Raw genomic sequence first — 114,491 nt, forward strand, 5'->3', positions numbered from 1 at the left:
ACCGGGGTATCCATGCCGGGCGGTGTGGAGCGCCGCAGCACCGCCTTGAGCCGGGCCACCATTTCCCGGGGCGAGAAGGGCTTGGTGATGTAGTCATCCGCGCCCACTTCCAGCCCCTGCACCCGGTTGTCCTCCTCGGTTCTGGCCGTGAGCATGATGATGGGGATCTCGGCGGTGCCTTCGTCGCGCTTCAGGCGCCGGGCCAGGTCAATACCGGAGGTGCCGGGCAGCATCCAGTCGAGGATGATCAGGTCCGGGCGCTCATCCACGATCAGGCTGTGCGCCTGGCGGGCATCGCCGGCCTCAAGGTAGTGATAGCCCGCCATCTCCAGTGCCACGGCGATCATCTCGCGGATGGAGGCTTCATCATCAACAATCAGGACGGTTTTTTCGGCCATGGATGTTACATCTCTGTCGGCTCAGTTACCGCGCTATTACACAGCCTTATTATGACAGAATCATGACAGGGCCAGATCCAGTGCCAGCCCCAGGAACATCGCGAACCCGGCCCAGTTGTTGTTCAGGAAGGCGCGGAAGCAGCTGTCCCGATCCCGGCTCTGGATGAGCCACTGCTGGTAGCCGAAAAGTCCGCCCATGGTGAGTACCCCCAGCACAAAGAGCGCCCCCAGTTGGGCCTGGAAGCCGACCAGCAGCAGGGTGAGCAGGGTCGTGGCCTGGAGGACGCCCACGGCGGCGCGGTCCATGTCTCCGAAGAGCACGGCCGTGGACTTGATGCCGATCCTGAGGTCGTCATCCCGGTCCACCATGGCGTACAGGGTGTCATAGGCCACCGTCCAGACCAGGTTGGCGATGTAGAGCAGCCAGGCAATGCGGGTGACCTCGCCGGCCTCCGCCGCCCACGCCATGGGGATGGCCCAGGAGAAAGCCGCCCCGAGCACGATCTGGGGAAGGTGCGTGTAACGCTTCATGAACGGATAGATGAAGGCCAGGGACACGCCGCCGAAGGACAGCCAGAGCGTGAGACGGTTGGTGAAGAACACCACCATCAGGAAGGACACCAGGCAGAGGCCCAGAAACAGGGCGATGGCCTCGCCAGGGCGCACACGGCCGGTGGCGAGGGGGCGTTCGCGGGTGCGTTTGACGTGACCGTCGAGGTTGCGGTCGGCGAAGTCGTTGATGACGCAGCCGGCGGCGCGCATGAAGAAGACCCCGAGGGTGAAGATCACCAGGTTGGCCAGGCTCGGGAAGCCGTCGGCGGCCAGCCACAGTGCCCACCAGGTGGGCCAGAGCAGGAGCAGGCTGCCGATGGGCCGGTTGATCCGCATCAGCTGTATGAAATCCGGCAGGCGCTCACGCGCCCGGTCCAGTGCCGGCTGAAGGCGTGTCGTCGTCATGGTTCCCTGTCCGTTGCGGCCCGTGACTAGAGTGGTCGGAGGCTGTCCCCGTGGGTCGGGTGACGGCGCACGGCCTGGTCCCTGATGTCGTCCCACAGAGGGGGCAGGAAGCACTCCGTGACCAGCAGGGTACCTTGGCCGCGGCGGAAACGCGAGCGTCGCGCCGGGTACTGGGTGGCGTGCCCGAGCGGCTGTGCCTGGCCGCAGGTGAATGCCTCACGGGACCAGGGATGGCGGCCGAAAAGCGCGGAGCCCAATGGGCGGTTACCCAGGTGGCGAAGGCGACGGTTCGGGCCTTCCAGACAGTGGAGCGGGATGACCGTGCGCGCCTGTACCCATGGGGTGTCGTCGCCAATCAATTGCACGTCCCGAATCCACGCCTTCTGGCGGGCTGGAAGGCCAAGTTCCCTGGCTTCGTCCGCTTTCGGAAGGCGATAACCCTCGCGCAGGACGCGCACCCGGAAACGGTGGCGGGTCAAACCACGCAGCAGCCGTGTCAGGGAACCACGATGCCGGACCACCCGGCGCTGGTATCGGGGCAGCCAGTGCCAGGGGCGCGGGCGAAACCCCATGGTGGTTCCCTCCATTGGCCTACAGGCCCCGGACCGCGTAGATGCCCGGTGCGTTGCGCCAGTAGCCCTGGTAGTCCATGCCGTAGCCGAACAGGTAACGGTCTGGGGTCTGCAGGCCGATGAAGTCCGCCTCGAAGCCCGGCTGGCTCTTGCGGTCGTGATGTTTCTCCACCAGTGCCAGTGTCCAGACCCGTTCTGCGCCTTCAGTCTGGCAGGCTTCGGTCAGCGCGGCCAGGGTGTCGCCCTCGTCGAGGATGTCGTCAACGATCAGCACCGTGCGTCCGCTCAGCCGGGTCTGCGGGTGAACCTTCCACTCCAGCTCCCCGCCGGTGGTGTTGCCCCGGTAACGGGAGAGCTGGGCGTAGTCCAGCTGCAATGGAAAGGCTAGGCGGGGCAGAAGCTGGCCCGCAACCACCAGACCCCCGTTCATGATGCAGAGGATGAGCGGGTCCTGGTCGCCGATGGTGGCGGTTACTTCACCGGCCAGTCGATCCATGGCCTCACTGACCTGGCCTTCCGTGTAGATGCAGTCGGCCTCGTCGAAAACCTGTTGCATTTCAGCTGTGTTCCGGGACATGGCTGGACGCGCTCTCCGCGGTCAGGGGTGGATTTGAAAGGCGCGAGTATAACGCCGCGGTGCCGGATTGTCCCGATTCTGACACTGTCGGGTGTAATCCGGGGGTAGTGTTTGGTTAGAATGCGCTCCATATTTGTCATTCGTTAAGGAGTAGGCCATGAAAAAGTGGCAGTGCGTAGTCTGTGGATTCATCTACGATGAGGCGGAAGGCTGGCCCGAGGATGGCATTGAGCCGGGCACCCGTTGGGAGGACGTGCCCGAGGACTGGACCTGCCCGGACTGTGGTGTGGGCAAGGAAGACTTCGAGATGGTCGAGATCGACTGAGCCCGCCCATGAGCCATAATCAGACCCTGCCCATCGTCATCATTGGAACCGGACTGTCCGGCTACACCCTGGCCCGGGAGCTGCGCAAGCTCGATACGGAAACGCCGCTGGTGCTGATCACGGCCGACGATGGGCGCAGCTATTCCAAGCCCATGCTCTCCAACGGCTTTGCCAAGGGCAAGACCGCGGACGAACTGGCCCAGGCGGACGCGGATACCCAGGCTCAGGCGCTCAATGCACGCATCATGACCCATACCCGGGTTGAGGGCATTGATCCGGAGGCTGGCCGGATTACAACGGACGCCGGAACACTCGACTATGGCCGTCTGATCCTGGCCTGGGGCGCGAACCCCATCCGTATCCCACTTGAAGGCGATGGCATGGACGCCCTCTATCAGGTGAATGACCTTACGGACTATGGCCACTTCCGTGAGGGTGTGGCCGGGGCGCGCCGGGTTGTGATCCTGGGGGCTGGTCTGATCGGCTGTGAGTTCGCCAATGACCTGATCAACGGTGGCTTCGAGGTGGAGGTGGTCGCGCCGGATCCGCGGGTTCTTCCGGCGCTGCTTCCGGAAGCCGCATCGGAGGCGGTACGGGCCGGGCTGGAAGAGGCCGGGGTCCGGTTCCACCTGCAACACAGTGCCAGCGCGGTACATCGAACCAGTGAGGGTGTCATTGTCACCCTGGATGACGGGCGCGTGATTGAGGCGGATCTGGGGGTGGCGGCCGTGGGCCTGCAACCGCGGACGGAGCTGGCGGACGCTGCTGGCATCCAGTGTGGTCGGGGCATCCGGGTGAACCAGTATCTGGAGACCAGCGCCCCGGGTGTCTATGCCCTGGGGGACTGCGCCGAGGTCTGCGGGCACGTGCTGCCCTACGTCATGCCCCTGATGGCAGCGGCGCGAGCGCTGGCAAAGAGCCTTACCGGCGAGCGCACCCCGGTGCACTACGGCAGCATGCCGGTGACGGTGAAGACGCCTGCCTGCCCCGTGGCCGTGTGCCCGCCCCCGGCGGATGCGGCCGGCGAATGGCACGTCGAGGGCGAGGGCCGCAGCCTGCGTGTCCTGTTCCGGTCGGAAAACGGCGATCTGCTCGGCTTCGCGGTCACCGGTGACTGTGCGGGCGAGAAGCAGTCGCTGTCGAAGGAAGTGCCGGCCATTCTGCCGGCCTGAGAATCAGGTTGATAACGGGAACCGGTGGTATGGAAGAGGTAACGCGCAAGCTTGTGGGGCTGCTGGATGTCGCGCCGCTCGGCGACGACCATTTCAGTGGTGAAAGCGATGATCTCGGCTTTCCCAATGTGTTCGGCGGCCAGGTGCTCGGCCAGGGCCTGATGGCCACCAGCCGTACCGTGGAGGGGCGCCTGGCGCATTCCATGCACGCCTATTTCCTGCGTCCGGGCAACCCGCATCGTGGCATCGATTATGAGGTCCAGCGCGTACGTGATGGCGGAACCTTCAGCGTGCGCAGGGTGATCGCCCGCCAGGATGAGCGTGAGATCCTCACTGCCATGGTCTCCTTCCAGATCGAAGAGGAAGGTTTTGAGCATCAGTTTGATGCGCCCACTGCACCGGATCCGGAAACGCTGACTTCCGAGCAGGCGCTGCGGGAACAGGTGCGTGACCTGATCCCGGAGGAACGGCGCGAGCAGATGATGAAAGAGCGCGCCATCGACATCCGCCCGGTCGAGCCCGAGGATCCGCTCAGGCCGGAACCCGCGGATCCCGCGCGCCAGAGCTGGTTCCGGGCGCGTGGTCCGCTTCCGGACGATCCGGTCCTGCACCGGGCGATCCTCGCCTATGCCTCGGACTTCGGATTGCTCGCCACCTCCATGCGACCCCACGGGGCCGGGTTCTCAACGCCGGGCATGCAGGTGGCAAGCCTGGATCACGCGCTCTGGTTCCACCGGTCCCTGCGCCTGGATGACTGGCTGCTCTACGACATGGACAGCCCCAGTGCTTCTTCCGGGCGGGGCATGAACCGGGGCACGCTCTTCAACCGCAGGGGTGAGCTTGTGGCCTCCGTGGCACAGGAGGCGCTGATTCGACAGCGTAAGGGGTAAGGCGCCACCGTCTTCAGAGCGTGACGGAGGTTTCATTTCTGTGACAGGCTCCATTATAGTGCGCGTGCGAACAACCATTCGACGTGCCCAGTGGTGACGACTCATGACCCAGCCAGCCGTTCCTGACTCCGCTGCCGATTACCTTGCCTCCGATGCCTCCGCCGCCCGTCTTTTCCGTCTGGGCGTGGGGAGCCTGTTCCTGCTCCTGATATGGGCCTTCATGCATTTCGGCGGGCTGACCGTTCCCGGTTCCCCGCTCTTGCTGGTCGCCGCGCTTTTCGGCGGCTACATGGCCATGAACATCGGGGCCAACGACGTAGCCAACAATGTTGGGCCCTCGGTGGGCTCCGGGGCCCTGACCATGACCGGGGCCGTCATCATCGCCGCCATCTTCGAGGCTGCTGGCGCGCTGATTGCTGGTGGCGAGGTGATCAGCACCATCAAGGGTGGCATCATCAACCCGGAGATGGTGGGCGACCCCCGCAACTTCATCTGGCTGATGACCGGGGCGGTGCTGGCTGGTGCCATGTGGCTCAATCTGGCAACGATACTGGGGGCGCCGGTCTCCACCACGCACTCGATCGTGGGTGGCGTGCTCGGGGCCGGGCTGGCCGCCGGAGGGTTGGCCATTGCGAACTGGGGCGTGATGGGCAGCATCGTTGCGTCCTGGGTTATCTCGCCGATGCTGGGTGGCCTGATTTCCGCGGCTTTCCTTTATCTGATCAAGCTGACTGTGCTTTACAAGCAGGATCGGGTGATGGCGGCCCGGCGGGTCGTGCCCTGGCTGATCGCGGTCATGGCCTGGGCTTTCGCCACCTATCTGGTCATCAAGGCGCTGCCTGAGATCTGGGACGCCAGCTTCCTGGAGGCCGCAGGCGTGGGCCTGGTGATCGCAGCCATTGCCTTCCAGGTGGTGCGGGCCGGCATTGTGCGCCAGGCGGCGACCATGGCCAACAGTATTGAGGGTGTGAACGGCCTGTTCACCATCCCGCTGGTCTTCGCGGCGGCGCTGCTTTCCTTTGCCCACGGCGCCAATGACGTGGCCAATGCCATTGGCCCGGTGGCGGCCATCAACGAGGCCATCACCAGCGGTGACATTGCTGGCCAGGCTCCCATCCCGCTGTGGGTTATGCTGCTGGGGGCCGTGGGGCTGGCCGTGGGGCTGGCGCTCTACGGGCCTCGTCTGATCAAAACTGTCGGCAGCGAGATCACGGAACTGGACAAGACCCGCGCCTACTGCATTGCACTGGCAGCGGCCATTACCGTGATCATCGCCTCCCAGCTGGGGCTGCCGGTGAGCTCCACCCACATTGCGCTGGGCGCCGTCTTCGGCGTCGGCTTCCTGCGCGAGTTCCTCAAGACCAACTACGCCAGCCGTCTTCACGGCATCCTGGAGCATCACCAGGGGAACGACCGGGAACAGCTTCAGGCGTTTCTGGATGATTTCCGCCGGGCGTCCGTTGAGGAGATGGAGGCCATGATCCGCCAGGCGAAGGAGAAGCAGACGGAAGTGCGCCTGAAGAAGAAAGAGCGCAAGCGCCTGAAGAAGATCTACCAGGAGGAGATGGTCAAGCGCCACCTGATGCTCAAGATCGTGGCCGCCTGGGTGATCACGGTGCCGGCCTCCGGGCTGCTGGCCGCCATGTTCTATTTCACGCTGCGCGGCATTTTCGTCTGATGCATTGCTATACTGGGGCGGATGAATCCATCCAGTAACCGCCCCAAGCCAGGAGAGATTGATGACAACGCCGACTGAAAGCCGCCAGCAGAAGGTCATTGATGAACTCAGGGGCTTCATCCGCAAGGTTCTGAGCGAACCTACAGTGGCTGCGCGCTGCATGGAGATCGCCCGTGAGCATCGCCAGGAGCGCGACGCCCGGGAACGGATCGCCAGGGAGATCAGCGCCGAGACCATTGTGCGGATTCCAGAGGCCCACAGTGAGGCGGATGAGATCTTCCTGGACGTGATCGAGGATGTACTGGAAGAGGAGCAGGCGCTCTACTGAGCCGCCTGTTCCGTGCCTTCCAGAACCGACGCCACGGCGGACTCCAGCGCCCGGCGCTCCCCGGCAATACGCTCTTCGCGCGCGATGCCCGACTGCTCCTCCAGCATGTCACTGAGGATGTCGTGTGTGGTCAGCGGGTTGGCCAGAACGACCCGGAATACCACGCAGGGATAGTGGTTGTGCTGGGCCGGCTCCAGCTGGGTCCGTGAGACAAAGGACTTGCCGCGCTCCCGTTGGGTTTTCTGAATGAATCGGGTGATGCGGTTGAGGCTGGCGTTGATGCGTTCCGCCGCAGCCCCGTCTGCCCGCGCCAGTGCTTCCTGGGTGCGGGCCGGGCAGTAGCGGTAGGTGAGGATGTTGAGCTCGGGTTCGGTGATCAGCTCGAAATCATCGTGCTCGCGGATCATGGCTGCAAAGGACCGGGCCTTCTCAATGCCCTGGTCGACCAGGATCTCGTAGCCTTCCCGTCCGATGATGCGCAGCCCGGAATGGATCAGCATGGCCATGCCGGGGCGTGAGCCTTCCAGGGTGGTGCTGCCCAGGTCCTTGGATCCCTTGCGGATGATGTACTGGGCGTGATGCTCGATCACACTCACCGATGCCGGATTGCGGAACAGCACCATGCCCGCGCCCTGGGGCGTGTAAAGCTGCTTGTGGGCATCAATGGTGACGGAGTCCGCCTTCTCGATGCCCTTGAGCCGGTGCCGGTGCTGGCGGGAGAACAGCGTGGGCCCGCCCCAGGCCGCATCCACATGGAAGTGGGCCCGGAATTCCTGGGCGATATCCGCCAGGGTCTCCAGTGGGTCCACGTGCCCGGTTTCCGTGGTGCCGGCAATGCCCACAATCGACAGGACCTTGATCTTCTGGCGCTGGAGCTCCAGGCAACGGTCGCGCAGTGCGTCCGGGTCGATGCGATTGTTGGCATCGGTGGCCACGGGGATGAGATTGTCCCGGCCGATCCCGAGCACATCGGCTGCCTTGGTGAGCGAGTAGTGCCCCCTTGAGGAAACGAGCACCGCAGCCCCTTCATGGCCGTAGAAGCGCAGCGCGCGGAAAAGCCCCTCTCGATGAACGCCCCGGAACCCGCCCTCAGGCGGAAAAGCCTGGTTGCGTGCGACCCACAGCGCCGTGAGGTTGGCAATGGTGCCGCCTGAACACATGGCGCCGAGGGCGTGATGCGGGTCATGCATCCACTGCCGGTACCAGGCGTCCTCGCAGCCATAGACCAGATGATGAAGCATGCCCAGGACCTGGCGCTCCAGCGGAGTGAAGGCCTTGGAGGTCTCGGTCTTCACCAGATTCTGGTTGAGGGCGATCATGATCTTGGACAGCGGCAGCATGAAGTAGGGCAGCGCCGAGGTCATGTGCCCCACGAAGCTGGGTGATGCTGTGTGCACGGACTGCGAGACCAGCTTGTCCAGAAGGAACTGGGCCTGCTCGGAAACGAAGATGGGTTTCTCCGGAACGCGGGGGTCCTGGAAGTCTTTCTCCATTTCACCCATTTCGCGTTCCACGGCCACGATGTGGTCCTGCAGGAAGCCGGTCAGGTTCCTGGATATGTCCTGGTCCAGACGGCTGAGCGTCGAGTCCGGGGCTTCCGGGATGGTGAAGATCCGGTACATCGCCTCCAGACTGGCTTGTGCGGTTTTTCTCTGGCCGCTCATGACTGCTCGGGCTCCGGTGGGTTGCAGGGCGTTCATCGTCAGGTGCCCAAACCAGAAAGTATAAGGACTGAGCGTACGCCAGACCAGCATCCGCCGCCTGCGGCGCTGGGTTCGGGTATGTGTCGAATTGCAACCGATGGATTGCGAATTGCGCTGGACAAGCTATCTTGATGGAGGGTGAAAATCCAGTAATCTGCCCTCCATTCAGCGCGGCACAGAGACAGGTATCAGGTCATGAGCGAGTCGAACACGACGACCGGGGAAGATCACACGGAGCAGTCGGCCGGGGAGCCGACCGGCGACCAGAAGACCGGCCGTGCCAGCCAGGCCAAATCCAGCGGCAAAGGCAAGTCGGGCGGGACGCGCCGCCGTTCAGGCACTGGTGGCCAGAGCAGTACGTCACCGGAGCCCTATATGTACTTCACCGAGAAGGATCTTGACCAGATCCTGTCGAACCTGGATGAGCTCCGGGCCAATGTGTTCCCCAATACCATTACCGGTGCGGCGCCGGACAAGACCGGGCGCAATGACCAGGTTTTCCCGTCCGTATGCCTGATCGGGCTGGGCCGGTGCGGCTCCAACATCGCGCTGGACGTTGCCGCGCTGGTGCACAGTGCGCGCACCTATTACCTGCAGGAGCTGAACAGCGAGGAGCGGCGCAGCCGTGAGAAGGAAGTGGGCCCGATGCGCTGGATCCGCAACAGCCTCAACCTGCCCACGCCGAACTCGGTGAAGCCGGTATTCCTGATCGAGCCCATGGTGATGCTCGGTGATCTGGACAAGGACATTGAGGGCCGCATCCAGCTGACCCATAACAAGGAGGACGACAACTACCTCCTGGACGACTACAACAAGCTCAAGATCATGGATCTTTCCGAGGTTCACGCCGGTGGTGCGGGTAACGCGCCCATCCTCGGCCAGTACCTGGCCAAGATCATCCTCAACAAGGATACCCAGCAGTTCAGCAACGAGGACTGGAAGTTCATCCACTCCTATCTGATCGACTCCTGCGGTATCAAGGCGAACCAGTCACGCCTGTATTTCTACATCTTCTCCGCTGGTGGCGGCACCGGTTCCGGCATGGCCTCAGAGTTCGGGCTGGCGCAGCAGTACGCCTACATGCGCAAGACCTTTGATCCCAAGCTGGAGGACACTGGCATCCAGAATCAGGATCACGCCTTCATCTTCGAGCCCATCTTCACCAGTGGCATCTGCATCCTGCCGAACATCCAGGACAACCAGGTGGAGATGTCCGAGGCGCTGCACATCAACGCCGGTCGCCTGCTGTGCAAGTATCTCTCCGAGGAGTGGGACTTCTCCTACAACTTCGACACGGAGGAGACCAGCGATGAGAACATGATGAACCGCATCCGGCCCTGGAACGCCATGATGCTGATCTCCAACGACATCATGCGCTACGCGGAGCAGACGGATGACGGCAACATCCAGTACGTGGATGTGAACGCGATGGAGAAGTACGCCAACCAGTACATCTCCCAGCAGATCTTCAACATCCTCACGGCCCAGGCGGTGACTACCGACTACGACGAGGACTACTTCCGCCGTGCCGGCGTGGACATCGGCGAGACCATCCGCCTGGACGCCAACGACCTGTTCATGAGCCTGGCCGGGCCGGTGGCCGTGGCCTATGCGGAGTCCGTGGTACCGACCACGCCCCATGATGTCAGCGACCGTAAGCGCTTTGATGAGGAGTCGCGTCTGGACATCGATGACCTCTTCTACCGCTCCATCGACCTGCCGCATTTCAACAAGGTAACCCAGGCCATCGAGGGCGTGAGCCTGTTGCCGATCGAGTCCGAGCGCTACCGTGAGCGGCTCAAGCGCTTCCGGGACTCCGGCTACAACGCCGAGACCCTGAGTGACCTGCATTTCTTCCAGAACTGTTCGTCCATTGTCTCGATCGTGTCACTGCCCAAGGACTACAAGCTCTCCTATGTGGACCTGAACCGGCTCAAGACACACCTCAACGCGCTCTTCCCGAACACCACGCTCAAGCGCTACGCACTGGTGATCGGGGCTTCGGCGAACCTCTCGCTGACCACCCTGGTGGTCAAGAGCCCGTGCCTGAGCGACGACTTCCTGACCCTGATCACGGCCTACATCAAGCGCTGCTTCGCCAACGAGAGCTCGCGCTTCGATGACACCCTGGATCGCAGCATGCTCCAGTTCATCAAGAACGAGGAGTTTGATGAAGAGCTGGTGGATCAGATGCTCAACGAGTTCGAGAACCCGGCCAAGATCCTCGATACCAACTGGTACGCCATCAAGCCGATGTATGAGAAGAAGTACCGGGAGATGTGCCACGACCGGAGCAACTTCGTCTCGATCAACGACATCCGGCTGAACCGGGACAACATCAAGAAGGCGATCAAGTACCTGCGCGAAATCTACAGGCACAAGATCAGCAAGACCCAGATGATCTCTCTGAACGACGATCTGTGAGGCATGGCGCCCGGCTGCAAGTCGGGCGATCCTGGGTAACGCCCTGAATAAGCTGAATTAATGGTAATAGGGCGGTTATTGCTGCCGTGCGTAAACAAATGTAAAAGTCTGCGGCACATTCCAAGTCAGAAGGAAAGTGTCGTTATGAAACGCGAATGGATTATTGGCCTAACACTCGTGGCTGCACTGGGTCTCGCCGGTTGTGGTGATGATTCCTCAATGGAGGAAGCCGGTGAAGAGATGGAAGAAATGGCGGAAGATACCGCTGACAGTGCGGAGGAAACCACCGAGGATATGACTGGCACCCAGGAAAACGCCATGGAGCAGGCTGAAGAGACTGCCGAGGAAACCGGGGAAGAAATGGGTGAGGCAGCCGAGGAAGCCGGAGACGGTATCGAGGAGAGTACCGACGAGTAACGGCGCTACCGTTCCTCGCGCAGGCGAAGCTGGTTGCCTCAGTCGATCTCGACCTGGGTGTCGAGGATGGGGGCATCAATCCGCGCAAGGATGGCTTTTTCGACTTCCTGCAGGCGATGCTGGAGCAGTCGGGGATCCGGGCCGGTGGTGACCACGCTCCAGGTGGCCAGGCCGGGGTCGTCCTGGTCGGCGATCTCGGCCACGGCCAGATCCGGTTCCCTGCCCCAGATCCGGCGCATGGCCGAGAAGACGCGTTTCTTGTCCCGCACGGTTTCGCAGCCGTAGACCTGGAAATGCAGGGTCATGACGCCCAGGTGCGGGTGCTCCATCAGTCCTCCACGCTGGGCGTCGCGCGCTCGATGATGGCCGCGCAGTCGACGTCGTCCGGCAGGTTGCCGAACTGGAAGTGGTCGCGATGGCGGAGTCGGCCGGCACAGAAGCCTTCGGCGACCGTCGTGTTCTCGCCGCGCAGCAGCAGCGAGGCCTGGATGGCCAGCGCCATGCGGTCCGTGAGGTTGCGGGCGCGGTATTCCAGGTTGTCGCTGTTGCGGAACTCATCCTCGAGTTCGCTGGTGAACGCGTCAAAGTCCGCGTTCATGCCCGGGGCCCGGTTCACTTCCGCGAAGAAGCTGTCGAGCACGCCGGGTTCACGGTTCATGGCCCGCAGAACATCCAGGCACTGGACGTTGCCGCTGCCTTCCCAGATGGCATTGACCGGCGATTCGCGCAGCAGGCGTGGCATGATGCAGTCCTCCATCAGCCCGCTGCCGCCGATGCACTCCATGGCCTCGTAGGCGTGCTGGGGTGTGCGCTTACAGATCCAGTACTTGCCCACCGCCGTGACCAGGCGCACCAGGTTGCGTTCCTCCGGGTCATCCTGGTTGTCCATCGCGCGAGCCATGCGCATGGTCAGTGCCACCGAGCCTTCGCTTTCCAGAGCCAGGTCTGCGAGCACATTCTGCATCAGCGGCTGCTGGTTGAGCCGGCCACCGAAGGCGTCCCGGTAGGCGCAGTGGTGCAGCGCCTGGGCCGCGGCCTGGCGCTGGCCGGCGGCGGAGCCGATCATGCAGTCGTAGCGGGTCATGGCGACCATCTCGATGATGGTGGCCACGCCCCGGCCCTCATCGCCCACCATCCAGGCGTGGGCGCCTCTCAGTTCCGCCTCGCTGGAAGCGTTGGCGACGTTGCCCATCTTGTTCTTCAGGCGCTGGATCTGCATCGCGTTCTTTGTACCGTCCGGGCGCCAGCGCGGCATCAGGAAGCAGCTCAGTCCGCCCGCGGCCTGGGCCAGAACCAGGAAGGCATCGCACATGGGCGCTGATACGAACCACTTGTGTCCTACCAGCTGGTACGCCTTCCCCGGGCCCTCCTCCGCCAGCGGGTAAGCCCTGGTGGTGTTGGCGCGTACGTCGGAACCACCCTGTTTCTCGGTCATGGCCATGCCGATGGTGACCGCCTGTTTTTCCGAATCCGGCACATTGCGGGGGTCGTAGTGGCGGCTGAGGATCTTGGGCAGCCAGTATTCCGCCAGCTCGGGCTGTTTCCGGAGCGCCGGTACGCAGGCAAAGGTCATGGTGATGGGGCAGCAATGGGCTGCTTCCACCTGGCTGTGCATGTAGTAGCGCGCGGCACGAACCACGTGGGCGCCCTCGCCGGGGTCGGTCCAGGGGGCGCTTTGCAGGCCGCCTTCCAGCGCCATGGTCATGAGCTCATGATAGGCGGGGTGGAAGCGCACTTCGTCGATGCGGTGGCCAAAGCGGTCGTGGGTATGGAGTTCTGGCTTGTTGGCGTTGGCGCTGTGGCCCAGATCAATGACATCCGAGCGGCCGGTGATGGCGCCGTAGACGTCCAGTTCGCTCTCTGCCCGCGCGGCGCCTTCGCGCCGGATGGCTTCCTGGAGGGCCAGGTCCTCGCGGTAGAGGTTGTAATCCTCAAGTGCGGGGGGCTGATTGAAGACTTCGTGGGTGTCCGCCAGGAAGGTGCTGTCCTGGTTGGTCTCAAGGGGGGCGTTCATTGTTGTTGTCCTCCGGGTGCTCGTACGGCCTGCAGGCAGAGCCTTACGACGTCATGGATCAGCTGGTCGGCCTTTTCCCTGTCGAGCCCGTCGGCGGCGGGTGACAGGGGACCGACCAGTGCTTCGGCAATGGCACCGACCGTGGCGGCACTGCTGAGTTTCGGGTTCTGATCCGGGCGGAAGCATCCCTCGCGTATGCCCCGGACCAGGGTCTGTTCAAAAAGTTCCGCATAGGCCTGGCGGTAACGCAGGCGTTCCTCGTCGACCAGGGGGTCAACCGGCTCGGCAATCAGTGCCCATGCCATGGTGGGCGAGCGGATGGCTCTTCTGGCAAAGACTTCCAGCGCTTTGGCCAGTGCCTCATCAGCAGGGCCTGTGGTGTTCAGCGCTTCACCGACACGCTTGACCTCCACTTCGGTTGCATGCCGGAAAACCTCCGCAAACAGGTCACTCTTGGACTCAAAATGGCGGTAGACAGAACCAATGGCGACACCGGATTCCTCGGCAACCCGCGCTACGGAGGCGGCCCCGAAGCCACCTGAAGCGACCAGACTCTGGGTGGTATCGAGGATGCGCTGGCGTGTGGCTTCCTTGCGGGCCCGCATGCGTGGCGTTTCGCGATAGGCCATGGATGCTCCTGAATCCGGGGCAATCTACAATGATTGAATAACAATTCAGTTCTTACGTCAAGCTCTGTCGGAGATAAGAGGAATCCGTGAAAAAGCCGGGCACAGAGGCCCGGCGGAGCAGTACTTCAAGGGATAGCGGTCAGGTGCGTTCAGGCCCCTGACCTGACTTACAGTCTAGCTGCTGCAGCTGGCCCGGGCCCGCGCTGCAACAAAAAATCACATCCTCCGGCTGGCCGGAAACCTGCCCGGCTTGCAGGCGCTCTCTGGCATAATGGTGCCAGCAAGGCCATGAGCAGCAAGAGGAGACGGACAGTGACCCGCCACAGCCGAGAGTTCCCAGCAACCCGCATGCGCCGTAACCGTCGTGACGGATTTTCCCGTCGCCTGGTGCGCGAAACGCACCTGGGCGTGGATGACCTGATCTACCCGGTCTTTGTGCTGCCGGGCGAAGGGCAGACGGAGCCGGTTCCCTCCATGCCGGGGGTTGAGCGCCACAGCATTGACCGGCTCCTGGTTCATCTGGAAGAGGTGGTGGAGCTGGGAATACCGGCAGTGGCGCTGTTTCCGGTCACGCCTGCGGAGCGCAAGAGTGAGGACGCCGCCGAGGCCTGGAATCCGGACGGTCTGGCCCAGCAGGCGGTGCGGGCGATCAAGCAGCGCTTCCCGGAACTGGGGGTCATGACGGACGTGGCTCTGGATCCGTTCACCAGTCACGGCCAGGATGGGATCATCGATGACAGCGGTTATGTGCTCAACGATGAAACCCTGGTAGCGCTGGTGCGCCAGGCGGTTTCCCACGCCCGGGCCGGGGCGGATGTGGTGGCGCCCTCGGATATGATGGACGGGCGCATTGGCGTTATCCGTGAGGCGCTGGAAGATGAAGGTTGTGTGAACACCCGGATCATGGCCTATTCTGCCAAGTATGCCTCCAGCTACTATGGGCCCTTCCGGGATGCGGTGGGCTCGGCGGCCAACCTGGGTGGCGGCGACAAGCGGACCTACCAGATGGATCCGGGCAATCTGGGTGAGGCCCTGGAAGAGGTGGCGCTCGACCTGGGCGAGGGCGCGGATATGGTCATGGTCAAACCCGGTATGCCCTACCTGGATGTGATCAACCAGGTGCGCAATGAATTCCGGGTGCCGGTTTTCGCCTACCAGGTCAGCGGCGAGTACGCCATGCACATGGCCGCCGGCGAGAAGGGCTGGCTGGACGCCGATGCGGTGATGATGGAGAGCCTGACCGCCCTGCGCCGTGCCGGTGCCGATGCCATACTCACCTATTTCGCGGTCAGGGCTGCACGCCTGCTCAGGGGCACCAACGCATAAGGACGCATCATGAACCAGGCGGTAACCGACACCAGTAGCCTGCAGCTGCCGGACCTCAAGGCGCCGGAGAACTATTTCAATCGCGAGATCAGCCACCTGCAGTTCAACTACCGGGTGCTGCGTCAGGCCTGTGATGAAAGCCATCCGCTGCTGGAACGGCTCATGTTCTGCTGCATCTTCAGCAGCAACATGGACGAGTTCTTTGAGATCCGGGCCGCCGGTCTGCGCCAGCAGCTCAAGTACGGTCGGGAAGTGCCCGGCCCGGATGGGCGGGCGCCGCAGCAGACTTTGAGCGAGATCGCCGATGTTGCCCACCGTTATGTGGAGGAACAGTACCGGATCCTGAACGAACGGATCATTCCGGAACTTCGCGAGGAGGACATCCACTTCGTGCGTCGGCGGGACTGGACCCGGGCCCAGGCGGACTGGGTGGCACGCTATTTCCGGGATGAGATCATGCCGGTGGTTAACCCCATCGGGCTGGATCCATCCCATCCGCTGCCGCGACTGGTGAACAAGAGCCTGAACTTCATCGTGGAACTGGACGGTAAGGACGCCTTCGGCCGGGAGACCGGCATGGCGATCGTGCCTGCGCCGCGTTCGCTGCCCAGGCTGGTGCGGCTGCCGGACGAGGTGTGCACCAGTGGCGACAACCTGGTGTTCCTGTCCTCCATGATCCACGCGCACGCCAACCTGCTGTTTCCCGGTATGCGCATCAAGGGCTGCTACCAGTTCCGCCTCACGCGCAACGCGGACCTGGAACTGGAGGATGATCTGGAGGATCTGGCCTCCGCCCTGCGGGGTGAGCTTCTGAGCCGGCGCTTTGGCGATGCGGTACGCCTGGAGGTGGCGGACAACTGCCCCCGCCACCTGGCGGATTTCCTGCTGCGCCAGTTCGGCCTGACGGAGCGCGAACTCTACTGGGCCAACGGTCCTGTGAACCTGGCGCGCCTGACCGCCGTCAGCGATCTGGTGGACCGCCCGGACCTGCAGCATCCCCCCATGACGCCGGGTCTGCCCAAAACCCTCAAGGGCCGTGAGAGTACCCTGGATGCCGTGCGTCAGCAGGACATACTGCTGCTGCATCCCTACGAAAGTTACTCGCCCGTGGTGGATTTCCTGCGCCAGGCCGCCCGGGATCCGCAGGTGCTGGCCATCCGTCAGACCCTGTATCGCACCGGCGCTGACTCCGAGATGGTGGAGGCCCTGGCCGAGGCGGCACGACGGGGTAAGGAAGTGACGGCGGTCATCGAGTTGCGGGCCCGTTTCGATGAGGCGGAAAACCTGGAGCTGGCGAGTCGGCTCCAGGAGGCCGGTGTGATCGTGGTCTACGGCGTGGTGGGCTACAAGACCCACGCCAAGATGATCCTGATCGTGCGCCGGGAGAACGGGCGCCTGAAGCGCTATGTGCATCTGGGGACCGGCAACTACCACGCCGGCAACGCGCGGCTCTATACCGACTACAGTTTCATGAGCTGCGACGACGCCCTGGGCGACGACGTCAACAAGATCTTCCAGCAGCTGACCGGCATGGGCAAGACCCTGCGCATCCAGAAGCTGCTGCACGCGCCCTTTACCCTGCACAAGCGGGTGCTGGAGATGATTGAGCGTGAGACCTCCAATGCGCTGGCCGGCAAACGCGCGCGCATCATCGTCAAGGTCAACGGCCTGACCGAGGCGGAGGTGATCCGGGCGCTCTACCGGGCCTCCTGCGCCGGGGTCCAGGTGGATCTGATCGTGCGTGGCATCTGCTGCCTGCGCCCCGGGGTCGAGGGGCTCTCCGACAACATCCGTGTGGTTTCCATCATCGGGCGCTTCCTGGAGCACAGCCGCGTCTACTGGTTCGCCAATGCCGGGGAACCGGAGGTCTACTGCTCCAGCGCCGACTGGATGGAGCGCAACCTGATCAGCCGGGTGGAAACCTGCTTCCCGATTGAGGACCGGCGGCTGGCGCGGCGGCTGCGCCGGGATCTGGAGGTGTACCTGAGGGACAACGCCCAGAGCTGGGAACTTCAGCCCGACGGCAGTTACATTCAGCGCCAGCCGGCTGCCGGGGAGAAACGTGTGGCCAGTCAGCAGGCGTTGATGCAGCGGCTCACGGGGTCCAGCTGAACCATGCGCTGGCTGCCCCTGATCGCGCTTGCGTTGCTGGTCGCTATTGCTGGGGGTGCTCCCTATGGTCTGGGGGCGCTCACGGAATCCGGGTTCCGTTCGGTTGTGCGTGATTTCGACCGGGAGAGCCATGACTGGCGGCTGACCAATCTGGATTACGAGCGCGGCTATCTCAATGCGGTTGCCCGGTATGAGCTGCGCTGGCGCTCGGGCGATGGCCGGGAGCAGGTGCTTCCGCTGGTGACGCGCTTCAACCATGGGCTGACGGATGTGCGGGCGGTAACGCGCCTGACGGACGACGCTCTTGAATCGCTTTCCCCGCTGATGCCCGAGGGGCAGGAGCCAAGGCTCCGGGTCGAGGTTGGCGTCGGTGGTGGCGCTGATATCCGCATGCGTATTCCCCGGCTTGAATGGGGGCCGGACACGCCGGTCCCCGAGCTGGCAGGGTCCAGCGGCGAGGTCGCCCCGGTGGATCTGACCGGGGAATGGTCGCGGGGGAATCACCACCGGCTGAGTATGCAGTGGCCGGGTCTTTCCATGGATCTGGGCGACGCCCGCATCGAGGTGGACAGCGTTAAGCTCGATCACCGGCTCGGCCCTCTGGGTGAGCGTCTCTGGCAGGGCGAAAGCCGGCTTGATGTGGCTTCGCTGACGGTGGACCCGGTTCTGGACGATCCGATCGTGGCCGAGGATGTCCGTTTCCGGCTCCGGGCCGGAGACGAGGAAGGCTATCTGGATGCCAGCCTGGAGGCTGTGATCGGGGAGCTGCGTAACGCGGGGCATTCCTTCGGTCGTCAGGCGCTGGTGCTGAAGGCGGAGGATCTTCATACAACCAGTCTCAACAACGCTGTGGACAGTTTCATGGAACTGCGCTCGGCCGAGGCGGATGCCGGGGACGGCACTGGACTGCAGGGCCAGGAACTCATGGACCGGTACACCCGTCTTTCCCGGAACCTGCAGACGCTGTCCGCGCGTGGTGGGCGCCTGAGCCTGGAGGAGCTGCTTCTGACGCTGCCGGATGGCACTGTGGAAGGGGAGGGCTTCCTGGCTTACCCGCGCCGGCCCGAGTCGGAGTGGGAGCAGCCGGTGAGTCTGCTCCGGCATGCCAGGGCCGAGGGTGTCCTGTATGTGGACCGCGGCATGGTCTGGGCCCTGCCGCGGGTCGCGCGACGCCTACTCGGCCGGCTCGAGCGGGAGAACGTGGTCACGCCCCGGGACGGGCGCTATCACCTGGACCTGCGTCTGGAATCGATGCAGCTCCGGGTCAACGACGCCCGCTTCGAGGTGCCCCCCTTACTCTGAGTCCGCCGGCAGGTGGATGAGGCCAGCGCTGCCGATGCCGCGCGGGTCGGCGGCGCCCCGGATGAGCCCCGAGCTCCTGTCCCGCTGGATCAACTGCATGTTGCCGTAGGTGCGGTCCACGTCGTGCAGTTCATGACCCTTGGCCCGCAGTGCCTGTTTCTCGGCCTGTGAGAAGGTCTGCGGCTCATGCTCGATCCGGTCCGGCTCATACTGGTGGTGGAAGCGCGTACGGCTGACCACGGTTTCAGGGGGCCTGCCATCGAGCACATCCAGTGCGGCCAGGAAGTTCATGGTGATGATCCGGCTGCCGCCCGGGGCGCCCAGCGCCGTGATCCTTTTCGGGCTGCGGATGATCAGCGGGCTCATGCTGGAAAGCGGGCGCTTGCCGGCTTCCACCTGATTCGCCTTACCGCCGACCAGCCCCCATGCATTGGCATGCCCGGGGCGGATGCTGAAGTCATCCATCTCGTTGTTCAGTACAACGCCGGTGTCCTCGGAGGTGACCCCGGAGCCGAACGGATAGTTGATACTCAGGGTGGCGGATACGATGTTGCCCTCGGCGTCCATGACCGACAGATGGGTGGTGTGGTGGCCGTCGGTGCCGGGGCCACCCAGATCGGCGCTGGGCGTTGCGCGCTGGGGGTTGATGCTGCTCGCGAGGGTTCGCAGGTAGGCCGGATCGCGCAGCCGTTCCCGGGGGATATCGGTGTAGGCGGGGTCGCCCATGTGCACGGCGCGATCCCGGTAGGCCCGGCGCATCATTTCGGCCAGCCAGTGTACGCGGGTGACCCGGTCTGCGTCCTCGGGAACCGGCCGCTGCTCCAGCATGCCGAACAGCTGGGCCAGTGCCATGCCGCCCGAGGAGGGTGCCGGGGCGGTCAGCAGGGTGGCATTGCCGTAATCGATGCGTACAGGATCGCGCTCGATCAGTTCATAGCCGGCCAGGTCTTCCATGGTCCAGATGCCGCCGGCCTCGCGGGCATCCTCAACCAGCTGTTCCGCGACCGGTCCCTGGTAGAACCCCGCGCGTCCTTCATCGGCCAGGGTTTCCAGTGTCCGTGCCAGTGCCGGTTGACGGATTTCATGGCCTTTATCCGGGACTCTGCCGTCCTCCAGGAAAAGGTCACGGGTGCCGGGGTACTCCCGCATGACCTCCAGGCGGAAGTTGGCGAGATTGCGGTAACGCTCATCCACGGGGAAGCCTTCACGGGCAAGGCGGATGGCCGGGGCCAGGCTGCGGGTGAGCGGCAGCTGACCGTATTCCGAGGCCATGTGGTCAAAAGCCGCGGGCTGGCCGGGAATGCCTGCGGCCAGGGCGCCGTTCAGCGAGGGCTTGCCTTCCCGGACGTCGCCTTTTTCATTGAGGTAGAGTTCGGGGTGGGCGTCACCAGGCGCTTCTTCCCGGGCATCGATGACGGTAGTCTCGCCGTCGGCCTGCCGGATAACCCAGAAGCCGCCACCGCCAATGCCCGAGCTGTAGGGTTCCACTACGCCCAGGGCGGCAGCGGTGGCGACGGCCGCATCCACGGCATTGCCGCCGTTCTCAAGGACCTTGAGCCCGGCCTCGGTGGCCATGGGGTGGGCCGAGGCAACGCCGGCGTTGGGCTCGGGCTGCCCGCCGCTCAGGGCACATCCGGTCATGAGCAGCGCGGCGAGCGCTGCGGTGAACAGGCTGCCGATGCGTCTCATGGCGTGTCTCCTCAGCCGTTGCGTTGCTGGAAATGGCGGTGGAGGCTCTCCGACACCTCGGGGTCGACAAAGCCGCTGACATCCCCGCCCAGACCGGCGATTTCCCGGATCAGGCTGGAGGAGAGAAAGGACAGGTGGTTGGCCGGTGTCAGGAAAATGCTTTCGACCCCGGGCGCCAGTTCCCGGTTCATGTCCGCGAGCTGGAACTCGTATTCGAAGTCCGAAGCTGCGCGCAGGCCCCGCAGGATGATGTTGCCGTTCTGTTCCTTAACGAAGTCCGCCAGCAGTTTGCTGAAGCCCATCACGCGGACGTTGGGCAGGTCCGAGAGGACGTGTTCGCAGAGCCGGACCCGTTCTTCCAGGGGCAGCAGGGGGCCTTTCTTGGTGCTGGAGGCAACGGCGACCACGACTTCGTCGAAAATGCGGGATGCGCGCTGGACCAGATCCGTGTGGCCGTTGGTGACCGGGTCAAAGGTGCCCGGGTAGATGGCAGTGTTCATCAGCGTTTCTCCAATGCCTTATGCGTTGCTCTGGAGTCGCCCAGCCAGCCTGTGGCTGTTGCGTGCCGCCAGAGCATACACGGTCAGCTGCGGATTCGCACCCAGACTGGTGGGGAAGATCGACGCATCGTGCACGGAGAGATTGCTCAGGTGATGGTGCTCGCCCCAGCTGTTGACCACGCTGCGGGCCGGATCATCGCCCATGGCGCAGCCGCCCATCTGGTGGGCCGTGAACAGGCGGGCCCGGAGTTCCGCCAGGGGCAGCTCCCGGATGCCCTGTTCGGCTTCCTTCCAGCTGTGCCAGTAGGGCGCATCCATGTGTACCGGGCGCACCGCTTCGGCGCCGGCGGCGAACTGGATCTCGGCCATGCGCAGCCAGGCATGCCGGAAGGCGGACCACAGCGAGTCACTGATGGGATAATGCAGCTGCGGGCTGTTGTCGTCGCGCAGGGTGACGGTACCGCCCTCGCTGTCGCTGTTGAAGCCGTCACGCAGCAGCGCAATGATGGATTGGGTCTGCGGGAAGTGGCGCGCCTGTTCGACCATGGCCTCGCCGTGGTCCGGCAGCACGGCAGCCGCCATGACCGGGTGCAGCGGCGGCACCTCCAGCTTGTAGCCGGGGCTGCCGGTGACGCCGTTGCGCCAGAGGAATTCGTCCGAGTAGATGGACTGGGGCGCGCCGTAGTAGGGCTCCACGGTCTCCGGCATGCGCGCCACTGTGGCGTTGACCGGGTGCAGGAAGGTGCGGCGGCCGATGCGGTCATAGGGGTCGGGAACCTCTGAGCGCAGCAGAATACCGGGAGAGCCGATGGCACTGCCGGCGACCACGAAGTGCCGGGCCCGGATGCGCATCCGGCGGCCGGTGACGGTGACGCCGTCGCTGCCGAGGGCCGTGCCCCGGAGTTCGCGCACCCGATCCCCCTGGTGATTGAGCCGGTCCACGCGCAGCGAGTGGATCAGCGTGGCGCCATCACCCAGGGCTGAGGGCACGCTGGTCACGAGTGTGCCCTGCTTGGCGTTGGTGGGGCAGCCCATGCCGCAGTAGCCCAGGTTCCAGCAGTTGCGCACATTGCGGGGAATCGTCTTCCAGTCCCAGCCCATGCGCTCACAGCCGTCGCGCAGGATGTCGTTGTTGCGGTTGGGATCCACGTTCCAGGTCTGGATGTTCAGGGCCTGTTTCCGGTTGGCGAACCAGGGGGCCAGGGTTTCCGGATCGCAGTCCTGCACGCCGTGGGTGTTCTGCCAGTGGTGGAGGGTCTGTTCCGGTGTCCGGAAACTGGACGTCCAGTTGACGGTGGTGGATCCTCCCACGCACCGGCCCTGGAGGATGGCGATGCTGGCGTCGGCTGTGGCGCGGGTCATGCCTTCCTGATAGAGCCGGCTGTAGGCCTTGTGTTCGTCCATGGTGAAGTCCGGGTCGTGATACAGGCGGCCCTCTTCCACCATGATCACCTTCAGGCCGGCGCGCGCGAGCACTTCGGCGGTGGTGCCGCCACCTGCTCCGGTTCCGATAATGGCCACATCCGCCTCAAGTGTGCGGTCTTCTTCCAGCAGGGCCGCGTCGACCACGTCCCAGCCGTCATTTATGCCTTTGCCATACAGATTGAAATTGGCCATCGGGGCTCCGTGTCCGTCATGTCGGGGTCAGTTCAGGCGGATGCCTTCTGCATCTGGGGCAGTGCGTCATAGGTGTAGGCGGGCGGTCCGGGGTAGCCCATCTGTTCCCAGTGTGCCGGCTGACCGTACCAGGCTGCATTGCTCACCTGGATCAGCCCCAGGTAGGCCTGGTTGAAGATGTTGAACATGCTGCCGCGCCAGCGCTGGAGAAAGGCCTCGGCCTGCTCCCCGGAGACATTGGGCCAGTAGGAGGAAACGCGGGCCAGGGTCAGCCGGGTGATGGAGGATTCCAGCAGGTCGAACAGCTGGCGGAACTGGCGCTGGTTGGGCGGCCCCATGGCGTGGAAGGCTTCGTCCATGGCGACCAGGGTCTCCGACAGGGCGCTGTTCCTCGCCTCCGCCTCCCGCGGCATGCCGGGGCCCACAATGGCGGGCAGCAATGCCGCCATGACCACCCGATCCTCCTCGGTCATGAAGCGCCAATGCCGGTCTGGGTCGGCGGTGGTGGCCGGGATCATCGGGTCGTGGGTGGGTCGGGCGGAACAGCCGGCGAGTCCGGCCAGAACCAGAGCGCCGCCGGCCGCCACCCCGCCCTGGAAGCCAAGGCGGAGGAACTGGCGGCGATCCGGGTCGGGGGAAGATGAATCCATGGGCCAGGCTCCTGTCAGCGGATGAACAGTTTGTAGATCACCCTGTGCAACAGTGTGCCGTGAGGTGCGTGTATGGCCTTGCCGCTGTTGAGCCGCTGCTTGCTCATGACGCCCCGCGCATTGCTGAAGGTGACGAAGCCCTCGCGGCCGTGGTAGGCGCCCATGCCGGAATGGCCGACGCCCCCGAACGGCAGGTCATCCTGCCCCACATGAACCAGCGTGTCGTTGATGCACATGCCGCCGGAATGGGTCTGTTCCCGCACCCGGCGCTGCTCGCTGCGGTCATAGCCGAAGTAGTACAGGGCCAGCGGGTTCGGGCCGCTGTTCACGTAATCAAGCGCATCCTCGAGCTGGTCATAGGCCACGATCGGCAGCAGCGGCCCAAAGACCTCGTCCTGCAGCACCTGCATGTCCTGCGTGGCACCCAGGACCAGGTGCGGCGGCAGCTTGCGGGTGTCCTCGCCAAAGTACTCGTTCCCCGGGTTGATCTGGATGATATCGGCACCCTTCCCGCGGGCGTCATCCAGCACGCCCGTCAGGCGTTCGTGCTGGCGTTCGTTGATGATGCTGGTGTAGTCCGGGTTGTCCTTGATCGTGGGGTACATGCGGGCCACCGCACTCCGGAAGCTGTCCACGAAGCTGTTCACCCGGTCACGGGGGCACAGGATGTAGTCCGGTGCCACACAGGTCTGGCCGGCATTGATGCACTTGCCGAAGGCGATGCGTTCGGCCGCATCCTTCATGGGCACTTCCCGGGAGATAATCGCGGGCGACTTGCCGCCCAGCTCCAGGGTTACCGGCGTGAGGTTCTCGGCGGCCGCCTTCATCACCATGCGCCCGATGGGGGTGGAGCCGGTGAACAGCAGGTGGTCGAACGGCTGTGAGGAGAAGGCCTGGGCCACGTCCGCCTCACCGTTGATGACAGTGACCAGGTCGGACGGGAAGGTCTCGTGCAGCAGCCGTTCGAGCAGGGCCGAGGTGGCCGGTGTGAACTCGGAGAGCTTGAGCATCACCCGGTTGCCGGCGGCCAGCGCCGCGGTCAGGGGCCCGGCGGCCAGGAACAGCGGGTAGTTCCACGGCACCATGATGCCGACCACGCCCAGGGGTTCGTAGTGCACCTCGTTGCGGGCCGGCTGGAAGAGCACGTGCACCTTGCGCTTCTCGGGCTTCATCCAGCTGCTGAGGTGGCTCAGGCTGTAGTTGATGTTCTGGATCGAGGGCATGATCTCGGCGAGCAGGGTTTCGTCCCGGGAGCGGCCGCCGAAGTCCTCGCTGATGGCGTCGCACAGCGCATCCTGGTTGGCCAGAAGCACGCGCTTGAGACGCTTGAGATGCTCCCGGCGCTCGGTGCCGCTGGGCATGGGCTGGGCCCTGAAGGCCTCCCGCTGGGCGCTGAACGCACGGCTGATCTGTTGGATCTGCTTACGGTTATCCGTCAGCTGAACAACGTTGGCGACCATGGCTGGTTCTCCTGTATTGTCCCGGAGTTCTGCCGCTGATCCTTTGTGGCGGATCCGTTGCTGGCAGATCTAGAGCATGTACTCTAGGATCAATATTAGAGCATGTGCTCTAGCAGTCAATACACCAGCGCCGATGGAATGCGTCTCCAGGGCCGAGGATTGCCATGAAAACCCGTGACAGGATTCTCAAAGCCAGCCTCCAGCTGTTCAACGAACAGGGTGAACGCAATGTGACCACCAACCACATCGCCGCGCACCTGGGCATTTCGCCGGGCAACCTCTATTACCACTTCCGCAACAAGGCGGACATCATCTATTCGCTGTTCCTGCAGTATCGGGGGCTGGTGGACCGGTATCTCAAGGTGCCGCGCAACCGCACGCTCACGGTGGAAGACAAGATGTTCTATCTGGAATCCGTTTTCGACGGCCTGTGGCACTACCGATTCTTCCACCGCGATCTGGAGTACCTGCTGACCATGGATGAGCGGCTGCGCCACGACTACCGGGAGTTCACCTTCCACTGCCTGGGAGAGATCCGGGCTGTCCTGAAAGGGCTTCAGGAAGCGGGCATTCTCCGCCCCCACTCCGAGCAGGAGCATGAGGCCATGGCCCTGAATGTGTGGCTGGTGGTGACCAACTGGATGGCGTTCCTGAAGACAGCGAGTGCCGACGGCGGCAGCGACGGCAATACCCAGCGGGAGCTCAAGCAGGGCATCTACCAGGTGCTCACCCTGGAAATGCCGTATCTGACGGAGGCGTATTACGAGCGTGTGACGGCGATCCGGGAGCAGTACCGGCCGGATCTCAGTGTCATGGAGGGGGGCTCCCGGGCGGAGGAGCCCGATCTGTCAGTCTGACGCCGGTTCCACGCCGAGCAGCCAGTCGCTGAGGTGGTTGCGGGCCGGTTCCACGCCCTGCCCCTTGAGGGCCGAGAATGGCTGGATGTGGTGAATGCACTCAATGCCTTCGAGGTCCCGCCGGACGCTCTCAATCTGTCGCCGCGCCGGGTTGCTCTTGAGCTTGTCGGCCTTGGTCAGAAGCAGCATCATTGGCAGCCCGTGATGCTCGCACCACTCGATCAGCATGGCGTCGAACTCCGACAGTGGGTGGCGCAGATCCATGATCAGGGTCATGCTCACCAGCGACTGCCGGTGGGCCAGGTAGTCGCCCAGGTGTTTCTCCCACTGCTTCTGGGTATTGCGCGAGACGCGCGCGAAACCGTAGCCGGGCAGATCCACCAGCCGGGTTCCGGGCGTACTGAGTGAGAAGAAATTGATCAGCTGGGTGCGGCCCGGTGTCTTGCTGGTGCGAGCCAGGCTGCCGATCCGGGTTATGGCATTGATGGCGCTGGATTTGCCCGAATTGGAGCGCCCGGCAAAGGCCACCTCGCGCCCGGTGTCTTCGGGGCACTGGTCGAGCCGTGCGGCGCTGGTCAGAAAACGGGCACTGTTGAAAGCGATACGGGTCGTATGTCCGGTCACGGCGCGGCCTGCGTCCATTGATTTCAGTCGGTGGCGAAACATGTATAATACCACACCAGTTTGCGGGGCCGGCGCCTTTGAAGGAGCCGGCCGAACGGACAATGTGTAATCCGAGTGGTGTCACGATGAGAAAACTGCTGACCGGTCTTGTACTGACAGTGGGCCTGGCCGGACTGGCTCAGGCGGCCGACCCGAGCGCCGGGGGAGAAATCGCCCAGAACCAGTGCGTTTCCTGCCATGGACAGAATGGCGTTGAGCCGCTGCAGCCGAATTACGCACGGCTGGCCGGACTGGGTGAGGACTACCTGTTCAAACAGCTGAGCGCGATCAAGAGCGGCGATCGCAATGTGCCGGAGATGATGGGCATTGTGAGGGGGCTGGATGAGCAGGACATGCGCAATCTGGCGGCCTACTACAACCAGCAGGAGATGCCCCGTGGCGAGGCGAACCCGGAGAAGGTGGACGCCGGCGAATCCCTCTACCGCGGTGGTGACCTGTCGCGCGATGTGGCGGCCTGCATTGCCTGTCATGGCCCGAAAGGGCTGGGCAATGAGCCTGCCGGTTATCCGCGGCTGAGCGGCCAGTCCGCGGAGTATGTGGTCAAGTCCCTGAAGGACTACCGCTCCGGTGAGCGCGTCTATAATGCGCAGAGCCAGATCATGGGCGACATCGCCAGTAAGCTCAACGATGATGAGATCTCGGCGGTGGCCGAGTACATCGAAGGGCTCTACTGAGGCTTTCCGCGGAACCGCTACTTGCCGACTCCTGCAAAGTTCGCTTCAATGGGAGGCGCTTTTCACTTTCAGTGACCGCAGGAGAACGGCATGCTTTACCGCAGCCTGATCGCACTTATCGCCTTCCTCGCCATGGTCCCGGCCGCAATGGCTGCGGAATGGGAGGAAGGCACCCATTACAGGACCCTTTCCGAACCTGTTGAGACCCGATCCGGGGACCAGCTCGAACTGGCTGAGGTCTTCTGGTACGGCTGTCCTTCCTGCTACAGCATGCAGCCCGTCATCGAGGAGTGGAAGGAGACCAAGCCCGATGATGTGAACCTGCGTCATGTACCGGCATCGCTGAGGCGTGACTGGGCACCCCACGCGAAAGCGTTCTACGCCGCGCGTCAGCTGGGTGTTGTGGACGGGATCCATTCCGAGCTGTTTGATGCGCTGGCTGGCGAACGGCGTGACCTGAATGATGTCGATGCCATTGCTGCTTTCTTCGAGGAGCAGGGAGTGGCGGAAGCCTCGGAGGTCCGGGATGCCTGGGGCAGTTTTGCGGTTGACACCGCCATGCGCCGTGGCCGCCAGTTCCAGCAGGGGGCCAAGGTGACCGGCACCCCGACCCTGGTCGTTGAGGGTAAGTATGTCATCTCCGTCAGGGCGGCCGGCAGCTACGAGAATATGCTGGCCATTGCCGATCACCTGCTGGAAAAGGAACGCTCCGGCGACTGACTGTGTATCCGAAGCTGCGTGACCAGGTCCGGCGTCTGGCCGCCCCCGGCCGCCCCCGGGGAGCGGCTTCAACCTCCAACAGCGCCCCCTCCCTGGCCGAGACGGGCCGGATACGGCTGCTCACCTTCAATATTCAGGTGGGCATTGCCACTGAAGCCTATCACCACTATTTCACCCGGAGCTGGCAGCATCTGCTGCCCCATTCCCAGCGCCGGGACAACCTGGACCGCATTGCGGAACTGTTGCGGGACTACGATGTGGTGGCTCTTCAGGAATGCGATGGTGGCTCGCTGCGCAGTGGTTTCGTCAACCAGGTCCAGTACCTGGCAAGCCAGGGCGGCTTCCCCTACTGGCGCCAGCAGCTCAACCGCAATCTCGGGCGTATCGCCCAGCACAGCAACGGTATCCTCAGCCGTTACCAGCCCCTGAGGGTGGAGGAGCACCGCCTGCCGGCGCTGATTCCGGGGCGTGGTGCCATGATGGCGTTCTACGGCAACCCGGAGGATCCGCTCGTTCTGGTGCTGATGCACCTGTCCCTGAGCAAGGGGGCGCAGAATCGCCAGCTGGGTTACATCCGGGAACTGATCGCCCCTTACCGGCATGTGGTGCTCATGGGCGATATGAATGCCCATGCTGAGCAGCTTCTGACCCATTCCCCGCTGCGCTCGGCAGAGCTGATTCCGCTTCCGGATTCGGCGATGAGCTTTCCCAGCTGGCGCCCGGAAAAGGCGCTGGATCACATCCTGGTGAGCCCGACACTGGATGTGCACGACACCCGGGTTGTGGACTATCCGGTGTCGGATCACCTGCCGGTCAGTATGGAGATCGAGATTCCTGGGGTTACCGGGTAGACGGGGCCACTCCCGGTGTCGGCCCTGCTGGGCAGGATCACCTTATGGGCTATACTCGGAGAGAACGGCGATTCTTTCCGGCCCCGGGGCTGACCATGGCGGAATTCGATGAGGAGCGTAATCAGCTCCAGATCAAACTGGTCTACTATGGGCCAGCCCTCAGTGGCAAGACCACGAACCTTGCCGCTCTCCATGATCTGCTTCAGCCGGATCTCAAGGGCGATATGATGGTGCTTGAGACCCAGAACGACCGCACCCTTTTCTTTGATCTGTTCCCTCTCGGCTTTCAGCTGCCTTCCGGACTGACCGTGACCCTCAAACTGTATACCGTGCCCGGCCAGGTCCAGCATGACAGCACACGCAAGGCGGTCCTTTCTCGTGCGGACGGTGTGGCTTTCGTAGCCGATTCCCAGCGTAACCAGGAACAGAACAACCTGGAATCCTTCCGGAACCTGAGCGAGAACGCCAGCCGTGTTGGGCTGGATTTCGGGGCGCTGCCGCTGGCCGTCCAGTTCAACAAGCGGGATCTCGGGGACGTGGTATCGAAGCCGGATCTGGTTGCCCGGTGGCAGAGCAGCCCCTGGTGGCCGATCAAGCTGGCGACTGCCCTGGAGAACAAGGGGGTTCTGGAGACGTTCCAACTGCTTCTGGAGCGGACCTGGGGTGCGCTTGACCGTGACTACGCACTGGGGGAACAGCATGGCCTGGATCGCGTGACATTTGTACAGAACGTGTTGGGGCAGAGTGATGCCGTCAGTTGAGCCCGGGATTGGGGACTTCGGTGAGCTGGAAGCGAGGCTGGAGCAGCTCGGCTGGAATGATCTGATGAGCGAGCGCGAAACGGCGCTGCTGGAGAAGTCGCTGACGCAGGTTGCCGGGGCGCCGGTTGCCATCGTCATGGCCGCCGGAGAACAGCCGGCTGCTCCCATTCGCCATCAGCTTCAGACCGTGGCCTGGGTCAGTGCGGATCTTGAAACCGGCCTGCTCCAGGGGCTTGCCCGTACGGCGGAACGGGTGCTGTATCAGGCCTCCCGCTATTACCTGGCGGCCAATCTGCATCTGGATGTGGTCCAGCGCAATTACCAGGAGCTCCAGCAGCAGCACGCCCAGCTACAGGCATCGGAGGCCCGGTACCGGGAGCTTTCAGAGCAGCTGGAGGAGCGCGTTCAGGCTCAGGTGGCACAGATCGAGGATCGTCAGCGGCGTCTGTACGCGTCGGAAAAACTCAATGCGGTGGGGCGCCTGGGGGCCGGGGTTGCCCATGAGATCAATAACCCCATTGGCTTCATACGCTCCAACCTGAACTCGGCGCGGGATTACCTGGGGACTTTCTCCGAACTGTCGAAGCGGCTGCGCACCCTGCCGGGGGGCGAAGAGCTGGCCCGCGAGCTGGACCTGGATTTCGTGGTCCCTGATTTCCAGGACCTGATTGATGAATCCATTGATGGTTCCGCCCGTGTTGCGGCGATTGTGAGTGCACTGCGCCGCTTTGCCGGCACGGATGAAAGTGGTGTCTCCTCTGTCTGTATCAATGAGTTACTGCAGGGCGTCTGGGCGGTGGCGGAAGGAAGCCTTGGGGATATGACGGTCAACTGGGCGCTGGATCAATCCATTCCAACGGTTGAAGTGGATCGGGCAGGGATCAGTCAGGCCTTCTACAATCTTATGGAGAATGCCTCACTGGCGGCGGAACGCCCGGTAGGGCTGGCTGTTGCAACCGAGGGCCATGAGCAGGGTGTGCGCGTGCGGATCCGGGATGATGGTGACGGGATGGCTCCGGAGGTGTTGGCCAGGGCCTTTGATCCCTTCTATACGACAAGGTCTGTAGGGGCTGGCACTGGTCTTGGGCTGAGTGTGTGCCGTGACACCATCCGGGCCCACGGCGGAGGCATTGAGATCAGCAGTGAGCCTGGTTCCGGAACCGACGTGTCAGTATGGCTTCCCGGGAACCCATCTGCTGGTGACAGCTGAACCAGGCGTGTTGCATGTCCGAATTTGACCAGTACTTTCTGTCCAGCAGCAAACAGTCCGGCGAGTCTGAGCCAGACTCTCCTCAAACAGGCCAGTATCGTCTGCTGTTTGTGGACGATGAACCCAATGTGCTGAGTTCCCTGCGTCGGACCTTTCACCGGGAGAACTATGGGATCCAGTGTGCGGCCAGTGCTGAGGAGGCTCTGGCCCTGGTGCGTTCCGAGCGTTTCCATCTGATGATTACCGATTTCAAGATGCCCGGTATGAATGGTGCGGACCTGCTGCGGGAAGTCAGGGAGATCTCGCCGGACACCATGCGCATCATGCTGACCGGGCATGCGGATACCCAGGCGGTGATGACCGCCATCAATGAAGGGGCGGTCTATCGCTTCATCCTCAAGCCCTGGAACGATGACGACCTGCGCGTGACGGTGGCCCTGGCGCTGGAGCAATACGAGCTGCGGGAGAAGAACCGCAGCCTGGAAAAGACAACCAGTCGCCAGGAAAAGGATCTGGATGTCTTCCGCAAGATGAATCAGCAGCAGCGCAGCCAGCTGGCGCTGATGCTGCACAAGCATGGACTCATCAACCGCCAGCAGGTCCAGGAGGTCTACAAGATCCAGCAGGCGCGCAAGGTGGCGACCATCCGGCTGCTGCTTGAGAAGGAATGGGTCTCCCGGGAAAAGCTCTACAGCCTCCTGCGCGACGAGCTGCTCTTTGATGAGGTCGCGCTGGCGGAATTCGCCGTTGATCCGGAAGCCCTGGACCTGATCCCCGCGGATGTCTGCCAGGGCCAGCTTCTGCTGCCCCTGCGGGTCAGGGGGCGCCGTCTGGTGCTTGCCATGGCGGATCCGCTCAACCAGCCGCTCATCGAGGAACTTTCCTTCGCCATTGGGCTGAAGATTGAGCCGGTGCTGGTGCGGGTGGATGAGCTGGAGGAGCGGCTGGGTCAGTTGTTCGGCGATCCCAGGGAAGGCATGGAGGAGCTCGAGTCCGTCTTCGATGCCAATGATCCTGGTGACACCATCGAGCTGGTCATCGAGGACGATGACTCCGATGTGGACCTGGAAGGGTTGCTGTCGGATACCCAGCAGCCCTCGGCGGTGCGTGTGGTCAACGCCGTCATCATGGAGGGACTGCGGCTGGGGGCAAGCGATATCCACATCCAGCCACGTACCAATGTGGTGGTGGTCCGCTACCGGATTGACGGGGTTCTGCAGGACAAGATCCGTATTCCGAGCACCATGCAGATGAGCATTGTCTCGCGGATCAAGGTGATGTCGGAGCTGGACATCACCGAAAGGCGCAGGCCCCAGGATGGCCGCCTGACCGTGAAGACACCCATGAAGATTGTGGACCTGCGGCTGTCGACCCTGCCGACGCTCAATGGTGAAAAGGTGGTCATGCGGGTGCTGGATCGCAATTCCAGCATCAAGAACATCGATCAGCTGGCGCTTTCGGATCTCAACCGGCAACGGCTGCTCAACGTCATAACCCGGCCCCAGGGCATCATCCTGGCCACCGGACCCACCGGCAGCGGTAAGACCACAACCCTCTATGCCATGCTCCAGCATCAGGCCACGCCGGAGAAGAACTACGTCACCATTGAGGATCCGGTGGAGTTCTACATGGACATGGCGGGCCAGGTGCCGGTCCGGGAAAAGGTAGGGCTGGATTTCGCCTCGGTGCTCAGGGCCATCCTGCGCCAGGACCCGGATGTCATACTGCTGGGTGAGATCCGCGACCGGGAAACTGCGGAGGTGGCGTTCCATGCCGCGATGACCGGTCATATGGTCTACTCAACGCTGCACACCAACTCGGCCATTGCCTCCGTCGCCCGCCTGCTGGACCTGGGGCTCAAGCCCTATGTGGTGGCCTATGGGCTGGAATGCGTGATCTCCCAGCGGCTGGTGCGCCGGCTGTGCCCGCACTGCCGTGAACCCAGCACGCCGGATCCAGAGGTCCAGAAACTGCTGGGGCCAGCCTTCGCGAGCCCCGGTCTCTACGATCATGTTTCCAGGGGCTGTGACCGGTGCCACCACCAGGGATTCAAGGGCCGGGTCGCGCTGCATGAAGTTCTGAGCGTGACCGAGTCCATGCGCCACGTGATCGCCTCAGGCGGAGCGGTGCGCGAGATGGTGGAGCAGGCGGAGAGCGACGGGCTGGTCACGCTGGCCGCGGATGCCCGCTACCGCGTTGAGGCGGGCGAGACGAACCTGGCGGAGATCCTGCGGGTGCTGGGCAGTCAGATCGACATCTGAGGTCGTTTAATCCTCGTCTGACAGCGTGATGAACCCGTCCTGGTCCCGCTCGACCCGCGTTATCCCCGGTGCTTCCGACTCCAGGCGTTCCAGTTCCTTCTTCTGGGTTTCCAGTTCGCGCTGCTGGCGCCGAACCTTTTCCGCCAGCCGCTGGTTCTCCAGCGCCATCTCCTTGTAGCGCAGGGCATTGTCGAGCGTGACCAGCAGGTCCTCGTTGGACCACGGCTTCAGGATGAAGCGATACACTTCCGAGTCGTTCACGGCGTTCACCACACCTTCAAGGTCCGCCTGACCGCTGAGCACGATCCGCAGTGCGTCAGGATGGGACTGCTTGAACTGGTTGAGCAGGGTGACGCCGTCCGTGCCGGGCATGCGGTAGTCGGAGATGATCAGATCCAGCTGATGGTGTCTGAGTTCAGCGTGGGCGCTGCGGGCGTCCTTGCAGGTAAGGGTGATCCAGTTCCGGTGACGGAAAAGGCGCACCAGAGCGCTCAGAATCTCCGGCTCGTCGTCGATCAGTGCAATGACGGGCTTCTGTTCCTCCGACATGGGCTCACTCCTCGTTGGTGTGGACGTCCCTGGCCGGTACCGTCACGGACACCTTGAGGTGTCGGCGGTCCTCCCAGCTCATCCGGGTAAGGCGTTTGATGGCGCTGTCGTTGAGCACCGTTCCCTTGACCATCAGCAGGATCCCGTTGGCGCTGACGATGTCGCGTGTCAGCTCCATACCCGGGCGCAGCTCCGAGATGGGCAGCATCCTTCCGGTTTCATCGTCCTGGGGCTCCAGCGTGAACTGATTGACGATGGGCTCAAGCGCAGCCAACACTTCCGGGTCATAGAACCGGCCGGAGCGCTCCTTCATGCTCTCAAAGGCCTCCGCTGGAGAGACAGGTGGGTCCCGGAGCAGAGGCGTCTGCTGGCCCACGAAGTCCCTTGCCACCCGGATGATGCGCGCTCCCTGGGGAATGGCCTCTCCGGCCAGCTCGTCGGGGTAGCCCGTGCCGTCCATATTCTCCATATGGGCGCGGATCAGCTCGGCGCAGGGGCGCAGGGCCTTGATCGGCATCAGTGCCATTTCACCCAGTGTGGGGTATTGGCGGTACTCGGCCAGGTCCCGGTAGGTCAGCTGGGTTTCCGAGCGTCCCAGGACATCATCGTTCAGGCTCAGCTTGCCCACCTCGTGCAGCAGGGCTGCGTAGTAAACGTAGCGGAGCCGGGCCGTGTCCAGTTCCAGCCGCTGGGCAATGCGCCGGGCAAGGTCCGCAACCTCCCGGGAGCGGCCTTTCACGAGATGGGGGCGGCTGGCAATGACGGATGAGAACACGCGCACAAAGGAGTCGTAACTGTTCTCGAGCTGGCGGAAAGCTTTCTGCAGGTCGGCCGTACGGGATTCCAGTGCGCGTGTGCGGTCATGTACCCGCTGTTCAAGATCCCTGTTCAGGTCCTGGAGTTCCCGGTTCTGTTCCCGGGTCTGGTCGATCAACCGCTTTTTCTGGCGCTCCAGCTTGCGGATGCGCAGGCCCTCTTCGATGGCCTCGATCAGAGCCTCGTCATCCCAGGGCTTGGAGACGTAGCGGTTGATGCCGCCCTGATTGAGCGCATCAATGGTGGCACTCATGTCCGCATACCCGGTCATCAGAAAGCGCACGCTGAATGGCCAGCGCTTTCTGACCTCGCTCAGGAACTGGGCACCGTCCATTTCCGGCATACGCATGTCGGAGATGACCAGGTCGATCGGGTTCTGTTCCAGGATCGCCAGTCCTTCCCTGCCGCTGGTCGCGAACCAGCAGTCGTAGTCGTGGCGGCGCATGAGACGCCGGAGGGCGCTCAGTATGGGTTCCTCGTCATCAACGAACAGGATGCGGAAACGGTAATCGCTCATTCCACAGCCTCACTCGATGTCTGCCTGATGGGCAGGACAACGCGGAAGGTCGTGCCTTCACCGGGAGTGCTGGCAACGCTCAGCTCGCCCTGGTGACTCTGTACGATGCCATAGGAAAGCGACAGGCCGAGGCCGGTGCCCTTACCAACGGGCTTGGTTGTGAAGAATGGCTCGAAGAGCCGGTCCAGGTTGTGAGGGTCTATGCCTTTGCCGGTGTCGGCGATCCGTACTTCAACGTGATCCGCATCATGATGCTCCGTGGAAATGGTGATGAGGCCCTGTTCCTCAATCGCCTGGGCCGCATTCACCAGCAGGTTCAGGAAGACCTGGCCCAGCTGGGAGTCCACGCCCGTGATCGTTGGCAGCTCCGCAAAGTCGGTTTCAACCGTGGCCCTGTACTTGATTTCATTTCGGGCCACTGCCAGCGCCTTGTTCAGGCACTGATGGATGTCCAGTGATTCCATTTCGCCGGTATCCGTGCGGGAGAAGTCCCGGAGGGAACGGATGATCTTTTCCACCCGCTCGATGCCGTCCCGGGACTCGTCCAGGAGGGAGGGCAGATCCTCCCGGATGAATTCGAGATCATGGCTGCGACACAGGGACTGGAGTTCCGGAGACTGGAATTTTTCCCCCAGCGCCTCGGCAAACGCATCATTCAGGGCCAGGAGGGATTCGGTGTATTCGCGCAGTGAGGACAGGTTGGAGCGCACATAGCCGATGGGGTTGTTGATCTCATGCGCGACACCGGCCGCCAGCTGCCCGATGCTTGCCATCTTTTCGGACTGCATCAGCTGGTCGCGGGCCTGTTTGAGCTCGCGTATCAACTCATCCTGTTCGTTCTGGCGCTGGCGCAGCGCAGCGTTGCTTGATGCGAGCTCATCGAGGAGGGTGTTTTTGTCCATAGCACTCATGGCCTCCTGTATCAGCCGGTTCGCGTTGAGTTCATCCTCGCGCGTGAAGGGCTCGCTGCCGGCATTGCGGATCAGTACGAGTGTCAGAGTAAGCTGTTCGCCCTGGCGGTAGGGGGCAGCCATAAGGGGGAGGGATTCTTCTCCCGCAGGGCAGTGACAACTCCAGGGGGCATCCGGAGTCAGGAGGCCGTAGCCCTGTTCCTCCCATTCGAGTATCTTCTCCAGCGTCAGGTCCCGGCTGATCCAGGAAACGCAGTGGCTGGGGTCCAGCGCGATACCTCCGGCGTGACCTTCACACAGCAGGCTCGCCCGGGTCAGAAGCTCACGGTGGAATTCGGGCTGTTCCCGGTGGACATGCCTGAGCCATTCATGGATCTCGGACCAGAGATAGTGCTGGTACTTACTCATGGGGCTGTATCCGGCCGCTGATCATGTGTTCTTACAGGCAGTCTATATGCTTTTGTGCATTCTGCCCGGCGTGGGTGTAAATGGTCTGTTTCTACGCGTGATGTTTTGCAGTCACAGGCATGAACGGCTGTGCGTGGCTACACTGGTGGTAATGGAAATGGAGACAGCGCCCGCACGCCATGAAACACGCCGCTTCGTTCCCCCGCCTGCTGCTCTGGGGCCTTGAAGGCCCTGAAGCCGATCGCCTTGCCAGAGCCTGTGCGCGAGCCGGTTTTCCCGGTGCAGAGATGACGTCAGCGCTGAGCGGGGAGTCGCTGATAGGGCTTCTCGATGATGGGGGGGTTGACCTTGTGGTCCTGGGGGGGAATGGGGATGACCCGGCAGAATCTCCCCGTATCCTGACGGACGAGCTGGTTGCGGAAAACCAGGCAACCGCCTTCCTGATTCTGGGCGCCAGTGCGCTGCCGGAAAGTCTGGAGGAGCGCTTTAATCTGAGGTGCCTTCCGGAGCCCGGCGAGGATGATGGGCTCCTGCGCCGGGTGCTGGGGCAGCTGCTCAATGAGATCCGGCTGTGGCAGCATTCAACCCTGTTTCAGGCCTGCGTTGAAGCCAGCGCCAACGGCATCGTTATTGTGGATGCTCGCGCCGATGACATGCCCATCGTTCATGTCAACCAGGCCTTTTCCCGGATTACCGGGTATGAGCCGGAGGAAGTCCACGGCTGTAACTGCCGTTTTCTTCAGGGCAGTGATCGCAAGCAGCCCGGGGTGGACCAGGTGAGGATGGCCATTCGGGCCGGCAAGCCGGCGCTTGTGCAGATGCGCAACTACCGCAGGGATGGCTCACGCTTCTCAAACGAGCTCCAGGTTTCACCGGTGCGTGAGAATGGCGGTCACATCACCCATTATATCGGGGTCATCAATGATGTGTCCGCGCGCATGGATGCGGAATCGGCACTGGCCTATCGCACCAGTTATGACGGCCTGACCGGGCTTCCCAATTTTGAGCAGTTCAGGAACCGTGTCGGCCAGGCATGCGAGGAGTCGGGGCATCACCGGCACGCCGTGGCACTGACGCTGTTCAATATTGATAACTTCAAGGCGATTAACGCCACTTTCGGAGCTGGGGCTGCTGATCAGCTGCTCAAGGCTGTGGTGGACCGGGTAACGCCACTGCTTGGGCGCAGTGATCTGCTGGCGCGTCTGAGTGCGGATGAATTCGCCATTCTCCAGACCGAGGTTCTGGGTAGCCATGATGTGAGTTCGCTGGTGGATTCCGTGGTTTCGGTGCTGTCCATTCCCTTCCGGCTGGAAGGGCAGGAGCTGTTTGTGACCGCCAGTGCCGGTATCGCGTGGACTGGCGAGAATGTCGCGGGCGCCGATGAACTGATGAGCCATGCGAGTCTGGCATTGAGGAATGCCAAGCAGTGTGGCGGTGGTAGCTACCGGTGGTACAGTATTCTGCTCGCTGAAGAGGTGGAATGGACCCTCAAGCTTCACAATCAGCTGCAGCACGCTTTGAGCGAGCAGCAGTTTGAGCTCTATTATCAGCCGGTTGTGGAGGCGCGAAGCCAGGAGGTCGTCGGCATCGAGGCTTTGCTGCGCTGGCACCACCCGGAGCAGGGCATGCTGTCTCCGGCTGACTTTCTTCAGGCGATCGAAACCGGCGGCCTCATGGTTGAGGTCACGGACTGGGTGCTCAGGCGGGCCTGCACGGATCTCAATCGGCTCATGGAAGAAACCGGCCGGATGCTGTGGGTTTCCGTGAACATCTCACCCAACCATTTTGTGCGTGGCGATGTGGTCTCATCGGTGAAAAGCGTATTGGAAAGCACCGGCCTTGAACCCGCCTGCCTGAACCTGGAGCTGGTTGAATCCACCTTCCTGTCGTTTGACGAACCGGTGCGCAGGGCCCTTGATGAGATCCGTACCCTGGGAATTGGCCTGATGATCGACGACTTCGGTGCCGGCTTCTCGAGCCTGAACTACCTCAAGCAGGTTCCCGCCTCGAGGATCAAAATCGACCGCTCCTTCGTCCGCGATATTGTCTCGGACAGTGCCGATGCCGCGATCACGCGGGGCGTCATCGCGCTAGCCCACAAGCTGAACCTGCAGGTTGTGGGGGAGGGGGTTGAGGATCGCTATCAGCTGGCATTCCTGCTTCGCAATCACTGCGATCTGGTGCAGGGCTTTCTGCCGGGGCCGCCCATGCCATTTGAACAGTTACGAACCCATGAGCTGAGCGCGGAGACCCGGGAGGCGCTAGCCGAGGTGAACGGGCGTGAGCCAGGCGATCAGGCCAGCCGGCGATTGTTGATCCTTGATGATGAGCCCAATATCCTCAGATCGCTCAAGCGGCTCCTCAGGCGGGATGGGTATGAGATCCACACGGTTACGTCGGCGCAGGAGGCGTTGAATCTGCTTGCCCTGTATGAATTCCAGGTGGTTCTGTCGGATCAGCGCATGCCGGAGATGACGGGGACTGATTTCCTGAGTCGCGTCAAGGAGCTCTATCCGGACACCATCCGCATTGTCCTTTCAGGCTATACCGACCTGGATTCCGTGACCGACGCGGTCAATCGAGGGGCGATCTACAAGTTCCTGACCAAACCCTGGGACGATGAACAGTTGCGGAGCCAGATACGACAGGCATTCCTGCATCATGCCGCGGCTCTGGAGGATATGGAGAACTAGAAAGGAGTGCCCCACCGGTAGTGGGGCAGTCGGAAACCCGCTTACTTCAGCTTGGTTTCCTTGTACGGAACGTGCTTACGGACAACCGGATCGTACTTTTTGATCTCGATCTTGTCCGGGGTGTTCCGCTTGTTCTTGGTCGTGGTGTAGAAATGACCTGTGCCGGCACTGGAAGCCAGTTTGATCTTCTCGCGCATGATGTTCTCCTCAGACCTTCTCGCCGCGGGCACGCAGGTCTTGCAGGACCGTTTCGATACCCTTCTTGTCGATGGTGCGCAGACCCTTGGTGGAGACGCGCAGCTTCACGAAGCGCTTCTCGCTTTCCACCCAGAAACGGTGGGTCTGCAGATTGGGCAGGAACCGCCGCTTGCGATGGTTCATGGCGTGTGAAACGTTGTTACCGGTGGCCGTGCGCTTACCGGTCACCTGACAGACTCTGGACATATTCGGCCTCCAACTGAGCGTTGGTCATAATGATTGAAATCGAATCCCGCGCCCGGTGGTGCCCCGCAGCCTTCGTTGCACCCGCTGACGGCTCGCGCCTGACGCTCCCGGAAAAGGCCGGTTTTATACCAGAAAAGGCCGGTTGACGCAAAGATTTTCGTTCTCAGAGGTGGCCCGTTTCCGCCATCGAGGTGACCTCATTATGCCCCACAATCATGTGATCCAGAACCCGCACATCGATCAGGCCCAGCGCGGAACGCAGGCGTTCCGTGAGGTTCACGTCCGCGCTGCTGGGCTCGGCCACGCCGGAGGGGTGATTGTGCGCCAGTATCACCGCGGCGGCGTTGGTCTCCAGTGCCCGCCGCACCACCTCCCGGGGGTAGACAGCCGCGCCGTCGATGGTGCCGTTGAACAGCTCCTCGTAGCGGATCACCCGGTGGCGGGTATCCAGGAACAGGCAGGCGAACACCTCATGGTGGCGGGTCACCAGTTTCGACTTCAGGTAGCTCCGGGTGGCGGCCGGTGAGGTGAGGGGCTCGCCGTTTGTGACGGGGGATTCCATGACCCGCTGGGCCATAGCCAGCGCGGCCTGCAGCTGGGCGAACTTGGCGGTGCCCAGGCCCGGCGTCTGGCAGAAGCGCTCCGCCGAGGCGCCGGTGAGCGCGCGCAGGCTGCCGAAATCGCTGATCAGCTCGCGGGCGAGGGTCATGACCGGGCGGCCGGCGCTGCCCGTGCGCAGGAAAATGGCCAGCAGTTCCGCATCCGTGAGGCTGTCCGGGCCCAGGTGCAGCAGCTTTTCCCGCGGGCGTTCGGTAACAGGGAGGTCTTTCAGTGACATGGCGGCTCCTTCGCTGATGGTTCCTGATCCTTCAGGGCACCGCCCTCCAGGCGGTCAGCCTTGAGTCTAGCGTCACCACTTCCCGCTGCCAATACCGCCTCGGGATCTGGTATCTTTGACGACAAAACAGCACCCAGAGGCGACAGTGGGCAAACGGATTCTTCTAGGCGTAACCGGTGGCATCGCCGCCTACAAGAGCGCAGAGCTGGTACGTGAGCTGCGCCGCCAGGGGCATGAGGTGCAGGTGGTGATGACCGGCGGCGCGCGAGCCTTCGTGCAGCCGCTCACCTTCCAGGCCCTGAGCGGCAACCCGGTGCGCGAGAACCTGCTGGATCCGGATGCGGAAGCCGGCATGGGCCACATCGAGCTGGCGAAGTGGGCGGAGCTGGTGCTGGTGGCGCCCGCCTCGGCGGACATCATGGCGAAACTGGCCTGCGGGTTGGCGGATGATCTGCTCACGACCGTCTGCCTCGCTACTGAGGCCCAGATCGCGCTGGCTCCGGCCATGAACCAGGCCATGTGGCGCAATGCCCGTACCCAGCGCAACCGCAGCCTGCTTGCGGCGGATCCCCAGTTCCGGCTCTGGGGCCCGGAAGCCGGGGATCAGGCCTGTGGCGACACCGGACCGGGGCGGATGCTGGAGCCGGCGGTGCTGGTGCAGGAGGTGGCTGCCCTGCAGGAGCAGCCGCTGGTGGGGCTGAGGGTTGTGATTACCGCCGGCCCCACGCGCGAGGCGCTGGATCCGGTCCGCTATATCTCCAACCACAGTTCCGGCCGCATGGGCTTTGCCCTGGCGGAGGCAGCCGCTCAACAGGGGGCGGACGTGACCCTGGTTGCCGGCCCGGTTGAGCAGTCCACGCCGATGGGCGTCACGCGTCTCGATGTGACCTCCGCACAGGAAATGAAGACGGCGGTGGATCAGACGGTTGCGGCCGGCACGGACTGGTTCATCGCCACGGCCGCTGTGGCGGATTACCGGCCTGTGGCGGTGGCCGACCAGAAGATGAAGAAAGAGGCTGGTACCGATTCTCCTGTGATCGAACTGGCAGAGAATCCGGATATCCTGGCCGGCGTGGCGGCGCTCACCGAACAGCGGCCGCTGACCATCGGCTTTGCCGCCGAGACCCGCAACGTGGCCGAGTACGCCCGCGACAAGCTCACCCGCAAGGGGCTGGACCTGATCGTGGCCAATGACGTCGCCACGCCCGGGCTCGGCTTCAACAGTGACAGCAATGCGGTTGAGGTGTTCTGGGCGGATGGCAGCGAGCGGTTCGAGGCACGCCCGAAACGCGAACTGGCCCGGGACCTGCTCCGCCTTTTCCAGTCACACCAGAGCAACCGCTTACCCCAATCCTAACGAGCCTAACGAGGAGCACCTGCCTGCCATGGCGAACCAATCCATAGAAGTCCGGATCCTTGATGAGCGCCTGGGCGACAGCATCCCCATGCCCGACTATGCCACGGAGGGATCCGCCGGCCTGGATCTGCGGGCCTGCCTTCAGACACCGCTGACGCTGGAGCCGGGTCAGACCGAGCTGCTGCCCACTGGCATGGCCGTGCACATTGCCGACCCGGGCCTGGCGGGCATGATCCTGCCGCGCTCGGGCCTGGGGCACAAGCACGGCATTGTGCTGGGGAATCTGGTCGGTCTGATCGACTCGGACTATCAGGGTGAGCTCATGGTCTCCTGCTGGAACCGCGGCCATACCACCTTCACCATCGATCCCGGTGACCGTATCGCACAGTTTGTGGTGGTGCCCGTGGTCCAGGCCGATTTCCAGGTGGTTGAGACATTCAGTGCCTCCGAACGTGGCGAGGGTGGTTTCGGTTCCACCGGTGGCCAGTAGTAGGATGCAATCATCGGGCAGGCATCTATACTGGCCTCCAGAGCCCTCCCAGACCCAAGGATGACACCATGAAATTCCGACTCAGAAAGGCCGCTTCAGGGCCGGAATCCGAATCAGCCGATGCCCGTTCATTTTCCCTCTCCCGGGTACCAGTGTTGCAGTCGCTGGTGGCCATGGCCGGGCTGGCCCTTGCAGGGGTTCTGATCAGCTTCTTCCTGGTCGCGCCGGCTGAGCAGAAAGTCCAGCAGAGCAATACCCGGGAGCAGGCGGATGTGCTCAAGGCGCGCTTTGATCAGCATCTGACTTACCTTCACGACGTGGTTGCCTCCTTTGCGGCCCAGGAATCCATCCGGACTGCCACCAGTGGCAGTGATGACCGGGAGGACGCCGCACGGATCCTTCAGGATACCCTGCCCGCCGCGGAAGCCGTTTTCCTGTTTGAACCCGGCGATGTCAGCCAGCCCGAGGACCGCAGCTGGGAGCTGGGCTTCGCCAGTATCGATCTGGCACGCCAGGCCGAGCGTGAAGGCGATGCGCGGATGGATGCCTTCCAGCGGGACGACCGCTGGTTTGTGCAGATCGCGGCGCCGGTTGGCGGCACCGGTGGTGGCAGCCTGCTGGTGATCTTTGATGATTCGGTGATGGATCCGGTGCTCTCGGCGGCCGGGGTTCTGGAAGGCCGTGTGGTACTGAGTCAGCGGGTGGACGGGCGTGATGTGCCGGTCTTTGCCCGCGGCAGCGGCCAGGGCGAAGGCGTGGCCCGGGATCTCTCTGTCAGTGGCTGGTCGGTGCGCTATGTGCCCACTTCCGGGGCACCACAACTGGTCGCGCCTGTGGCGCTCTGGGGCGTTTTGGCTGTCGTGGCGGTGGTCATCCTGGCGGGCGTATGGCTGGTGTTCGGTCAGCTCCAGAAGCAGCTCCGGCAGGATGTGTCCGGCCTTAGCCAGTGGGCCCAGAAAGCGTTTGCGGGTGAGCGGGCGAAGCCGCCGGAGCTGCGTATCCCTGCCGCGCGGGCTCTGGCCGAGACCCTGCAGCGGCTGGCACGGGAGCGCCCCTCAGCATCCGCCAGCACGGGCGGTGCCGGCGCCAGGAAGGCCGCACCGGGCGACGCGGCAACGGCGCCCTCAACAGCCCCGGCGGCCGAGACCGCAGGGGAATCCGATAGTGACAGTGAGCCTCTGTTCGGGGATGATGCGCTCGACATTGACATGCTCGACGGTGACGAGGACGTGCTCGGACTCGGAGGCAGTGACAGCAGCGGAGGCAGCATGGGTCTTGAAGAAAGTGCGGCGGTAACAGTGGATGTTCCGGATTCCATCTTCCGGGCCTATGACATCCGGGGTGTGGTGGGCGACAGCCTGACCCCGGAGATTGTTGAGACCATCGGTCGCGCCATCGGCAGCGAGGCCCTGAGCCGCCAGCAGCAGAGCATCTGCATGGGCTACGATGGGCGCCACTCCAGCCCGGATCTGGCTGAAGCGCTGACGCGAGGTATTCTGGCAACGGGCGTGGATGTGATCAGTATCGGCCGGGTGCCGACACCGGTTCTGTATTTCGCCACCCACTACCTGGAGACCGGCTCCGGTGTGATGATCACCGGCAGTCATAACCCGCCGGAGTATAATGGCCTCAAGATGATGCTCGGGGGGGATACCCTGGCGGGGGATGCCATCCAGGCCCTGCTGAGCCGGATCCGCAACCATCAGCTGGAGGAGGGTCAGGGGCAGCGCAGTGAGCGCGATGTACGCAAGGCCTACCTTGATACCATCGTTGGCGACATTGCCGTGGCCGCGCCGTTGCGGGTGGTTGTTGATGCCGGCAACGGTGTGGCCGGCGAACTCGGCCCTGAGCTGATCCGCGAGCTCGGCTGCGAGGTGACGCCGCTGTACTGTGACGTGGATGGTGATTTCCCCAACCATCATCCGGATCCGGGAAAACCGGAGAATCTCGAGTCCCTGATCCAGACCGTGAAGAAGGAAGGCGCGGACCTGGGTATTGCCTTCGATGGGGATGGTGACCGTCTGGGTGTGGTCACCAACAGCGGCAAGATCATCTGGCCGGACCGCCTCCTGATGCTGTTCGCGCGGGATGTGGTTTCGCGCAACCCGGGTGCTGACATCATCTATGACGTCAAATGCTCGCGCCGTCTGGCCAGTGTGGTGAACGAGTACGGTGGCCGTCCGGTCATGTGGAAGACTGGCCACTCCTGGATCAAGGGCAAGATGAGGGAGATGGGTGCGCTGCTGGCGGGTGAGATGAGCGGGCATATCTTCTTCCGCGAACGCTGGTACGGGTTTGATGATGGCCTCTACGCTGCTGCCCGCCTTCTGGAGATCCTTGGGATCGAGGACCGTGAGGCGGACGCCATTTTCGAGGAATTCCCCGAGGATGAAAGCACCCCCGAGATCAACCTGGCGGTTGCCGATGACGACAAGTTCGCACTGATCGAGCGCCTTGCCAGCGGCGGTGATTTCGGCGAGGCGAGTATTACCGACATTGACGGCCTGCGTGTGGACTACCCGGATGGCTGGGGGCTGTGCCGTGCCTCCAACACCACGCCCAACCTGGTGCTGCGTTTCGAAGCGCAGAACGTTGAGGCACTGGAGCGCATCAAGGGTGTGTTCCGGGAGCAGCTTGGCAGGGCGGAGCCGTCACTGAAGATTCCGTTCTGAGCATTCAGGAGACAGAGCATTCCATGACCATGGATCGTGACACAGCCATGCAGGTGGCCTCGGTACTCAGCAAGGGCCTGCCCTACATCCAGCGCTTCACCGGCAGGACCATCGTCATCAAGTATGGTGGCAATGCCATGGAGAACGAAGAGCTCAAGAACAGCTTCGCGCGGGACATCGTCCTGATGAAGCTGGTGGGCATGAATCCCATCATCGTCCACGGCGGTGGTCCCCAGATCGGGGAGCTGCTGGAGCGTCTGGAGATCCATTCCGAGTTCATCAACGGCATGCGCGTGACCGACAGCGAGACCATGGATGTGGTCGAAATGGTGCTGGGGGGCCGGGTGAACAAGGAGATCGTGTCACTGATGAACCAGCACGGTGGGCGTGCGATCGGCCTGACCGGCAAGGACGCCAGCCTGATCCGGGCACGGCAGCTGGAAGTCCGGGACCCCTCCCCGGAGGTCACCCGCTCGGAGATCGTCGACATCGGGCATGTGGGCGAGGTGGTGTCCGTGAACACCGAGGTCATCAACATGCTCACCGCCAGTGACGTGATTCCGGTGATCGCGCCCATTGGCGTGGGTGATGACGGCAAGGCCTACAACATCAACGCCGACTCCGTGGCCGGTCACGTGGCCGAGGCGCTGCAGGCGGAGAAGCTCATTCTCCTGACTAATGTGGCAGGGCTTCAGGACAGAGAGGGCAATGTGCTGACCGGGCTCACCGCCGAACGGGTGGACGAGCTGATCGCGGACGGCACCATCCAGGGCGGTATGCTTCCCAAGATCCAGTGTGCGCTGGATGCCGTCAAAGGCGGGGTGACCTCCGCCCACATCATCGATGGGCGTGTGGCGCACGCCACGCTGCTGGAGATCTTCACGGACGAGGGCGTCGGCACCCTGATCACGCGGACCTGAAGGTTCCCTTCTCCAGTGGGGCGAAGTAGGGGGCGTACTGCTGGATCCATTCCGCGGCGGCTTCGTCCAGGGTCAGGTAACGCGCGTTATGGACCACCTGATCCAGCCGGTACTGCTGGATATGGCAGGCCTGCTCCACCAGCCGCATCCGGTAGGCGTCCGCGCTGTCCTCGAATGCGACACCCACCTCATAGTGATCACCACAGGCTTCGCACCAGGCGACATGGCCATCCATGCTGGCGGCGGGTGTGCAGCAGCTGATGGTAATGCGTATCGGCGTGCCCCCGCGCCATGGCTGCTTTGAGGAGAACGCAACCCCACCGAGGCTGAGGTTGCGCAGCTCCTCAAGGTAGTGCTCGCCTTCACGTGGCTTCACGTCAATCGGCATGTCGATGGGATGCCGGATGAACGTCCGGCCCGGGTGTTGGTGCGCGTTCATGGCGCCTCCTGATCATCGGTGACAGTTATCATCTGTCTCCTGCCCCTACTATAGTGAATTCCATAATTTTTGCCTCAGCAGAGGGCCGGTTTGTGCGACGGTTGCCGCATTATCGCCAATTGATCAGGTACGATACGATGATCAGCACGTTCTGCCACGCCATGACCCCGGATGGTCGACCATGAAACGAATCTTCGGCGCCCTTGTGATTCTGCTGTTCCTGGCCGCAGGCGCCTGGTACACGACGCTCTGGTACGGTGCACGGACAGCCGCTTCGGAACTGGAGGATGCTGTCAGCCCCTGGGGCAACCTCCACTGGGACGCGGTCCGCCCAACCTGGGATGGCCGCGTGACGCTCCAGGGAGTGCGGTGGCACTGGTTCGACATCACCCGGCCGGTACGCGTCAAACAGGTGACTCTGGAAACACCCGGGATGCTGGCACTGCCGGCCTGGCTTCTGGGGGGCGAGCAGCCTTCCCGGTGGCAGTTGCGTGTGGATGACATGGAGCTGGTGGTCGAGCCGGACCTTTTCCGGCCCTGGGCCCGCAGTCGTCGGGCGCTTTCGCTGAAGCACCACCCCCTGCACTTCCACGGCTGCGGTGAGCAGCCGGCGCTGACGCCCGCGGATCTGCTGCGCATGGGTGTGGACCGGATCAGCGGTGACATCGAGCTCCAGGACACGGGGAATGGTTCCGGCGAATACCGCTACCGGGCGGAAATGGATGCCGGTCGTCTTGGAAGTCTTTCCCTGCTCTGGCAGGCGGACGACCTCAAGGTGCCGGTGGTCTCGGGCGGGAGTGGTGTCCCAGCCTTCCCGCGGAAGGCGGAACTGGTCGTCCGGGATGCCGGGCTGATGCGGCGCCTGTCCTCCTTCTGTGCGGCAGCGGAGGATGAACCGGTCGGGGAATGGGTCAGCCGCGCCTCCAGTCACTGGAACCAGGCCATGACCGGTCAGGGCCTGGCGCCAACCGAGGCCACTACCGAACTCTACCGGCAATGGCTCCTTGAGGGAGGCGAGCTGGCTTTCACTTGGGCGCTGGCTGGCGAGGGCTGGCCCGGGAACGGAGTCTCGGCGGCGCAGTGGCGTGAGACAACGGGGCTGCAGGTTGTCCATAACGGCCGCGAGCTGGACGACATCGGGTTCAGCCTGAGTGAACCCAGCGACCCGCCGGAGGAGACGGAGCGCGCCCCATTGGTGCAGATGGATGAGCCCGCCCCGGAGCCGGCCTTCCGCGAGTCCGATACGGAGCGAGCCGGTGCCTGGATCGACCGCCGTGTACGCCTCAGGCTGAGCTCGGGTCGGAAGGTGGAAGGGCAGCTCGTGGCCCTGGAGGAGGAGCAGCTGCATATACGGCGGACCCTGGAGGGCGGCTCCGTGGTGGCGCCCTTCCCGGTAACAGACGTCGAGCGGTTTGAGGTGTGGCGGCGTGCCGATGACATGGGCCGGCCGATATCCGATGGCGACAGCGGACCGGGGCTGGAGGACTTCCTGAACCCGGATCTCGGGAAGATGCAGCCGATTCCGTCGGCATCCGACTCACGGGAGAACTGATATGCAGCGGCCGATTCCGGATATCCGGGGAATGCTTGGCGAGTTGGTTGCCATGCCCTCGATCAGCAGTGTGAGCCCGGAGTGGGACCGCAGCAATGAAGCGGTGATCACCCGCCTGGCCCAGTGGCTGGGGGAGCTGGATTTCCGGGTGGAGACCATGCCCGTGCCGGGAGCGCCGGGCAAGTTCAACCTGATCGCCACACGAGGTGAAGGGCCGGGCGGACTGGTGCTCTCCGGCCATACGGACACTGTGCCCTTCGATGACCAGAGGTGGCAGAGTGATCCCTTCGCGCTTACCGAGCGTGATGACCGCTGGTACGGCCTCGGTACCTGCGACATGAAGGGCTTCTTCGCCCTGGCGCTGGAGGCGGCCTGGCGCACGCGCGGGCAGGACCTGGCGGAACCGCTGGTGATCCTGGCCACGGCGGACGAGGAGAGTGCCATGGGCGGGGCCCGGGCACTGATTGAAGCCGGTCGCCCGAAGGCACGGCATGCGGTGATCGGCGAGCCCACGGAACTGCGGCCGGTGCGCATGCACAAGGGCATCATGATGGAACGGCTCGTGTTCCGGGGGCAGTCCGGCCACTCCTCCAACCCCGCGCTGGGGCGCAATGCCCTGGAAGGGATGAATGAGGCACTCACGCGCATTCTGGCGTACCGGGATGAGCTGCAGAGGAATCATCGCCATCCCGGATTCCGGGTGGACTACCCGACCCTGAATCCCGGCCATATCCATGGTGGCGACAACCCCAACCGTATCTGTGCGGAATGCGAGCTTCACTTTGACCTGCGCCCGCTGCCGGGGATGGATCCCCAGGCGCTCCGTCGGGGCATCCTGGAGCGGGTGGGGCCGGTGGCAGAGCAGCGGGGCCTCAGCTGCACGTTTGAACCCCTGTTTGACGGGGTCCCTCCGTTTGAGGAACCGGAAACCGCCCGGCTGGTGGGAATCTGTGAGCGGCTCACAGGGCATGCGGCGGAAGGCGTCGCCTTCGCCACCGAAGCGCCCTTTCTGCAGCAGCTGGGCATGGAGACCCTGGTGCTGGGGCCGGGCTCCATTGACCAGGCCCACCAGCCGGATGAATTCCTGGCCCTCTCCCAGATCGAGCCCATGGTGACTATACTGACCGGCTTGATCGAACAATGCTGCGCCAAGGGAGGAGATCCGGGGTGAGTGACCAAGACTGGCTGTACTGGTTCCGCCATTCCGCGCCGTACATCAATGCCCATCGCGGCCGGGTGGTTGTCATCACCCTGGGCGGTGACGCGCTGGCGCATCCGAACCTGACCACCATCATCCATGACATCGCCCTGCTGGCGAGTCTGGGGGTGCGGCTGGTGGTAGCTTTCGGGGCGCGGCCGCAGATCCGCGAGCGCCTGGATGAGGCGGGTGAGACCTCCGGTTACCAGGGGCGGCTGCGGGTGACCACGGAAACCCAGCTGCCGCTGGTACTTGAGGCGGTTGGTCGGGTTCGGGCGCTGCTGGAAAGCCACCTTTCCATGGGAGTGGCCAATTCGCCCATGCATGGGGCCCAGATCCGGGTGGCCAGCGGCAACTGGCTGACTGCCCGTCCCATCGGCGTGATCGGGGGCGTGGATCACGGCTACACCGGGCGGGTACGCCGGGTGGACGCCACCAGTATCCGTGAGCAGCTGTCGCTGGGGCAGGTGGTCCTGCTGCCGCCGCTGGGCTACTCCGCCACCGGTGATGCCTTCAATCTCTCCCACGAGGAGGTGGCCGGGGAAGCCGCGGCGGCACTGGAGGCGGATAAGCTCATCCTGTTCAGTGGTCGTAGTGGCATCCCGGATGCCAGCGGTGAGCTCATGCGGGAAATCAGCGTTGCCCGTGCCCGGGAGCTGCTCAGCGAAGGCCATCTGGGCGAGGACGACGCGGCCGGGCTCGATGCCGCGGCTAATGCCTGCGACCGCAATGTCCGCCGTGCGCACATCATCAGCTATGGGCGTGAAGGCGCACTGCTGGAGGAACTGTTCACCCTTGATGGTCTCGGTACCCTGGTGACCGACGACGACTACGAGCACATCCGCTTCGCAACGCCGGAGGACATCAGTGGCATCCAGGAACTGATTCAGCCGCTGGAGGCCAGGGGCATTCTCGTCAGCCGCCCCCGGGATCTGATCGAGACCGAGGTTGACCGTTTCCTGGTGGACGAGCGCGACGGCCGGGTGGTTGGCTGCGCTGCCCTCTACCCCTATCCATCCAGTGCCATGATGGAGCTGGCGTGCTTTGCCGTGAGCCCGGACTACCAGGGGGGAGGACGCGGCGACCGTCTGCTGGCCATGGCCGAACGCCACGCTCGGGCGGAAGGGCTGGGCGAGCTGTTCGTCCTGACCACGCAGACCTCACACTGGTTTGCGGAGCGCGGCTTTGAACTGGTTGGCGCGGATGCCCTGCCACCGGAAAAACGCCGAGGCTATGACACAGGTCGCAATTCCCGGATTTTCGTGAAGCAACTCTGACCTGCGGATTACCGCGATACGGAAACCCGTAATGGTCTCTCCATGTGGTATCACCGTAGGCTGCTGCCGTTATCGGAAATGCAGGGAACAACCTCATGGAAAGGGGAAACGCAGGACTGCTCAGCCGTAACGCTGATCGACGCGATACGCGCCGGCACAATATCCGCCTCGCTGTAAGGGCCGTGACGCCCCAGGGGCTCTCCTGGCTCTGTCAGGTGACCGATTTCTCCTCGGAAGCGGTTTCGATACGCTACCCCGCCTCGCGCGAACCTGCGGTCCGGAGCTGGCTGGAGTCAGGGGGGGACTGTATCCGACTCCAGTTCCATCACGGGACTCTGGACCGCTGGCAGACGATCCGTGGGTACGTGGTCCGTTCGGGGCCCGGGTTCCTGGTAATCCACTTCGCCGACGATGCCCTTCAGGGTTTCGAGATGTTGCTGGCCCAGTCCGGGCTTGCTCCCTCCAAGCCCCATCAGGCTCCGGGTGTGGTCCCAAGCCGGGCCCCGTCCGCCAGCGCCCGTGGGCGCCAGGCGGAGGCGGCAGTCCGGCAGGCTGCGATCCCACCGGTACCCTCGTTGATTGAGCCTGAAGCCATGCGCCAGGAGCCTCTGGGCGGGGTTGCCATGCATGAGGCCATTGCCCGTCTTTACGGGGACAGCGAGTCAGGCTCCGGCGTCTTTCCGGGAGAGCTGGTTCCGGACCTCATCCGGACAATGGGCGAGAGCCCCCGTATGACCGGGCGCGGCCGGACGCTGCTCGACTGGCTGACGCCGGTGGTCGAACGGAATCTGGCGAGGAACCCCGAGGCATTGGCTCTCAAGGACCACCCCCTGCGGAAGCTGCTCAACCGGATCGGCGACCTCGAAACCGCGGATTATGAGAGTCCGGGCCCCTGGCCTGATGCGTTGCTCCGAACGCTGCGTTCTCCGGAGGGGGCCGATGAGGAGGCCCTGGCCGAGGCGGCCGGGATTCTCAGCGCGGAGCTCCAGCAGCGCGATGAGGCGCACCAGCGCAATCTGCGCCGGGTGACCAAGGCGGTGGCGGGCAGCGAGCGCCTGCGGGAAGCAGAGGCAGCCACCGACAGTGCGCTGGATGCCCGTCTTCTGGGAGGACCGATTCCTCTGTCGGTATTGCGGTTTGTCGAGAATGACTGGCGCAACCGTCTGGTGCTTCTGCATCTCCATGAAGGGGAGTCCAGTACCCTATGGCGGAAGGCGCTGGCGCTACTGGATGCTTTGCTGGCGTATCATCGGCATCCGGGTGAGTGCAGCGGCCACGATGTCAGTGCGCAGCTTGAGGCCATCTGTGGTGTTCAGGGCGACTGTGATTCAGCTCGTGCCATGCTCAACGCCTGTCTACGGGAAGCGGGCGTTCAGCAGTTGGTACGTCTGAGCGAGGGGTTCGCGCAGGATGCGGACGAGTCAGCGGATGATGAGTGGCTGAAGCTGTGGCGTCCCGGGCTCGAAGGAATGCCTCTCGGCAGCTGGTTCATGGACGGACACCATGGGCAGCCGCCGGTGCGCCTGGCCTGGACCAATGCCCGGCGCCGCCGGTTTGTGCTGGTAACGCCCTCGGGGCGCAAACAGTATGACCTCAGTCTGGTTGAGCTTGCCCATCAGGTGGCTGAGGGCGCGCTTATCCCGGTCAAACGCCAGGAGCAGTCTCTCGTGGAAGAGGCGTTGGGGCGGCTTCTGGAACAGCTCTATGAACGCCGGATCCGTGAGCATACGCTGGATCCCGAGACCGGACTCGCGGATCGTGAGACCTTCCTGGGATGGCTGGAGCGTGTCCTGCACGCCGCGCCATTGGACCGTGAGCAGGCACTGGTGGTGCTGTCATGGGATCGCAGTGCTGATGCGGCAGCCCTGGCGGGGGAAGTGCGTCGGGAGCTCGGGAAGGGCGGTATGGTCGGGCAGGTTGGCGTTCGCCGGATGGCGTTCCGGTGCCAGCGGGCGAACCTTGAGTCCTGGTTGGTCCTGCTGATGCAGCGGTGCAATGCACTGGTCGCGGATGGCGGCAATCACGTCTGCGCTGGCGTGGCCGTGGGTGATCCAGCCATCGTGACGGCATCCCGCTGGTACGACCTGGCGGAGGAAGCCGCCAGGACGGCGCCGTTCGAGTACCCGCCCGCCTTCCGTTTTGCCAGTGTCCCCGCCGAACGCAGCCGCTATATACGCCGCCTGGTGGATCGGCTGGCGGGCAATGGTCGGCTGCGGCAGGAGGAACTCATGCTTCAGGCCCAACGGATCATCCCACTTCACGGGGCAACCCGTATGGCAGCGCAGTACGAGCTGCTGATGACCCTTCCGGATGAGCATGGCAACCTGATGATGGCGCGGGAGCTGATTCCCCTGGCGGAGCGCTTCGCCGGTGCCCGGAATCTGGATGAGTGGCTGATGCAGGCGGTACTGGACTGCCTGTCACGCCCGATGCAGACGCTGCCGGAAGCCGATCCGGGCATCTGTATCCCGGTGCTGGGCTACACGCTCACGGAGCCCGGGCTGGTGCGATTCATCCACGAGGTTTTCCGGATCCAGCCCTGCCCCGTGCACCGCCTCTGGTTCTGCATCTCGGACGCGGACGCTCTCGCGGATCCGGATACCGTGGCGCTGTTCATGCGCGAGGTGCGGGAGCTGGGCTGTCGCATCTGTCTGGATGCGGATGAAACCGATGCTGGGCTGGCGTACCTGGTCAGGCGGCTGCCTGTGGATCTGATTCGTGTGCGTGCCAGATCCCAGGAGGAGAATGAAGTTGGCAGGGAGCCCAGGCTTAGGGCGGTGGTGACGGCGGCCCACCAGCTGGGAGCGGAAGTGGTTGTTTCCGGGGTCAGCCGTTCGCAACGGATTGAGCGGCTGCGCGAGCTCGGTGTGGACTATGCTCAGGGCAGTGCCATCGCCCGGCCACGGCTGCTGCATCATTGAGGCTTGCCAGTCGACGGTCCCCCATGCACCATAGCGGATTCCCGAAACAGGGATCCCCAGTGCAGAGCGGGCCATTCGATCATGTCCAGCCAGTACCCGATCATCGCGGTCACCGGATCCTCCGGTGCCGGCACCACCACTACCGGGCGTGCCTTCAGAAAGCTGTTTGTCAGTGAGGGCCTGCATGCGGCCACAGTCAGCGGGGACAGCTTTCACCGCTATACCCGGGAGGAGATGGCGCTGGTTGCCGAGCGCGGCGACTATGGTGACTTCAACCACTTCAGTCTTGAAGCCAACCACATCGATAAGCTGGAAGCCCTGTTCCAGGATTTTGCCAGTACCGGCACCGGGCAGTACCGGGAATACGTGCACGATGACGACCGCGAGCTGATCGCCGAGGGTCATGAACCGGGCAGTTTCACGCCCTGGCAGAACCTGCCGGCGGATTGCGACCTGCTGTTCTATGAGGGGCTGCACGGCGGCGTGCAGACGGAGCAGCACGACGTGGCCGGCCATGTGGATCTCCTGATCGGGGTGGTGCCCATCGTCAATCTTGAATGGATCCAGAAGATTCACCGGGATACCCACCACAGGGGCTACAGCCAGGATGAGGTGGTGGAGACGATCATCAACCGCATGGACGACTACGTCCAGGACATCGTGCCGCAGTTCTCCAATACCCACATCAATTTCCAGCGTGTTCCCACGGTGGACACCTCGAACCCCTTCGTGGTGCGGGAGGTGCCGTCCGCGGATGAGAGCATGATCGTGGTCCATTTCCGCCACTACGCGGATGTGGATTTTCAGCGGCTTCTGCAGATGATTCCGGGGAGCTTCATGTCACGCCAGGACACGATCGTGATTCCGGGGCCCAAGCTGCCCCTCGCCATCGATCTGATCCTCAGGCCACGGATACTGGAGTTGATGGAACACAAGCGCTACGCCTGGTAGCGCCCGTGTTCAGCCGTGGTCGCGCAGAAAGCGGCGGACCAGCCGGCCTGTCTGTACTGGCGCTTCCAGCATCGGAAGGTGGCCGATACCCCGAAGCACCGTCACTTCCGCATTGGGCAGCAGTGCGCCGTAGTGGTGGGCGCAGGAAACGTCCAGGACCTGGTCCCGTTCGCCCCAGATCACCTGTGCCGGCGCCTGGACCCGCTCCAGAAGCTCCGGGATGCGCTCGCGGGGCTGCATCATGTCCATGAACAGGTGCTGGTTGACCGGGCGCCGGTGGCGCATTTCCGGCCCCATCGCCAGGGGCATGACACGGCTGAAGACCCCGCGACCCCGCCAGGTGGCGTAGCGGAAGAGAGTGCGGGTTTCGTCCGCGTTACCGGGGATCAGCGGGTTCCGTCCCTCGATGAGCTGGCTTTCCATGGGGCTGTGGCGGGCACTGCCCATTCCAGCGGCATTCATCAGGACCAGGCCGGCGACGTGTTCGGGGTGGTTCGCGGCCAGGGTGGCACTGACAGCACCGCCCATGGAGGAGCCGATCCAGAACGCCGGGGGCAGGGTCAGATGCCTGGCCCATTCCGCCATGCGCCGGGCCTGGACCTCGTAGGTGTAGCGGGCGTCCGCGCGGTAGTCGCTCTGGCCGAACCCGGGCAGATCCGGCAGGTAGAGCGTCATACTGCGGCGTCGGATGGCCGGAATCAGGCTGGCCCAGTTCTCCTTGCTGGCGCCGAAACCATGGAGCAGAACCACCGGCGTTCCGTGCCCCGAGCCGATGCGCCAATGCTGGATGCGGTGTCCGTCGATCTCGATGCTTTCCGCCTGGATGCCGGGAATCCAGCCACTGATGGCCTGAAGCTTCTGCCAGGCGCTGGTCGCTGGTTGCCAGCGATCCAGCGTTGCACGGTCCGGCTGGGCCGAGGGTGCCTTCAGGTAGGAGTCACTTACCTCCTGGAGGGAGTCCAGTATCGCATTGAAGGTGGTCGCTTCCATCAGCTTCTCCGTGCTGCGCTCTGGCGTTGGCGGTTGAGCTTCAGCGCACCGGTCACGAGGCCCTGGTAGCCGGCGGGCAGCAGTCGCTGCATCCAGTCCGCGGCATGCGCCTCTGTGCCGATCAGTAGCCTGCGGCGGTCACGCTTTACAGCCTTCAGTATAGCCTGTGCAGCGTCATCCGCAGTGGTCCGGAACAGCTTCTCGAAGTTGGCCGTCAGCGTGCCCGTTTCCTCGCCCATGAGATCGGAAATGCTCGCGTCCATGCGCGCGGTGCGGGCGATGTTGGTCTTGATGCCACCCGGGTGGACGCAGGTGGCGGAGATGCTGCCACCGTCCATGTCGAGTTCCTGGCGGAGGGATTCAGTGAATCCGCGCACCGCGAATTTGGTGGCGTTGTAGCTGCTCATTCCGGGCTGGGCGAAGAGACCGAAGATGCTGGAGATGTTGACCACATGGCCGCCGCCGGGGGCTTCCTTCAGGTAGGGCAGGAAGGTTTTGGTGCCATAGAGCACGCCCTTGAAGTTGATGTCCAGGATCCAGCTGTAGTCCGTGTAGCTGGACTCGGCCACGGAGCCCGCGTGGGCCACGCCGGCGTTGTTGAAGATCAGGTTGACCTGGCCGTGGTCGCGGACCACGTTTTTGGCCCAGTCTTCCACCTCGCGGCGTCTGGCCACATTGACCGTGGCGCTGGTCACGTTGACGCCCCGGTTTTCACACAGGCGGGCGGTTTCAGCCAGGCCCTCCGCGTCCACATCACTCAGTGCGAGGTGACAGCCCTCGGCTGCCAGTGCGCAGGCCAGGGCCCGGCCAATGCCGGACCCTGCGCCGGTAACGGCGGCTACCTTGCCGGAAAAGGACTTCATGCGGGCTGTTCCTCCAGGTTGGCTTTGGTTGATGATACCTGGTCGTGGAATCCGGTGCCGGCCTGCTCCCCGGCAGTACCGGCGTGGTAGGCGGCGGCGTCGAACTGGCGTGTCTGGCGGCTGAAGCGGAAGGTGAAGTCCGGCCACAGGGCCACGTTCTTGCCCGTCTCCGGATGGATATACCAGCTGGTGCAGCCCCCATCATTCCAGATGGAGCCATCCAGGCGGCCCTGTAGCCGCTGGTTGTACTGCCTCTGCGTCCTGTGCTTAACATCGACCCAGTCGATGTCCTTCTCTTCCATGGTGCGGATGGCATCCATCACGTACTGGATCTGGGATTCGATCATGTAGACCATGGAGTTGTGCCCCAGGCCGGTGTTCGGTCCCATGACCATGAACAGGTTGGGGAAGCCGGAGATGGCGGCGCCCTTGTAGGCCTCCGGGCCGTCCTGCCACAGCTCGTTCAGGTCCTGCCCATTACGGCCCTTGATCAGTCCCTTCGGGACCGGGTCCGTGGACTTGAAGCCAGTGCCGTAGATGAGCACGTCGATTTCACGGTGCTGGCCATCCGTCGTCACGATGCCCGTCTCCGTGATCTCCTGGATACCGTCGGTCACCACGTCGACGTTGGGCTGGTCCAGCGCCGGGTAATAGTTGTTGGACATCAGGACCCGCTTGCAGCCGAACTCGTAATCCGGGGTGACCTTGCGCTGCAGCTCCGGGTCGCTGATCTGGCGGCGGATATGGGATTTCGCCATATGCCGGGCTGCCTTGAGCAGCTTCGGGTTGATGAGCATGGGCACGACCCGGCTCTCCAGCATCCAGTACAGCGCCTTGCGCTCCAGTTGCTGGACCATGGGCAGACGGCGGAAGATGCCACGCTCTTTCTCGCTGATCTCGCGGTCCGGCTTGGGCATGATCCAGGGCGCGGAGCGCTGGAACAGGTAGAGCTGCCCGGCCTCCTTCTGCACCTCGGGAACGAACTGGATGGCGGAGGCGCCGGTGCCGATCACGGCCACGCGCTTGCCGGTGAGGTCGTAGTCGTGGTCCCAGTCCTGGGAGTGGAAGGCCTTGCCCTGAAAACGGTCCGTGCCCGGGATGTTGGGGTAGGCCGGGATTGACAGGGCGCCCATGCCGGAGACCAGAACGCTGGCGGTGAACTCGCGCCCCTGGTTGTCCTTCAGCTGCCACAGGGCCCGGGATTCGTCCCATTTCGCTTCGGTCAGCGGTGTGTTCAGGTGGATGTGGGGGCGGATCCGGTACTTGTCGGCGCAGTGCTCCAGGTACTGGCGGATCTCCTCCTGGGGCGCGAACATCCGCGTCCATTCCGGGTTCGGCTCGAAGGAATAGGAGTAGACGTGGGACTGCACGTCACAGGCGCAGCCGGGGTAGTGGTTCTGGCGCCAGGTGCCGCCGATGCCGTCGTCCTTCTCGAAGATCCGGAAGCTGTGCCGGCCCTCGCCCTTGAGCTGGATGGCCATGCCGAGCCCGGAGAAACCGGATCCGATGATGGCCACCTGGGTGTGTTTGGTCGCGATGGTGCCGTGTTGCTGGGCCATGGGATACCTCCCCTCACTGCCTGTATACATCTGTCTACAAAGGTAGACGAATGTATACCTCTGTGTAAAGTCTTTCACTGCAAAAAGTGACATTGCCTGATGTAACGGTATGAGGGTGGGTGCCCGCATTGGCGCCCGGGACCGGGCGCCGGGTCAGCTGGGATAATACTGTCTGGAGCCGGTGGCTGGGGCGGTGTCAGGGAAGGTTGCGGGAGTAGAAGATTTCGAGCATCTCTTTCTGCAGCCGTTGGTGGATGTCGTCGGCTTCCTGTTTGTCCAGGTCGGCTGCGTTTACCCCGAAGACGTAGTTGTCGAGGTTGAACTCGCGCAGGATCATCTTGGTGTGGAAGAGGTTATCCTGGTACACGTTCACGTCCATCATCTGGTACGCGGCGCGGGTGTCCTCGGTGAGGTAGTCCTGGATGGAGCTCATCTCGTGGTCGCTGTAGTGCTTCTTGCCGTTTACGTCGCGGGTGAAACCGCGTACGCGGTAGTCGACGGTGACGATGTCAGAGTCGAAGCTGTGGATCAGGTAGTTGAGCGCCTTCAGCGGTGAGATGAGGCCGCAGGTGGAAACGTCGATGTCCGCCCGGAAGGTGCTGATACCCTCGTACGGATGGCTTTCCGGGTAGGTATGGACGGTGACGTGGCTCTTGTCGAGGTGGCCGACCAGGGTTTCCGGCAGCGGGCCCGGGGAGGCTTCGCTGATGTTGCCTTCGGGGGCTTCCTCGTGCTCGGCGATGAGCATGGTGACGCTGGCACCGTGGGGGTCGTAGTCCTGGTGGGCGATGTTGAGGATGTTGGCGCCGATGATCTTCACTACGTCGGTGAGGATCTGGGTCAGGCGTTCGGCGTTGTACATCTCGTCGATGTACTCGATGTAGGCCTTGCGCTGCTCTTCGGTGCGCGCGTAGCAGATATCGTAGATATTGAAGCTGAGGGACTTGGTCAGGTTGTTGAAGCCGTGAAGTTCCAGTTTGGGTTCCATCGGCATGCCCCTCCACTCTCTTGCACACGGTGCTGGTAAAGCCGCGTATTATGCCTGCGTCGCTCTGCGCTGAACACCATTGGTCTGCTCAGGGATTTCCCGGACTGATTCTGTCCTCTGTCACAAGAATGCGGATGCTTTTGCCGGTTTCAAAGGCTGCGGGATAACTTTCCGGGAATCGCCACAAGTACATCCATGTAGGCTGCGCGGTGGCCATCCCTGGCCACCGAGCTTCCCTCCAAGTCATCCCGCAGCCTTTGAACCCCAAGTCCTGCAGGTAGCGTTAGCTCATTTCTTTGGCTCGAGACCCTTGGTCTCTATTATTCATGAATAGTGTAGTCATGCGTGATCTCAACCCCGGCCTTCTCCAGCATGATCGAAGCCGAGCAGTACTGCTCGGCCGAAAGCTGGATGGCACGGGCGACGCGCTTTTCGTTCAGATCCTGTCCGGTCACGTGGAAGTGGATATGGATCTTCGTGAAAACGGAGGGAACCGAATCCGCACGTTCGGCGGTGATTTCAGCGCGGCAGTCGGTGACGTTCTGGCGGGATTTCTGGAGGATGCTCATGACGTCGAAGGAGGTGCAGCCGCCGAGGCCGACGAGCATCATTTCCATGGGGCGTGCGCCCTGGTTCTCGCCGCCGTGGTCGGGCGGGCCGTCCAGCTGGATGTCGTGGCCGGAGCCGGTGGTGGCGCGGAAGCTGGCGGCGCCGGTCCAGTTAATCGTGGTGTTCATGGCCATAACAGCGGCGATCTCCCAAAACGTTGGATTGAGGTGTGGTCTGGCGGTGTTATACGGGAAGCTCGGTCGCCAGGGGTCAGGCCGAAAGGTCTGACGGGTTGCCACGGATGGCAACCCAGGACTGGCACACGGAGCAGGATAGCGCAGTGTGCCAGGCGACCGCGCAGCGTCCATGGATGGATTCATAGCGATTCCCGGATAACACCGCCAGACTGCGCCTCCCTGCAGGAAAGGAGCAGGCTACCACAGCCTTAAATCTTGAGGGTATCGCACCGGACGACGAACCCCTTGTGCTGTTCTATACTGGGTGCTATCAAAAGGAGATGCCCCGCCGGGGCCAGAACGGAAACGTCCATAACAGAATCAGGATGCCATCATGACCAGTATTGCCAGACCCGTCGACAACAAGACCAAGCACCTGGACTACTTCCTGTCCCAGTGCCACCGGCGGCGTTACCCGGCAAAGAGCACCATCATCTACGCCGGCGATAAGAGCGACTCACTGTTCTACATCGTCAAGGGCTCTGTCACCGTCATCATCGAGGACGACGACGGCCGCGAGATGATCATGGCCTACCTCAACGCCGGCGACTTCTTCGGCGAAATGGGCCTGTTCGACAACATGGACTCGCGCAGCGCCTGGGTGAAGGCCAAGACCGAGTGTGAGGTTGCCGAGATCAGCTACACCAAGTTCCGCGAGATCTCCCAGGAAGACCCGAAGGTCCTGTACTTCATCGGCGAACAGATGGCGTCGCGCCTGCGCCAGACCACCCGCAAGGTTGGCGATCTGGCCTTCCTCGACGTGACCGGCCGGGTCGCGCGCACGCTGCTCGACCTGTGCGAGGAGCCGGATGCCATGACGCACCCGGACGGCATGCAGATCAAGATCACCCGCCAGGAAATCGGCCGCATCGTGGGCTGCTCCCGCGAGATGGTGGGCCGAGTCCTGAAAACACTCGAAGACCAGGGCCTGGTACAGGTCTCCGGCAAAACCATGGTTGTTTACGGAACCCGATGATGAAAATCTACGAAATGAAAAAGGCGCCCAATCCGAGGCGTGTGCGTATGTTCATGGCCGAGAAGGGCATTCTCGACCAGGCGGAATTTGTTGAGATGGATCTTCAGCAGGGCGAGAACCTCACGCCCGAATTCGCACAGAAGAATCCCATGAAGAAGGTACCGGTGCTGGAGCTCGACGACGGCACCTGTATCTCGGAAACCATGGCCATCTGCCGTTACTTTGAGGAACTCCACCCGCAGCCGCCGCTGCTGGGCAAGGATGCGCTGGACAAGGCAAAAGTTGAGCAGTGGCTGCGCTGGCTCGAGCTCTATTTCTTCATGCCCACTGGCATGTGTTTCCAGCATACCAGTGGTGTTTTCAAAGACCGCATGACCCCGATCCCGGAATGGGGCGAGGAATGCCGCAAGGGTGTGGAGAAGTTCATGCACTTCCTGAACAAGCACCTGGAAGGGCGCGAGTTCATCGTGGGAGATCATTTCACCGCGGCGGACATCAGTGCTCTGTGCACCGTCGACTTCAACAAGGTCAACAAGATCGGTATCCAGGCCGACCAGACCAACCTTCAGGCCTGGTACGACCGCATCTCCCAGCGCGAGTCCGCAAAGGTCTGACAGAGCCGGGGCCCGCGCCTACCGGGTAGGCGCGGCTTCCGCCGGCACGTCCACGATGTCCTCATGCAGCGGCACCAGCCGCTCCAGCAGCCGGTTCTGTGCCCAGGTGGGCACTTCTTCCTCTTCCATGGCCCGGACCAGCTGTTCCGCCAGGGCATTGAACTGGGTGTCGGTCACGCCCATGCCGGCGTGGACCGAGCGCATGTCATCGCCGCTGTAGGTGCAGGGGCCGCCACTGAGCTGGCAGAGCTGGTCGCTCAGGTTGCGGTGGAAGCGCCGTACGTCGATGCCCTTGAACTGGAAGGCGATGCGCTCGTCATCCGCGATGCGGCCGAGCAGTTCCTTCACGATCGTCTCGATGCCGGAGCGTTCGCCCAGGGCCTGATAGAGTTCACCGGATTGTTCCTGGGCGTGGGCAGGCATCAGCGCAAAGACGCTGAGCAGCACTGCAAGCAGCATCTGGCGTTGGACTCGCATGGTCAGAAACTCCCTTCGATGGACAGGTAGGCGCCGTCCTGGGATTCGAGGCCGGCGATGTCGCCCAGGTTCACGTAGGCGGCGGTTATCGAGAGACGGCGGTCCGGGATCCAGGCAACGTAGAGATCCCACCAGTCGTCTTCCGCGGCAAAGCCAAGGTTGTCCGGTTTCTCGCGGTACTCCCCGCCGATCAGCCAGTCACGCCGCAGGAACAGGCCGGCGCTGGCTTCGGCGACCAGCTCGTGGCTGTCCCGCTGGTCACCACCGAAGCCCAGCAGGCCACCCTGGTTCGCCCGGGTGGTGCGGAGCGTGCCGTTCACCACCAGGTTGCGGCCAAAGGGCCCGGCGAGGAAGAGTTTGCTGCCACTGAGGTAGACATCGGTGCCGGTGTCATCCTTGGCGCCCACGGCCGCCGGTATCTCTGAGACCCGATGGCGCTTGTGCTGTACACCAAGACTCCACTGGCCGTAGGGGCTGTAGATTAGATCGCCTGCCAAGCGTGCCTTGAGACCGAAGATGTCCTGTTTGAGATCCGTTTCTCCGAACGGCAGCGCGAAGGCCAGCGTGTCCATTTCGAGCTCCTGGCGGGCAAAGCTCACCTCGATCCGGTTGCGCCAGTTGAAAGCGGCGCCCTGGACGTTGAGCGTGTAGTCCTGTGTATTCGCCCTGGATAGCGCAACGGTGCCACCCCACTCCTCATCACTGGCGTAGCCGGCGAGGGTGGCCCAGGGACTGATCCCGCCGCCCGCGCTGCCCTCGATGCTGGTCACGCCGCCCGTGCCCCAGAGGCGACTTCCGGGGGGCTCGGCACTGGCTACTGGCGCCATCCCTGACCCCAGGGCGAACGCCAGTGCCGTGAGTGTCCATACCTTGTTCATGGTGGATCTCCGCTTTTGTCGAGCCCCTGTTCCCGGGCCCACTGTTCATAACGGGCGGCCCAGTCGGGCAGGTCCGCACCGGCCATGGGACGCCCCATGAAGAACCCCTGGGCCTGTTCGCAGCCCCACTTCTGGAGCAGTCGCCAGCTCTCGTGATTCTCGATGCCCTCGGCACAGACCCGGAGCTGGAGCCCGTGGGCCAGGTCGATGGTGGATTTCACGATCAACTGGTCCTGCTCCTCATGGCTCATGTTCAGGACAAAGGACTTGTCGATCTTAAGTTCCTGGACCGGTAACTGCCGGAGCTGGGCAAGCGATGACTGCCCGGTTCCGAAGTCATCCACTGAAATGTTCGCGCCCAGCGCACGCAGCTTCTCCAGGGTCTGGAGCGCAACGCCTGTGTCGCTCATAACCGCACTTTCCGTAATCTCAAACGTCAGGCGGTGCATCTCGCCCTCAAGGTGCCGGAAATGGTAATGGACCTTCTCCGGCAGACCCGGATCGGCCAGGTCCAGTGCCGACAGGTTGATGGCCAGCTTAAGGTCCATTCCACGGCCCTGCCAGTCCCGGCTGTCTTCGGCCGCCATGGCCATCACCAGTTCGGTCAGTTGCAGGGTCTGGCCAGAGCTTTCCGCAAGGGGGATGAACTCGTCGGGGCCGATGAACCCAAGCTCCGGGTGGTGCCAGCGAACCAGGGCCTCCACCCCGACGAACCCTCCGGTATCCAGCGCCAGCTTGGGTTGATAGTTCAGGTGGAGCTGGCGGTTCTGGATGGCATCGTTGAGGTCGCGGATCAGCTGGATCTCACGCAGGTGCTCCTCGTCGCCACCCGGGGTGTAGAGGGCGATGTGGTTGGTCGTATGGGGCGCGCGTTCCAGCGTGAGGTCCAATCGCCGCTGGACCTCGTCAATGGTCCCGGCCTGTTCCGGAATCCTCAGGGCGGCGAGATCCACGTGGATCTGGACCGGGCTGCCGAAAACCTCCACGGAGGTCTCGATACGCTGTTTCAGCCAGGTGAGACGTTCCAGCAGGCTGTCATCTTCCAGATGCGGCAGTATGGCGACGAACTGGCTGCCGCCGGTGCGGCCCAGATTCCCGGGGCTCAGCAGCACACCGTTGAGTCTCAGGGCGGTGGCGATCAGGGTTTCATCCCCGAAGCGGAAGCCCAGCATCTCGTTGATGGTCTTGATGTCGGGCATGTTGATACCAATGACGCTGGCCTGCTCCCCGCTGTCCAGGCAGCGCTGGAGCCTCTCCTTGATGGCCCGCCAGTTCCAGTTGGGGAGTCCCGTCAGGCTGTCATGGGTGGCCGCATGCTCAATCCGCTGTTCGTGCTGGAGGATGCTGCTGCGCATGTTCAGCAGGGACCGGAGCAGGATCCGGGGTTCCCCGGGGACCCGTATCTCGGGGGGTGCGGCATGGCGATCCTCGCCCAGTGCCTGGGCGAATCGGGAGAGCCTGAAGATGGGGCGCCCGAGGGTGCGGGCGGTTACAAGGACCACGCCGCTGGCAATTGCAAGGACCACAGCCAGCACCACAGCCATCTCCAGGATCAGCGAGTAGTAGCGCGAGAGAGCGCTGGCCCTGTCCTTGAGAAGCCAGACCTGTGCCGGCGGCTGCCCGATGCTTTCCAGGTCCATGGAGCGCATGAAGAACCGGTTGTTTTCGCGCATACCGGAGGCCGCCACTGGTGTTGATGCCATCGCCCGGGAGGGTAGTTCCGACTCGGGGAGACTGGTCCCGAGAATCCGGTTATGGTCTCCGGTGGCCTGGAACACGATGTCAGTGGCGGTGAGATCGGCGATAAGATGGGCGAAGTCATCATCAAGACGAAAACCGGCAATCAGCCAGGCCTTCAGTCCCGCGCCTTCGATCGGGACCATCAGAACCTGGTGGACCTGGTTACGCCATCGGGTCACGGCCGACACGCTGCCTTCCTGGTGGGCCTTTTGGAACAGCTTACTGAAGGGTACTGGCTTGCCATTATCAAGGTCTGCCAGGTTGGCGAGCAGCCTGCCGTCATCGTCCGCAATCATTGCAAGATCGGTATTGGCCCGCGAGCTGTGATTCTCGAGCGCGCTGGTAATGGTCGCGATGTCCCTGGAGGCGATGGCCGATTTTAGGCCGAAGTCCCGCGACAGGATCTGGAGGTTGGAGACCAGCAGGTCCGTGCGCGCGTCGATCACCTCTTTGGCAACCCGCTCGGCGACGTTCAGCTGCTCTTCCGCCCGGGCTTTCTCTTCCTCGAACAGGTTATACATCAATACCGCGGCCACGCTGCCGCTGGCGAGGACCACCAGTGCCAGCATGGCGAGCATCAGTCGTGCCCGGAAGCCGGTTTCAGGCAGTAATGCCATCAGAGATCCTGGAACTCCTGCTGGATCTGGTCGAGTTCGTCATTACCGTCGTTTCGTGGCTCGAGTGTCACACGGACGCGCATCTCGGAAAGGGAATCCGGTGTCAGGGTGTGTTGGCTGTAACGATCAGTGTCGGCGAAGCGCCGGTGCCAGATGTTGGCCTTAACGGGCTGCTTGCCGGCACTGGATGCAACATCAAAACGGGCCTGGCCATTGGTGTCGGTCAACGCGTAATGGGGCCGGTCCGTGACCAGGATGAAGCCCTGCATATGATCGTGGATGTTGCACCCGATTTCGACAATACCGCTTTGGTCGAACTGGATGGGGGCTTCCGGCTCGCCGGCGTAGAGCTCGATATTGAAGGTCTTTGCCTCGGAAAAGGAGTAGACATGGTGCTGGGTATTGTCGCGATTGGGGAAATTGACCTCGGAGCCGGCCGGAATCACCAGTAAGCCGGGACGAAAGGCCCGGTTCTCCTGGGCGATGGTGAACGTGTCCGTTGAGGGTTTGCCCGCGCCGGGCAGGGTAACCACGGCATTTTCGACCGGTTCGTCGGTGCGCTCATTGATCACGGTAATGGTGAGCGGTTCGGCGAAAGCGGACGTGGCAATGAAAAGTGCGCAGAGAGCAGCGCACTTGATCGGGCGAAGCAGTACAGGTCTCATGGCCTGGCCTATTGGGGTCGTCTGACAGGCTGAACATAGCAGATATTGTAGGTTTACGATGGTGTAGGCGGCCGCGTTCAGGGCTTTTTGTCAGGGTTTTTAAAAGAACAGCTCACCCAGCTTGTAGCCCGGGCTGCCCGCCCGCATGAAGGACTCCCCTACCAGGAAGGCGTGGATGCCGCGTTCGCGCATGGCGTTGACGTCTTCACGGGTATGGATGCCGCTTTCCGTAATGGTAAGGCGCCCGCTGGTTAAGCGCTGGTGCAGCTCCCAGGTGGTCGCGAGTGAGACTTCGAAGGTGTGCAGGTCGCGGTTGTTGATACCGAGCAGGGGGCTCTCTACCTGAAGGGCCTGGTTGAGCTCCGCTTCATTATGGACTTCCACGAGTACATCCATGCCCAGTTCACGGGCGATGCCAGCCAGGTCCTGCATCTGGGCAACAGACAGGCAGGCGGCGATCAGCAGGATGCAATCGGCGCCCGCAATGCGGCTCTCGTGGATCTGGTATTCATCCACCATGAAGTCCTTGCGCAGGACGGGCAGGGTGCAGGCTTCACGGGCGGCCAACAGGTCGGCTTCACCGCCCTGGAAGAAGTCCCTGTCGGTCAGGACGGAGAGGCAGGCTGCGCCGTGGGCCTCGTAGTCGCGGGCGATGGCGGCGGGGTCATAGGGGTCGCGAAGCACACCGGCACTGGGCGAGGCCCGCTTGATCTCGGCGATCACCGCTGGATCACCGGCATCGATCCGCCGTTGCAGTGCGGCGGCAAAACCACGCGTGGCGGGCTGTTCCCGCGCTTCGCTCCGGCAGTCCTCGAAAGACAACCGCCGCTGGCGCTCGGCCACTTCCTCATGCTTGCGGGCGACGATGCGTTTGAGAACCGTGGGCGTACCGTCGTTCATTCCGCCTGCTCCATTCGTTGGCTGAGTTCGGCCAGCTGCTCCATGCGTTCCAGGGCACTGCCGTTTTCCATGGCGGCCAGGGCCCTGCGGGCGCCTTCGGTCAGTGATTCCGCCAGGTCGCCGGCATAGAGTGCGGCTCCGGCATTGAGCGCGATCATGTCCCGGGCGACGGCGGCGCGCTCACCCGGACTCGGACTCAGGGCCTCCCGGATCAGGGCCAGGGACTCGGCGGCGTCGGCCACCTGGAGGTCAAAGATCGGCTGGGCCCTGATGCCCATGTCTTCCGGGCGGATATGGTATTCGCTGATCTCACCGTCTTTCAGTTCCGCGACCCGGGTCCGGCTGGCCAGGCTGATCTCGTCCAGCCCGTCCTCGGAGTGGACAATCAGGATATGCTCGCTGCCGAGCCGGCGCAGGACTTCCGCCATGGGCACACAGAGGTCGCCGTTGAACACACCGATCACCTGGTGCTTCACGCCCGCCGGGTTGGTCATGGGCCCGAGGATGTTGAACAGGGTGCGGATGCCCAGCTCCCTGCGGGGCCCCACGGCGTGCTTCATGGCCGTGTGGTGGTTGGGGGCGAACATGAAGCCCACGCCCAGCTCGTGCACGCAGCGGGTGATCTGCTCCGGCGTCATGTTCAGTCGCAGCCCGGCCTGGTCGAGCAGGTCTGAGCTGCCGCTGCGCGAGGAAACCGAGCGGTTGCCGTGCTTGGCCACGTTGCCACCGGCCGCGGCGATAACGAAGGTAGCCGCAGTAGAGACGTTGAACAGGTTGGCCCCGTCACCGCCGGTACCGACGATGTCCACCACATTGGGCACATCCAGCGTGACGCCGGTGGCCAGCTCCCGCATGACTTCCACGGCGCCGGTGATCTCGTCGATGGCCTCGCCCTTCATGCGCAGGCCGATCAGGAAGCCACCGATCTGAGCGTCCGTGGCCTCGCCCTGCATGATGGTGCGCATCACAGCCTTCATGTTCTCGGTGCTCAGGTCCTGTCGCTCGGCGACTTTGGCGATGGCGGTCTGGATGTCCATGGTGGTCTACCCCCGGTTCGTCATGTTCAGAAAGTTCTGCAACAGCTCATGGCCGTGGCGCGTCATGATCGACTCCGGGTGGAACTGCACACCCTCGATGGTCAGGGTACGGTGCCTCAGGCCCATCACCTCCTCCATGGAGCCGTCCTCATTCTCGGTCCAGGCCGTGATCTCGAGTTCGCTGTCGGGCCAGTGATCCTTGTCCACCACCAGCGAGTGGTAGCGTGTGGCCTCGAACGGATTCTCCAGCCCGGCGAAAACGCCCTCGCTCCGGTGATGGATCATCGAGGTCTTGCCGTGCATGACCTGGCCGGCACGGATTACCTTGCCGCCGAAGACCTGGCCGATGCACTGGTGACCCAGGCACACGCCCAGAAGCGGGATGCGACCGGCAAAGCGGCGCACCACCTCCAGCGAGATGCCGGCCTCGTCCGGTGAACAGGGGCCGGGGGAGATCACGATTCGCTCGGGGGCCATGGCCTCGATCTCGTCGAGGCTGATGGTGTCGTTGCGGTGGACCTCCACGTCGGCGCCCAGTTCGCCCAGGTACTGGACCACGTTGTAGGTGAAGGAGTCGTAGTTATCGATCATCAGCAGCATGGTGTCTCCCTCGCCTCAGTGGTCGAAGTCGGTCAGGGCCATGTCGGCGGCCCGGAAGATGGCGCGACCCTTGTTCTGGGTCTCCTTCCATTCAAGGCGCGGCACGGAATCCGCCACCACACCGGCACCCGCCTGGATATGCAGGGTCTCATCCCTGATGACCGCGGTACGGATGGCGATGGCCGTGTCCATGTTGCCGCTCCAGGAGAGGTAGCCCACGGCGCCGCCGTAGACGCCGCGCTTGACCGGTTCGAGCTCGTCCAGGATCTCCATGGCGCGGATCTTGGGGGCGCCGCTGAGCGTGCCCGCCGGCAGTGTGGCGCGCAGCACGTCCATGCAGGAGAGGCCCTCGCGCAGCTTGCCGGTGACGTTGGAGACGATGTGCATGACGTGGGAGTAGCGCTCGACCGTCATGGTGTCCGTGAGCGTCACCGAGCCGGTTTCGGTCACACGGCCGATATCGTTGCGACCCAGGTCGATCAGCATCAGGTGTTCGGCGCGTTCCTTGGGGTCGGCCAGCAACTCCCGTTCCAGCGCCTCGTCTTCTTCGCGGCTGGCGCCGCGCTTGCGGGTGCCGGCGATGGGGCGCACCGTCACTTCCTCATCCTCGACTCGAGCCAGGATCTCCGGCGAGGAGCCCACGATGTGGAAATCCTTCAGGTTGAGGAAGTACATGTAGGGCGAGGGATTGAGGCAGCGCAGAGCACGGTACAGGTTCAGCGGTGGGGCTTCGAAGGCCACGGACATGCGTCGTGAGAGTACGGTCTGCATGACGTCGCCGGCCAACACGTATTCCCGGATCTTCTCCACCGCCGCTTCGAAGTCGGTCTGGGTGAAGTCCGAGTGGAAGTCACGCTCCTCGATGCGATTGCCGGTGGCCTCGGAAACCGGGCTGGTGACACGGGTTTCGCGCAACCGTTTTTCCAGTTCATCCAGCCGCTGAACGGCCGCTTCATAGCTTCCGGCGCTTGCCGGGCTGGCCTGGACGATCAGGTGGAGCTTGCCGCGCAGGTTATCGAACACCACCACTTCGTCGGAAACCATCAGCAGGACATCCGGTGTGCCCAGCTCGTCCGGCGGTACGCTGTCCCGCAGCCGGGGCTCGATGAAGCGCACCGTGTCATAGCCGAAGTAACCCACCAGGCCGCCGTTGAAGCGCGGCATGTCCGGCAGGTCCGGGGAGTGGTAACGGGCCTGGAAGGCCTCGATGTAGGCCAGCGGATCCTCGGCGGTGAGCGAGTCGATTACGCCATCGTCGGATTCGTGCACGATCTCATGGCCGTTCACCCGTACCCGTTCGCGGGCTGGCAGGCCGATGATGGAATAACGGCCCCACTTCTCGCCGCCCTGGACGGACTCCAGCAGGTAGGAATAGGGGCCATCGGCCAGTTTGAGATAGGTGCTCAGTGGGGTGTCGAGATCCGCATACACTTCCCGGTGGACGGGGATGCGGTTATAGCCTTCGCCGGCATAGGCGTCGAACTGTTCGGGCGTCATGGATCTGTCCTGAAAAAAGCATGGGCGTTGTGGAATCGTGGCGTCGGCCACGGGCGCTCAGTGGTGGCGGTTCACCATCGCCAGCGCGGGTTCGCCCAGCGTGCGGGGTGCACGATCAGAGTTGCTTCTTTCAGTCCGGCGGTCACGGCCGCTCTCCCGATGGTTGGAATAACGATCTCAGGTTAGCGAAGAGGCTCCTGGGAAGCAACCGTCGTCATCCGCTCTCCACAAATGATACGGATTCGTATTTGCGCTATTTCTCCCGGGACTGCACAATGGCACGGAGTTTTGTCCACCCGGTCTCCGGACCCGCGAGTGCGGTTTATGCAGGCATCGGATCATTGTGAACAATCGGCTTTCCTTGCGCTTGCGGCTCGGGTTCACCCGGGGCTCAACGGCGCAGCGGCGCCGTCTGCGGAACCGGGCCTTGAGCACGGTGCTGACAATGCCCGGGTGATCGACGCGATTCACAGTGTCTGGGCGGAGGCCTATCCAGAAGCCGGGGAGCCGTATTCCTCGGTGCGAACCTGGACGCTTCTGATGTGGCAGCCCGTGTTCCTCTCGGTCCTGGGCGTGCATGGCCATGGCGTCGTGGTCCCGGTTGATCGGCTATGGCAGAGAGTCGAAGAGGGCATCGTCGCGGGTTTCAGGCTGCAGGAACACTGGCCTGTCGCGCCGGCTGTGGAGGAGGAGCTCATCAGGGACGCCACGGCAAGGCTGCTCAGGGTTCGGGATGCGCTTCTCGAGGATCTGAGGCGTGTTGCCCGGATCAAGCCACTGACAGCCAACCGCCTGATGGCGGATATTCTGTTGCTTGCCCTGCAGCGCCTGGCGATGGTCGAAACCGGGTTCAGCAACGAGCGCCTGCAGTTACTGGGTGAGGCATGGCTTGCGGCAACCGGATTGCGCCACCAGAGCGGGTATCTGCCCCTGCAGCTCCAGAACGAACGGGAAGTGCTGGGGCTGGAGCGCCGCGCCTGCTGTATGCATTACCGGCGGGATGACGGCTGTTACTGCTCGTCCTGCCCCAAGCTGGCGCGTTCGGAGCGGGAGAGGCGCCAACTGGAGGAGTTGAGTCATGAAGCTGTCGCTGTCTGATATCCGGGTTCACCGTGACGGGCGAACGATACTCGGCCTGGAGGAACTGACCCTGCGTGACGGCGAGTTCACCGCCATCCTCGGTCACAATGGGTCTGGCAAGTCCACCCTGATGCAGCTCATGGCGCGGCAGATGAGACCGGACGAAGGCGAGATCCGGCTGGGCGGGGAACCATTGGCGCGCTATGGCCAGCGGGATCTTGCCCGGCGCCTGGCCTTCCTGCCCCAGCAGCTCCCGGAAGTGGCGGGTCTGGATGTGCGCGAGCTGGTGCGCCTGGGGCGATTCCCGTGGCGGGGGCTGGTGCGGCGCTGGCAGAGCGGGGATGCAGCGGCCGTGGACTGGGCCCTGGAACAGACTGGCATGGCGGACTACGCCACGCACCTGGTTGACGAGCTTTCCGGTGGTGAACGCCAGCGTGCCTGGATCGCCATGCTGCTGGCGCAGGAAGCCCCCATGCTGTTGCTGGATGAGCCCACCTCCGCGCTGGACCTTTCCCACCAGTACGAGTCCATGACGCTCCTGCGCAACCTTAACCGTTCGGCGGGGCGCGGGGTCGTTGTGATTCTCCACGACGTGAACCTGGCAGCCCGCTACGCCGATCGCGTGATCGCGCTCAAGCACGGGGAGGTGGCGTTCGACGGCACGCCCGAGGCCATGCTGTCGCCGCATCTGCTCACCACCCTCTACGGTATTGATATCAACCTGATCCCCCAGCCCGGCACACAGCGGCCGGTTGCGGTGGTCGCCTGACAGGAGTCATCGTCACCCATGGTTCTGCAACTGAAACAGCAGCTGGTTCTGGTCGTCGCTCTTTGCCTGACCCTCACCGCCCAGGCGGAGATCACCGTTACGGACAGCCGGGGCCAACAGAGCTTTGAGTCGGTGCCCGAGCGGGTTGTCGCCCTGAACTGGTCCATGGCGGAGAATCTGGTGGAGCTCGGCGTTACCCCGGTGGGCGTGGCGGACGTGGCCGGTTACCGCAAGTGGGTCGTACAGCCGGAACTGCCGGAGTCGGTGGTCAACGTTGGTAAGCGCTCGGAACCGAACATGGAGCGGATCGCGTCGCTGGATCCGGACGTGATCATCCTCTCCACGGACCAGTCCGGATTGGCCGAAAAGATGAGCCGGGTTGCGCCGGTCCTGTTCTTTGACGCCTTCCGCAAGGACCACAGTAATGCGGAAAAGGCCCGGGAAATCTTCCTGGAGCTGGGACGCCTGTTGGAACGCGAGGAGCAGGCGCAGCATCAGCTCGACATGCTGGAGGCCCGGTTTATCTGGCTGCGTGGCCGGATCCGTGACCATTTCGGGGATACGCTGCCGGAGGTGACCAGTGTGGGCTTTGCCAGCCCGACCGTGGTCCGGGTGTTTGGCCGGAACGGCATGCCGTGGTATGCGCTCCGCCAGCTGGGCCTTGAGTCCGCCATGCCGCAGCCGCGCAGCCAATGGGGGCAGACCCAGAGGGAAGTGGCTGACCTGAAACGGCTCAACAGGGAGGATGTGCTGCTGTACTTCAAGCCCACGGTCCTGGCGGGGGATCTCCTTGAGAAACCGCTCTGGAATGCGCTGCCAGTGGTGGAGGCCGGACGTGTGGCGCCAGTGGCACCCAGCTGGGTCTATGGCGGCGCCATGTCGCTGCGCTACCTGGCCGAGAATATGACGGACGCATTGCTGACCATTGAACCCTGATGCTGCCCCGGTATGCGGTCGGGGCGGGCCTGGTTCTCGCCCTTGGGGTGCTCCACCTCCAGCTGGATAACGAACTTCCTCTCGCCGCCCAGTGGCAGTTGGTCACGGGGGGCGAACCCGACGGGTTCGAGGAGGTCCGTTACTATTATGCGGCCCTTCCCAGGGTCATCCTTGCCGTGCTGGTAGGGGCGGTTCTGGGCACTGTTGGCAGTCTTCTCCAGCAGGTCACCCGCAACCCCCTGGTCTCGCCCCTGACGATCGGGGCTTCTTCCGGTGCCTGGCTGGCGCTGGTGTGTGCCAGTGTCTGGCTGCCCGCGCTGGCGGTGGATGAGCGTGCGCTTGTCGCCATGGTCGGGGCTGCGATTTCCGTGGGGCTGGTGTTGATCATCGCGGGGCGCAATGGCATCAGCGGCCTCCCCGTGATCCTTGCGGGCATGGCGACCCACCTGCTGATGGGGGCCGCGGCTTCCGCGATCATCCTCCTGAACCAGGAGGCCGCGCAGGGCGTCTTCATCTGGGGCACCGGCAACCTGACGCAGAATGACTGGAACTGGGTGCAGTGGCTCTGGCCCCGGCTCCTGGTCCTGCCGCTGATCCTGATGCTGGCGCCCAGGCCGCTCACACTGATGCGCCTGGGCGAGGCCGGAGCGCGGGGGCGTGGCTTCAGTTACGGCCCTGTTCTGGTTGTTCTGCTCATTGGGGCGCTCTGGATCCTGGCCACCAGTATCACAGCGGTCGGGATCATTGGCTTCCTGGGGCTGATCGCGCCCAATATCGCCCGCTCGATGGGCGCGCGCCGTGCCGGCGATGAATTGTGCACCAGCGCGCTCCTGGGCGCCATGCTCTTGCTGGCCACGGATTCCCTGGCCCAGGCCGCCGGGGACTGGTTCGGTGAACTGATTCCCAGCGGCACCGCCGCCGCCCTGGTTGGTGCGCCTGCCCTGGTGATCTTTGCCCACAACAAGCTCAGCCATGGCGACCAGACGGCACTGAGTCTTCCGCACGGGGCACGCCGCACCACCTGGATGACATGGGGGCTGGCCGTCGGCGTGCTGCTCGCGCTGGTCCTGCTGACCCTTACCTATACGCCGGAAGCCTCCGGCCCGGCTTTCAGCCTGCCCTTTGCCTGGCCCTCGGACCTGGTGTGGTCCCTGCGTGCCCCGCGCCTTTTGACCGCCTCGGCGGCGGGAATCGGCATGGCCGTTGCTGGCCTCATCCTGCAGCGGCTGATCCGCAACCCATTGGCCAGCCCCGACATCTTGGGCATGTCCGCGGGCGCTACCCTGGCGCTGGTGATCTTTACCCTCTGGACGGGCACCTCCATCTACCAGGCAGGCCCCGGTGTGGCCTTCCTGGGCAGCCTGGTGGTGCTGGCGGTGCTGCTCGTGATCGGGCGGCGCTCCCACTACGCACCGGGGATCGTGATCCTGGTGGGCATTTCCCTCGCGGCGCTGATGGAGGCGCTGGTGCATTTTGTCCTGGCTCAGGGCACCCAGAGCGCGCACATCATCCTGGGCTGGCTCTCCGGTTCCACCTACCGGGCGTCCGCCGACAGGTCCCTCATGCTGGCGGCTGGCGTGGCGGCGCTGGTTCTTCTGGTGCTGGTATTCAACCGCTGGCTGACCCTGATCTCCATCGGCGACCCGATGGCCCGTGCCCGCGGGGTTAACGTGGCCCGTGCCCGGCTGGTCCTGCTACTGGTCGTCTGCGCGCTCTGTGCTCTGGTGACCGCGCTCATGGGGCCGGTGGCCTTCGTGGGCCTGCTGGCGCCGCATGTGGCAGCCCTTCTGGGAGCAAGGCGGGTTCTTCCGCAGCTGGTGCTGGCGGCCATGGTGGGGATGGGGCTGATGACGCTCTCCGACTGGCTGGGGCGGACACTGCTTTACCCGGACCAGCTGCCGGCCGGCCTGATGGCGGCGTTGCTCGGCGGGAGCTACTTCATTTTTCTGCTGACGCGGCGGCGTCTGGGGTAGGGGAGTAAAGGCCCGAATGGAGCGGGAGGATGTCCGGCCCGCCGGTGGTATGCCAGCGGGCCGGAAGTGCCGTACCTGGAGAGGGTTAATAGGTCAGGCTGTACTCAAGTGAGTAGGCGCGACCACGACCCGCGACGGTTCGCGCATTGAGGTTGAATGCCTGTGAGACGGGGACAATGTACTGCTCGTCAAACAGGTTGCTGATCCCCATGCGCAGTTCACCCGGGCCGACATCCACGTCGCCTGTCAGGTCCACCAGAGTGAAGCCTTCCACGTCGCCATTGGGGTACCCCTGGTCGCCCAGTTCCTTTCGATCGAACAGATGCTTGACCTGCGCCCGAACGGACCAGGCACTCGAGGGCGAATAACCCGCATAGGCGGTGATTTCCGGATTGCTGATGCGTGTCCCCGGAAGGTCCGTGTCGAGGTCACCATCGCTGTCAGCATCCTGACGCCCTTCCTGGTAACTGCCGGTGCCTCCGAGCGTCACGGCATTGGTAAGCTGGTAATCCGCCGTCAGTTCCAGGCCATGCACGCGTTCTTCACGCTGTTGAAGCTCAAAATTGGGGGGGCCGCCGAATGTGACACCCTCGTCTGAGGTGTTCATGAAGACAGTGGCGCTTGCCTGGAGCCGATCAAAGCGCCCCCGCCAACCCAGCTCATAGTTCTTGACCACTTGGGCTTCCGGGTCAACCTGCTCGGCGGAAACATCCTCCTCGCGCTTACGCAGCGCCCGTCCCACGTCGCCGACAGTGAAACCCTCGCTGTAATTGAGGAACACTTCCTGCTCATCCGTAAGGAAGTGGATCGCGCCAGCGTTGAAGAGGGTCTCCTCGTAGTCCAGCTCACCGCCTTGGACGGTTCCAGGATTAGCAAGTGTTTCGTCCTGGAAGGTCGGTATGTCCATGTTGACTCGCTCGTGGCGAACCCCTGCCTGGAACAGCCATTGGTCGCCGGCCGGAATCTTGAACTGGACGAAGGGCGCGTAACTGGTTTCCTCGATTTTGGGAACGCGGGTACGGCCATCAATAAGCCCCTGATCCCCTTCTTCCTGTTCGAAGTCGAGCCCGTAGACAGCATTGGCAAGACCCATCACTGAACGGTCATGGCTCACGCGCGCGCCAATACGGTTGACGGTGGCTTGGGACTGTCCGCTGCCGGTTTCGTAGCCGTTGTAGACACTGAACAGGGTTTCATAGTCCTGGTAGTACAGTTGCGAAGAAAAGGTGCCGCCCAGCGTATTCTCTGCGGTGTGGTTGAGACTGATATTGAGGTTCTCGGTCAGGGGATCCTTACCTGGCGGTTCCTGTTTGATCGCCGGGATTTTGGGGCCTTTCCCGGCGGGCGCGATCGACCTCCTGTCAGCCCGGTACTCGGAGTCCTGCTCACGCTTGTAGTAGTTCACCGCCAGGGTCAGGCGTTGGTCGGGTGTCAGTTGGTATCCGATCTTGGATTGGGCATTGTGCTCCGTCGATTCCGACAGGCTGCCACCCTGGATCAGACCATCCGCCGGGATGATGTCGTCCTCGCCATCGTAGAAAACGCCGGTCTTGGTTGCGCTGAGGTTGACGCTGTAATCCAGGTTGCCGCGGCTGCCGCGAACACCCTGATAGACACGACCACCGAGACTGTTGCCGTCCTCTTCCTGGCCGCTGACGCCGACCGTGCTCTGGAAGGTTGTATCCTCTGCGCCTTCGCCGCTCTTGGTAATGAAGTTGATGATGCCGCCGGTAGCGCCAAAGCCATAGTTGGCGACAGCTCCCCGGATCACCTCAACGCGCTCTACCGCTTCCGGTGCAATGGTCCGGACGAATTTGGAAGTCTGACGGATCGAGGAATTCTGCGGGACGCCATCGATCATCACCAGGAAGTCACGGCCACGCATCTGTTGCCCGACGTTGGTCAGGTTTTCAGACGATTGTCCGAGGCCTGGAACGAGATTGGACAGGATCTCGCCCATGTCACTGCTGATTCGGGCTTGCTGCTCGAGTTCTTCGGAATCAATCACCTGGACTGAGCCGGGTGTCTCGGCCAGCTTGCCCTGCCGGTTTCGGGTGGTCGAGATGGTGATGGGCGCCATCCCCATCTCGACTTCCGGCTCGGAACCGCTTTTCTGGGCAAAGGAGAGCGTCGGGCATGCGGTCAGCGCAGTGACCAGGGCAAGCTTGGAGGCACCCAATTGGAATGCCGTTCGTTGGGGGATTGTTCTGCGCATTGCAAACACTCCTGATTGTCGGGTTACGCGGGTTGGCGAGGTTACCAGATGGCAACACTAATGCAAATGATTATCACGTATAATTTTGGCATTGCCAGCAGGAAGTCTCGACCAAGCCCCAAGGACTCTTCCAGGGTCGGAAGCAGCAGTTGGAACAACTGGAAGCGCTCGTGCTGGAACGGATGTAGGGAAGAACGCAGTGCCCCTAGGGGAGCCGCGCCCGCAGTGCTCCTGGTCCACGCTGTAACAGGCCAGGTAGAAGAAGCCGCCGTATTCCGGGCCGTACCGCCGACCGTCCCCTCTGTCCATGTTGCCTCTGTTTTGGGGCGCACGTTGATGGAGTGGCCACTTAACAGGGCCTGTTCAAATGTGACCGGCTGCCGCCCATCCTGGTCATCAATCTGCAGGTGCTCTGCCAGCAGGTGCCGGCCGTTATGGGCTCTGAAGCGACATGGGATGATAAGGGATGTATTGTTGGAGCCCTGTAACTCGAGATGGTCCTAGTCCGTGGTAGCGGCGGGCCCGTGATAGCGTGGGATTGGCAATTAGCGAATAGGAAACATTGTCAAATAACAGTTCTGATTTTTAGGGTGAGAATGCAGCTTGATCTGACAACGCTCTCAATCCTTTTTGCCATTGGGTTTGGGGGCTGGTACTGGTGGCGGGCTCTGGGTACCAAGGAGCTGGCCCTGCAGTCGGCCCGGCGGGCCTGTGAGCGCGCGGACGTGGATCTGCTGGATCAGAGCGTGTGCCTGAGTGGGCTAGGGGTGCAGCGGGACCGGGAAGGGCGGTTGCGTCTGCGGCGGACGTTCAGCTTCGACTTCACGGCCACCGGCGACGGGCGCTATCGCGGGCGGATCGTGTTGCTGGGGCAGCGAACCGAGTCGGTTGACTTCGAACCACACCGGTTCTGAACGGGCGTTCTAGCGGGCCTGTTTCAGGGCCATCAGGAGTGCCTCGGCAGGCCATTCCCGTCGCTGCTGCTCGCAGTCATGTACCAGCTCGGTCAGCCTGGCATTGACCGGGGCTGTCGTGCCCAGCTGCTCCGCCAGCCGTACCACTTCGCCATTGATCCAGTCCACCTCGGTCCGGCGCCCGACCTCCAGGTCTTCCCACATGGAGGAGCGGGCGATGGGGTCGATCGCCAGCATGGTTCCGGAAAGACGCGTAAAGAGCCAGTCCGGGGCCTTCATCAGTGGTGGGATCAGAGCCATGGGCAGGGGGGTGAGCCGAACTGTGGGGATGCCCGCGCGCCGGAGCAGCTGCAGGGTCTCCGCCTGGGCCATCGCCAGGCAGCGCCGGTAGTCCCGGGTGGAGAGCTCTTCCAGAAGGGGTTTGCCGGAGAGGGCGTTGATGGGATTGTTCAGGTTCAGCAGCAGCTTGGACCAGAGCACCGAGTGCATGTCGTCCCGCTGTTCCAGTGCCAGACCCGCCTGCTCAAACCAGGGCAATGCCGGCGCGAGAGAGGGATCGCCTTCGGCCATCAGGTGGCCCTCGGTGCCGTGGTGGAAGTGTCCCGGTGCCTTCTGGAGCACATTGAACGGGATCATGCCCGCAAGGACCCTGGACTCCGGGAGCTGCTCGCGCAGCCGCTCGGCGTTGGAAATACCGTTCTGGAGGCTGATCACAGGGGTGCCGGGTTTCAGGTGCGGGGCCAGCTGCCGGGCGGCGTCGATGGTGGCCTGGGATTTGACCGTGACCAGGACCAGGTCCGCCTCTGCCGCTGCCTGTGGTTCCGTCTGATAACGCTCTGGAGCAAGCCGGGTCTCATGCCGGAAGCCCTCGTAGTCCGTCACGACCAGGGGGTGGTCACGGAGAGTGGCGGCCATGCGTTCGCGCCCGACCATGACCACATCCGCGCTGGCCGAAAGCAGTCGGCCACCCACGTAGCAGCCGACACTGCCTGCGCCGAAGATCAGGATCCGGGGGGAGGTATTGTTGTTGTCGCTCATCGGTTCACCGGTTGCAGGCGTCAGGGAAAACCCTAGCACCAACCTGGTGCGCCCGTAAGAGGCGGTTGGGGGCAGGCACCGTGCGCCGGCAGGTCCAGCAGGTAACGCTCACCGCTGATGGCCTCTTCCAGCCGGTCCGCCAGGATGGCGAGGATGCCGTCGTGTTCACCGGCAAGCCGCGTGATACGGGTTTCCAGTCCAGGGTTGCGGCTTTCGGCTTTGGCACAGATTGTGACCACATCACCGCCCTCACCAGCGTGCTTGCCGGGAGACAGGAACAGCATGGAAACGATGACCGGCCCCTGGTTGAAGCCCGGCTCGTCCAGCAGATTTTCAAGCAGCGGTTCGTTGAAGCGGTACTCGTCGCCTTTCCGCCTTTCCATGGAGGCTGGCGTTACGCTGCGGACCTGATCCTCCAACAGTGTTGCCAGCTGGCCGGCAAGCACGTTGCGCACCGCCGTTACCTCCGGGATGGGGCTTCCGTGGTCCGCCAGCACCACTGCCGGTTTTGAGCCCGCCGGCAGCTGCCGGAGCTGCTCTGCCACGCCGTCGCGGAGGATGCGCGCCAGCCTCAGGTCGGTAGGAGCCTGGAGATCGATGAGGGGAGACGCGACCCGGACCCGGACCCCGGGGTGAGCCGCCTGTACTTCCCCCAGTCGCTCCGGCAGGTAGCCGCTGAGTGCCCGGCTTGGCCCGAAGAAGAACGGCAGCACCACCATCTCGGTGACGCCCTGCTCGGCGCGCCAGGTAGCGGCCGGGCCGAGCGTTGAGGCGGGCACGCCATCCAGCTCTTCCGCCGGCACCTTGTTGGAGTGCAGCAGGGAGCGGGCCTCCACCGGCATGCCGGTGCGTTCCCCCAGCGCCGCGGCGACACGCCTCAGGTTGAGGGTGGCGCCGGGGCGCAGCGAGCCGTTGTCGACGAGAAAAACCGAGGTTCTGTCTGGATTCCGAGCTGTTTCCATGGAGGTTGGTACGTTACCGGGCCGGTGGGTGATCATCGCTCTGTCAGACTCTACCACGCGGCCTTGCGTTGACGGCGAATACAGCAGCTGCATGGCGTCTGGAGCGGGATAGGCCGTGTTGTGGGAGATATTGGATGTAAATTGTTATCGTTCGCGTTATCTGGATTTTCTGGTACGATACCCGTCTTACGCGACAAGGGTCTCGTCCATGCAACCTGAGTCCAGTGTCCAGCCTTCACGCTCTTTCGGGGTCAGGGATTTCCTGGCGTTCGGTAAGCACTACGGCATTGATTACCGGTTTCCCGATATCCCGTCCTCCGGACGGTCCGACCCGGACGTGACCGTGGCAAGGGGAAGCATCACGGAAACAGCACTGCCCTCCGGCTTCCGCTTCACCCGCTCCGAGCTGGAACTCTTCCAGTCCTATGAGTCGGCGTCCCTGGGCCATGCGCCCCTGCTGATCGTCATCGTGCTTGAAGGCCGGGTCAGTATCTCGGTGGGGGCCGTGTCGCGGGAGCTTGAAGGCGGTATGGCAGTCAGTCTCCAGTTGTGCCCTGAATACGCGCTCCAGGCATTCCAGCCGGCGGGACAGCGCCTGAAGACCCTGACACTGGCTTTCGATCCCGTCGCCGCAGGCAGCACGGGCACTGTCAGCCCGGCCCTGAGCGCTCTCCTTCGCAACATCCAGCACCCTTTCCGCCTCTGGCGGATGCCGGCCGCGCTGATCCAGTCCATTGAGCAGAGCCTGGTATCCCCCCTGGCCGAGCTCCAGAAGAAGCTCCTTCTCGAGGGGCTGGCGCTGCAGCTGGCCGCGTATGGTCTTGATGGTGACGAAGCTGGCGGCCCGCTGCGGCAGGTGCCCCTGTCCCATGAGCAGAAGCGGCTTGAGTCGGTCAGGCAGCTGCTGGCGTTCGCCCCGACGGAGCACTATACGCTGGAGGCGCTGGCCCAGCGGGCCGCGATGAGCTCCAGCGGTCTGCGTGCCAAGTTCCGTGCCACTTACGGGACCTCGGTGTTCGATTATCTTCGCCAGTGTCGCCTGGAGCTGGGGCGGTGTCATCTTGAGCAGGGCTACAGTGTCCAGCAGGCTGCCCATGGCAGTGGCTACCGGTATGCGTCCAATTTCGCGACGGCTTTCCGCCGCTATTTCGGGGTATCGCCCAGGGACCTGACCTGAGTGGTTTTGGCAGTCCGCATAGATAATCTGGCACTTTGAATACCTCTCTATGGATCTAAAGAAGAATAATTCGCATTATTCATTCAGAGATTAAGAGAGGCTTGCTGTATGGTTCATCCTTCCAGACTGTCGGTTGCCGTGGCGGTGGCTGTCGCCGGGGCCGGGTCCGCTCTGCCCATCGCTGCACAGGAAAACCAGGCTGACATCGGCGTTCTGCAGACGCTGGAGATTACAGCGCCCCGGGGGGCGACGAAGACGGAGACCCCCTTTGTCGAGACGCCGCAATCGATTTCCACCATTACCCGCGAGCAGATCGAGGAGCAGGGGGCCCGGAGTGTCCAGGAAGCGACACGCTACAGCGCCGGTGTGTTCACCAACCAGTATGGGGCGACGGCGAGCCGCTATGATGCGATCAAGCTCCGGGGTTTTGGCAGTGACAGCACGGACAACCAGTACCTGGATGGCCTCAAGGTTCTGAACGATAAGGGGACCTACAGCATCATGCAGATTGACCCTTACTTCCTCGAGAGCATTGAGGTGGTGAAAGGGCCTTCTTCCGTGCTGTACGGACGCTCCGCGCCAGGCGGCCTGATCGCCATGACGAGCAAGAGGCCCACCTTCACGCCGCAGTATCAGGTCCAGGCGTCCGTTGGGACCCAGGGCCACAGGAGCCTGGGCTTTGATTTCAGCAATGAGGTCGGTGATTCCGGGAACGCAGCCTATCGCCTGGTGGGCCGGGTCAAGCAATCGGATACCCAGTGGGACTACGTGGAGGAGGAACGCTACGCCCTGGCGCCGTCGCTGACCGTGGATCTGACGGACTCGACGACCCTCACCCTGCTGGCCCAGCTCCAGAAGGATCCGGAAGGCGGCTACTACGGCTCCCTGCCGGCAGAGGGGACGCTGGAACCCCGGAATGGCCGGACCATCCCGAATGATTTCTACGAGGGTGAGCCGTCACTTGAGGAATTCGACCGGGAACAGATGATGCTGGGCTACCAGCTCGAGCACCGGTTCAATGACACCTGGTCCGCCCGTCAGAACCTGCGCTATATGAACACGGACGTGGAATACGGCCAGGTCTATGTTTCGGGCGGCTGGGTCGGTAACAGTAATGAGCTTGCACGGACCTTTTTCGGGGCGGACGAGACGCTCGACTCCTTTGCCGTGGACAATCAGCTGATCGCGGAATTCGGCATTGGAGGGAGCCGGCACAGGGTCCTGACCGGCCTGGACTACCAGCGGGTTGATACGGATGCCTACTGGACCGCCGGCTACAATCCCGATTTCAGCTCTACCATTCCCCCGATCAATGCGTTTGATCCCCAGTACGGCAATACCGGGACGATCAATCCCTATCAGGACAACAAGCGGCAGCTCGAGCAGACGGGGGTGTATATCCAGGACCAGGTGGCCCTGGACCAATGGCGGCTGACACTAAGCGGTCGCCACGACTGGGTGGATGTGACGAACGAATACGACACGCTTCTGACTGGTGCGAGCGGGGACGAGGAGCTGGATGCGTCCAAGTTCAGTGGTCGTGCGGGGCTGCTTTACCTGTTTGATAACGGGGCCGCGCCCTATGTCAGTTACTCGGAGTCGTTCAGTCCCAGCAGCAATGTGGGCGAGGATGGCAACCTCATTGAACCCACGGAAGGCCGGCAGTACGAGGCGGGGCTCAAGTATGAGCCCGCGGGCACACGGGATCGTTACAGCGCTGCCATATTCCGGATTGACCAGGACAACGTGGCCAACTACATCCGCGATATCCGGGCCTATCGCGCGGTGGGCTCGACCCGGTCCGAGGGGCTGGAGCTGGAGGCCACCACCTGGCTGACACCCGGCTGGTCCGTTATGGCGAGCTACACCTATACCGATGTCACGGTCGAGGAGTCCAGCGCCGGCAACGAGGGCAATACGCCGGTTGCCACACCGCGTCACATGGCGTCTCTCTGGGGATCCTATGAATTCCGCAGTGCGCCGTTGCAGGGTCTGGATGCCGCCCTCGGTCTCCGGTACGTCGGTGAAAGCTGGGCGAATGAGGCCAACACGCTGGAAGTGCCGGATTACACCCTGGTGGATGCCAACCTGAGCTATGACCTCACGACCATGGGCATGAAGGGCGTGACCGCCAGCCTGAACGCCAGGAACCTGTTCGACAAGGAATACGTGGGGGCATGCTACAGCGAATCCGTGTGCTATTACGGTGCGGAGCGCAGTGTCGAGGCCACGCTGACCTACGACTTCTGAGCGGGTCGCGTCCAGCACCTGTTGCCCGGCGCGCGTCGCAGGTATCCTGACCGCTTTCCACCAAACGGGGAAAGAGGGCCATGGATGAAGCGATCCGCGCCGAAGGCCTGGTCAAGCAGTTCGGTGCCACCCGGGCGCTCGATGGGATCGACCTGAGCGTGCCGCGTGGCACCGTTCTTGGTTTGCTGGGCCCCAACGGTGCCGGCAAGACCACGGCGGTCCGCATCCTGGCGACCCTGCTTGCGCCGGATGCCGGGCAGGCTTGGGTGGACGGTTTCGATGTGGTCTGGGAGGCCGCTGCGGTCCGGAATCGCATCGGCCTTACCGGCCAGTACGCCTCCGTGGATGAAAAGCTCACCGGCCGCGAGAACCTGATCCTGATTGCCCGCCTGCTGGGTTTCCCCCGGCGGGATGCCCGGGCAAGGGCGGGCGAGCTGCTGGCGGAGTTCGGCCTGGAAGACGCGGCCCATCGGCCCGTCCAGACCTATTCCGGTGGGATGCGCCGGCGCCTGGACCTGGCCGCCAGCCTGGTGGGCCGACCCCGTATTCTGTTCCTGGACGAGCCCACAACCGGGCTCGACCCGCGCGCCCGCCTGGATCTCTGGAACCTGATCCGCCAGCTCGTGGCCCAGGGCACCACGGTGCTGCTCACGACCCAGTACCTGGAGGAAGCGGATAGCCTGGCGGATGAGATCGTGGTGATCGATCAGGGGCGTGTTATTGCCAGTGGCACCTCGGATCAGCTCAAGGCGCGCATCGGTGGACAGACCCTGGTGCTGGCGCCGGAGCACGAGTCGGACATGGCGACCGCGCTGTCGATCGTGACGGAGATCGTGGGGCGCGAGCCCGAGGTGGATGGGGCCCGGCTGCGGGTTCCGGTCAGTGACCCGGCACTGGTACCGGCCGTGGTCCGGCGCCTGGACGAGTCCGGCATCGTGGCCCGGGAGCTGACGCTGCGTGGTGCGAGCCTGGATGATGTCTTCCTGACACTGACCGGTCGCCACGCCAGCGTCGAGACGCCGGCCGGAGATGCGGAGGCAGCCCCATGAGCAGCCTCCAGCAGACCCTGACCCTCGCCTGGCGCTCCCTGCTTCAGCTGCGGCGCAATCCCTGGGAACTGATGGACTTCAGCATCCAGCCGATCCTGTTCCTGCTGCTGTTCCTGTATGTCTTCGGCGGTGCGGTCGCGGGCTCCACGGCAGCCTACCTGGACTTCATCCTGCCCGGCGTGATCGTGATGAACCTGGTGTTCGTGACCGTTTACGTTGGCCATGGGCTCAACACGGACCTGACCCGGGGCGTGTTCGACCGTTTCCGGGCCCTGCCCATTGCGCGCTGGTCGCCGCTGGCCGGGCGCATCCTGGCGGACATGGTCAAGCAGGCCTGGTGTGTCCTGCTGTTGCTGGTGGTGGGCTTCCTGCTCGGATTCCGGCTGGGGGCTCCGGTGAGTGGCGTGCTGGTAATGCTGGCCCTGCTGCTGGTGTTCGCTTTCGCCATGTCCTGGATCATGGTGTTGGTGGGCGTGGTGGCGCGGGATCCGGAACACGTGCAGCTGTTCGGGTTTACGGCGCTGTTCCCGGTGACCTTTCTCAGTAACGTCTTCGTGCCATTGGACACGCTGCCGCCGTTTATCCGAGCGGTGGTGGCAGCCAATCCGGTCTCCCTGTTGGCGGAGGCGTCCCGTGGGCTGCTCAGTGGCGGGCCGGTACTGGAACCGGCGCTGTGGTCCCTGGTGTGGGCCGGCGTGATTACACTGGTTTTCGCGCCCCTGTCGCTCTGGGCGCTGAACCGGCGGCTGGCGCGCAGCTAGAAGTGTCTAAAGCAGTTCCGTCAGGTCGTTCACGATCCAGTCCGGGCCGTAATCCGCGACCGGCGTCCCCTGGCTGTAGCCGTAGGTAACCGCCACGCTCGGGATACCGAGATTGCGTGCCCCGAGGATGTCCGAACCGGAATCCCCGATCATCCAGGCGCTGTCCGTTGGAGCGCCGAGCCGGTCGAGCGCCAGCTGCAGGTGGGCCGGGTCGGGTTTGCGGATGACGGTGCCGTTGTCACCGAGCAGGCTGTCGCCGCTGACAGTGGCCCCGAAGTAACGGGCGATGCCGAGCCGTTCCAGCAGCGGCTCCGTGAACTCGGCCGGCTTGTTGGTGACAATGGCCAGACGGGACTCCCGCGCCCGGCCTGCCTCCAGAAAAGGCATGGCGCCGGTATAGAGCTGGCTGTGATGCCCGTTGCAGGCGTGGTAAGCCCTGTAGAAAAGGGACTCCGCATGGTCGGCAAATCCCTTGTCTCCGGGCGTGGCGGGGTCGAAGGCATCAGCCAGGGCCCGTTCCACCAGCTTGCGGGCGCCGTTGCCGACCCAGAGCCGGGTTTTCTCAACACCCGCGGGGGCACGCCCCAGCTCCGCCAGCATGGTATCCACGGCGGCGGCCAGATCGGGGGCGCTGTCCACCAGGGTGCCGTCCAGGTCCAGCAGGAGTGTTTCGGGGAGCGCCGTGCGGGTCACGCTGATCGCGCCTCGGCGATCCGTTCCCGCATATCGGTGATGATGCGGCTGTAATCATCCTTCTTGAAGATGGCGGAACCGGCAACAAAGGTATCCGCGCCCGCTGCAGCGATCTCCCCGATGTTGTCTTCCTTCACACCGCCGTCCACCTCAAGGCGGATGTTACGACCGCTGGCATCGATCTTTCGGCGCGCCTCGCGCAGCTTGTCGAGGGTGCCCGGAATGAAGGACTGGCCCCCGAAGCCGGGGTTCACGGACATCAGCAGGATCATGTCGATCTTGTCCATCACGTAGTCCATGTAATGCAGCGGCGTGGCGGGGTTGAAGACCAGACCGGTTTTGAGCCCGGCTTCGCGCACCATCTGCAGGGAGCGGTCGATGTGTTCCGAAGCTTCCGGGTGGAAGGTGATGTAGCTGGCGCCGGCATCGATGAACATCTGGATCAGGTCGTCCACCGGCTTGACCATCAGGTGCACGTCGATGGGAGCGGTCACGCCATGCTTGCGCAGGGCTTCGCAGACCATGGGGCCGATGGTGAGGTTCGGGACGTAATGGTTATCCATGACGTCGAAATGGACCATGTCCGCGCCCGCGGCCAGGACGTTGTCCACTTCCTCGCCCAGCCGGGCGAAGTCCGCTGAGAGGATGGAGGGCGCGATAAGGGGCTCGTTCATGGGAAGATCCGCCATTGTTGATAGACTGTTGCCGAAAGGCAGCAGTTTAACGCTTCCGGCTTATTCCGTACCACAGGAGGTTCCGTGTTCCGTCGCTCCGTACCCATTGCCCTGATCGGTATTTGCCTTGGTGCGGCTGCATTGCCAGCCATAGGCCAGCAGGAGGACGCTGGCCAGGCCCCGGAGGGAGAGGACAACGCGGCGGGTGAGGATACCCAGCAGGGCGTCGAGCCGCCCAGCATCACCATGGTCCACTACGGGCCCGGTGATGCGGGTGGGTCGCTGGCATCGCTGTACCCGGATCAGGCGCTTGAGCTGGGCCAGGGTGAGAACGTCTTCACTGGCCTTCTGAAGCGGGAGACAGTCTCTGAGCGCCATGGTGGGGTCCTGGTTGTGGCGCCTTCCGGCCAGTCGCCTGACCAGGGAGTTGCGGGTGCGGTGAGAACGCAGCTCACCGATGCCGGCTGGCTGACTCTTTCGATTGCTCAACCGGCGGAGCCGGTAGCGGACCTGCCCGAGCGGGTTCTGGAACCCGTCCAGCCTGGCGCAGGTGATGAGGGCAATGATGGAGAGGAGACAGCCCAGAACGGAAATGACGCGGAAGGGGATAGCGGCAGTGGTGAGGATCAGGGTGGGGATGAGGCCTCCAAGCCGCCGGATATGACCATCCGGGTCGCCCAGGACTCTGCGGCGCCCACACGAGATGATGAGTGGCAGCAACGGGCTACGGATCGTCTTACGGCGGCGGTGAATGTCCTGCGGAACGAGAACGTTGGTCCCATCGCGCTTGTGGGTGTTGGTGACGGTGCGGATCTTGTCCTGCGCTACGTCAGTGCCAACGGAGCCACCTTCCCGCCGGGCCAGTTTGGCATGGTGTGGGTCGATGCTCGGTTGAGACCACCGTTCAGCGATGGATTGGTCGCAGAGCTGGGGGAGGGTTACAGCGTCCCCGTTCTTGATCTGTATGACCGGGATCTCCAGTCCGAGCGCGCTGAGAAGCGCTCGGCCGCCGCGCGACGGGGCGGTTTTTCGGCCTATACTCAGTCTGCTATCCCGATACCCAGGGGCGGGCAGGCCCGTGAGCAGAGACGGGTTTCCGCGCGCATCCGGGGCTGGCTTTCCGATGACCTGGAGTCAACAGGCGGGGAGTAGTCGGCATTGCTGGTTCTGCCACTGGGTTAATGGTTCCAGTCTGCTTCAGGCTGTCCTATTCTTGGCATCGTGAGCGACAACCACAACAACTGGCATCTGAGGATACCCATGAAACCGGACACTCTCGCCATCCACGGCGGCTTCCATCCCGACCCCACCACCAAGGCGGTCGCAACCCCGATCTATCAGACCACCTCCTATGCTTTCGACAACACACAGCATGGTGCTGACCTGTTTGACCTGAAGGTTGAGGGCAACATCTACAGCCGGATCATGAATCCGACCAATGCTTTCCTGGAGGAGCGTGTCAGGCTGCTGGAAGGCGGCGTGGGCGCGTTGGCGATGGCATCCGGCATGGCGGCGATCACTGCCGCAATCCAGGCTATTGCCGAAGCCGGCGATAACATCGTGACCACCACCCAACTCTATTGGGGGTACATTCAATCTCTTTGCCCATACCTTCCCGAAACAGGGTATTGAGGTCCGGTTTGTCAGCGCTGATGATCCGGATGCGTTCGAGGCCCAGATCGATGACCGGACCAAGCTGATCTTCTGCGAGACTGTGGGTAACCCGGCAGGCAATATCGTTGACATCGAAAAGCTGGCTGCCATCGGTCATCGCCATGGAGTGCCCCTGTTCGTGGATAACACGGTAGCAACGCCCTGCCTGTGGCGCCCCTTCGAGCATGGCGCTGACGTGGTGATCCATTCGCTGACCAAGTTCATGGGCGGGCATGGCACCACGCTTGGCGGTGCCATCGTGGACTCCGGCCGTTTCCCCTGGGCCGACTATCCTGAACGCTTCGCGGTGCTGAACGAGCCGGATCCCTCCTATCATGGCGTGGTCTACACCGAAGCCATGGGCGAGGCGGCGTTCATCGGGCGGTGTCGGGTGGTGCCGCTGCGCAACATGGGCGCGGCCCTGTCACCCATGAACGCTTTCCAGCTGATGCAGGGCATCGAGACCCTGCACCTTCGCATGGAGCGCCACTGTGAGAACGCCCTGAAAGTGGCCCAGTATCTGGAGAAGCATCCGGCGGTGAACTGGGTCAATTACGCGGGCCTTGAATCGAGCCGGTATCATGAGCTTGCGAAGAAATACATGGACGGCCGGGCGTCGGGTATCCTGTCCTTCGGCATCAGGGGTGGCGATGAGGCAGGCGCGAAATTCATTGATGCCCTGCAGATGATCGTGCGCCTGGTGAATATCGGTGATGCCAAGACACTGGCCTGCCACCCCGCCAGCACCACCCACCGCCAGCTCAATGACGAGGAGCTGGCCAGTGCCGGTGTCTCCCGGGACCTGGTCCGTCTCGCCATCGGCATTGAGCACGTCGACGACATACTGGCGGATGTCGAACAGGCGCTGGATGCGTCCCAGGCCTGAAGCAGCCGGCCCGGCTGCGGGAGCAGTCGGGCTTACTGGTTCAGACCACTGAAACGCTCATTCACGAAGCGGCTGTGACAGCTCACACAGGAGTTGGTCATCTGGTCGAAGACCTTTTTCTGTTTCCTTGTGTTCTCTGCGTTGCCTGCTTCCGAGAGCTGTGCAGCCTGCTTGTGGAACTTCTGATCCAGCTTCAGGAATGCCTTGGGGACAGACGCCTTGAGTGTTTTCCGGTCTTCCTGGGTCAACTCCTGATCAAGGATGAAGCTGTCGTGAATGGCCTGCCCTTTTTCCTGCACGACCTCGTGGTTGCCGCGGATAATGGCGCTGTAGACTTCCTTCATGGCAGCCTCGATTCCGACCATCTCCTTCTGGAGAAGTCCCCGTAACTTGGGGGTCAGTTCCGAGGTCACGTCCTCTGCCTGTGCCGGCAGAACGGCAAGAGTTATTGTTACCAATAGTGCGCCGATAAGGCTGTTACGGATGAGTGTCATGATCGGTTTGTCTCCCTGGATTTGATGGTTATTGTCTGTGTTGATGGGATCGTGTGAATAAAATTCTAATAAAGTAAATCTTTTTGGATGAAAAAGCAGTGGTTGCCCTGGAAATCAATCCCTCCCTGTTTTGAGAGTGGCTTTCACCTGCAATCCGCCAAGCGGCGAGTCATGGAAGGATAGGAGCCCGTCGTACTGCTCCAGGATGTCGGCGGCGATGGCAAGCCCCAGGCCGGAGCCCGGCTGTTCCTCATCCACCCGCCAGCCCCGTTTCGCCAGGGAATCGCGCTGCTCCGCGGGGCAGCCCGGACCGTCATCGTCGACGATGAGCAGCGTCGTTTCCCCGGTCCGTTCCACGGCCACCTGGACGCGGTGATCGCACCATTTGCAGGCGTTGTCGAGAAGCACCCCCGCCAGCTCCAGGAAATCCTCCCGGTCCAGGGGCAGCTTCAGCTCCGGCGGTGCCTGGATATCAAAGGTAATGGCCTTGTTGGCGTAGACCTTGGAGAACACATCGACGAGTTCACCCAGGGCGGTCTCCGGTGCCAGTGTTCTGCCGGGCATGCCACCGCCAGCAAGGCGTGCGCGGCGCAGTTCCCGTTCAACGATGTTGCGCATGACCGCGACCTGGCGGTGGAGTTCGTCGCCGGTTGTGCGTTCCCCGTCTTCAGCCAGCCCATCGAGGATGGTCAGTGGCGTTTTCAGGGCGTGGGCAAGGTTGCCAAGGGCGTTCCTGGAGCGTGTTAAGCGGCTGGAGATCAGCCGGATCAGCTGGTTGATTTCCTTGATCAGGGGCTGGATTTCCGCTGGAACACGATTGGCGTTGAGCTCCGTGATATCGCCCTGTTCCAGGCGATGCAGTTCCTGGCGCAGCGCGCTCAACGGTGCCAGGCCGCGACGGATGAGTGCTGTCTGTGCCAGGACAATGAGAGCGAGAAGCAGGACGCCGAGACCGCCGATGGCGATCTGGAGAAATTGCACTGTGCTCGTCAGGGGGCCGAGGTCTTCGGCGACACCGACCACGGCGGAGCGCCCCGACTGGCTGAAGCCCTCAGCCAGCATCATGAGGGGTTGTCCCTCGGGCCCCCGGGTGCGGAAGGTGCGCCGTTCGCCTGGCTCGAGATCGGGCAGGTCCAGCCTCTGGTCCCAGAGGGAGCGGGACCGCTGGGGCGCGCTGCCCGGCGCTTCAATCTGGAAATAGTGGCCGGAATAGGGCTGTTGATAGACCTGGGTCAGCTGTTTGCCCTGGTGCGGGGGCGCGTCCGGACTCAATTCCACGCCCGCGACTAGGGTCTCGAGATCGTGCTCGAGACGGGTCAGTACAAAGTCATCCACCAGCTGGCGCACGCCATAGCTGACGAGGACCACGGTCAGCAGCGTCGCTACTGCCACCGGGGCGGCAATGCCAATGGCAAGCCGGGATTGCAGGCTGGTGCGTGCCATAGCCTCAGTCAGCCGTCCTGCTGGTGGAAGAAACGGGGATGAAAGACGTAGCCCTGACCACGCCGGGTCTCGATGGCCTCGTGTCCGATCTTCCGGCGCAGCCGGTTGATGTAGACCTCGATGACATTGCTGTCCCTGTCCTGGTCGTATTCATAGACATGCTCGGTGAGGCGGCTTTTCGACAGCAGGGTATCAGGGTGAAGCATCAGGTAGCGTATCAGCCGGAACTCGGTTCCGGTCAGCCCTACCCGGGTGCCGGAAGGCAGAAGGGCTTCCTGGCGCTCTTCATCGAGGGTCAGGCCGCCGGCGGTAAGGGCACCGCCGGGCCGGTTGCTGGCCCTGTGGATGAGGGCATTGAGCCGGGCAATCAACTCCTCGGTATGGAAGGGCTTCCCCAGGTAGTCATCGGCACCGGCCTTGAAGCCGTCGACTTTCTCATGCCAGGCGTCCCGGGCCGTGAGGATCAGGACCGGAAGGTCGTTGCCCGCCGTCCGCCAGTTCCGCAGCACGTCGAGCCCCGAACGCCCGGGCAGGCCGAGGTCCAGTACCGCCACATCGTAGGCCTCTTCCTCGCCCAGGTACTGCGCCTCAATGCCGTCGCCGGTGACATCCGTGGCAAAGCCCGCATCACTCAGCGCCTTTCTCAGCTGTTCGGCCAGGGCGGCCTCGTCCTCAACCAGTAACAGTCGCATCAGTCATCCGAATCCTCTTCACCCAGAAAGTCACCGGTAACGGCGTCAAAGCGCAGTTCACGGACCTCTCCCGATGGGCCAAGGATTTCCAGTTCGTAGATGTGCTCGTCGTCCTCGCACTCCAGCTCCACTTCCAGTACCCGGCCATCGGGGTAACGCTGGTGAAAGGTGCTGAGGATCTGTTCAAGACCAACGATGTCCTCATTCTCATGCAGTTCCCGGACCTCGTCATGATCGGCGCCGGCAATGGGTATAAGCGCCGCAAGCAGCAGTGGGGCGGCCATGGGCCGCCGCCATTTCCGCAGGATTGTCATCAGTGCCCCCTCTTGTATCCGGTGAACATGGATCGGACCAGGTTCTGGCGTTCGCGGATGCTTTCCACGATCACGGCGATCACGTGAAGAATCACCAGCGCCAGCGTCAGGTTAGCAAACAACTCATGGACTTCTTCGGCCGTTTCCACCAGGGCGCTTTCCTCGTGTTCTTCCTCTTCGTGGGCTTCTTCGCCCTCTTCAGACTTGTTATGCGTTTCGCCGGGGGCAACCCCTGACTGCATCTCCGGTGTGGCAATCAGCCAGCCGGCGAGAGGCCCTTCGCCTTCCTCCCCCGCGAGGACGACCATTCCGGCGCCGGAGGTGATGAGCAGGGACAGGATGATCGCGAGGATCATGGCACCGCCTGCCGGGTTGTGCCCCCGGTAGTACGCGGCGCGTCCCCGGATAGTGTCGCGCAGGTACGCCAGTATGGTGCCGGGAGAGAACACGAAGCTGCTGAAACGGGCGTGTTCGCTTCCGATAAAGCCCCAGATAATGCGCAATACCAGCAGCCCCACAATGAGGTAGCCCGCCCAGGCATGCAGCCACTCGGGCTCTCCCTCGGTCAGATAGGCCGTAAAGAAGGCAATGACCAGAAGCCAGTGGAAGATGCGTATGAACGGGTCCCAGACCCGCACCTGATTGTCCTGATTCATGGTTGGTTCTCCGCTGCCCATGTATTCAGGCTCCAGCCTATGGGCGCAACCTTAATTCAGTCTTAAAAGGCATCCGCGTCCGTACTGGTTAGGCCAAGATCGCTGAGGATGGCGTAGAACGCCGGCAGTGCGATCAGGATCAGCACGGTTGAGATCAACAGCCCGAACACAACGGAGATCACCAGGGGAATGACCGCCATGGCCTGGGTGCTGGTTTCGGTCAGCAGCGGTAGCAGGCCGGCGATGGTGGTGCTGGAGGTGATGAAGATGGCCCGGAACCGGTCCCGGCTGGCCTGGCTGGCGGCACTCAGGGCATCGAGCCCATGCTCCCGGTGGATCCGTATGAACTGGAGCAGCAGGATGGCGTTGTTTACCACGATTCCGGCCAGGGACGCGGCTCCGATCAGTGATGGCATGGACAGGTTGTAGCCCATCAGGATATGGCCCCAGATGGCGCCCATGAAGGCCACCGGGATCGCCAGCATCACGATCACAGGCTCGATGGTGCTGCGGAACTGGAACGACAGGATCAGGAATATGCCCACAAGCCCGATCAACAGGCCCCGGGCGATGGACTGGCCTGTTTCCTGTGAGCGGGCGGTCTGACCTTCCACGGTGATTCCGAGGTCGGCGTAACGATCCTTCAGTTGCGGGAATTCTGTTTCCCTCAGATCGCCCACAATAGCGGCTGCGTTTGCGGTCTGTGAATCAACGTCAGCGGTGACCGTCACGGTGCGCAGTCCATCGACCCGTGTAATCTGCCCCCAGCCCCTCGCGTTCTCAACCCGGACCACTTCGGTCAGTGGTACGGCGCCATCGCTGGCGCTGAACACGACGCTGTCGGCGAGGAAGTCGAGAGTATTGCGTTCCTTCGCTGTCTGGCGCAGCAGGAGCTCGATGTACTGATCTCCGACCTGAACCGAGTCCACAATCTCACCGAGCAGACTGGTCCGGATCTGGGTGGCTACATCGCGGGCATCAATGCCCAGCGCCAGGGCCCCCTCCCTGAGTGAGAGCAGTCGTTGGGGCTTGCCGGGGCGGAGGTCGTCCATGATGTTGAGGGTGCCGGCGTAACCACCAATGGCTGAGGACAGGTCTGTGGCCGCCTGTTTCAGGGTGTGCAGATCCTCGTGCTGCAGGCGGACCTCAATGGGAACGCCCGCCGGGCCGAAACCGGGTTCCTGGATGTTGAGGCTGACAAGGCCATGGATGCTGCCGATCTCCTCGTACCAGCGCTGCCTGAGCGTATCCAGGTTCGTCGTGCGCGCTTCGGCCGTCAGAAGGTCCACCATGACGGTGGCGATATGGGGCCCGGTTTCTCCGGCACTGGCGTGATGGTTGAACCGCGTCTGGATGTTCTCAACCAGGGGCTGTTCTCCGGGTTGCTCAGGCCTCAGCTCCTGATCGATGGCCTCCATGGCAGCGCTGACCTGCTCTGCAACCGCCTCGGTGCGTTCCAGTGGGGTACCCTGGGGCATGAGGATCCGTGCTTCCAGTACGTCACCTTCGATGTCCGGCATTCCTTCCATCTTGATCGCCCCAAAGGCGATGACACCGACAGAGCCGAACAGGAACAGCAGTATGGCGGCAAGCACCGGGTAGCGGGCTCGGATGGCGTGGTCCGTGACACGTCCGGCGTGCTCGCGCAGCACCTCGAAACGCTGCGTGAAGCCCGCCCTGAAGCGGGAATCGGCACCATCTTCCAGCGTCTTCAGGCTCCGTTTCAGGTGATGGGGGAGGATCCAGAAGGCTTCAATGAGGCTGGCGGCCAGGGCGGCGAGCAGGGCGACCGGCAGGACTTCGAGCACCGCCCCCATTTCTCCGGCCAGAAAGCCCAGAGGTACAAATACGGAAGCCGTGGTCAGAAACGAGGACATGACGCCGGGAAAGACCTCGCGGGCGCCGTGGGCGGCGGCTTCCAGCGGGGAGCGGTTCTGTTTGGCGTGGGTCGCGATGTTATCGGTAATCACCACGGCATCGTCCATGACGATGCCAATGGCCATGAGCAGAGCGACCAGAGTGATCATGTTCAGGGTAAGCCCGGTCGCCAGCATGACCGCAAAGGCTCCGGCAAACGCGGCGGGCAGTCCGAACAGGGCCCAGAGAGCAAGGCGTGGGCGGAAGAACAGGCTCAGAACCAACCCCACAAGCACCAGCCCGAAAATACCGTTCTCAACCAGCATCTGGAGGCGATCCCGGACGATGGAGGTCATATCCTGGGTCAGTTCCAGGCTGACGGTACCATCCGTGGCCCTGAGCTCACTGTTGCGGAATGCCTTGAGCGCGTCCATGACGCGCAGCGAATCGGCCCCCAGGCTTTTGTGGACCTCCAGAATGATGGCCCGCTCACCGTTGAAGGTAACCCGTTCTTCATCCCGTTCATGAGAAATGCTGACATCGGCAATGTCGCCCAGCCGGATCTCGGCACCGCTGTCGCCGCTGATGATGCGGATGTCCCTGAGGTCTTCGGCACGTTGGCGCTGGTCCACAAAGCGCAACTGAACATCCTGTCGCTCCGTCTCCAGGGTTCCCAGAGGCAGGTCCAGGTTCTGGCGCTGCAGGGCCGCGGCGATATCCGTGGTGGCCAGCCCATATTGGCGCAGTTGGTCGCGCGAGACCGCTACCTGCCACTGGCGCTGTGACAGGCCCCGGGTTACCACATCCGCGACACCCTCCAGGTGCAGCAGTCGGTCCTCGAGGTCGTCGGCGTATTCCTCCAGGTCGTTGAAGGACATGGGGCCGGAAATAGCGAGGGCGGCCACCAGATCGGTGCGGTAACGTTCTTCAATGACCGGGTCCTCGGCGCGCTCGGGCAGGTTCTGAAGCGCCTCAATCTCTGTCCGGATGTCGTCCAGGAAACGCCCCATATCACCACCACGGTTCATGCTGGCGATGGCGTTCGCCCTGTTGTCCCGGGCCGTGCAGGTGAGTTCATCCAGGTTCTCGACCCGTTGGAGGGCTTCATTGAACCGTTGGCAGATGGCTTCTTCGACGTCTGCGGCGGTTGCACCGCGGTATTCCATGGTGATGCTGACTTCCGGTGGTCGGTAGTCGGGGAAGGTCTCGCGCTTGAGGTTGGGTGCGGCGAACAGCCCGATGGCCAGAATCAGGATCAGAAGGAGATTGCCAGCCGTGGGGTGGGCTGCAAACCAGCGGATCATCGGGCGGAACTCCGGGCCTGGCTCCGGATGGTATTCAGGGCTTTATCATCGCGGCTCGGGTTGAGTCGGGTTCCATCGATGGCGGGAACCAGATCATCCAGCACCAGCCGTTCTCCGGGGGTCACCCCCTTCTGGATGACAGCAAGATCATCCTGGGTCCATCCCACCGAGACCCTGCGCCGTTCAAGGCGGTCCTGGTCATCGGCCAGATAGAGGGTATCTTGGTGGACGCTCGCTGCGGGAACCGCAATCACGTCATTCGGCGTTGGGAGCGAGAGGGTGCCCTGCACGTACATGCCCCGAACCAGTGGTGGCTTCTCGGGTGGATTGGCATTGCGGTAGGGCTCTTCCACGCTCAGTACTACCTGGACGGTGCGTGTGCCCGGATCAAGGCCACTGGCAATCCGCGTGACGCTGGCGTCCCAGTTGACATCCGGGGCTCCCGCCAGTGAAAGGGTTGCAGTGATCCTGCTGAGATCAAGGCGTTGGTGCAGATCCGCCACTGATCTGTCGGGTGTGCCAGCGGGCGTGTCCGGGAGCTGACGCAGCAGGCGGCGGAGCTGGGCAACGGGAAGCTGGATGACGGCTTCCGCCCGGGCGATGCCGTCGGCCCGGAGCAGGGTTTGCCCTGTGCGCACTTCCTCCTGCTTTTCCACCGTGGCGTCATGGATGCGCAGGTCGAAGGGAGCGGTGAACCGGGTGTCCGCCAGATCCTGCCGGGCCTGCTCCAGAGCGGATTGGGCACGGGCAGTGTGCGCCTTAAGCCTCTCACGCTGGCTGGGCATCAGTGCCAGTTCATTCTCCAGTGACTGCACGGCCTGACGTTGCTGAAGTGTCGCCCGTTCCTGTTCGTCCACACGTGTTCGGGAGACTGCGTCCCTCTCTGCAAGGCGGCGGATGCGCTCAAGCTCTTTCTCCGCCAGGGCCAGGCGTTCTTTCTCCAGTTCGAGCAGCATCCGGGTGTTGGCGGCTTTCTGTTCAAGCTCGCGGCGGTCACTGCGGGTGGCCGCCAGATCCGCTTCGGCGCTGGCGACGGCCAGCTCGTAACGGGTTGGATCGATCCGGAGCAGTTCGGTGCCTTCATCGATGATGTTGCCGCTTTCCAGCTCCGGGTGACGCTGGGTGATGCGCCCGCCCACTCGGGCGACCGCCTGCCAGCGTCGGGCCGCGCGCACGTTGCCGTAACCACTGACCTCAACACGAAACGGCATGGGGGTAATGGGGATGACCCGTACACTGCGGGCAGGCGAAGGGGAGCTGGATTCCGCGGGGCCTGGCCTCAGGCTGGCCATAACCACGACGAAGACAATGCCTGCGAGCAGGGACAGCATGACCAGGAGCGCGTTTTTCCGGTGCGGGACAGTAACCACGGCTGACTCCGGAATGGATTACCCAGCATTAAGAATAATCTAATGTAATACAGTACCTGGGGCATCAGTTGCTCACAATGATGTCCGTCAATGGCTGGTGCCTTCCTCATACTGGATCTTATTCCAGACGTTGTATTTGCCGGGTGCTGGCTGGAGTGTCTTTTCGATTTCCAGTGTCTGTCTGTCGATCACGTGGACCTTGTCGCTGTTGGGGCCGAAGAAGACATCCACCCAAGCGTAGCGTGAGTTCTCATGGCTGCGCATGAAAAACATCTTCTTCACCAGCCGGGCTCACCGGATTGGGTTGTAGTTCAACGGTGCAGGATCAATGCGCCCGCAGTGAACGCATAGGCCAGTGACCAGGCAGCGGCCGCTGTCCACAGAAGCTCAGGCGCGTTCCAGGGAACCGGCCCTGCTGCCAGCCGCGCCAGTGCCGCTACTGCCACGGGGACCAGGGTGGCCATGAGAACGCCTGAAGGCGGCGGCTGGCGGCGGATGGCGTGATAGTGGATCCGCAGCATCACACCGATGGTCAGGGTTCCCAGCGCGCCCACTGTAATCAGGTGAAGCAGCGCCGATGGATCCCGGCCGAGCAGTTGCGCCAGGCCTATGCCCAGGGCGCCGGCTGCCAGCCACACTGTTCCCAGCGCCAGACCCAACAGATCCGGCCGGTCCAGGCACAGCCAGAGCCGCCAGCGGACCGTGCGGATCAGGATCAGAATACCGGCAGCTGCCAGAAAAGTGCCTGCGGGCAATACAGGCAGCGGCAGCAGGGTCAGGGCGGCCGCCAGCCCCAGTATCAGGATCAGGGCGGCCTCGATCCGCGGCTGGACCCGTGCTTCCTGCGTAATGCCACGTTTTTCCAGAGTGCCCGCCACAGCTGGAGCGATCAGTCGCCCGCTCATGAAGGTCATCAGAAGCAGCAGCAGGGCTACCCCGGTGTGAAGCAGCGTCGTGGCCCCCGGAACCGGGATGATCGGCAGTATCAGCCAGAGCAGGGGAAGACCGCACAGGCTCACCATCAGCGGCACCAGCATGCGGTTGCGCCATTTCTTGGCGGCATTGAAGCGGGGGACCACCCGCCAGGCCAGCAACAGGGCGAATGCGGGGCTGAGCAGCTGGCTCAGCCAGAATCCGGGTGCCAGGGCGTAGCCCAGACGAGCAGCCAGCCAGAGCCCGAACAGTGCAGCCAGCCAGCGCCTGGGCTGAGGGCCAAGGGTGTAGCCAGCAATCACCGCCAGGGCAAAGCCGAACACCATCTCGTGACCATGGTGGCTTCCCGCCAGACCGGGAGCCCAGCGCCAGCCGGCCAGCATGGCGGCCATGGACAGCGGCATTGCGATGGCCGCATGGAGGCAGGCGGCCGGAAAGAAAAAGCGGTGGCTTTTCAGGCGTTTTTCGCGGCTGCGGGCCATGCCGGTTCCATTTCCTTAAAAGATTCAATAAATATAAATGTTAATGGTGGGGCCCGCAATCCGGTTCCCCGCGGGCCGGCTGCCCGGTAAGATGGGGCTGACGGCCACAGGTGGATTAGGGGGGATATTGGCAACAGCACTCAAGCATCTGTTCGATAACAACGCGCAGTGGGTTCAGGACACGCTGGCGCAGGATCCGGGTTTCTTTGAGCGGCTCTCCCAGCAGCAGGCGCCGGAATACCTGTGGATCGGCTGTGCCGACAGCCGGGTTCCCGCCAACCAGGTGGTGGGGCTGATGCCTGGCGAGCTGTTCGTTCACCGGAATGTGGCCAATGTGGTGGTGCAGACCGACCTGAACCTGCTGTCGGTGCTGCAGTTCGCCGTGGAAGTCCTGAAGGTGAAGCACGTGATCGTCTGCGGTCATTACGGCTGCGGTGGCGTCAAAGCGGCTTATCAGGATGCCCACCTGGGGCTGATCGACAACTGGCTGCGCCACATCCAGAACGTCGCTGCGGACTATCGGGAACTGTTGGCGGCCCAGCCGGATGAGATGGCCGCCGTTAACAAGCTCTGCGAGCTGAACGTGGTGGCGCAGGTTGCCAATGTCTGTCGGACCACGGTGGTGGCGGATGCCTGGCGGGGCGGCCAGGAGCTCTCGGTCCACGGCTGCATCTATGGTCTGGAGGATGGCCGTCTGCGGGATATGGGTCTGGGCGTCCGCAGCACTGGCGAGCTTGATGAACAGTGTCGGCAGGCCGTGGAGCGCCTGAGCCAGGGGGCGCCCATGCCGCAGGAATGATCCTGTTGCGTGGCCCTCATCAGCGGCGGGAGCCCACATGAAGCTGTTTCTGGCGGTCGCCACCGTCACTGTCATGGGGCTGTTCCAGTCATCGCTGCTGGCAACCCTGCCCTGGATCATTGAACGCACTGGGCTGCCGCCCGTTTTCTGGTCGGTGCTGGTTGCCGCCAGCCTGATTCTGGTGGCCGTGAGCAGTCCGGTCTGGGGCCGGCGTACGGACAGCCATGGGGCCCTGCCGGTGATGCGCCTCACCATGGGGCTGGTGGTGGTCTGCTATGGCCTGTTGATCCTGGCGATCCTTGCCCTGTCGTCTCCCTTCTGGATTGCGGTCATCGCCATCGCGACGCGCCTGGTCTACGGCATTGCCACTGGCGGCGTATTCCCCTCTGCCCAGCGTTTCGCGCTGGCGGACAAACCGGTTGCCCAGTGGCCGGAGACACTGGCCTACATCCAGGCCTCAACCCATGCCGGGCGCGTCATGGGTCCAGGCATCGTGGCGCTGGCGGCGATATGGAGCCTGCCGCTGGGGCTGGTCCTGATTGTCCTGCTGGGCGCGGCTCTGTGGCTCATGCAGTGGTACTTCGCAGCGGGCGTGGCCCCGGAGCCGTCCGGAAACCGTGAAAGCGCCGTGGCGCCGCCCTGGAACGAGGACTGGCCCCTGTATGCCCTTGGGTTCGTGATCACCCTCTGGGTGGGGCAACTCCAGTTTGCTCTGGGGCCCTACATCCAGAACCTGGCAGACCTCGATTCGGTAACGGCCTCCCAGTGGACGGGGACGGTGCTGATGGTGGCATCGGTTTCCGCGGTCCTCGCCGGGCCCCTGGGGAACCGCTGGCTGTCGCCCATGCCCCGAATCCTGAGTGGCCTCTGGCTCGGCGTATTTACCCTGGGGGGCGTATTGCTGGCGGCTTCGTCCAGCGTGATCGGTGTGGGCGTAGCCGTGTGCCTGATCACCGCCGGGCTTACCCTGGCCGCCCCCTGGTACGGCAGCATCCTGCGGGCACGGCGCCCGGATGCCCAGGGCCAGGTCTCCGGGCGCCTGATCAGTGTCCATACCATCGGTTTCGGCAGCGGCACGCTTTTCGGTGGCCTGATGCTGGAACTGGTGCCGGATCAGGCCATGGCTGCCTTCTATCTGCTGGGGCCGGTGGCGGGAACACTGGCGCTCATCCATCACCTGAGGGTTCGGGCAGGGACTGTTCCACCAACTGCCTGAGTTCCGGTACGCAGGAACCACAGTTGGTGCCACAGCCCAGGGCACCGCCGAGGGCGGATACCGAGTCACAGCCTTGCGCCAGAGCTTCCTCGATCCGGCGCTCGCCCACCTGGTAGCAGGAACAGATGATGGGGCCGGGGTCTGGCTGGTCGCTGTCCCGGCCTGCCAGGACACGGCGCCGTGTACCGTCATCCAGTGGTTGCGTCTGGAAGAGGCTGTCCAGCCAGTCGAGGCCGGGGAAGTCATTCCCGGGTTCCACCAGCAGCACCGCCCGCAACCGATCGCCGTGATACCAGGCTGCCCGGTAGCGCCCGGCCCTGGGGTCCCGCATCTCCGAGTCGGGTTCCCCTCCGAGCCACTGGCGCGCGGTGCCGGGCCAGTCCGGGATGGGGCTGTTGCCGGCCAGGTGCCAGCAGGTCGTCTTCTCCATCGGTACCCGGGCCCAGTAGAGGCCTTCAGGCCACTGCTCCGGCTGTTCGCCCAGTAACCGGGCATGCCAGCGGGCGTTGAAGGGCAGCAGTGCGGCGCTGGCGTGCTTGGTTTCCGGCTGTCCGGAAAGCGGATCGATGACTCTGGGGAAAAGCGCGGAAGCCAGTCCGTTCGTGGTGAACTGGTGGTTCCAGTGGATGGGCACGAATACCTCCCCCGGCCGCATACCGTCACTGGCCCTGGTTCGACCCAGGTACCGGCCCTGGCCGTTGCTGAGCCAGGCCAGGTCGCCATCCGCGAGATCGTGAGCTGCGAGGTCGTCCGGATGGACCTCAATAAACGGTTCACACAGGTGCTGGAGAAGACGCGCCGCGCGGCCCGTGCGGGTCATGGTATGCCACTGGTCGCGGATGCGGCCGCTGGTGACCCGCAGGGGGGTGGTTACTGTGGGCCCCCTTGCCGGTGCCGTGGGATGAATGGGGGTGAAACGGGCCCGACCGTTCGGTGTGGGGAAGGCGCTATCCCCGAACAACCGCTCACGGCCACGGGGGTGTTCCGGTGTGACCGGCCACTGGACCGGCGTCATGGCGTTATAGTCGCGGTCGGAAAAGGCGGCAAGTGCACCCAGGTTGAACTGCTGTCGGGGGGCACCGGAAAGGGTCGAAGCCAGGGCGTGTTCCCGGAAGATCGCTGCGGGGCCGGCATAGTCAAACGCTGCATTGAATCCCATGGCCTGGGCCACGGCGCTGAGGATCCACCAGTCCGGGCGTGCCTCGCCGACGGCCGGTATCAGGCCCCGCTGGCGCGAGATGCAGCGTTCGGAATTGGTAACGGTGCCGTCCTTCTCGGCCCAGCCCATGGCCGGCAGGGCGACATCCGCCAGGGCCAGGGTGTCAGTGTCGGCCACACAGTCCGAGACAATGACCAGCGGGCACTGGGTCAGTGCATGGCGTGCCCGCTCCGGGTCCGGGAGCGACACCAGCGGGTTGGTGGCCATGATCCAGACGCACTGGATCTCACCGCGCTCCATGGCCTCAAAGAGGGCAACAGCCTTGTGCCCGGGCTCCGTGGGCAGGGATGGAGCCTGCCAGAAATGGGCCAGTGCCTCCCGTGCCCCAGGGGTGTCGTAGTCCATGTGTGCGGCCAGCTGATTGGCGAGCCCGCCGACCTCGCGTCCGCCCATGGCGTTGGGCTGGCCGGTCACGGAGAAGGGTGTGGCACCGGGCTGGCCGATGCGGCCGGTGGCCAGGTGGCAGTTGATGATGGCGTTGGCCTTGTCCGTGCCGGAGCGGCTCTGGTTCAGCCCCTGGGACCAGAAGCTGGTGGTGCGCGGGGTCGCGGCGAACCATTCATAGAAGGTGCGGACGTCCGCCACAGTCAGGTCGCACTGGTCGGCGACGGCTTCCGGGGTGGGTGAACTATCACGAGCTGCCTGAAGGGCGGCGTCAGGGCTGTTGCAGTGGGCGCCGATCCAGGCCTGATCCAGCGCGCCGGAATCCGCGAGCCATACCAGAAGACCATTCCAGAGGATGGCGTCCGTTCCCGGCCGCAGGGGCAGATGCAGGTCAGCCTGCTCACAGGACGCGGTGCGCCGGGGATCAATCACCACCATCCGCCGTTCGGGCCTGTTGTCGCCTGCCCTCTGCATACGCTGGTACAGGATGGGATGGTTCCAGCCTGGATTGGCGCCGGCAAGCACCAGCAGGTCGGCCAGTTCCAGGTCCTCGTAGCAGCCCGGCACCGCGTCCTCGCCGAATGCACGCTTGTGGGCGGCAACCGCCGAGGACATGCACAGCCGTGAGTTGGTATCCACGTGTGGCGTGCCGATGAAGCCCTTGGCGAACTTGTTGGCCACGTAGTAATCCTCGGTGAGGAGCTGGCCGGAGAGGTAGAAGGCAATCGACTGGCCGCCCTGTTCCTGCTGCAGGCGGGTCAGTTCCGCGCCCAGGTACTGGATCGCCTCGTCCCAGTCCGTATCACGCCCCTGAATGCGCGGTCGGGTCAGTCGGCCCTGGGAACCGAGCGTTTCGTGCAAGGCGGACCCCTTCACGCACAGCCGCCCCGCGTTGGCAGGATGGTCCGGATCACCCTGGACCGGCTCGAGGGTGTCTTCCTTGATAGTGGCGTCGACACCGCAGCCGACGCCGCAGTAGGGGCATGTGGTTTTGCAGCCCATGATGGATGCTCCCTGAACAGAAGAAGCCCGGCCCCGGCCCCGGCACGGATTCGGTGCCGGTGACCGGGCTTCGGTACCCGTGGTCTGTGATGGTGTTGCTTCTCCGTTCGCAAGCATTTCCCATGCCTGCCTGAAATGGCCCCAATCAGGGGGAGGGGGAGCCCAGTCATGTCCTGTTTCGGGGCAGATTGCACTGCATTGGGGCGCTCGCTCCGTTGAAGCCGGCGATTGAGACCGGTTTCATGGGCAAGGCGGCTGGCGTGGCTTTTGCTTCAGAATGGCGCGAATCGACGCTGGGGATGGAGCATGTCGGCGGATCAGAGCGGTGTACGTGTCATGCTGGTGGACAACGAGCCGGAACGGGCAGCGATGGTGTGCGACGCACTGACCTCCGAGGGCTACGAGGTGGTGGGGCAGCGCAGCAGCACGCGTGGGCTCGTGGCAGCTGTTGCCCAGGAGGAGCCGGACGTGGTGATCATCGATATGGATTCACCGGACCGGGATACCCTCGAGTCCATGTCCGCCCTCAATGAGCACGCGCCCCGGCCGGTGGTGTTCTTCGCCAGTGATGACAGCGACAGCCATACGATCCAGCAGGCCGTTAACGCCGGCGTCAGTGCCTACATTGTGGACGGGCTTGAACAGCATCGGGTCAAGCCGATCGTGGAGGTGGCGGTGGCGCGTTTCGAGGCTTTCCAGTCACTGCGTCATCAGCTGGAGGAGACGCGGACGGCGCTGGAAGAGCGTAAGGACATCGAACGGGCCAAGGGGCTGGTGATGAAGCAGAACAACTGTTCGGAAGATGAGGCATTCCACAGCATGCGTAAACTGGCGATGGATCGGAATCAGAAACTCAGCGAGGTGGCCCGCCAGCTGATTGAGGTACTGGGTGGGGCCGAAGGGGCGGGATCCCCGGAGGCAATGGATGACTGACTGGATGCATGGTACGGAATCAAGTGAGACCATCCGGTTGGGATTCATCCCCCTGCTGGACGCCGCGCCCCTGATCATGGCTCAGGAGGCAGGCTTCTTCGCGGAGGAAGGGTTGGATGTCAGCCTGTATCGACAGCCCTCCTGGTCCAGTCTGCGGGATCGTGTCGGCGTTGGAATGCTGGATGGCGCCCAGATGCTCGGGCCCATGGCCCTGGCCATCAATATGGGGCTCGGGGCGCCGCCCTGCCCGGTCATCAGCCCTATGGTGCTCAGCCGTAACGGCAATGCCATCACGGCCAGGCGAGCGCTCTATGAGCAATTGACTTCTACCGGTTTCGATCTCTCCGAACCCTCGGAGGCGGCATGTGCCCTGGCGCGGGTCGTGGCGTCCAGTGATGAGCCGATCAGGCTGGGCATTGTCTACGCCTGGTCCACCCATTACCTGCAGCTGCTCGACTGGCTTGCCAGTGCTGGACTGTCGCCCGGCCCGGGTCTGGAGCTGGTAACGGTGCCGCCGCCGGAGATGATGACTGCACTGGCCTACGGCAGTGTTGATCTGGCCTGTGTCGGTGAGCCCTGGAATTCGCTGATGGAGTATCACGGGCTGGGCCAGATCCTGGCGACGGGGTGCCAGGTCTGGCAGAACGCGCCGGAGAAAGTCCTGGGCGTGCGCCGCGACTGGGCGCAGGCCAACCCGGAAAAACTGCGTGCGTTGATGCGTGCCCTGGTCCGCTGCTGCCGCTGGCTGGATGACCCGGATAATCGCGAACTCGTCCACCGCATACTGGTGCACCCCCATTACCTCGGCAGTGCCATTGAGCCTCTCGGAGATCAGGGCGAAAGTCTCTTCCACCCCAGGGTCCAGCAGCACTTCTTTCGTCAGAGTGCGAACTTCCCGTGGCTCTCCCAGGCGCAATGGCTGCTGTCGCGTATGCGTCTGCGCAACCAGGGCGAGCAGCTGCTGGAGACACCGGATCTGGACAGCATTTTCCGTCCCGACCTCTACCGCAAGGTCGCGGAAAGCCTGAGTCTGGACGCGCCGATTATGGACTATAAGGACGAGGGGGAGCACCGTCAGCCCTTTGTGGTGGAAGGAGTCCGGGGGCAGGTTGAGGTAGCCCCGGATGCCCTGATCGCAACCGCCGGTCAGGACTGATCCGCGCCGGTGCATGGGGGCTGCCTGATGCACCTGATTCGGTCGTGGATGATCATCTTCTGCGGGTCGGGTTCCATAAAAAGCCTTTAAAATCAGAATCAATGATCAGTGGCATGCTTCCTGCTTAGGCTTGGGTGTGCCACGGACAGGTTGACGGTTTGCCATGGCACGGACCGGCGTGGCGGCCGGGGTGCAGATGGAGCTGCACACCAGAACATGAATTGAAACGGCAAAGGCGCCTGCTCCCGGACTGGGGGCAGGCGCTTTTTTTTGGTTTGTTGCAGGGGAGAAGTCCAATGAACGGGAACAGGCGGACAGTGTCCGGAATCGGCGCGCTTCTTCTGGCGGGTCTTGTGAGTGCATTGCCGGCGGGGGCCGAGGAGATCGGCCCGGCCGAAAAGCCGGACCTCAAGCTGGGGTTCATCAAGCTGACCGACATGGCCCCGCTGGCCATTGCCAAGGAGAAGCACTTTTTCTTCGACGAGGGTCTTTTTGTGGACCTGGAAGCCCAGTCCAACTGGCGCGTCCTCCAGAATCGCGTGGCCCGGGGCGCGTTGGATGGCGCCCACATGCTCGCGGGCCAGCCCATCGGGGCCAGCATCGGGGTTGGCGGTAACAGCTCCGACATTGTGACGGCATTCAGCATGGACCTGAACGGTAATGCCATTACCGTTTCGAACGATGTCTGGGAGGCCATGCGCCCCCATGTGCCGAAGCGTGAGGACGGCAAACCTGCCCACCCGATCAGTGCCGAGGCGCTTGCACCCGTTGTGGAATCGAGCCTGGACGAGGGCGAATCGTTCGACATGGGGATGGTTTATCCCCTCTCCACCCACAACTATGAGATCCGTTACTGGCTGGCGGCTGGCGGGCTTCACCCCGGGTTCTACGAGCCGCTTGAGGGTGACAACAGCGGTCGCAGCGGGGCGGATGTCCGGCTTTCCGTGACGCCGCCGCCGCAGATGCCCTCCACCATGGAGGCCGGCACCATCCAGGGCTACTGCGTGGGCGAACCCTGGAACCAGCAGGCCGTTGCCAAGGGCATTGGCGTTCCCGTGGTCACCAACCATGACATCTGGCCCCACAACCCGGAGAAAGTCTTCGGCGTGACCCGGGAGTGGGCCGAAGAGAACCCGAACACCCACCTGCGCGTGCTCCGGGCGCTGATCCGGGCAGCCCACTGGCTGGACGCGAACGGCAACGCCAATCGCGAGGAGGCCGTCGAGATCCTCTCGGATTCCCGTTACGTGGGGGCGGACGAAGAGGTCATCGCCAACTCCATGACCGGGACCTTCGAGTATGAGCCGGGCGATGTGCGCGAGGAGCCGGACTTCAATGTCTTCTTCCGCCACAACGCCAACTACCCCTACTACAGCGATGCCATCTGGTTCATGACCCAGATGCGGCGCTGGGGCCAGATTTCCGAACGGAAGCCGGATGACTGGTACATGAAGAAGGCGCGCGAAGTCTACAAACCCGCCATCTACGAGAAAGCGGCGCGCTCCCTGGTGGCGGACGGCACTCTGGAGGCCTCTGACTTCCCGGATTTTGACGACATCGACGGCTTCAAGCCGGTGCAGGACGACTTCATCGACGGCCGGGCCTACAACGGTCGCGAGCCCAATGCCTACATCAACAGTTTCGACATCGGCCTCAGCGGCGATGAAACGCCCTGATCAACAGGAGGCGGCGTTATGCAACAGACAGCCCCGGTGACACGGATCGCCGACTTCATGAAGCAACGGATGGCGGGGTTCAATCTCCAGGGTGCCATCAGGGCCCTGAGCATGCCGGTACTGGGCGTGCTCGCCTTCCTCCTTCTGTGGCAGATGGCAGCCCAGAGCGTCACCACCTCCCTGGGCAGCCTGCCCGGGCCGGCGGGCGTCTGGGAGCAGGCGGGCAACCTCTGGGCGGACCATCTCGAGGAGCAGCGACGCGCCGCCGAGTTCATCGAGATGCAGAAGGAACGCAATGCTCAGATTCTGGAGCGCAACCCGGACGCCGAGGTGCGGATCCGCCCCTACAGCGGCAAGGAAACCTTCATTGATCAGGTCCTGACGAGCCTGGGGACGGTGTTCTCGGGCTTTGTCCTGGCCTCACTGGTAGCGATTCCCCTGGGCATTGTCGTGGGGTTGAACCGGTACCTGTACGAGGCGGTGAATCCCGTGATCCAGGTGTTCAAGCCGGTTTCACCGCTGGCCTGGCTGCCCATTGTCACGCTGGTGGTGTCCGCCACCTACACGGTTGAGGACCCGATGGTCTCGCGCGCCTTCATCACGTCCATGGTCACGGTCTCGCTGTGCAGCCTCTGGCCCACGCTCGTGAACACCATCATGGGTGTGAATGCGGTGAGCCAGGACCTGCGCAACGTCAGCCAGGTCCTGCGGCTGGGCTTTTTCACCCACGTCTGGCGGGTGGTGCTGCCCTCCGCCATACCCATGATCTTCACCGGCCTGAGGCTGTCGCTGGGCATTGCCTGGATGGTGCTGATCGCCGCCGAGATGCTCGCCCAGAGCCCCGGGCTCGGCAAGTTCGTCTGGGATGAGTTCCAGAACGGCAGCAGCGAATCACTGGGTCGCATCATGGTGGCCGTGATCGTTATTGGCCTGATCGGGCTGGTGCTGGACCGCGGCATGCTGATGCTGCAGCGCCTGCTCTCCTGGGATCGCGCCAGCGCCACACACTGAACAAGGGAGGTTTCACCATGAGTCATTCACGTCCCCATCTCGAACTGTCCTCAGTGGGCATGGGTTTCCCCGTCAAGGGCGGGACCTTTACGGCCCTGGAGGACGTCAACCTGCGCGTCGCCGAGGGCGAGTTCATTTCCCTGATCGGCCACTCCGGCTGCGGCAAGTCCACCGTTCTCAACATCATCGCGGGACTGATGCGGGCCACGCGCGGCGGGTGCCTGCTGGACGGCCGGGAGGTCACCGAGCCGGGCCCGGAGCGGGCAGTGGTCTTCCAGAATCACTCGCTGATGCCCTGGCTGACTGCCTATGGCAACGTCGAACTGGCCGTGCGACAGGTGTTCCGCCGTTCCATGACGCGTCAGCAGCGCCGGGACTGGGTCATCCACAACCTGGAGCTGGTGCACATGGGGCATGCCATCGACAAACGTCCGGATGAGCTCTCCGGTGGCATGCGCCAGCGCGTGGGCATTGCGAGAGCCCTGGCCATGCAGCCAAAGGTGCTGCTGATGGACGAACCCTTCGGTGCCCTGGATGCGCTGACCCGGGCGCACCTGCAGGACTCGCTCATGGAGATCCAGCGTGAGCTCAACAGCACCGTCATCATGATCACGCACGACGTGGACGAGGCGGTGCTGCTGTCCGACCGGATCGTGATGATGACCAACGGGCCGGCCGCAACCATTGGCGAGGTCCTGGACGTGCCGTTGGCGCGGCCTCGCGACCGTGTCGGGCTGGCGGACTGCGCCGAGTACAACCGTTGCCGTCAGTCGGTGCTGAGCTTCCTCTACGAAAAGCAGCAGAAAGTGATGTCGATGCCCAGGAAGAGTGGTGAGGCCCGGGGTGATCCGGAAGGGGCACCATCGGCTTCGGGGGCCGTGAACGCCTGATTCTGGTGCATCAGCGCCCACGTGTGCACCAGCAGGGTTCCAGTGACTCCCTTCCATCGACATGCCTTTGTTTCCAAGTAGTTGATTTTTTGGGGGAGTAAGTGTTGGCACGCAACCTGCTCCCCGAAGGGTGTGTCTGAGGACACGGACATTGCGAATCAACAGGGCATTGGCGCCTGATCGGTCTTCCTCAAGGGAAGGTTGGCAGGCGCCTTTTTTGTTGGGGCAGGGCCCCGGAGGCAGGAATGGGCGGTGAGCTCGTCATTATCGGACACGGCATGGCCACGCAGCGGCTTCTGGAGTCGCTGGCGGGGGAACAGCACGGCTGGCGTGTGACCGTCATCAGTGACGAACCGGAGCTGGCCTATAACCGGATCCTGCTCTCCCCCTGGCTGGCCGGCGAAACCACCACGGATGCGCTGGCGCTGGCATCGCACGGCTGGTACGCGAATCAGGGCGTGCAGCTGCACCAGGGTGACGGCGTGGCCTGGATTGATCGCGCCGCACGGGCAGTGATCACCCGGGCCGGCCACAGGATTCCCTTTGACCGGCTGGTCATCGCCACCGGCTCCCGTCCGGCCATACCAGGGATCGAGGGGGCCGACCTGGAGGGCGTAACCGGATTCCGGAGCCTTGAGGATGCCCGGTGGATGGCGGAGGGCTCCCGGCAGGGAGGCAATGCCGTCGTTATTGGTGGTGGCTTCCTCGGGCTGGAAGCGGCCGAAGGCCTGAGGGCGCAGGGGATGACAGTGTCCGTGGTGCATCGGGGGCACTCCCCCCTGAACCGGCAGTTGGACGCGACCGCCGGCGGGATGCTCGCTGAGGCGCTCCGCCGGCGGGGTATGGTCCTGCACCTGGCCAATGGTGTGGATCGGATCCAGGGCAACGGCCGGGTCGAGGCGGTTCGCCTTCAGGACGGCCGTGAACTGGCAGCGGATCTGGTGGTGATGGCGGCAGGGATCCAGCCGAACCGGCAAATGGCGGAGGAGGCCGGGCTTGAATGCGAGCGTGGCATTCATGTGGACGCCACGCTCACCACCAGCGACGAACGCATCCATGCCCTGGGTGAATGCTGTCAGTTCCGGGATCAGACCTACGGTCTGGTCGAGCCGGTCTACCGGCAGGCAGAAGTTCTCGCTGACCGGCTCTGCGGTGGCCGGCGGGTCTACCGTGAAACGCCCGTGGCAACGCGGCTCAAGATCAGTGGTGTGGACGTGTTCTCCTGCGGGGATATTGAACCCCGTGACCGGGACACCGAATCCATCCTCTACCACGACCGTCGCGGTGGCGAGTACCGCCGCCTGCTCCTGAAGAACAACCGCCTCGTCGGTGCCGTCCTGTATGGCGATGCATCGATGGGCCCCTGGCTCTTCGAGCACCTGAGCCGGGGAACGGATCTCAGTGCCTGGCGCGCGAGCCTGGCATTTGGCGAAGCATACTGCGAGGCGGCCTGAGACGCCGCCCGCTGGCAACCGGAGGAAAATGCCATGACACAACAGAACCTGATCGTGATCGGTAACGGCATGGTCGGCCACCACTTCCTGGAGCAACTGGCTGAAAGCGGCCAGGCGGACGGCTTCCATGTGACCGTACTGGGGGAGGAGCGCCACATCGCCTACGACCGCGTGCACCTGTCCGAGTACTTCCAGGGCAAGTCCGCCGATGACCTGGCGTTTTCCACGGCGGACCAGTATGCCCAGTGGGGGTTCGAGTTGCGGCTGAACACGGCGGCGACCGCCATTGACCGGGAGGCCCGCACGCTCACCCTCGACAGTGGCGAAACACTGCCCTACGACAAGCTCGTGCTGGCCACCGGCTCCTATCCCTTCGTGCCCCCGATCGAGGGCAATGACCGGGAGGACTGCCTGGTCTATCGGACCCTGGACGACCTGGACGCCATCCGCGAGGCCGCTTCCCGGTCGAACACCGGTGTGGTGGTTGGCGGCGGCCTCCTGGGGTTGGAGGCCGCCAACGCCCTGCGCGAACTGGACCTGGACACGGCCGTGGTGGAATTCGCACCCCGGCTGATGCCGGTCCAGGTGGACGAAGAGGGCGGTGGCATCCTGCGCGAGAAGATCGAGGAACTGGGCGTGCAGGTGCTGACCGGCCGCGCGACCCAGCGCATCGACGCGGGCACCAATGCCCGGCACCAGATGGTCTTCCAGGATGATCGGCTGCTGGAGACGGACCTGGTCGTATTCTCCGCCGGCATCCGTCCGCGCGATGAACTGGCGCGCGACGCGGGCCTGACCATGGGCGAACGCGGGGGCGTCGTGATTGACGATCACTGCCGCACCAGTGATCCCGACGTCCTCGCTATCGGGGAAGTGGCGCTGTGGAACGACAGCATCTTTGGCCTGGTCGGCCCCGGCTACCAGATGGCCAAGGCGGCACTGGACACCCTGACCGGGGGCGACCGGGCCTTCACCGGGGCGGACATGAGCACCAAGCTCAAGCTCATGGGCGTGGACGTGGGCGCCATCGGCGATGCCCACGGCAACCAGAACCCGGGGGCGCGCTTCTACCGCTACACCAACGGCATCGCCCAGGAATACCGCAAGCTGGTGGTCTCCGCCGACGGCAAGCAGCTTCTGGGCGCCATGCTGGTGGGCGACAACAGCTACTACGATACCCTGCTCCAGTACATGCTCAACGGGCTGGAACTGCCGGATAATCCGGAATCCCTGATCCTGCCGGCCAACGAGGGCGGGGCCCCGGCGCTGGGCGTGGATGCGCTGCCGGAGACCGCCGGCATCTGTTCCTGCCACAACGTCACCAAGGGCGACATCGTGCAGTGCGTTCACGACGGGTATGCGTCCGTGGGGGATGTGAAAGCCGCGACCAAGGCCGGTACCGGCTGCGGCGGCTGCGCCGGTCAGCTCAAGGAGATCGTCGACCACGAGATGGCGGCGCTGGGCATGGAGGTGGACAACAGCGTCTGCGAGCACTTCCAGTACACGCGCCAGGAGCTCGAGCACATCATCCGCGTCGAGGGCATCCATGACTTTCATACCCTGCTGAAGAACCATGGCCACGGCCTCGGCTGCGACATCTGCAAGCCGGCGGTGGCCTCGATCCTGGCGTCCACCTGGAACGACTACGTGCTCAACCCGGAGCACGTGGGGTTGCAGGACACCAACGACACCTTCCTCGCCAATATGCAAAAGGACGGAACCTTCTCCGTGGTGCCCCGTGTCGCCGGGGGCGAGATCACCCCGGACAAGCTGATCACGCTGGGTGAGGTGGCCAAGGAATTCGAACTCTACACTAAGATCACCGGCGGTCAGCGCGTGGACCTCTTCGGGGCCAAGCTCAACGATCTGCCCTCCATCTGGCAGCGGCTCGTGGATGCGGGCTTCGAGACGGGCCACGCCTACGGCAAGGCCTTGCGGACGGTGAAGAGCTGCGTGGGCAGTACCTGGTGCCGTTACGGAGTGCAGGACAGCGTGCAGCTCGCCATCGACCTGGAGCACCGCTACAAGGGCATCCGCGCGCCGCACAAGATCAAGTTCGGGGTCAGTGGCTGCACCCGTGAATGCGCCGAGGCCCAGAGCAAGGACTTCGGCGTGATCGCCACCGAGCATGGCTGGAACCTCTATGTGGCGGGTAACGGCGGCATGCGTCCGCGCCACGCGGATCTCTTCGCCCAGGACCTGGATACCGATTCCCTCATCCGGTTCGTTGACCGGTTCATGATGCTCTACATCCGCACCGCCGACCGGCTGCAGCGCACGGCGCGCTGGCTGGAGAACCTGGATGGCGGCCTGGATTATGTTTATGACGTTGTGGTCAACGATTCGCTGGGCATCGCCGAGGACCTGGACGCGCAGATGGCGCGGCTGATCGAGAATTACCAGTGCGAGTGGAAGACCACGCTGGAAGACCCGGAGAAGCTCAAGCGCTTCCGCCAGATGATCAACGACGACGGCGACGACCCCTACGTGGTCACGGTGGAAGAGCGCGAGCAGCCGCGCCCGGCCACGGCCGAAGAGAAGCTGGAACGCATTCCGGCGGTATCCGTCTGAGGAGGATTCACATGACACATCAGAATGAATGGACCCCTGTGGGCAGCAGGGCCGACCTGGTACCGGGCGCGGGCATTGGCGCGCGCTTCGGTGACCGCCAGGTGGCCATCTTCTACATCCCCGAGTTGGAGCAGTCACTGTTCGCGGTGGACAACTACTGCCCGATCTCCGGTGTGAACATCATCGCCCGGGGCATCGTGGGTGATGTGGAAGAAGAACCCGTGGTGGCGACGCCGCTGTATAAGAAGCATTTCTCACTGCTCGATGGGCGCTGCCTGGAAGACGCCAGGTACAGGCTCCGAACCTACGCTGTGCGCCTGGAAGGCGACCAACTGCAGCTCGCGCCGCGGGAGCAGGGGCAGGGCGCTGCGGCCTGAATCCTGAACACCAGCCGGGGGCACGGATAGGATCCTGGCTTGCCGCGTGGAGAATTGACGGAAATCAAATTCAAAATCAATGAGATAGATCAATCTTGTTTTGGGGTAACGGGCTTATGCTGGTTCCATAATCCAACGGCAGGAGCCCGACCATGAAATTGAACCCGATTCGCCAATCCCTAATCGCTGCCCTTTCCATCAGTGTCATTGGTGCGGCAGCCCCTGCTGTGGCCTACGACAAGGGCGACACCATTGTCCGTGGCGGTATTGCCAGTGTGGTACCGGGGGGGAGTTATTCTTCTGTCGCGGGAGGTGCCTATGATCTTCGCGCGGATTCGGACATCCAGGCAGGGGCCAGCATCAGCTATATGATGACCGATAACATGAGCGTAAATCTGCTGGCCGCTACTCCCTTTGAACATGATATTGAAGCCAGTCAGTTCGGAGGCTCCAACGTTGGCTCAACCAAGCATCTGCCTCCCACGGTGACTGTCTCGTGGTTCCCGCTTTCCGGCCAGGGATTCGCCTTTAAGCCCTATGTGGGCGCAGGCGTGAACTACACGACTTTCTGGGATGAAGAAATCGCTCTGGGGGACCTGAACCTAGATGATTCAGTTGGTCTCGCAGCCCAGGTAGGCGTGGATGTACCGTTGGCTGAAAACTGGAGTGTTGGTGCAGCAGCCTACTATGCAGATATTGAGGCGGATGCGGAGCTCGATGGGAACCCCATCGGAACAGTGGAGATTGATCCCATGATCTACCGCCTGCACGTCGGCTACAGCTTCTGAACCCAGTGACTCTGCGAGCGGGCGTCAATTGGCGTCCGTTCGAGTCCTTTCCTGATTGTTCCTGTCTATTCTTCTCCCCAAGCTGTTATCCACTGATTCCGAAACCGCCCCTGATTACTGGCGTTATCGTGACTTTTCCTCTTTAATCCTGCTCAGTATCCGGACCTGAAGAGGATTGAGCGTATGGACACAACCACCCTGATCGGCCTAGCGGTGATCGTCCTGATCGTCGGCTATGCCATCGTCATTTACAACCATCTGGTCACGCTGAAGAACCGCTTCAAGAATGCCTTTGCGCAGATTGATGTCCAGCTCAAGCGTCGGCATGACCTGATCCCCAATCTGGTGGAAACCGCCCAGGGCTATCTGACTCATGAGCGCGAGACGCTGGCCCGGGTGACCGAAGCCCGCACCGGGGCGATGCAGGCCCAGGAAAATGCCCGGAAAGATCCCGGGGACGGACAGAAGATGAACAACCTGGCCAGTGCCGAGAACATGCTCACCAAGGCCCTTGGCGGTTTCAATGCGGTGATGGAGAACTACCCGGACCTCAAGGCCAACGAGACCATGCTGCAGCTTATGGAGGAGCTGTCCTCCACCGAGAACCGCGTGGCCTTTGCTCGTCAGTCGTTCAATGACTCCGTGATGGACTACAACACCTACCGTGAGAAGTTCCCCAACAACTTCATGTCGGGTTTTTTCGCCTTCAAGCCCGCCGGGTTGCTGGAGTTTGATACCGAGGCGCTGAGCGAGCCGCCCTCCGCCTCATTCAGCTGAGGGGGCGGCTGCCATGCGTTTCTTCGAACGCCAGGACCGGGCCCGGCGCCAGTCGCTGGTCCTGATCCTGCTGTTCCTGCTGGCCGTGAGCCTGATCATCCTCGCGGTCTCGGCGGTGCTCTACGGCTTCTACGTTTTCTGGGTCCACTACCCGGTGCCGTTCCTGGACTGGCTCCTCTCGGAGCCCGGCTGGGCCGTGACCGGTACAGTGGCGGCCATTGTCGCCATGGGGTCACTCTACCGTTACGCGGATCTGCGTCGCGGCGGGGAACGGGTGGCGCGCATGGCGGGTGCCCGTCCGGTTCCCGCTGATACGGCAGAGAAGGGAGAGCGTCAGCTGCGCAATGTTACCGAGGAGATGGCCCTTGCCAGCGGGGTCACCGTCCCGCAGCTGTTCGTGATGGACCAGGAGGCGGCCATCAACGCCTTCGTGGCCGGTTATCAGCCCAATGAGGCGGTGCTGGTGGTGACCCGGGGCACTCTGGATGAGCTCAGCCGCGATGAGCTGCAAGGCGTCGTGGCCCATGAATTCAGCCATATTCTCAACGGCGACATGCGCATCAACGTGCGGCTCATCTCGATGCTGGCGGGTATTCTGCTGATCGGCCAGCTGGGCCAGTACCTGGTGCGGTTCGGCATCTGGGGCTGGAGCGGTTACCATCACCGGCGCCGCTACGATGGCGCTCTCGTACTCGCGGGCGCCGTGCTGGTGATTGTGGGCTACGTCGGGCTTTTCATGGGGCGGGTTATCAAGTCGGCGGTCTCG

The 114,491-nt window shown here is 63.3% G+C and carries 100 protein-coding genes and 2 pseudogenes (2 of these 102 cut by a window edge); 53 read left to right on the forward strand and 49 right to left on the reverse strand.

Features of this window, described 5'->3' with window-relative positions; all coding sequences use genetic code 11:
• The 4 genes in view from phoB to F3089_RS05435 are tightly spaced (at most 60 nt apart) and all read right to left on the reverse strand, a layout consistent with a single transcriptional unit that may run on beyond the window.
• On the reverse strand, nt 1-398 hold the 5' portion of the coding sequence (gene phoB / locus F3089_RS05420; protein ID WP_151439816.1) for a phosphate regulon transcriptional regulator PhoB. The gene continues 295 nt to the left of window position 1, outside the view; only the first 398 of its 693 coding nucleotides appear in the window; it begins with the start codon at nt 396-398; its stop codon lies beyond the left edge, outside the window.
• Nucleotides 399-458: 60 nt separating this feature from the next.
• Nucleotides 459-1,355 carry a 4-hydroxybenzoate octaprenyltransferase gene (gene ubiA, locus F3089_RS05425; RefSeq protein ID WP_151439817.1) on the reverse strand — a complete coding sequence of 299 codons (897 nt, stop codon included), beginning with the start codon at nt 1,353-1,355 and terminating at the stop codon, nt 459-461.
• Between the two features lie 26 nt (nt 1,356-1,381).
• Entirely contained in the window at nt 1,382-1,927 is a 546-nt protein-coding gene (locus F3089_RS05430; protein ID WP_225741682.1) for a chorismate--pyruvate lyase family protein, read from the reverse strand.
• A 19-nt stretch (nt 1,928-1,946) separates the two neighbouring features.
• The gene (locus tag F3089_RS05435) at nt 1,947-2,504 is read right to left on the reverse strand and encodes a hypoxanthine-guanine phosphoribosyltransferase (protein ID WP_151439819.1); all 558 of its coding nucleotides are present in this window, start codon (nt 2,502-2,504) and stop codon (nt 1,947-1,949) included.
• A 157-nt stretch (nt 2,505-2,661) separates the two neighbouring features.
• On the opposite strand from F3089_RS05435, the gene F3089_RS05440 reads away from it, so the two are divergent.
• The 5 genes from F3089_RS05440 to F3089_RS05460 all read left to right on the forward strand — a co-directional run bounded on the left by F3089_RS05440 (nt 2,662) and on the right by F3089_RS05460 (nt 6,897).
• Nucleotides 2,662-2,829, forward strand: a complete 168-nt coding sequence (locus F3089_RS05440; protein WP_077529675.1) for a rubredoxin — start codon at nt 2,662-2,664, stop codon at nt 2,827-2,829.
• Between the two features lie 8 nt (nt 2,830-2,837).
• Nucleotides 2,838-4,001, forward strand: coding sequence for an NAD(P)/FAD-dependent oxidoreductase (locus tag F3089_RS05445; RefSeq protein ID WP_151439820.1), 1,164 nt, complete (start codon nt 2,838-2,840; stop codon nt 3,999-4,001).
• A gap of 29 nt (nt 4,002-4,030) precedes the next feature.
• Entirely contained in the window at nt 4,031-4,891 is an 861-nt protein-coding gene (locus tag F3089_RS05450; protein WP_151439821.1) for an acyl-CoA thioesterase, read from the forward strand.
• Nucleotides 4,892-4,994: 103 nt separating this feature from the next.
• Entirely contained in the window at nt 4,995-6,569 is a 1,575-nt protein-coding gene (locus F3089_RS05455; protein ID WP_151439822.1) for an inorganic phosphate transporter, read from the forward strand.
• Between the two features lie 61 nt (nt 6,570-6,630).
• The gene (locus tag F3089_RS05460; RefSeq protein WP_095615898.1) at nt 6,631-6,897 is read left to right on the forward strand and encodes a hypothetical protein; all 267 of its coding nucleotides are present in this window, start codon (nt 6,631-6,633) and stop codon (nt 6,895-6,897) included.
• On the opposite strand, the gene panP is transcribed toward F3089_RS05460, so the two are convergent.
• On the reverse strand, nt 6,891-8,561 hold the full coding sequence (gene panP, locus F3089_RS05465; protein WP_151439823.1) for a pyridoxal-dependent aspartate 1-decarboxylase PanP: 1,671 nt from the start codon (nt 8,559-8,561) through the stop codon (nt 6,891-6,893). The two genes, F3089_RS05460 and panP, sit on opposite strands and share 7 nt — an antisense overlap.
• 414 nt (nt 8,562-8,975) lie before the next feature.
• Here panP and F3089_RS05470 point away from each other — a divergent pair, with 414 nt between their 5' ends.
• Both F3089_RS05470 and F3089_RS05475 read left to right on the forward strand, forming a co-directional pair.
• Nucleotides 8,976-11,024: a hypothetical protein gene (locus tag F3089_RS05470; RefSeq protein ID WP_202405685.1), complete on the forward strand. Its 2,049-nt coding sequence runs from the start codon at nt 8,976-8,978 to the stop codon at nt 11,022-11,024.
• Nucleotides 11,025-11,168: 144 nt separating this feature from the next.
• The gene (locus F3089_RS05475; protein WP_151439825.1) at nt 11,169-11,441 is read left to right on the forward strand and encodes a hypothetical protein; all 273 of its coding nucleotides are present in this window, start codon (nt 11,169-11,171) and stop codon (nt 11,439-11,441) included.
• Between the two features lie 38 nt (nt 11,442-11,479).
• Here F3089_RS05475 and F3089_RS05480 read toward each other — a convergent pair whose 3' ends face one another.
• The 3 genes from F3089_RS05480 to F3089_RS05490 are packed head-to-tail and all read right to left on the reverse strand — an operon-like array spanning nt 11,480 to nt 14,084.
• On the reverse strand, nt 11,480-11,770 hold the full coding sequence (locus F3089_RS05480) for a DUF503 family protein (protein WP_151439826.1): 291 nt from the start codon (nt 11,768-11,770) through the stop codon (nt 11,480-11,482).
• Nucleotides 11,770-13,455, reverse strand: a complete 1,686-nt coding sequence (locus F3089_RS05485) for an isovaleryl-CoA dehydrogenase (RefSeq protein WP_151439827.1) — start codon at nt 13,453-13,455, stop codon at nt 11,770-11,772. The genes F3089_RS05480 and F3089_RS05485 overlap by 1 nt, the downstream gene beginning before the upstream one ends.
• Nucleotides 13,452-14,084 (reverse strand): TetR/AcrR family transcriptional regulator, encoded by a 633-nt coding sequence (locus F3089_RS05490; protein WP_151439828.1) that lies wholly within the window; start codon nt 14,082-14,084, stop codon nt 13,452-13,454. Before F3089_RS05490 ends, F3089_RS05485 begins: the two co-directional genes overlap by 4 nt.
• A 348-nt stretch (nt 14,085-14,432) precedes the next feature.
• On the opposite strand from F3089_RS05490, the gene hemB reads away from it, so the two are divergent.
• Genes hemB through F3089_RS05505 form a run of 3 tightly spaced genes read left to right on the forward strand, consistent with a single transcriptional unit; the run spans nt 14,433 to nt 18,824 of the window.
• On the forward strand, nt 14,433-15,410 hold the full coding sequence (gene hemB, locus F3089_RS05495) for a porphobilinogen synthase (protein ID WP_502707326.1): 978 nt from the start codon (nt 14,433-14,435) through the stop codon (nt 15,408-15,410).
• Nucleotides 15,411-15,419: 9 nt separating this feature from the next.
• Nucleotides 15,420-17,522, forward strand: coding sequence for a polyphosphate kinase 1 (ppk1, locus tag F3089_RS05500; RefSeq protein ID WP_151439830.1), 2,103 nt, complete (start codon nt 15,420-15,422; stop codon nt 17,520-17,522).
• 3 nt (nt 17,523-17,525) lie between these two features.
• Nucleotides 17,526-18,824 carry a DUF945 family protein gene (locus F3089_RS05505; RefSeq protein WP_151439831.1) on the forward strand — a complete coding sequence of 433 codons (1,299 nt, stop codon included), beginning with the start codon at nt 17,526-17,528 and terminating at the stop codon, nt 18,822-18,824.
• On the opposite strand, the gene ggt is transcribed toward F3089_RS05505, so the two are convergent.
• The 5 genes from ggt to F3089_RS05530 are packed head-to-tail and all read right to left on the reverse strand — an operon-like array spanning nt 18,816 to nt 24,740.
• Complete coding sequence (gene ggt / locus F3089_RS05510; RefSeq protein ID WP_151439832.1) at nt 18,816-20,513, reverse strand: gamma-glutamyltransferase; 1,698 nt, start codon at nt 20,511-20,513, stop codon at nt 18,816-18,818. The genes F3089_RS05505 and ggt overlap by 9 nt on opposite strands.
• Before the next feature lie 11 nt (nt 20,514-20,524).
• Nucleotides 20,525-21,013 carry a pantetheine-phosphate adenylyltransferase gene (coaD, locus tag F3089_RS05515; protein WP_095615882.1) on the reverse strand — a complete coding sequence of 163 codons (489 nt, stop codon included), beginning with the start codon at nt 21,011-21,013 and terminating at the stop codon, nt 20,525-20,527.
• 18 nt (nt 21,014-21,031) lie between these two features.
• The gene (locus F3089_RS05520) at nt 21,032-22,630 is read right to left on the reverse strand and encodes a GMC family oxidoreductase (protein WP_151439833.1); all 1,599 of its coding nucleotides are present in this window, start codon (nt 22,628-22,630) and stop codon (nt 21,032-21,034) included.
• Between the two features lie 32 nt (nt 22,631-22,662).
• Nucleotides 22,663-23,280 (reverse strand): hypothetical protein, encoded by a 618-nt coding sequence (locus F3089_RS05525; protein ID WP_151439834.1) that lies wholly within the window; start codon nt 23,278-23,280, stop codon nt 22,663-22,665.
• A gap of 14 nt (nt 23,281-23,294) precedes the next feature.
• A complete protein-coding gene (locus F3089_RS05530; protein ID WP_151439835.1) occupies nt 23,295-24,740 on the reverse strand; it encodes a coniferyl aldehyde dehydrogenase in 1,446 nt (481 codons plus the stop codon).
• Nucleotides 24,741-24,904: 164 nt separating this feature from the next.
• On the opposite strand from F3089_RS05530, the gene F3089_RS05535 reads away from it, so the two are divergent.
• Entirely contained in the window at nt 24,905-25,597 is a 693-nt protein-coding gene (locus F3089_RS05535; protein ID WP_151439836.1) for a TetR/AcrR family transcriptional regulator, read from the forward strand.
• Here the strand turns inward: F3089_RS05535 and yihA are convergent.
• Nucleotides 25,589-26,221 carry a ribosome biogenesis GTP-binding protein YihA/YsxC gene (gene yihA / locus F3089_RS05540; protein ID WP_225741683.1) on the reverse strand — a complete coding sequence of 211 codons (633 nt, stop codon included), beginning with the start codon at nt 26,219-26,221 and terminating at the stop codon, nt 25,589-25,591. The two genes, F3089_RS05535 and yihA, sit on opposite strands and share 9 nt — an antisense overlap.
• Before the next feature lie 125 nt (nt 26,222-26,346).
• Between yihA and F3089_RS05545 the strand changes: the two genes are divergently transcribed.
• The 6 genes from F3089_RS05545 (at nt 26,347) to F3089_RS05570 (ending at nt 32,758) form a co-directional block, all read left to right on the forward strand.
• A complete protein-coding gene (locus tag F3089_RS05545; RefSeq protein ID WP_151439838.1) occupies nt 26,347-26,955 on the forward strand; it encodes a c-type cytochrome in 609 nt (202 codons plus the stop codon).
• 90 nt (nt 26,956-27,045) lie between these two features.
• A complete protein-coding gene (locus F3089_RS05550; protein WP_151439839.1) occupies nt 27,046-27,675 on the forward strand; it encodes a thiol:disulfide interchange protein DsbA/DsbL in 630 nt (209 codons plus the stop codon).
• A gap of 2 nt (nt 27,676-27,677) precedes the next feature.
• Nucleotides 27,678-28,526: an endonuclease/exonuclease/phosphatase family protein gene (locus tag F3089_RS05555; protein WP_151439840.1), complete on the forward strand. Its 849-nt coding sequence runs from the start codon at nt 27,678-27,680 to the stop codon at nt 28,524-28,526.
• Between the two features lie 95 nt (nt 28,527-28,621).
• Nucleotides 28,622-29,287, forward strand: coding sequence for a GTP-binding protein (locus F3089_RS05560; RefSeq protein ID WP_151439841.1), 666 nt, complete (start codon nt 28,622-28,624; stop codon nt 29,285-29,287).
• The gene (locus tag F3089_RS05565) at nt 29,274-30,497 is read left to right on the forward strand and encodes a sensor histidine kinase (RefSeq protein ID WP_151439842.1); all 1,224 of its coding nucleotides are present in this window, start codon (nt 29,274-29,276) and stop codon (nt 30,495-30,497) included. The genes F3089_RS05560 and F3089_RS05565 overlap by 14 nt, the downstream gene beginning before the upstream one ends.
• A gap of 14 nt (nt 30,498-30,511) precedes the next feature.
• The gene (locus tag F3089_RS05570; RefSeq protein WP_151439843.1) at nt 30,512-32,758 is read left to right on the forward strand and encodes an ATPase, T2SS/T4P/T4SS family; all 2,247 of its coding nucleotides are present in this window, start codon (nt 30,512-30,514) and stop codon (nt 32,756-32,758) included.
• Nucleotides 32,759-32,764: 6 nt separating this feature from the next.
• On the opposite strand, the gene F3089_RS05575 is transcribed toward F3089_RS05570, so the two are convergent.
• From F3089_RS05575 to F3089_RS05585, 3 genes are read right to left on the reverse strand one after another with little or no spacing between them, the layout of a single operon-like run.
• On the reverse strand, nt 32,765-33,307 hold the full coding sequence (locus F3089_RS05575) for a response regulator (protein ID WP_151439844.1): 543 nt from the start codon (nt 33,305-33,307) through the stop codon (nt 32,765-32,767).
• 4 nt (nt 33,308-33,311) lie between these two features.
• Nucleotides 33,312-34,640, reverse strand: a complete 1,329-nt coding sequence (nosR, locus tag F3089_RS05580) for a response regulator c-di-GMP phosphodiesterase, NosR family (protein WP_151439845.1) — start codon at nt 34,638-34,640, stop codon at nt 33,312-33,314.
• Entirely contained in the window at nt 34,637-35,959 is a 1,323-nt protein-coding gene (locus F3089_RS05585; RefSeq protein ID WP_151439846.1) for a sensor histidine kinase, read from the reverse strand. The genes nosR and F3089_RS05585 overlap by 4 nt, the downstream gene beginning before the upstream one ends.
• 287 nt (nt 35,960-36,246) lie before the next feature.
• Between F3089_RS05585 and F3089_RS05590 the strand changes: the two genes are divergently transcribed.
• Nucleotides 36,247-38,652: an EAL domain-containing protein gene (locus F3089_RS05590; RefSeq protein WP_192497281.1), complete on the forward strand. Its 2,406-nt coding sequence runs from the start codon at nt 36,247-36,249 to the stop codon at nt 38,650-38,652.
• Nucleotides 38,653-38,693: 41 nt separating this feature from the next.
• Here F3089_RS05590 and rpmG read toward each other — a convergent pair whose 3' ends face one another.
• The 3 genes from rpmG to radC all read right to left on the reverse strand — a co-directional run bounded on the left by rpmG (nt 38,694) and on the right by radC (nt 39,934).
• Nucleotides 38,694-38,849, reverse strand: a complete 156-nt coding sequence (gene rpmG / locus F3089_RS05595) for a 50S ribosomal protein L33 (RefSeq protein WP_077529635.1) — start codon at nt 38,847-38,849, stop codon at nt 38,694-38,696.
• A gap of 10 nt (nt 38,850-38,859) precedes the next feature.
• Nucleotides 38,860-39,096: a 50S ribosomal protein L28 gene (rpmB, locus tag F3089_RS05600; RefSeq protein WP_077529634.1), complete on the reverse strand. Its 237-nt coding sequence runs from the start codon at nt 39,094-39,096 to the stop codon at nt 38,860-38,862.
• Nucleotides 39,097-39,259: 163 nt separating this feature from the next.
• Complete coding sequence (gene radC / locus F3089_RS05605) at nt 39,260-39,934, reverse strand: RadC family protein (protein WP_151439848.1); 675 nt, start codon at nt 39,932-39,934, stop codon at nt 39,260-39,262.
• Nucleotides 39,935-40,049: 115 nt separating this feature from the next.
• Here radC and coaBC point away from each other — a divergent pair, with 115 nt between their 5' ends.
• The 4 genes from coaBC to argB all read left to right on the forward strand — a co-directional run bounded on the left by coaBC (nt 40,050) and on the right by argB (nt 45,373).
• Nucleotides 40,050-41,291, forward strand: coding sequence for a bifunctional phosphopantothenoylcysteine decarboxylase/phosphopantothenate--cysteine ligase CoaBC (gene coaBC / locus F3089_RS05610; protein ID WP_225741684.1), 1,242 nt, complete (start codon nt 40,050-40,052; stop codon nt 41,289-41,291).
• A 28-nt stretch (nt 41,292-41,319) separates the two neighbouring features.
• Nucleotides 41,320-41,781, forward strand: a complete 462-nt coding sequence (gene dut / locus F3089_RS05615) for a dUTP diphosphatase (RefSeq protein WP_151439849.1) — start codon at nt 41,320-41,322, stop codon at nt 41,779-41,781.
• Between the two features lie 68 nt (nt 41,782-41,849).
• Nucleotides 41,850-44,453, forward strand: coding sequence for a phosphomannomutase/phosphoglucomutase (locus F3089_RS16160; protein ID WP_151439850.1), 2,604 nt, complete (start codon nt 41,850-41,852; stop codon nt 44,451-44,453).
• 23 nt (nt 44,454-44,476) lie between these two features.
• Complete coding sequence (gene argB, locus F3089_RS05625) at nt 44,477-45,373, forward strand: acetylglutamate kinase (protein WP_151439851.1); 897 nt, start codon at nt 44,477-44,479, stop codon at nt 45,371-45,373.
• Here argB and F3089_RS05630 read toward each other — a convergent pair.
• The gene (locus F3089_RS05630) at nt 45,360-45,812 is read right to left on the reverse strand and encodes a PilZ domain-containing protein (protein WP_151439852.1); all 453 of its coding nucleotides are present in this window, start codon (nt 45,810-45,812) and stop codon (nt 45,360-45,362) included. The genes argB and F3089_RS05630 overlap by 14 nt on opposite strands.
• 181 nt (nt 45,813-45,993) lie before the next feature.
• Between F3089_RS05630 and F3089_RS05635 the strand changes: the two genes are divergently transcribed.
• The 5 genes from F3089_RS05635 (at nt 45,994) to F3089_RS05655 (ending at nt 53,711) form a co-directional block, all read left to right on the forward strand.
• Nucleotides 45,994-47,364: an LSm family protein gene (locus F3089_RS05635; RefSeq protein ID WP_151439853.1), complete on the forward strand. Its 1,371-nt coding sequence runs from the start codon at nt 45,994-45,996 to the stop codon at nt 47,362-47,364.
• A gap of 1 nt (nt 47,365) precedes the next feature.
• Nucleotides 47,366-48,535, forward strand: a complete 1,170-nt coding sequence (gene argE, locus F3089_RS05640) for an acetylornithine deacetylase (protein WP_151439854.1) — start codon at nt 47,366-47,368, stop codon at nt 48,533-48,535.
• Nucleotides 48,532-49,839, forward strand: coding sequence for an amino-acid N-acetyltransferase (gene argA, locus F3089_RS05645; protein ID WP_151439855.1), 1,308 nt, complete (start codon nt 48,532-48,534; stop codon nt 49,837-49,839). Before argE ends, argA begins: the two co-directional genes overlap by 4 nt.
• 95 nt (nt 49,840-49,934) lie before the next feature.
• On the forward strand, nt 49,935-52,760 hold the full coding sequence (locus F3089_RS05650) for an EAL domain-containing protein (protein ID WP_151439856.1): 2,826 nt from the start codon (nt 49,935-49,937) through the stop codon (nt 52,758-52,760).
• Between the two features lie 81 nt (nt 52,761-52,841).
• Nucleotides 52,842-53,711: a phosphoribulokinase gene (locus F3089_RS05655; protein ID WP_151439857.1), complete on the forward strand. Its 870-nt coding sequence runs from the start codon at nt 52,842-52,844 to the stop codon at nt 53,709-53,711.
• A gap of 9 nt (nt 53,712-53,720) precedes the next feature.
• Here the strand turns inward: F3089_RS05655 and F3089_RS05660 are convergent, their stop codons facing one another.
• The 5 genes from F3089_RS05660 to F3089_RS05680 all read right to left on the reverse strand — a co-directional run bounded on the left by F3089_RS05660 (nt 53,721) and on the right by F3089_RS05680 (nt 58,848).
• Nucleotides 53,721-54,701: an alpha/beta fold hydrolase gene (locus tag F3089_RS05660; RefSeq protein WP_151439858.1), complete on the reverse strand. Its 981-nt coding sequence runs from the start codon at nt 54,699-54,701 to the stop codon at nt 53,721-53,723.
• Nucleotides 54,701-55,564, reverse strand: coding sequence for an SDR family NAD(P)-dependent oxidoreductase (locus tag F3089_RS05665; RefSeq protein ID WP_151439859.1), 864 nt, complete (start codon nt 55,562-55,564; stop codon nt 54,701-54,703). Before F3089_RS05665 ends, F3089_RS05660 begins: the two co-directional genes overlap by 1 nt.
• Entirely contained in the window at nt 55,561-57,123 is a 1,563-nt protein-coding gene (locus tag F3089_RS05670) for a flavin-containing monooxygenase (protein ID WP_151439860.1), read from the reverse strand. Before F3089_RS05670 ends, F3089_RS05665 begins: the two co-directional genes overlap by 4 nt.
• A gap of 196 nt (nt 57,124-57,319) precedes the next feature.
• Complete coding sequence (gene speD / locus F3089_RS05675; RefSeq protein ID WP_151439861.1) at nt 57,320-58,111, reverse strand: adenosylmethionine decarboxylase; 792 nt, start codon at nt 58,109-58,111, stop codon at nt 57,320-57,322.
• A gap of 320 nt (nt 58,112-58,431) precedes the next feature.
• The gene (locus tag F3089_RS05680; protein ID WP_151440039.1) at nt 58,432-58,848 is read right to left on the reverse strand and encodes an OsmC family protein; all 417 of its coding nucleotides are present in this window, start codon (nt 58,846-58,848) and stop codon (nt 58,432-58,434) included.
• A 382-nt stretch (nt 58,849-59,230) separates the two neighbouring features.
• On the opposite strand from F3089_RS05680, the gene crp reads away from it, so the two are divergent.
• Nucleotides 59,231-59,872, forward strand: a complete 642-nt coding sequence (gene crp, locus F3089_RS05685) for a cAMP-activated global transcriptional regulator CRP (protein WP_095615851.1) — start codon at nt 59,231-59,233, stop codon at nt 59,870-59,872.
• Nucleotides 59,872-60,486 (forward strand): glutathione S-transferase family protein, encoded by a 615-nt coding sequence (locus F3089_RS05690; protein WP_151439862.1) that lies wholly within the window; start codon nt 59,872-59,874, stop codon nt 60,484-60,486. The genes crp and F3089_RS05690 overlap by 1 nt, the downstream gene beginning before the upstream one ends.
• A gap of 18 nt (nt 60,487-60,504) precedes the next feature.
• On the opposite strand, the gene F3089_RS05695 is transcribed toward F3089_RS05690, so the two are convergent.
• The 8 genes from F3089_RS05695 to trpE form a co-directional block, all read right to left on the reverse strand.
• Nucleotides 60,505-60,963, reverse strand: coding sequence for a group I truncated hemoglobin (locus tag F3089_RS05695; RefSeq protein WP_225741685.1), 459 nt, complete (start codon nt 60,961-60,963; stop codon nt 60,505-60,507).
• 2 nt (nt 60,964-60,965) lie between these two features.
• Nucleotides 60,966-61,841, reverse strand: coding sequence for a DUF3034 family protein (locus F3089_RS05700; RefSeq protein ID WP_151439863.1), 876 nt, complete (start codon nt 61,839-61,841; stop codon nt 60,966-60,968).
• The gene (locus F3089_RS05705) at nt 61,838-64,198 is read right to left on the reverse strand and encodes a putative bifunctional diguanylate cyclase/phosphodiesterase (protein WP_151439864.1); all 2,361 of its coding nucleotides are present in this window, start codon (nt 64,196-64,198) and stop codon (nt 61,838-61,840) included. The genes F3089_RS05700 and F3089_RS05705 overlap by 4 nt, the downstream gene beginning before the upstream one ends.
• Complete coding sequence (locus F3089_RS05710; protein ID WP_151439865.1) at nt 64,198-64,863, reverse strand: methylamine utilization protein; 666 nt, start codon at nt 64,861-64,863, stop codon at nt 64,198-64,200. The genes F3089_RS05705 and F3089_RS05710 overlap by 1 nt, the downstream gene beginning before the upstream one ends.
• A 99-nt stretch (nt 64,864-64,962) precedes the next feature.
• Nucleotides 64,963-65,763 (reverse strand): indole-3-glycerol phosphate synthase TrpC, encoded by an 801-nt coding sequence (trpC, locus tag F3089_RS05715; RefSeq protein ID WP_151439866.1) that lies wholly within the window; start codon nt 65,761-65,763, stop codon nt 64,963-64,965.
• Nucleotides 65,760-66,800, reverse strand: a complete 1,041-nt coding sequence (gene trpD / locus F3089_RS05720) for an anthranilate phosphoribosyltransferase (protein WP_151439867.1) — start codon at nt 66,798-66,800, stop codon at nt 65,760-65,762. The genes trpC and trpD overlap by 4 nt, the downstream gene beginning before the upstream one ends.
• A gap of 6 nt (nt 66,801-66,806) precedes the next feature.
• Complete coding sequence (locus F3089_RS05725) at nt 66,807-67,400, reverse strand: anthranilate synthase component II (protein WP_151439868.1); 594 nt, start codon at nt 67,398-67,400, stop codon at nt 66,807-66,809.
• Nucleotides 67,401-67,415: 15 nt separating this feature from the next.
• Nucleotides 67,416-68,897 (reverse strand): anthranilate synthase component I, encoded by a 1,482-nt coding sequence (trpE, locus tag F3089_RS05730; RefSeq protein ID WP_151439869.1) that lies wholly within the window; start codon nt 68,895-68,897, stop codon nt 67,416-67,418.
• Between the two features lie 324 nt (nt 68,898-69,221).
• Between trpE and F3089_RS05735 the strand changes: the two genes are divergently transcribed.
• Genes F3089_RS05735 through fhuB form a run of 4 tightly spaced genes read left to right on the forward strand, consistent with a single transcriptional unit; the run spans nt 69,222 to nt 73,655 of the window.
• Entirely contained in the window at nt 69,222-69,995 is a 774-nt protein-coding gene (locus tag F3089_RS05735) for a siderophore ferric iron reductase (RefSeq protein WP_192497282.1), read from the forward strand.
• Nucleotides 69,976-70,746: an ABC transporter ATP-binding protein gene (locus F3089_RS05740; protein ID WP_151439871.1), complete on the forward strand. Its 771-nt coding sequence runs from the start codon at nt 69,976-69,978 to the stop codon at nt 70,744-70,746. Before F3089_RS05735 ends, F3089_RS05740 begins: the two co-directional genes overlap by 20 nt.
• A gap of 18 nt (nt 70,747-70,764) precedes the next feature.
• Complete coding sequence (locus F3089_RS05745; RefSeq protein ID WP_151439872.1) at nt 70,765-71,682, forward strand: ABC transporter substrate-binding protein; 918 nt, start codon at nt 70,765-70,767, stop codon at nt 71,680-71,682.
• Nucleotides 71,682-73,655 (forward strand): Fe(3+)-hydroxamate ABC transporter permease FhuB, encoded by a 1,974-nt coding sequence (gene fhuB / locus F3089_RS05750; RefSeq protein ID WP_151439873.1) that lies wholly within the window; start codon nt 71,682-71,684, stop codon nt 73,653-73,655. The genes F3089_RS05745 and fhuB overlap by 1 nt, the downstream gene beginning before the upstream one ends.
• Before the next feature lie 85 nt (nt 73,656-73,740).
• On the opposite strand, the gene F3089_RS05755 is transcribed toward fhuB, so the two are convergent.
• Nucleotides 73,741-75,870, reverse strand: a complete 2,130-nt coding sequence (locus F3089_RS05755) for a TonB-dependent receptor (protein ID WP_151439874.1) — start codon at nt 75,868-75,870, stop codon at nt 73,741-73,743.
• A 596-nt stretch (nt 75,871-76,466) separates the two neighbouring features.
• Between F3089_RS05755 and F3089_RS05760 the strand changes: the two genes are divergently transcribed.
• Nucleotides 76,467-76,784, forward strand: a complete 318-nt coding sequence (locus tag F3089_RS05760; RefSeq protein ID WP_151439875.1) for a DUF3301 domain-containing protein — start codon at nt 76,467-76,469, stop codon at nt 76,782-76,784.
• Between the two features lie 9 nt (nt 76,785-76,793).
• Here F3089_RS05760 and F3089_RS05765 read toward each other — a convergent pair whose 3' ends face one another.
• A complete protein-coding gene (locus tag F3089_RS05765) occupies nt 76,794-77,822 on the reverse strand; it encodes a 2-dehydropantoate 2-reductase (protein WP_151439876.1) in 1,029 nt (342 codons plus the stop codon).
• A gap of 32 nt (nt 77,823-77,854) precedes the next feature.
• The gene (locus F3089_RS05770; RefSeq protein WP_151439877.1) at nt 77,855-78,784 is read right to left on the reverse strand and encodes a sirohydrochlorin chelatase; all 930 of its coding nucleotides are present in this window, start codon (nt 78,782-78,784) and stop codon (nt 77,855-77,857) included.
• Between the two features lie 208 nt (nt 78,785-78,992).
• Here F3089_RS05770 and F3089_RS05775 point away from each other — a divergent pair, with 208 nt between their 5' ends.
• The 4 genes from F3089_RS05775 to F3089_RS05790 all read left to right on the forward strand — a co-directional run bounded on the left by F3089_RS05775 (nt 78,993) and on the right by F3089_RS05790 (nt 84,021).
• A complete protein-coding gene (locus tag F3089_RS05775) occupies nt 78,993-79,961 on the forward strand; it encodes a helix-turn-helix transcriptional regulator (protein ID WP_151439878.1) in 969 nt (322 codons plus the stop codon).
• A gap of 108 nt (nt 79,962-80,069) precedes the next feature.
• On the forward strand, nt 80,070-82,211 hold the full coding sequence (locus F3089_RS05780; protein WP_151439879.1) for a TonB-dependent siderophore receptor: 2,142 nt from the start codon (nt 80,070-80,072) through the stop codon (nt 82,209-82,211).
• Between the two features lie 80 nt (nt 82,212-82,291).
• Nucleotides 82,292-83,260 carry an ATP-binding cassette domain-containing protein gene (locus tag F3089_RS05785; RefSeq protein WP_151439880.1) on the forward strand — a complete coding sequence of 323 codons (969 nt, stop codon included), beginning with the start codon at nt 82,292-82,294 and terminating at the stop codon, nt 83,258-83,260.
• Nucleotides 83,257-84,021, forward strand: a complete 765-nt coding sequence (locus tag F3089_RS05790) for an ABC transporter permease (protein ID WP_151439881.1) — start codon at nt 83,257-83,259, stop codon at nt 84,019-84,021. The genes F3089_RS05785 and F3089_RS05790 overlap by 4 nt, the downstream gene beginning before the upstream one ends.
• 6 nt (nt 84,022-84,027) lie before the next feature.
• Here the strand turns inward: F3089_RS05790 and gph are convergent, their stop codons facing one another.
• Nucleotides 84,028-84,714, reverse strand: a complete 687-nt coding sequence (gph, locus tag F3089_RS05795) for a phosphoglycolate phosphatase (protein WP_225741686.1) — start codon at nt 84,712-84,714, stop codon at nt 84,028-84,030.
• Nucleotides 84,711-85,388: a ribulose-phosphate 3-epimerase gene (rpe, locus tag F3089_RS05800; RefSeq protein ID WP_151439883.1), complete on the reverse strand. Its 678-nt coding sequence runs from the start codon at nt 85,386-85,388 to the stop codon at nt 84,711-84,713. Before rpe ends, gph begins: the two co-directional genes overlap by 4 nt.
• Nucleotides 85,389-85,472: 84 nt before the next feature.
• Here rpe and F3089_RS05805 point away from each other — a divergent pair, with 84 nt between their 5' ends.
• Together F3089_RS05805 and F3089_RS05810 are read left to right on the forward strand one after the other, a co-directional pair.
• The gene (locus F3089_RS05805; protein WP_151439884.1) at nt 85,473-86,540 is read left to right on the forward strand and encodes a DUF3530 family protein; all 1,068 of its coding nucleotides are present in this window, start codon (nt 85,473-85,475) and stop codon (nt 86,538-86,540) included.
• Between the two features lie 108 nt (nt 86,541-86,648).
• A pseudogene (locus F3089_RS05810) lies at nt 86,649-87,927 on the forward strand (O-acetylhomoserine aminocarboxypropyltransferase/cysteine synthase family protein).
• Between the two features lie 32 nt (nt 87,928-87,959).
• On the opposite strand, the gene F3089_RS05815 reads toward F3089_RS05810, so the two are convergent.
• The 9 genes and pseudogenes from F3089_RS05815 to F3089_RS05855 form a co-directional block, all read right to left on the reverse strand.
• Nucleotides 87,960-88,421, reverse strand: a complete 462-nt coding sequence (locus F3089_RS05815; protein ID WP_151439885.1) for a cytochrome c — start codon at nt 88,419-88,421, stop codon at nt 87,960-87,962.
• A gap of 114 nt (nt 88,422-88,535) precedes the next feature.
• The gene (locus F3089_RS05820; protein WP_151439886.1) at nt 88,536-89,864 is read right to left on the reverse strand and encodes an ATP-binding protein; all 1,329 of its coding nucleotides are present in this window, start codon (nt 89,862-89,864) and stop codon (nt 88,536-88,538) included.
• A gap of 8 nt (nt 89,865-89,872) precedes the next feature.
• Nucleotides 89,873-90,556 carry a response regulator transcription factor gene (locus tag F3089_RS05825; RefSeq protein WP_151439887.1) on the reverse strand — a complete coding sequence of 228 codons (684 nt, stop codon included), beginning with the start codon at nt 90,554-90,556 and terminating at the stop codon, nt 89,873-89,875.
• Entirely contained in the window at nt 90,556-90,870 is a 315-nt protein-coding gene (locus F3089_RS05830; protein ID WP_202405673.1) for a PepSY domain-containing protein, read from the reverse strand. The genes F3089_RS05825 and F3089_RS05830 overlap by 1 nt, the downstream gene beginning before the upstream one ends.
• A complete protein-coding gene (locus F3089_RS05835; protein ID WP_225741687.1) occupies nt 90,870-91,526 on the reverse strand; it encodes a cytochrome b/b6 domain-containing protein in 657 nt (218 codons plus the stop codon). Before F3089_RS05835 ends, F3089_RS05830 begins: the two co-directional genes overlap by 1 nt.
• Nucleotides 91,527-91,588: 62 nt before the next feature.
• A complete protein-coding gene (locus tag F3089_RS05840; RefSeq protein WP_151439889.1) occupies nt 91,589-94,687 on the reverse strand; it encodes an efflux RND transporter permease subunit in 3,099 nt (1,032 codons plus the stop codon).
• Nucleotides 94,684-96,057 (reverse strand): efflux RND transporter periplasmic adaptor subunit, encoded by a 1,374-nt coding sequence (locus tag F3089_RS05845; protein ID WP_151439890.1) that lies wholly within the window; start codon nt 96,055-96,057, stop codon nt 94,684-94,686. The genes F3089_RS05840 and F3089_RS05845 overlap by 4 nt, the downstream gene beginning before the upstream one ends.
• A gap of 87 nt (nt 96,058-96,144) precedes the next feature.
• Nucleotides 96,145-96,327, reverse strand: a pseudogene (locus tag F3089_RS05850) (cytochrome D1 domain-containing protein); the annotation flags it as partial.
• A gap of 41 nt (nt 96,328-96,368) precedes the next feature.
• On the reverse strand, nt 96,369-97,472 hold the full coding sequence (locus tag F3089_RS05855) for an NnrS family protein (protein ID WP_151439891.1): 1,104 nt from the start codon (nt 97,470-97,472) through the stop codon (nt 96,369-96,371).
• 127 nt (nt 97,473-97,599) lie between these two features.
• On the opposite strand from F3089_RS05855, the gene can reads away from it, so the two are divergent.
• Entirely contained in the window at nt 97,600-98,271 is a 672-nt protein-coding gene (gene can / locus F3089_RS05860) for a carbonate dehydratase (RefSeq protein ID WP_225741688.1), read from the forward strand.
• Between the two features lie 37 nt (nt 98,272-98,308).
• Complete coding sequence (locus F3089_RS05865; RefSeq protein WP_151439892.1) at nt 98,309-99,487, forward strand: MFS transporter; 1,179 nt, start codon at nt 98,309-98,311, stop codon at nt 99,485-99,487.
• Here F3089_RS05865 and F3089_RS05870 read toward each other — a convergent pair.
• Nucleotides 99,438-102,092 carry a nitrate reductase gene (locus tag F3089_RS05870; RefSeq protein ID WP_151439893.1) on the reverse strand — a complete coding sequence of 885 codons (2,655 nt, stop codon included), beginning with the start codon at nt 102,090-102,092 and terminating at the stop codon, nt 99,438-99,440. The two genes, F3089_RS05865 and F3089_RS05870, sit on opposite strands and share 50 nt — an antisense overlap.
• A gap of 306 nt (nt 102,093-102,398) precedes the next feature.
• On the opposite strand from F3089_RS05870, the gene F3089_RS05875 reads away from it, so the two are divergent.
• From F3089_RS05875 to F3089_RS05925, 11 genes are all read left to right on the forward strand, one after another.
• Complete coding sequence (locus tag F3089_RS05875; protein WP_151439894.1) at nt 102,399-103,025, forward strand: ANTAR domain-containing response regulator; 627 nt, start codon at nt 102,399-102,401, stop codon at nt 103,023-103,025.
• Entirely contained in the window at nt 103,018-104,181 is a 1,164-nt protein-coding gene (locus tag F3089_RS05880) for a CmpA/NrtA family ABC transporter substrate-binding protein (protein WP_151439895.1), read from the forward strand. Before F3089_RS05875 ends, F3089_RS05880 begins: the two co-directional genes overlap by 8 nt.
• Before the next feature lie 296 nt (nt 104,182-104,477).
• Nucleotides 104,478-105,857: a CmpA/NrtA family ABC transporter substrate-binding protein gene (locus F3089_RS05885; RefSeq protein ID WP_151439896.1), complete on the forward strand. Its 1,380-nt coding sequence runs from the start codon at nt 104,478-104,480 to the stop codon at nt 105,855-105,857.
• 69 nt (nt 105,858-105,926) lie between these two features.
• A complete protein-coding gene (locus F3089_RS05890) occupies nt 105,927-106,868 on the forward strand; it encodes an ABC transporter permease (RefSeq protein ID WP_502707327.1) in 942 nt (313 codons plus the stop codon).
• Nucleotides 106,869-106,885: 17 nt separating this feature from the next.
• A complete protein-coding gene (locus tag F3089_RS05895) occupies nt 106,886-107,758 on the forward strand; it encodes an ABC transporter ATP-binding protein (protein ID WP_151439898.1) in 873 nt (290 codons plus the stop codon).
• Between the two features lie 245 nt (nt 107,759-108,003).
• Nucleotides 108,004-109,212, forward strand: coding sequence for an NAD(P)/FAD-dependent oxidoreductase (locus F3089_RS05900; RefSeq protein WP_151439899.1), 1,209 nt, complete (start codon nt 108,004-108,006; stop codon nt 109,210-109,212).
• 33 nt (nt 109,213-109,245) lie between these two features.
• Complete coding sequence (gene nirB, locus F3089_RS05905; RefSeq protein WP_151439900.1) at nt 109,246-111,783, forward strand: nitrite reductase large subunit NirB; 2,538 nt, start codon at nt 109,246-109,248, stop codon at nt 111,781-111,783.
• An 11-nt stretch (nt 111,784-111,794) separates the two neighbouring features.
• On the forward strand, nt 111,795-112,160 hold the full coding sequence (gene nirD, locus F3089_RS05910; protein WP_151439901.1) for a nitrite reductase small subunit NirD: 366 nt from the start codon (nt 111,795-111,797) through the stop codon (nt 112,158-112,160).
• 152 nt (nt 112,161-112,312) lie between these two features.
• On the forward strand, nt 112,313-112,948 hold the full coding sequence (locus tag F3089_RS05915; RefSeq protein WP_151439902.1) for an OmpW/AlkL family protein: 636 nt from the start codon (nt 112,313-112,315) through the stop codon (nt 112,946-112,948).
• A gap of 183 nt (nt 112,949-113,131) precedes the next feature.
• A complete protein-coding gene (locus F3089_RS05920; protein ID WP_151439903.1) occupies nt 113,132-113,725 on the forward strand; it encodes a LemA family protein in 594 nt (197 codons plus the stop codon).
• A gap of 13 nt (nt 113,726-113,738) precedes the next feature.
• Nucleotides 113,739-114,491, forward strand: the start of a protein-coding gene (locus tag F3089_RS05925) for a M48 family metallopeptidase (RefSeq protein ID WP_151439904.1). It continues 1,176 nt past the right edge of the window; the window shows 753 of its 1,929 coding nt (coding positions 1-753); its start codon is at nt 113,739-113,741; the stop codon falls past the right edge of the window.

The sequence above is a fragment of the Halospina sp. K52047b genome, assembly GCF_008709855.1.
GTDB classification, from domain to species: Bacteria; Pseudomonadota; Gammaproteobacteria; order Pseudomonadales; family Oleiphilaceae; genus Halospina; species Halospina utahensis_B.

Excerpts from the sequence above, each read along its gene's own strand:
- ubiA (WP_151439817.1), bottom strand. The coding sequence starts at position 1,355 with ATGACGACGACACGCCTTCAGCCGGCACTGGACCGGGCGCGTGAGCGC.
- F3089_RS05430 (WP_225741682.1), bottom strand. The coding sequence starts at position 1,927 with ATGGGGTTTCGCCCGCGCCCCTGGCACTGGCTGCCCCGATACCAGCGC.
- F3089_RS05435 (WP_151439819.1), bottom strand. The coding sequence starts at position 2,504 with ATGTCCCGGAACACAGCTGAAATGCAACAGGTTTTCGACGAGGCCGAC.
- F3089_RS05440 (WP_077529675.1), top strand. The coding sequence starts at position 2,662 with ATGAAAAAGTGGCAGTGCGTAGTCTGTGGATTCATCTACGATGAGGCG.
- F3089_RS05445 (WP_151439820.1), top strand. The coding sequence starts at position 2,838 with ATGAGCCATAATCAGACCCTGCCCATCGTCATCATTGGAACCGGACTG.
- F3089_RS05450 (WP_151439821.1), top strand. The coding sequence starts at position 4,031 with ATGGAAGAGGTAACGCGCAAGCTTGTGGGGCTGCTGGATGTCGCGCCG.
- F3089_RS05455 (WP_151439822.1), top strand. The coding sequence starts at position 4,995 with ATGACCCAGCCAGCCGTTCCTGACTCCGCTGCCGATTACCTTGCCTCC.
- F3089_RS05460 (WP_095615898.1), top strand. The coding sequence starts at position 6,631 with ATGACAACGCCGACTGAAAGCCGCCAGCAGAAGGTCATTGATGAACTC.
- panP (WP_151439823.1), bottom strand. The coding sequence starts at position 8,561 with ATGAGCGGCCAGAGAAAAACCGCACAAGCCAGTCTGGAGGCGATGTAC.
- F3089_RS05470 (WP_202405685.1), top strand. The coding sequence starts at position 8,976 with ATGTACTTCACCGAGAAGGATCTTGACCAGATCCTGTCGAACCTGGAT.
- F3089_RS05475 (WP_151439825.1), top strand. The coding sequence starts at position 11,169 with ATGAAACGCGAATGGATTATTGGCCTAACACTCGTGGCTGCACTGGGT.
- F3089_RS05480 (WP_151439826.1), bottom strand. The coding sequence starts at position 11,770 with ATGGAGCACCCGCACCTGGGCGTCATGACCCTGCATTTCCAGGTCTAC.
- F3089_RS05485 (WP_151439827.1), bottom strand. The coding sequence starts at position 13,455 with ATGAACGCCCCCCTTGAGACCAACCAGGACAGCACCTTCCTGGCGGAC.
- F3089_RS05490 (WP_151439828.1), bottom strand. The coding sequence starts at position 14,084 with ATGGCCTATCGCGAAACGCCACGCATGCGGGCCCGCAAGGAAGCCACA.
- hemB (WP_502707326.1), top strand. The coding sequence starts at position 14,433 with ATGCGCCGTAACCGTCGTGACGGATTTTCCCGTCGCCTGGTGCGCGAA.
- ppk1 (WP_151439830.1), top strand. The coding sequence starts at position 15,420 with ATGAACCAGGCGGTAACCGACACCAGTAGCCTGCAGCTGCCGGACCTC.
- F3089_RS05505 (WP_151439831.1), top strand. The coding sequence starts at position 17,526 with ATGCGCTGGCTGCCCCTGATCGCGCTTGCGTTGCTGGTCGCTATTGCT.
- ggt (WP_151439832.1), bottom strand. The coding sequence starts at position 20,513 with ATGAGACGCATCGGCAGCCTGTTCACCGCAGCGCTCGCCGCGCTGCTC.
- coaD (WP_095615882.1), bottom strand. The coding sequence starts at position 21,013 with ATGAACACTGCCATCTACCCGGGCACCTTTGACCCGGTCACCAACGGC.
- F3089_RS05520 (WP_151439833.1), bottom strand. The coding sequence starts at position 22,630 with ATGGCCAATTTCAATCTGTATGGCAAAGGCATAAATGACGGCTGGGAC.
- F3089_RS05525 (WP_151439834.1), bottom strand. The coding sequence starts at position 23,280 with ATGGATTCATCTTCCCCCGACCCGGATCGCCGCCAGTTCCTCCGCCTT.
- F3089_RS05530 (WP_151439835.1), bottom strand. The coding sequence starts at position 24,740 with ATGGTCGCCAACGTTGTTCAGCTGACGGATAACCGTAAGCAGATCCAA.
- F3089_RS05535 (WP_151439836.1), top strand. The coding sequence starts at position 24,905 with ATGAAAACCCGTGACAGGATTCTCAAAGCCAGCCTCCAGCTGTTCAAC.
- F3089_RS05545 (WP_151439838.1), top strand. The coding sequence starts at position 26,347 with ATGAGAAAACTGCTGACCGGTCTTGTACTGACAGTGGGCCTGGCCGGA.
- F3089_RS05550 (WP_151439839.1), top strand. The coding sequence starts at position 27,046 with ATGCTTTACCGCAGCCTGATCGCACTTATCGCCTTCCTCGCCATGGTC.
- F3089_RS05560 (WP_151439841.1), top strand. The coding sequence starts at position 28,622 with ATGGCGGAATTCGATGAGGAGCGTAATCAGCTCCAGATCAAACTGGTC.
- F3089_RS05565 (WP_151439842.1), top strand. The coding sequence starts at position 29,274 with ATGCCGTCAGTTGAGCCCGGGATTGGGGACTTCGGTGAGCTGGAAGCG.
- F3089_RS05570 (WP_151439843.1), top strand. The coding sequence starts at position 30,512 with ATGTCCGAATTTGACCAGTACTTTCTGTCCAGCAGCAAACAGTCCGGC.
- F3089_RS05575 (WP_151439844.1), bottom strand. The coding sequence starts at position 33,307 with ATGTCGGAGGAACAGAAGCCCGTCATTGCACTGATCGACGACGAGCCG.
- nosR (WP_151439845.1), bottom strand. The coding sequence starts at position 34,640 with ATGAGCGATTACCGTTTCCGCATCCTGTTCGTTGATGACGAGGAACCC.
- F3089_RS05585 (WP_151439846.1), bottom strand. The coding sequence starts at position 35,959 with ATGAGTAAGTACCAGCACTATCTCTGGTCCGAGATCCATGAATGGCTC.
- F3089_RS05590 (WP_192497281.1), top strand. The coding sequence starts at position 36,247 with ATGACGTCAGCGCTGAGCGGGGAGTCGCTGATAGGGCTTCTCGATGAT.
- rpmG (WP_077529635.1), bottom strand. The coding sequence starts at position 38,849 with ATGCGCGAGAAGATCAAACTGGCTTCCAGTGCCGGCACAGGTCATTTC.
- rpmB (WP_077529634.1), bottom strand. The coding sequence starts at position 39,096 with ATGTCCAGAGTCTGTCAGGTGACCGGTAAGCGCACGGCCACCGGTAAC.
- radC (WP_151439848.1), bottom strand. The coding sequence starts at position 39,934 with ATGTCACTGAAAGACCTCCCTGTTACCGAACGCCCGCGGGAAAAGCTG.
- dut (WP_151439849.1), top strand. The coding sequence starts at position 41,320 with ATGGCGAACCAATCCATAGAAGTCCGGATCCTTGATGAGCGCCTGGGC.
- F3089_RS16160 (WP_151439850.1), top strand. The coding sequence starts at position 41,850 with ATGAAATTCCGACTCAGAAAGGCCGCTTCAGGGCCGGAATCCGAATCA.
- argB (WP_151439851.1), top strand. The coding sequence starts at position 44,477 with ATGACCATGGATCGTGACACAGCCATGCAGGTGGCCTCGGTACTCAGC.
- F3089_RS05630 (WP_151439852.1), bottom strand. The coding sequence starts at position 45,812 with ATGAACGCGCACCAACACCCGGGCCGGACGTTCATCCGGCATCCCATC.
- F3089_RS05635 (WP_151439853.1), top strand. The coding sequence starts at position 45,994 with ATGAAACGAATCTTCGGCGCCCTTGTGATTCTGCTGTTCCTGGCCGCA.
- argE (WP_151439854.1), top strand. The coding sequence starts at position 47,366 with ATGCAGCGGCCGATTCCGGATATCCGGGGAATGCTTGGCGAGTTGGTT.
- F3089_RS05650 (WP_151439856.1), top strand. The coding sequence starts at position 49,935 with ATGGAAAGGGGAAACGCAGGACTGCTCAGCCGTAACGCTGATCGACGC.
- F3089_RS05655 (WP_151439857.1), top strand. The coding sequence starts at position 52,842 with ATGTCCAGCCAGTACCCGATCATCGCGGTCACCGGATCCTCCGGTGCC.
- F3089_RS05660 (WP_151439858.1), bottom strand. The coding sequence starts at position 54,701 with ATGGAAGCGACCACCTTCAATGCGATACTGGACTCCCTCCAGGAGGTA.
- F3089_RS05665 (WP_151439859.1), bottom strand. The coding sequence starts at position 55,564 with ATGAAGTCCTTTTCCGGCAAGGTAGCCGCCGTTACCGGCGCAGGGTCC.
- F3089_RS05670 (WP_151439860.1), bottom strand. The coding sequence starts at position 57,123 with ATGGCCCAGCAACACGGCACCATCGCGACCAAACACACCCAGGTGGCC.
- speD (WP_151439861.1), bottom strand. The coding sequence starts at position 58,111 with ATGGAACCCAAACTGGAACTTCACGGCTTCAACAACCTGACCAAGTCC.
- F3089_RS05680 (WP_151440039.1), bottom strand. The coding sequence starts at position 58,848 with ATGAACACCACGATTAACTGGACCGGCGCCGCCAGCTTCCGCGCCACC.
- crp (WP_095615851.1), top strand. The coding sequence starts at position 59,231 with ATGACCAGTATTGCCAGACCCGTCGACAACAAGACCAAGCACCTGGAC.
- F3089_RS05690 (WP_151439862.1), top strand. The coding sequence starts at position 59,872 with ATGAAAATCTACGAAATGAAAAAGGCGCCCAATCCGAGGCGTGTGCGT.
- F3089_RS05695 (WP_225741685.1), bottom strand. The coding sequence starts at position 60,963 with ATGCGAGTCCAACGCCAGATGCTGCTTGCAGTGCTGCTCAGCGTCTTT.
- F3089_RS05700 (WP_151439863.1), bottom strand. The coding sequence starts at position 61,841 with ATGAACAAGGTATGGACACTCACGGCACTGGCGTTCGCCCTGGGGTCA.
- F3089_RS05705 (WP_151439864.1), bottom strand. The coding sequence starts at position 64,198 with ATGGCATTACTGCCTGAAACCGGCTTCCGGGCACGACTGATGCTCGCC.
- F3089_RS05710 (WP_151439865.1), bottom strand. The coding sequence starts at position 64,863 with ATGAGACCTGTACTGCTTCGCCCGATCAAGTGCGCTGCTCTCTGCGCA.
- trpC (WP_151439866.1), bottom strand. The coding sequence starts at position 65,763 with ATGAACGACGGTACGCCCACGGTTCTCAAACGCATCGTCGCCCGCAAG.
- trpD (WP_151439867.1), bottom strand. The coding sequence starts at position 66,800 with ATGGACATCCAGACCGCCATCGCCAAAGTCGCCGAGCGACAGGACCTG.
- F3089_RS05725 (WP_151439868.1), bottom strand. The coding sequence starts at position 67,400 with ATGCTGCTGATGATCGATAACTACGACTCCTTCACCTACAACGTGGTC.
- trpE (WP_151439869.1), bottom strand. The coding sequence starts at position 68,897 with ATGACGCCCGAACAGTTCGACGCCTATGCCGGCGAAGGCTATAACCGC.
- F3089_RS05735 (WP_192497282.1), top strand. The coding sequence starts at position 69,222 with ATGCAGGCATCGGATCATTGTGAACAATCGGCTTTCCTTGCGCTTGCG.
- F3089_RS05740 (WP_151439871.1), top strand. The coding sequence starts at position 69,976 with ATGAAGCTGTCGCTGTCTGATATCCGGGTTCACCGTGACGGGCGAACG.
- F3089_RS05745 (WP_151439872.1), top strand. The coding sequence starts at position 70,765 with ATGGTTCTGCAACTGAAACAGCAGCTGGTTCTGGTCGTCGCTCTTTGC.
- fhuB (WP_151439873.1), top strand. The coding sequence starts at position 71,682 with ATGCTGCCCCGGTATGCGGTCGGGGCGGGCCTGGTTCTCGCCCTTGGG.
- F3089_RS05755 (WP_151439874.1), bottom strand. The coding sequence starts at position 75,870 with ATGCGCAGAACAATCCCCCAACGAACGGCATTCCAATTGGGTGCCTCC.
- F3089_RS05760 (WP_151439875.1), top strand. The coding sequence starts at position 76,467 with ATGCAGCTTGATCTGACAACGCTCTCAATCCTTTTTGCCATTGGGTTT.
- F3089_RS05765 (WP_151439876.1), bottom strand. The coding sequence starts at position 77,822 with ATGAGCGACAACAACAATACCTCCCCCCGGATCCTGATCTTCGGCGCA.
- F3089_RS05770 (WP_151439877.1), bottom strand. The coding sequence starts at position 78,784 with ATGGAAACAGCTCGGAATCCAGACAGAACCTCGGTTTTTCTCGTCGAC.
- F3089_RS05775 (WP_151439878.1), top strand. The coding sequence starts at position 78,993 with ATGCAACCTGAGTCCAGTGTCCAGCCTTCACGCTCTTTCGGGGTCAGG.
- F3089_RS05780 (WP_151439879.1), top strand. The coding sequence starts at position 80,070 with ATGGTTCATCCTTCCAGACTGTCGGTTGCCGTGGCGGTGGCTGTCGCC.
- F3089_RS05785 (WP_151439880.1), top strand. The coding sequence starts at position 82,292 with ATGGATGAAGCGATCCGCGCCGAAGGCCTGGTCAAGCAGTTCGGTGCC.
- F3089_RS05790 (WP_151439881.1), top strand. The coding sequence starts at position 83,257 with ATGAGCAGCCTCCAGCAGACCCTGACCCTCGCCTGGCGCTCCCTGCTT.
- rpe (WP_151439883.1), bottom strand. The coding sequence starts at position 85,388 with ATGAACGAGCCCCTTATCGCGCCCTCCATCCTCTCAGCGGACTTCGCC.
- F3089_RS05815 (WP_151439885.1), bottom strand. The coding sequence starts at position 88,421 with ATGACACTCATCCGTAACAGCCTTATCGGCGCACTATTGGTAACAATA.
- F3089_RS05820 (WP_151439886.1), bottom strand. The coding sequence starts at position 89,864 with ATGGCACGCACCAGCCTGCAATCCCGGCTTGCCATTGGCATTGCCGCC.
- F3089_RS05825 (WP_151439887.1), bottom strand. The coding sequence starts at position 90,556 with ATGCGACTGTTACTGGTTGAGGACGAGGCCGCCCTGGCCGAACAGCTG.
- F3089_RS05830 (WP_202405673.1), bottom strand. The coding sequence starts at position 90,870 with ATGACAATCCTGCGGAAATGGCGGCGGCCCATGGCCGCCCCACTGCTG.
- F3089_RS05835 (WP_225741687.1), bottom strand. The coding sequence starts at position 91,526 with ATGAATCAGGACAATCAGGTGCGGGTCTGGGACCCGTTCATACGCATC.
- F3089_RS05840 (WP_151439889.1), bottom strand. The coding sequence starts at position 94,687 with ATGATCCGCTGGTTTGCAGCCCACCCCACGGCTGGCAATCTCCTTCTG.
- F3089_RS05855 (WP_151439891.1), bottom strand. The coding sequence starts at position 97,472 with ATGGCCCGCAGCCGCGAAAAACGCCTGAAAAGCCACCGCTTTTTCTTT.
- F3089_RS05865 (WP_151439892.1), top strand. The coding sequence starts at position 98,309 with ATGAAGCTGTTTCTGGCGGTCGCCACCGTCACTGTCATGGGGCTGTTC.
- F3089_RS05870 (WP_151439893.1), bottom strand. The coding sequence starts at position 102,092 with ATGGGCTGCAAAACCACATGCCCCTACTGCGGCGTCGGCTGCGGTGTC.
- F3089_RS05875 (WP_151439894.1), top strand. The coding sequence starts at position 102,399 with ATGTCGGCGGATCAGAGCGGTGTACGTGTCATGCTGGTGGACAACGAG.
- F3089_RS05880 (WP_151439895.1), top strand. The coding sequence starts at position 103,018 with ATGACTGACTGGATGCATGGTACGGAATCAAGTGAGACCATCCGGTTG.
- F3089_RS05885 (WP_151439896.1), top strand. The coding sequence starts at position 104,478 with ATGAACGGGAACAGGCGGACAGTGTCCGGAATCGGCGCGCTTCTTCTG.
- F3089_RS05890 (WP_502707327.1), top strand. The coding sequence starts at position 105,927 with ATGGCGGGGTTCAATCTCCAGGGTGCCATCAGGGCCCTGAGCATGCCG.
- F3089_RS05895 (WP_151439898.1), top strand. The coding sequence starts at position 106,886 with ATGAGTCATTCACGTCCCCATCTCGAACTGTCCTCAGTGGGCATGGGT.
- F3089_RS05900 (WP_151439899.1), top strand. The coding sequence starts at position 108,004 with ATGGGCGGTGAGCTCGTCATTATCGGACACGGCATGGCCACGCAGCGG.
- nirB (WP_151439900.1), top strand. The coding sequence starts at position 109,246 with ATGACACAACAGAACCTGATCGTGATCGGTAACGGCATGGTCGGCCAC.
- nirD (WP_151439901.1), top strand. The coding sequence starts at position 111,795 with ATGACACATCAGAATGAATGGACCCCTGTGGGCAGCAGGGCCGACCTG.
- F3089_RS05915 (WP_151439902.1), top strand. The coding sequence starts at position 112,313 with ATGAAATTGAACCCGATTCGCCAATCCCTAATCGCTGCCCTTTCCATC.
- F3089_RS05920 (WP_151439903.1), top strand. The coding sequence starts at position 113,132 with ATGGACACAACCACCCTGATCGGCCTAGCGGTGATCGTCCTGATCGTC.